Origin of the sequence: Spongiactinospora sp. 9N601 (genome assembly GCF_044326295.1) — a bacterium.
In the GTDB taxonomy this organism is placed as follows: domain Bacteria; phylum Actinomycetota; class Actinomycetes; order Streptosporangiales; family Streptosporangiaceae; genus Spongiactinospora; species Spongiactinospora gelatinilytica.
Genome location: NZ_JBIRBB010000014.1, coordinates 56061 through 168702, shown reverse-complemented (window position 1 = coordinate 168702; position 112642 = coordinate 56061). Strand labels below are relative to the sequence as shown.

Below are 112642 nucleotides of genomic sequence, written 5' to 3'. Positions count from 1 at the left end.
AGCGGATGCCGCCCAGCCGCAGGGACTCGAACTCGTTGTAGCGCCCGACGGCCGCGAATCCGATGCGGTCGTAGATCTCACTGATCTTGTGCAGGGCCTGGGAGGCGTTGTGCGCGACGAACAGGATGCCGTGCTCGTACTGGAGCACGACCGAGCTGCGGCCCCGCGCGATGCCCTTCCGCGCGTAGTCGGCCTTGTCCCGCATCTGCTGTTCTGCCGGGACGTATCCAAAGGGCATGGACACCGGTGGCTTTCCTCTCCTCGTTCAGTGCCGTTGATCAGGGGGGCCGAAGGCTCTGCCGCGGGCCGGCTCAGCGGTGCGGTGGGGCCGTCCGGAGTCGCGCGTCCTGGCGGCAGAGCGTCAGTGATCCCCTGGCGAAGATCGATCCGGAGCCGATGGAGTGGAACCGCCGCCGCTGGCGCGGCCCGGTGAACTCCGCGAGCGGCGAACCGCCGGGGTCCACTGACAGGTTGGCCGTCAGTCCCGTGGGCAGATCCCTGTGCGATGCCACGCGACTCCCTCCCAAACGTACGAACCGATAGGGCGACCCTACTCATCTTGGTCCGTTGCTTGCACTTCCCACGATCAGCTAAGCGCGAACCGCGTTGCTTCGTCCTCCGTTCACCGGCACGAAGCTTTACGGCCGGGTACGGGCGTGCGATGGTCGATGTGGTTGCACGTCCCATATGCCGTGGCTCCGCGCCTCCCCGAGGAGGTTCCCGTGAGACTACCCCGCCGGCCTGCGACGACACTCGGCGCCCTGGTCACCGCCCTGGCGCTGGCGGTCACCGCCGCCGGGTGCGGCGGTGAGAGCGGGGGCGGCGGCGCGATCACCCTGACGATCACCCAGAACGCCATCTCCGGCGGGAAGAACGCCAAGGGCGCCGACTGGATCAAGAACTGGGTGATCCCCCGCTTCGAGGCCGCCAAGCGGGCCGCGGGGCAGAACGTCCGTGTCCGGTTCCAGCCCAACGGCGTGGAGGACGAGGTCTACAAGACCAAGATCGCGCTTGACCTGAAGTCGGGCCGCGGCCCGGACGTGATCGACATCGACGGCATCTGGATCGGCGAGTTCGCCCAGGCCGGGTACCTCAGGCCGCTGCGCGAACTGGCCGGGGCGGCGGTGGACACCTGGGAGGGCTGGAAGCAGATCCCGCCCGCCGTACAGGGGCTCGGGATCTTCGAGGGCCGCAAGTACGCGCTGCCGGTCGGCACCGACGGCCGGGTGCTCTACTACAACAAGGAGCTGTTCGCCAGGGCGGGCCTCGCCCGGCAGTGGCAGCCGGGGAGCTGGCGGGAGGTCATCGACGCGGCGCGGGCGCTGAAACGGCTCCCCGGGGTCACCCCGTTGCAGATCAACGCCGGCACCGCGATGGGCGAGGCCACCACCATGCAGGGCCTCCTGCCGCTGCTCGCGGGCACCGGCACGGAGATCTACTCCGGCGGCAAGTGGACCGGCGGCACCCAGGCGCTGCGGGACGTCCTCGGCTTCTACCGCGAGGTCTACTCCGGCGGCCTGGGCGACCCCAGGATCCAGCAGGAGGCCCAGGGCCGCGACAAGTCGTTCCTGGAGTTCGCGGAGGGCAAGATCGGCATCCTGGCCGAGGGCGACTACTTCTGGCGCTCGGTCGTCGATCCCGCCGTCGGGGTCAACCCGATGAAGAACCGCGACCAGGTCGTCGGATACGCGCTGATCCCCGCCGCCCGGCCCGGCGCCGGCCTGCGCGGCCAGGACTTCGTCAGCATGTCCGGCGGATCGGCCCGCGTGCTGAACCCCAGGTCCAGGCATCCGGCGCTGGCCTGGGAGCTGCTGTCGTTCATGCACTCGGCCGCCGCCGTGGAGGCCGAGCTCGGCGGCGAGGCGCGGGTCACGGCCAGGACGGACGTCAACGACAAGGTGCTCGGCCGCGACCCCATGCTCTCCTTCGTCGCGGAGAAGGTGCTTCCGGTGACCGCCTACCGTCCGCCGCTCGCGGTCTATCCCGAGGTGTCGGCCGCCCTTCAGGAGGCGACCGCCGCCGTCGTCTCCGGCCGCTCCCCCGAGGAGGCCGCCGCCGCCTACCACCGCAGGCTCACCGAACTCGTCGGCGCCTCCGCCATCACCCCGGCCTGACCGATGGGCACCGACGCCGCGGGGCTGGGCCGCGGCAGGGCCATGGCGTTCATCCTGCCCGCGCTGGTCTTGATCGGGGTGTTCCTGGTCTTCCCCGCGCTGTGGACGGTCTACCTCGGGCTGACCGACTACCGGCTCACCGGGCTCGCCGCCGCCGAGCCCCGGTTCGTCGGCCTGGACAACTACGCCGCTGCGCTCACCGACGCGAGGTTCGGCTCCTCGCTGTGGCTGACCGTGCAGTTCGTGCTGGGCTCCGCGGTCGCCGGGCAGGCCGTGCTGGGCTTCGCCGTGGCCTGGGTGGCCCGCGGCCTGCGGACCCCGGTACGGCGGGCCGTGGAGGGCCTGGTGCTGCTGTCGTGGATCCTGCCGGGCTCGGTGGTGGCGTTCTTGTGGATCGCCCTGCTGGACCGCGACGGCGGCACCCTGAACGCGCTGCTGAACACCCCGGGCACGGCCTGGCTGCTCGACCATCCGATGCTCTCGATCATCGTGTTCAACATCTGGCGGGGCACCGCCTTTTCGATGATGCTCTACTCCGCCGCCCTGGAGAACGTGCCGCCCTCCCACCTGGAGACCGCGCGCCTGGCCGGGGCCTCCACCGTCCGCCAGCTCGGTGACGTGGTGCTGCCCCGCATCAAGGGGCACGTGCTGACCAACCTGCTGCTGATCAGCCTGTGGACGTTCAACGACTTCACGCCGTTCCTGCTCACCGCGGGCGGGCCGGAGGGCCGCTCGGAGATCCTGCCCGTCTACGTCTACGCCATCGCCCTGAACGGCGGGCGGCTGGGCGCGGGGGCGGCGGTGTCGTTCCTGATCCTGCTGATCAACCTGGTCTTCGCGCTCATCTACCTGCGCCTGCTGCGGGCCAGGAACGCGCCCCCCACCGCGGCGGCGCCGGGCGGCCGGGGGGCGGTGTGAGCGCCGATGAGGGGGTCCGCGTGGTCCGGCACGTGCTGGGGCGGCTCGGCGTCGCCGCCTTCGTCGCCGTCCTGCTCGGCTTCTTCGCGCTGCCCATGCTGTGGCTGGCCACCGCCCCGTTCGACGCGGGCGCCTCGATCCGGGTGTCGGTGCCGGAGTTCACGCTGGCCAACTTCCGCGCCCTGCTGGACAACCCGTTCGCGGTGGGCTCGCTGGTCAACTCCGCCGTCCAGGCGGGCGGGGCGGCGGCGCTGGTGGTGGTACTGGCCGCGCTCGCCGCCTACGCCCTGTCCCGCGTCCAGGTGCCCGGCCGCGACCTCCTGCTGTACCTGCTGCTGCTGATGTCCTCCATCGTCACCGGGACCGCCGCGATGGTGCCGATCTTCGAGCTGGCCACCCGGCTCAACCTGATCGACACCCACCTCGGCGTGATCCTGGTGGTCTCCGGCGGCCTGCTGCCCGCGGCGATCTTCATTCTGAAGGACTTCACCGACGCCACCCCCGCCTCCTACGAGGAGTCGGCCAGGGTGTTCGGGGCGAGCCCGCTGCAGATCCTGCGGCACGTCGTGGTACCGCTGATCCGCCCCGGGCTCGCCACCATCGCGGTCTGGACGGTGGCCAACGTGTGGGGTGGGTTCCTGCTGCAGTTCATCTTGATCAGGGACCCCGGGCTGGCCCCCGGCTCGGTGATCCTCTACACGCTCTACACCGAGGGCGGGCAGCCCGACCTGCCGCTGGTGTCGGCCTTCTCGCTGGTCTACTCGCTCCCGGTCGTGCTCATGTACGTCTTCGTCAGCGGCAGGTACGGCTTCCGCTTCCACGGAGGGATCAAACGATGATCTCGCTGCGCGGCCTGGTCAAGGAGTTCCCCGGCGGGGTCCGGGCCATCGACGATCTGGATCTGGAGATCGCCGGCGGGGAGTTCCTGGCGCTGCTCGGGCCCTCCGGCTGCGGCAAGACCACGCTGCTGCGGACCATCGCCGGGCTGGAGACGCCCACCGCCGGGCGGGTGGGCATCGGCGGCCGGGACGTCACGACGCTGCCGCCCGGCCGCCGCGACGTGGCGATGGTCTTCCAGGACTACGCCCTCTTCCCGCACATGGACGTGGCCGCCAACATCGCCTACCCGCTGCGCGTCAAACGGGTCGGCAGGGCCGAGCGGCGGGCCAGGGCCGCCGCCACCGCCGACCGGCTGGGCCTGTCCGGGCTGCTGGAACGGCGGCCCGCGCAACTGTCCGGCGGCCAGCAACAGCGCGTCGCACTGGCCCGCGCCATCGCCTGCCGCCCTCGCGCCTTCCTGTTCGACGAGCCGCTGTCCAACCTGGACGCCCGGCTGCGCCTCACCGCCCGCACGTTCCTCAAGCGTTTGCAGCGCGAACTGGGCGTCACCACCGTCTTCGTCACCCACGACCAGGGCGAGGCGCTGGCCCTCGCCGACCGGGTGGCCGTCATGTCCGGCGGCCGGCTGGCCCAGGTGGGCACCCCCGCCGAGGTCTTCCAGCGCCCGCTCACCACCTTCGTGGCCTCCTTCATCGGCGCCACACCGATGAACCTGCTGCCCGGCCGCGCCGAGGGCGGCGCGCTGCTGGTGGCCGGGGCGCGGCTCACCCCGCCCGGCCCGGCGCGCGGCCTGCCCGACGGGGAGCCGGTGACGTACGGCGTGCGCCCGGAGTACGCCGACCTGTCGTTCGAGCCGCGCGAGGACGGCTTTCCCGGCAGGGTGGGCGTGGTGGAGAACATGGGCACCGCGCTGCTCGTCACGCTGGAGCCCGTGGGCGGCGGGGACGGGCCGCTGGTGCAGGTGGTGGTGCCCGAGGAGGGTGGCGAACCGGCCCTCGGCACGCCCGCCTGGGCGGTGCCGCGCACCTCCCGCGCCCTGGTCTACCGCGAGGGCCGGTTGCTCGGCGCGCCGGTCGCCCCCGCGCCCGCATCCGCAGAGCCGACGGCATAACCTCAGATGACCATGGAACACGTGATCCGCCTGCACGGCCGCCACACGCTGCACGACCGCGTGACCGGCCCGGTCCGGGAGGTGCCGTTCGAGCCGCCGGCGTGGGCGCGCGCGCTGACCGTCCGCCTGTCCTACGACAAGGGCGCGGGGACCATCGACCTGGGCTGCGCCGGGCCGGCCGGGTTTCGCGGGTGGTCGGGCGGGGCGCGCGAGGAGTACACCATCGGGCCGCACTGGGCCACTCCCGGCTATCTGCCCGGAGAACCGGAGCCGGGCGTCTGGCGGGTGCTGCTCGGGCTGTACCGGGTCCCGGCGGAGGGCCTGCCGTACGAGGTCACCGTCACGGCGTACGACACGCCACCGCAGGAGCCACCACCACCGGCCGTGCCGGGGGGCGAGCGTCCCCCGCCCGCGGCCGAGCGGCGCGGGCTGCCCCGGCTCGACGGGCTGACCTGGGTGGCGGGTGACCTGCACGCGCACACCGTGCACTCCGACGGCGCGCTGACCGTGCCCGCGCTGGCCGGGCACGCCCGCGACGCCGGACTGGACTTCCTCGCCGTCACCGACCACAACACCGTCAGCCACCACCGCGAGCTGCCCGCGGCGGCCCGCGCGAGCGGCGTCACCCTGGTCCCCGGCCAGGAGGTGACCACCGACCTCGGCCACGCCAACGCCTTCGGCGACCTCGGCTGGATCGACTTCAGACGGCCGCCGGGCACCTGGGCGCGGGCCGCGGACGGCGGTGGCGGGGTCTTGTCGATCAACCACCCGGTGGCCGCCGACTGCGCCTGGCGGCACTCCCCGGACATCGGCGCCCATGCCGCCGAGATCTGGCACTGGAGCTGGTGGGACCGCACCTGGGGGGCGCCGCTGGCGTGGGCCGCCGCCTGGCGCGATGATCCGGTGCTGCTGGGGGGCAGCGACTTCCACAGCGAGCGCGACGGTCAGAAGCTCGGTGCGCCCACCACGTGGGTGCTCGCCGAGGACCCCGGCGATCCGGCGTCGGTGGTGGCGGGCGTCCGTGCCCGGCGCACGGCGGTGAGCACCACACCCGGCGGCCCGCTGCTGCTGCGGCACGGCGCGGACTTCCTCATCGCCGGAGGCGACGGCCTGGTCCTGTGGGGCCCGCAGACCCGCCAGGTCGTCACAGGCGACCTCGTCACCCTCCCCGCCCACCCCGGTCCCCACCGCCTGGAGACGGCCCGCAACGAGGTCATGGCCCTTTGCACGTAGACTCTGGCGCCCGCCATGGCCCCGCAGCGGAAACCCATCCCCGGCGGCGTGCTGAATATGTCCGGCCCGAACCAGGAGACCGTGGTCCGGGCGACTGAATTTTTACGACATATGTACTACCGGCTTGCCTACTGCCCACCCTTTTGGACGTAGCTGCGGATGAATTCCTCGGCGTTCTCTTCGAGAACCTCGTCGATCTCGTCGAGGATCGCGTCGACGTCGTCGGTGAGCTTCTCCTGGCGCTCCTGGACTTCGGGGGCCGCCTGTGCGTCGACCTCCTCGGTCTCGTTCTCGCGGCGGCCGGTCTGCTTCTGACCGCCGGTGTCCCTGGTTGCCATCGCTACCTCCGTGTAGGGGACGCACCTGAGTTCATATCTTCCCCGAAGTGGACCATCTTGCGCGCCCGAGGGCGGGCGATCTTCACCGCTTGACCAGATAGCCGCACTATCCAATAATTGGATAGCATAGCTACCTAATCAGGGAGTCGCCATGTCCTCCTCCTCGCTCAGCACGGCCGGAGTGCTACTGATCACCGTTCCGGCGGTCGCCTTCGGCGGCATGTCACTTCTGGCTCACCTCACTCGCAACATACCCGGCTATCTGGATAATCCGACCAGGCGGAGCCTCTGGCGGGCCGGGCACGCGCATGCGGGCGTGCTGGTGCTGTTCGCGCTGGTCGCGATGCTCTACGTGGACCAGGCGGACCTGTCGGACGGCATGCGGACGCTGGTGCGCGTACTGATCGCGGCGGCCCCGATCCTGATGCCGCTGGGCTTCTTCCTGTCGGTGGCACGGCCGCGCGGCACCAAGCCCAACGGGCTGATCTGGCTCACCGTGGCCGGCGGGGCGGGCCTCGGGGTGGGCGCGCTGGCGCTGGGCATCGGGCTGCTCTGACGGCCCGGCGCCTTTACAAAGTAGATCAGTGCGGCGGCCGGTGGACCGGATCGCCGTACGGCCCGCCGCCGGGCCGTACGGCTCGCGCCTGCGCCGGTCAGTTGTCGCCGGTGAGCGCGGCCACCAGGTCGGCGGCCGTGCGGCAACGGTCGAACAGCTCGCCCACATGGGCCTTGGTGCCGCGCAGCGGCTCCAAGGTGGGCACCCGCTGCAGCGAGTCGCGGCCGGGGATGTCGAAGATGACCGAGTCCCAGGAGGCGGCGGCCACCGCCTCGCTGTACTGCCGCAGGCAGCGCCCGCGGAAGTAGGCCCGGGTGTCGTTGGGCGGCTGCTCCACCGCCCGCTCCACGTCGGCCTCGGTCACCAGCCGCTGCATCCGCCCGCGCGCCACCAGCCGGTTGTACAGGCCGCGCTCGGTGCGGATGTCGGAGTACTGGAGATCGACGAGCTGGAGCCGCGGATGACTCCAGGGCAGCCCGTCGCGGCTGCGGTAGCCCTCCAGCAACTCCAGCTTGGCCACCCAGTCCAGCTCCCTGGAGAGCTGCATCGGGTCTTCGGCCAGCCGGGTCAGCACCGACTCCCAGCGGTCGAGGACGTCCTTGGTGATCTCGTCCACGCCGTTGCCGCTGCGCTCTTCGGCGTACTTCCTGGCCTGCTCCAGGTATTCCATCTGGAGCTGGACGGCGGTTAGCCTGCGCCCGTCGCGCAGCGGTATCTCATAGCGGCAGCTCGGGTCGTGGGAGACCGCCCGCAGTGCGGCCACCGGGTTCTCCACCGCGAAGTCGCGGGTGAGGAACCCGTCTTCGATCATGGCGAGCACCAGCGCCGTGGACCCCAGCTTGAGGTAGGTCGAGATCTCCGACATGTTGGCGTCGCCGATGATGACGTGCAGCCGCCGGTACTTCTCCGGGTCGGCGTGCGGCTCGTCGCGGGTGTTGATGATGGGCCGCTTGAGCGTCGTCTCCAGCCCCACCTCCACCTCGAAGAAGTCGGCGCGCTGGCTGATCTGGAAGCCCTCGCCGCGGGAGTCCTGGCCGATGCCGACCCGTCCCGCGCCGGTCACCACCTGACGGGACACGAAGAACGGCGTCAGGTGCCTGACGATGTCGGCGAACGGCGTGGCCCGCCGCATCAGGTAGTTCTCGTGGCAGCCGTAGGAGGCGCCCTTGTTGTCGGTGTTGTTCTTGTAGAGCTGGATGGGGGCGTTGGAGGGAATGGCCGACGCCCGGAGTGCCGCGTCCAGCATCACCCGCTCGCCTGCCTTGTCCCAGATGACGGCCGCACGGGGGTTGGTGCACTCTGGCGTGGAGTATTCCGGATGGGCGTGGTCCACGTAGAGCCGTGCGCCGTTGGTCAGGATCACGTTGGCCAGGCCCAGGTCCTCGTCCGTGAGCTGGCTGGGGTCGGCGACCTCCCGGGCCAGGTCGAAACCCCGGGCGTCGCGCAGTGGGTTCTCCTCCTCGAAGTCCCATCGTGCGCGGCGTGCCCGAGCCGCCGAGGCCGCCAGGTAGGCGTTGACGACCTGCGAAGAGGTCACCATCGCGTTGGCCCCCGGCTGGCCGGGCACGGAAATCCCGTACTCGGTCTCGATGCCCATCACCCGCCGTACCGTCATGCGCATCCTCTGTTCGTCGGGACAGTGGTTCCGCCGTATATATCCCCGAGCCTAGACCCTTCACCATCGGCTGCGGGCAGACGGTTATGGCACAGATGCCTTTTGCCGGGTCCGCAGGCCGGCTTTACGCCGCCGCGCGCCGCCCCCCGCCGCGCCTGCCCCGGGCCCGCGGCCGGAACAGCCGTTGCGCGGGCCGCTCGACCAGGGTGTAGACGGCGTAGGACAGGGCGATGGCGGCCAGCGTCGCGGCGGAGGCCACCGCCCACGGGGGCAGCGTGTCGCGCAGCCCCGGGACGAGCACCACCGCCACCGGGGTGTGGAACAGGTACAGCGGGTACGTCAGGCCGCCCAGCGTGGTCAGGCCGCCCCAGGTGAGCCGGGACAGCGCGCCGAGCGCGACGGCGGCCATCACGGCGTACATGAGCGCGATGGCGGCGATGACCATCCAGTCCTCCACCGGCATCGCCGAAAAGCCGGCGGCCTCCACGCGTCCGGCCACCCGCTGCGTCGCCGAGCGCAGCGCCAGGGCGAACCCTGCGGCCACGAACCCCCACAGCGGGATCGACGACCCGAAGCGGCGGATGAGGAACAGGGCCATGCCGGTGATGAAGTAGGGCGCGTACTTCGGCATCACGACGAGGTCCGCCGCCTCGGTGAGCGGCCCCAGCTCGACGAATGTGGCGGCGACGGCCGCGGCCAGCCACACGCCCATGAACGCCAGGCACCGGCCCAAAGTCACCCCGGCCAGCACCAGGACGCCGATGAGCAGATAGAACCGCAGTTCCACCCACAGCGACCAGTAGACCCCGTTGGCGTCGGTGACCCCGAACGCGCGCTGCAACATCGTGAGGTTGACCGCGTACTCCCCCGCCGACAGGCGCGGGTCCAGCGCGGTCGCCTTGGTGTACCCGTAGACGCCCGCGACGGCCAGCACGCTCACCCAGTAGGCCGGGAACAGCCGGACCAGCCGGGAGCGGGCGAAGCCGCCGATCCCCCGGCCCCACACGGTCATCAAGATCACAAAACCGCTGATGATGAAGAACAGCTCCACGCCCAGGATGCCGAGCCCGGCGACGGACGCGGTCCCGGGGAACAGCGAGCTCGGCCGTTCCCCCCAGATCGAGGCGAAGGCGACCAGGTAGTGGAAGGCGACCACGGCCAGCGCGGCCAGGAACCGCAGCAGGTCGAGTTCGGCGATGCGGCCGGTCACCCGCTCCCGGCCCGCCGCCGGCCCCGCCGAGGCGCCCTTACGGCCGCCCGTCCGCTGCGCCGGCACGCGCACCGTGCCGGGCCCCTGAACCCGCCCGGTCACCGGGGGTCCGCACCGATGTCTGCACGCACGCCCCTTGGACGATCTAGATCGACGACCGGTTCCCCTTAATTCACAGGGCTTTCAGCGGTCACATCCGTCACATGGACCCGGCCTGACGGCACGAGGCGGCGCGGGCCGCTCGGGCCCGCGCCGCCTCGTGTCAGGTCAGAGGTACTGGCCGGTGTTGGGAACCGTGTCGATGGAACGCCCCGCCTCGGTGCCCTGCTTGCCGGAGACGAGCGTGCGGATGTAGACGATCCGCTCGCCCTTCTTGCCGGAGATGCGGGCCCAGTCGTCGGGGTTGGTGGTGTTGGGGAGATCCTCGTTCTCGGAGAACTCGTCCACGCAGGCGGCGAGCAGGTGCGTGACCCGCATGCCCTTGCGGCCGGTCTCCAGGAACTCCTTGATCGCCATCTTCTTGCCGCGGTCGACGATGTTCTGGATCATGGCGCCGGAGTTGAAGTCCTTGAAGTAGAGGACCTCCTTGTCACCGTTGGCGTAGGTGACCTCCAGGAAGCGGTTCTCCTCGCTCTCGGAGTACATCCGCTCCACGACCCGCTGGATCATCGCCTGCACGGTGGCCGCCCGGGAGGCGCCGTGCTCGACCAGATCGTCGTCGGACAGCGGAAGCGTGGTGGTGATGTACTTGGAGAAGATGTCCTTGGCCGCCTCGGCGTCCGGCCGCTCGATCTTGATCTTGACGTCCAGCCGGCCGGGCCGCAGGATCGCCGGGTCGATCATGTCCTCGCGGTTGGAGGCGCCGATCACGATGACGTTCTCCAGGCCCTCGACGCCGTCGATCTCCGACAGGAGCTGCGGCACGATGGTGTTCTCCACGTCGGAGGAGACGCCGGATCCGCGGGTGCGGAAGATGGAGTCCATCTCGTCGAAGAACACGATGACCGGGGTGCCCTCCGACGCCTTCTCCCTGGCCCGCTGGAAGACCAGGCGGATGTGCCGCTCGGTCTCACCGACGTACTTGTTGAGCAGCTCAGGGCCCTTGATGTTGAGGAAGAAGCTCTTGCCCGACTGGCCGGTCTTCTCCGCCACCTGCTTGGCCAGGGAGTTGGCGACCGCCTTGGCGATGAGCGTCTTGCCGCAACCTGGAGGGCCGTACAGCAGCACGCCCTTGGGCGGGCGCAACTCGTGCTCACGGAACAGGTCGGCGTGCAGGTAGGGCAGCTCGATGGCGTCCCTGATCTGCTCGATCTGCCGGGTCAGGCCGCCGATCTCCTCGTAGGAGATGTCCGGGACCTCCTCCAGCACAAGCTCCTCGACCTCGGACTTCGGAATCCGCTCGTACACATAGCCGGACCGGGGTTCGAGAAGGAGCGAGTCGCCCGCTCTGACGGGCTGGTCCTTGAGGGACTCGGCAAGACGGACCACGCGCTCTTCGTCGGCGTGCGAGATCACCAGCGCCCGCTCGCCGTCTTCGAGCAACTCCTTCAGCATCACGATCTCGCCCACCGTCTCGTAGCCCAGGGCTTCGACGACGTTGAGCGCCTCGTTCAGCATGACCTCCTGGCCGCGCCGCAGCGAGGCCACGTCCACCGCCGGGCTGGCGTTGACCCGGAGCTTGCGCCCGCCGGTGAACACCTCCAGCGTGTCGTCCTCCCGCGCGGAGAGGAAGACGCCGAATCCCGAGGGCGGCTGCGCCAGCCTGTCGACTTCCTCCTTCAGGGCGACAATCTGGTCCCTGGCCTCCTTGAGGGTGGCCACAAGGCGTTCGTTCTGGCCGGTGACCGCGGCCAGATTCGCCTGTGCCTCATGCAGGCGCTCTTCCAAGACCCTTGTCTGACGGGGAGACTCCGCAAGCTTGCGCCGCAACGCGGTGATCTCTTCCTGGAGGAAGGAGACCTGTGTTGTGAGGTCGGCGACCTCCCGTTCGCGCTGGGCGGCCCGAGCTTCGGCGTCATCGCGAGCTGCCACGCCCGTCACCTCCTTCCCAGTCGAGGGCGACTACTAAAGACCCTACCTATCTAACGGCTTTCCGTAACCTGGCCGGGCAGTGTTCGTCTAGTTACAACCGGTGCTTGGTGATTAATCCCCAATGGATGCCTTTAGTAGTGGCAGCATACGAACACGGCGATCTGTTCCCGTGTCGTAGGCGTTTCACCGCTGTGGCTGAATCGTCACCATCAGCGGGCGGTCGCCTCGTCGCCATACGCTCCCTTCGCCGGACGTCTGCGGCGGGGCGGGGCGGTGACCCCCTCCGCCATGCGGCGGGCGGTGACGACGAACCCCGTGTGGCCGACCATCCGGTGGTCGGGCCGCACCGCGAGCCCCTCGACATGCCAGTCGCGGATCAGGGTCTCCCACGAATGCGGCTCGGTGAAACTCCCGTGGTCCCTGATGCTTTCGACAGTACGCGAGAGTTGAGTGGTCGTGGCGACGTAACAGCAGATCACCCCGCCGGGGGTGAGGGACTTGGCCGCGGCGTCCACGCACTCCCAGGGGGCCAGCATGTCGAGCACCACGCGGTCGACGTCGCTCTCGTCGAGCGCGGTCACGAAGTCGCCCACCACCAGCCGCCACTGCTCCACAGGCCCGCCGTAGAACTTCTCGACGTTCTTGCGGGCCACCTCCGCGAAGTCCTCCCGCCGCTCGTAGGACGTCAGGCTCCCGCTCTCCCCCACCGCGCGCAGCAGGAAGCAGCTCAGCGCCCCCGAGCCCACCCCGGCCTCGACCACCCGGGCCCCCGGGAAGACGTCGGCCATCCCGACGATCATCGCGGCGTCCTTCGGGTAGATCACCGCCGCGCCGCGCGGCATCGAGACGGCGTAGTCGTGCAGCAGGTGACGGAAGGCCAGGTACGGCGTGCCGCCCGACGAGCGCACCACCGACCCCTCCGGCATCCCGATCAGCTCGTCGTGCGAAATCGACCCCTTGTGCGTGTGGAAAGCGCCGCCCTCGCGCAGCGTCACCGTGTGCCGCTTGTCCTTCGGGTCGGTGAGCTGAACCTGATCACCGGGCCGGAACGGCCCGTGCCTGCGAAAACCCATGTGCGCAAGGTTATCGCCGCGATCGGCGCAAATGATTCGCCGAGCCGCGCCCGGGCCTGGTAGCAAAGGGGGGTGTTCACCCCCGAAGTGATTCCGGCCGGCCCGGTCCTGCTGCGCCCGCTCGCCGACGGTGACGCCGATGCGATCGTCCGGGCCTGCGCCGACCCGCTCATCACCCGCTTCATCCCGTCGGTGCCGGTGCCCTACACCCATGAGGACGTGGCGGCCTTCATCAAGTCCGCCGCCGACCAGTGGCGCCACGGCGGGGCGACGTTCGCCGTGGCCGACCCGGCGAGCGGCGAGTGGCAGGGCACGATCCGCCTCAAGCCGCCCGACACGCGCGGATGCCACTCGATCGGCTACCTGCTCGCCCCCTGGGCGCGCGGCCGTGGCCTGGCCTCCGCGGCGGCCCGCGGGGTCGCCGAATGGGCCTTCCGGAACGGCGCGCAGCGGATCGAACTGCTCGCCGACGTCGAGAACATCGCCAGCCAGCGGGTGGCGGGCGCGGCGGGCTTCCTGCGGGAGGGGATCAGGCGCGGGCTGGAGCACCGCCGCGACGGCGAGTACCACGACATGGTGGCCTTCGCCAGGCTGGCCGGCGACCCGGGCGAGCCGGTCCGGCCGTACCTGCCGTTCCCGCCCGGCGGGGAGCTGACCGACGGCGTCGTGCGGCTGGTCCCCATCACCGCGCAGGACGCACCCGGCTTCTACGCGATGATGAACGACCCCCAGGTGCTCAAGTACCACGTGGCGCCGGAGACCCCGCCGCTCGCGGAGATCACCGCCAGGTGCCGCATGACGGGCACCTGGTGGCTCGCCGGCGAGCGGGCCGAACTCGCGATCCGCGACGCGGCGACCGGCGAGTTCGCCGGGCACATCCAGCTCACGAACGTCACCCCGCTGCTCGGCCAGGCGATGCTCGGCTACGCGCTGCTGCCCGCTCACCGGGGCAGAGGGTTCGTCACCCGCGCGGTCGACATGCTGGTCTCCTGGGCCTTCGAGCACACCGCGCTCAGCCGGATCGTGGCCGGTACCGCGCCGGGCAACCACGCCTCGCAGGCCGTACTGCGACGGGCGGGCTTCACCTCCGAGGCCCTGATCCGCGGGCTGATGCCCGGACCGGACGGCACCCGCCTGGACGACCTCCAGTGGGCCCGGCTGCGGCCCTGACCGGCGCGTTCCCCGCTCATACGCGACGGGCATGTATCAGGACCCGCGCGGACGGCTCAGGTCTGGGCGAGGGGACCGGCAGAAAGGGAGGCGGATGGCGATGGAGACGACGGCGGAGGCGACCGCGTCCGAACCGGCCGTGCCACAGGACCCGCCGCCGCCGTGGGAGCTGTGGGTGCGCTGCCGGGGCCCGGAGGTCGTGGCGATGATGCGCGTCGGCGGGAAGGTGTCGGAGCTGACCATGAGCGGTGAGGGCGACGTGCTCGGCGCGCTGGGGAAGGTGCTCGCCGCGCTCGGCCGGTGACGGGGCAAATGAGTAGAGCGGTACTCATGCGCGGCGACCCTCGCCGGATCGACCCTGATGCCGCAGCGACGTCCACGCCAAGGCGGTGCCATGTCCGAGCAGGCGTACCAGCCCGCACGGTCCCTGACACGGTTCGCGCACGTCAGGGAGCGGCAGCCGGGGTCGGATCTGGCGATCGGGCTGGACTCGCCCGACCACCGGGCGCCCTTCTACCTCTACGAGGCGGGCCACCTGCTGATCGCCGGGCGGGACGGTGAGCGCCGGGCGCTGCTGAGGGCCGCCGTGGCCCGCATCCCGGGCGTGGACGCGCTCGTGCCCGCGGGGAGGGTCCCGGGCCGCGACCCGGTGGGCCGCTACCGCGTCGAGTCCTCGTCGGGGATCTCCGTGCCCGAGGTCATGGCCGAGGTGGACGTCCGCATCCCGGGCAACCGCGAGATCCCGGTGGTGACCCCGAACCACGTCCTCACCATCGCCGGGACCTGCCTGCTCCCGGAGAACGAGCCGGTCCCGGTACGGCAGGCCCTCCCCTACCCCGCGCCCATGGAGCCCAGCGGCCCGCACTCCGTGGCGGTGTACCTGGCCGACACCGGCCTGGTGCCCGCCCACACCGCGCTCGCCGCCGGGGCGACCTGGATGGCCGGAGTGCGCGGGGAGCCGGGCCCGCCGTACGACCCGGGCGACATCCCGCCCTACGCGGGGCACGGGACGTTCGCGGGCGGGATCGTCGGGTGCCTGGCGCCCACCGCCGCCGTCCTGGTCTCCGCGGACCTGCGGGGCGGGGCGGTCACCGAGTACGACCTGTGCCGCGGGCTGCGGCGCGTGATCGGCTCCGGGCGGGTGCCGGACGTGATCGGCCTGGTGGCCGGGGCCGCCACCCGCGGCGGGCACCCGCCGCTGGCCATGGAGGCGATCATCGGGTGGGCCGAGCTGAGCCTGCGCAGGATCGGCAGGCCGCTGCTGGTCGTGGCGGCGGGCGACAACGCCTCCGCCGTGCCGCCATGGCCCGCGGGCTATGCCGCGATCTCTCCCTCGGTCCTGTCGGTCGGCGCGCTGGACCAAGGACAGCCGCCGCGGCGGGCCTGCTTCAGCAACCATGGACCGTGGGTGAAGGTCTACGCCTCGGGCGAGAAGCTGGTCAACGTCTTCCCGCACGGCCGCTACCGGTACCGGCACGGCCCCGCGGAGGTCTGCGACAGCGACGCGCTGACCCCCGGCAGGGGCGAGACCCGCCGCTTCGCCGGCGGCCTCGCCCGGTGGAGCGGCACGTCCCTGGCCACGCCGCTGGTCGCGGGCCTGATCGCGCGCCGGGTGGCGCGGACCGGGCAGAGCGCGCGGCAGGCGGCGGCCGATGTCATGGCCTTCGCCCGCTCCCAGGCGGGCGCGGGGCCGCTGCCCGCCGTCTTGACCGCCGACAACGAGATCGTGTGACCCCTGGCGGCGGGACGGTCACCCGTCGGACGGGAGCACGTCCGTCAGGCCCGGATCGTCGGCGGTCGGATCCGTCGGCTCGCCGGTGACCGGGCCGATGCTCTGGTCGGCCGGCGGCGATGTGGCCGGTTCGGTCGGCACCTCGGTGGGCGTGCCGGTGGGGGTGTCGGTAGGGGTGTCTGTGGGGGACGCTTCGCCCGTGACGGTGACGGTCGCCGTGGGACGCCCGCAGTCGTCGATCGTCACGGTCCCCGCGCTCTCCTCCGGAGTCACCGGCGGCAGAGGGGTCTCGATGAGCGTGGGGACGGCCATGGCGGCCCGGCGCGGCACTGGGAGGGGACCTGCCCCGACGGGCGCCGTGGGCGGCTCCTGCGTGCCGACCAGCGGGTCGGGCGGGCGGGTGGACACCGTGGGCGAGGGCAGCGCCGAGGGGAGGCACGCGGGCGGCAGGCCGGGCGGCGCGCCCCGCCGTACCTCGGGCACGGACGGCACGCCCACGCAGTCGGTGGTCAGTTCGCCGTCCGGGGTGTGGATCACGGACTCCCGCAGCACCCGGTGCGTGCTGCCGTGGCCGACCGAGCCGCCGAACCGGACCAGGTTCACACCGTGCTCGATCTCCTTCTCGGAGACCTCGTACAGCGCCCGGACCGTGGTGCCGGACTTCTCGATCCGCCTGACCAGCGTCCCCGCCTGCCGGGTGAGGAAGTAGGACGCGCCGCGCGGGGCGAGGGCCAGCGGGTTGACGGTGATCTCGGGCAGCGCGCGCCGTACCGCGCGCAGGTCCGCGGCCTTGCCGAGGTCGAGGATGCGGGTGATCTGCCGGACGCGCTCATGCCCGGCGGGGGCCTCGGTGAGCACGGTCAGCCGCCGCGGCCTGCCGGCGCCGTCGAAGCGCAGGGCGTAGGAGACGACGACCCGGCCGGAGGACCGTTCCAGGCCTAGCAGCGCCGTGACGGCGGCGGTGGGCTTGGCGGTGACGGTGGCGCTCCACGAGCGGGTCACCGTGAACCCGCTGTCGGCGTGGCGGGTCAGCTCCGCGGCGGTCCGCGCCTCCGCGATGGCGGACACCTCCGCCACCTTGGCCAGGCCGAGCGAGGCCGATCCGGCGACCGAACCGTCGAGTTCCACGCTCATCTGAGCCCAGCCGCCCGGCGGCACGTCGCTGCGCAGGACCTCCTCGATCACCGCGCGGTCGCGGCTTTCGTAGTAGAACCCCACCTGGGATCCGGCGGTCGCGCGCAGGTCCGCTCTCGCGTACCCGACGTCCGCGCCGAGCCGCGCGCCGCCGGACAGTTTGTAGTTCAGGAAGGCGGCGAAGGTCCGGCCCTTGCGCCCCGGGCGCCGTAGTTCGGCGAAACCGGAGGAGGCGCCCGCGCTCACCGCGGCGAGGCCGGCCTCGACCTCCACCGTGCCCGTGCTGACGTCTTGGCGCAGCGTGCAACGGTACGGCTCGATGCCGGTTCCGCCGCCGCAGGCCACGGCGCACGGGACGACGGCGAGCACCACCGCGGCGATTCCCGCTCCACGCATCGGGTCCCCCTTGACTCGGCAGGATCCCGATGTTCGCATTCGCCGCCAGGGGCCCGAATGAGTAGACCACTACTCATTTCGGTGACCGTCAGGGCACGCGGCGGCGAAGCGCGGCTCAGCGGGTGCGGTGCGACTCGTAGCGCATGGTCCGCGACACGCCGATCCGCACGGTGGTGCCCGGGGCGATGGACACCGGCTCGTTGGGCGGGATGTCGTAGAAGTTGGGGTCGCCGGGCGGCTGGATCTGGGTGCCGTTGACCGACCCGAGATCGACCAGGTTGACGTCCCAGCCGTCGAGGGCGACGCGCAGGTGGCGGCGGGAGACCGAGCCGTCCGGGCTGGTCACCTTGGCGGGCCTGGCCTGCCCCGAGGTGACCTCCCCGGCCCGCTCGGGGTCGCGGCCGAGCAGGTAGTCGGTGTCCAGCCGCAGCGTCATGCCGTCGTCGAGGAGCAGCACTCCGAGCGGCGGGCGCGGGCCCTGGTAGGGGACCAGGGTGCGCTGCACGAGGGCGATGCCGCACACCGCGCAGTACGGCACGCGGGGGTCGTTGAAGTGGTCGTTCTTGCAGTCGACGCCGAGGACCAGCGCCCGGGAGCCGGGGTCGCCCTGGTCGGCGGGGGCCTCCGGCTCGGCGGGCTCGGCCTGCTCGGGCGCGGGAGGCAGGGCCTCGAAGGGTTGTTCCCTGAGGTCGGGGAAGCCCCCGGAGCCGTTGCCCAGGCCGGGGCCCGCGTCGTCGGGGGCGGGCGGCTCGCCCTGGGGGCCGGGCGGCGGCAGCGGGAACTGCTCGGAGGGCTGGCCGGGCGGCATGCCGTACGCGGGACCGGAGGGGCCGGACGGGACGGGCGGGACCATCGGGGCGGGGTAGTGGTCGCCGCCCATCGGGTAGGGCGCCCGCGGATCGGGCTGCGGGGCCGGCGGCGCGGGCAGCACGGGCGGCGCAGGAGGTGCGGGCGGCACAGGCGACGCGGCGGACGGCGACGACACAGAGGGTACGGCGGGCACGGCGGGCGGCGGGGCGGCGCGCTCAGGCTCCGGCTCGACGAGCGCGGGCTGGAGGTCCGGCTCGGGGGCCCGCCATTCGCGCTGGGCGGGCCTGGCGGGCGCGGGACGGTCATCGGGCTCGCCCGCCCCGGTGTACTCGCCGGTCATGCCGCCGCCGACGACCACGCCCTCATCGAGCCTGGTCCTCGGGTGCGGGTCGCCCGCGCCGGGCAGGCGCAGCTCCACGCGCCGTACGGGGCCGGGCACGAGCCGGTCGGTCCAGGTGAGCGCGTCGCGCCCGGCCAGGGCCACCTCGCCCGACTCGGACTCGACGGTGGCCGACGCCTCCCCGCTGACCAGTACGGCGATGCCGCCCGCGGCCGGACCGGCGACCGCGCACCCGATCGGCTCCGCGGTCATCGACCGGGCGAGCACCTGGGCGGCACGGCGGGCCAGCGCCCTGCCGTCGCCACCGGTGGCGGCGGTGTCACGGACCGCCTCCAGTAGCTCGGAGGCCACGGCGTCCACCGCGTCGCACACCAGGACCAGGCCGCCCACATGGGCGACCAGCCCGTTGCCAGGAAGCGGACGGACCACTCCGAAGCCCTGGTCGGTCACAGAACTCTCCCTCCCCGGAATCACACAGATCCATACCACTAGGAAGTGCGTCTAGAATGCGCCGGCGGTCGGACCGTGGCAAAAAGAACCCTAGTAGACCTTCTGGCAGGAGCGTCACCAGTCCGAAGGGGGGGCCGGTCCTTCTCCCGGCGGAACCGCGGGAAGGCAGGGCCGAACGCCTTCCCAGCACACGCACGGCACGGCGATGAGCGCGAGCGTGGAAAGGCCGGTGGCGGGGCCGCCGCCGAGCGGCGCCGGCGGGCCGGGGGCAGGGAACTATCAGTAAGGTAACGATCGGCCCACGGTGGCGGGCGGGCGCACCCGGGCCCATTCTCCTACAGAACCACGCAGGCCGGGGAGGTGGGCTCGGACCGGATGCGTGTTCGCCTCAGACGCCGCTGAACACCCGGTTGACGTCGGCGGTGGCGAGCACGCCGTACACCTCGCCGCTCCGCTCGACCAGCAGGTATTCGCCCGCGGGCGTCTCGCGCATGGCGTCGATCAGCGCCTCGCCGCTGAGGTCGGCGGCCAGCACCAGCGAGGGCTCCAGCGTGCGGGCCAGCGAGCCCGCGGTCACCCACGGCCTGCGCTGCTCCGGCGTGGCCTCCACGGCGGCCTCGTTGACGAGGGCGATCGGCCTGCCGTCGTGGTCGACCACGACCATGGCGCCCGCCTGGGCCGCCGAGGCCCGGCGCAGCGCCTCGGCCAGCGGCACGTCCGAGGTCACCGGGATCGCGCGCCTGGCCAGGCTGCGCGCGTTGACCTGCGGGATGCGGGCCCGCACCCGCGCGGTGCGCAGCGACTGGCTGGCCCCGAACCAGATGAACCCGGCCAGCAGGAACGACCACAGCACGAACAGGTTGAACACCTGCCCGCCGCTCATCAGCGTCAGGATCAGGGGAATGGCGGCCAGCACGATGGCGAGCCCCCGGCCGACCCACGCGGCGGCGACGGTGCCCGAGCCGGAGTCACGCGTGGCCTTCCACACCCCGGCGCGCAGCATCCGCCCGCCGTCCAGCGGAAGGCCCGGCAGCAGGTTGAACACGCCGACGATCAGGTTGGCCACCCAGAGCTGCCAGGTCAGGACACCGAGGATGCCGCCCTCGGGCACGACGAAGACGTCGAGCAGGAACCCGGCCAGGGCGAGGCCCAGGGAGAGCAGCGGCCCGGCGAAGGCGACCATGAACTCCCTGCCGGGAGAGTCGGGTTCGCGTTCGATCTCGGAGACGCCGCCCAGCAGGTAGAGCGTGATCCGGCGCACCGGCAGGCCGTACCGCTTGGCCACGACGCAGTGCGCCAGCTCGTGCAACAGCACCGAGACGTACAGCAGCACGGCGAAGGCGAAGGCCACCGCGTAGCCCGCCGCCTCGCTCAGCCCGGGCACGCTGAGCTGCACGCTCTCCTTGTAGGTGATGGTGATGAACGCCGCCACGATGAACCACGTGGGCGAGACGTACACCGGGATGCCGAAGGGCCGGCCCATCCGCAGACCCGGTGATCGCTGTGGGCTCTCGCTGCTCACTCGTCTCGCTCCGCCTTCTGCCGCGTCTGCCGATGGAGGCGCGTTTCGCCATGCAGGCATCTCCGCCTTAGAGCCTAGATGCCTTGTAGACCTCGATGCTACGCGTCACAGGGCCCGGACGGTCCGGCGTGGCGGGCGCCTCGCGGGGCGCCGGATCGTGAAGATGTCGGCGCGGTGGCCTAAAGTGCGGGTCATGGTGGAGCGTACCCGGCCGTCCCAGGCCCGCCGATGTCGTGACCCGCTCGGCGCGGTGCGGGCAGGAGGGCGATGAGCGCGCCGACGGTCATCGGCGCGCTGTCGCCGTCGCGGGCCGGCGACTTCATGACCTGCCCGCTGCTCTACCGCTTCCGGGTGATCGACCAGATCCCCGAGCGGCCCTCGCCGGCGGCGGTCCGCGGCACGGTGGTGCACGCCGTGCTGGAGCGGCTGTACGACCTGCCGGCCGGGCGGCGCACCGTGCGCGCGGCGCTCGACCTGCTCGAACCGCAGTGGGAGCGGCTGCGCGAGCGCGAGCCGGAGACCGCGGAGATGTTCGCCGACGAGGGCGAGCAGGCGGCCTGGCTGGACCAGGCGCGCACGATGCTGGAGCGCTATTTCACCCTTGAGGACCCGACCCGCCTGGAGCCGGCCGAGCGCGAGCTGTACGTGGAGGCGGTGCTCGGCAACGGGCTGATGCTGCGCGGCTACATCGACCGGCTCGACGTCGCGCCGACCGGTGAGATCCGGGTGGTCGACTACAAGACGGGCACCGCGCCCGGCCGCGACTTCGAGGCCAGGGCGCTGTTCCAGATGAAGTTCTACGCGCTCGCGCTGTGGCGGCTGCACGGCACGGTGCCGCGGGTGCTGCAACTGGTCTACCTCGGCAACGGCGAGGTGGTCCGGTACGCGCCCGAGGAGGCCGACCTGCTGGCCACCGAGCGCAAGGTGTCGGCGCTGTGGCAGGCGATCGAGCGGTCGATGAGCACCGGCGAGTGGCGGGCCCGGCCGAGCAGGCTGTGCGACTGGTGCGACCACCAGGCGCTGTGCCCGGAGTTCGGCGGCACTCCCCCGCCGCTGCCCGAGCGGCGCCCGGGGGACACCGTGGCCGGCGGCCGTCGCCGTCGCGCCGCCAGCGACGAGCTTTAGACGAGTTGTAGACGAGCTGTGACGGGGCCCCGGATCGCCCGGCCGGGGCGGGGGTTCCTGCGGCAGGAGGATGGCGCATCCTCCTGCCGCAGGGTGGGTGCGCGCGGCGAAGTTCTACATTGAAGGCGTGCTCACCACCCTCGGCGGCCTGCGGGCCTGGCTCGGCGACCGTCCGCTGGTCCCGGACGCCCTCCTCGCCGCGCTGCTCGTCGCCGCCGCGGCGGCGGAGCTGATCTCGCCCCTGCCGTCCGGCGCGCGTCCCCCCGACCCGGCCGGGAGCGTCGCGGTGCTGCTCGGCTGCGCCGCCGTGGCGGTGCGCCGCAGATGGCCCTTCGCGCTGCTGTGCGCGCTGGAGACGGCGCAACTCGCGCTGGTCATGACCGGCCATGACACCTCGATGATCGGCACGGCCACCCTGGTCGCCGTCTACAGCGTGGCCGCGCACCGGGGGCTGGCGGTCAGCCTGGCGGGGCTGGGCCTGGACGTGCTGGCCGTGCTCGTGGGCGTGTCCTCCGGGGTGGACGCCGACACCCGGACGGTGCTGCTGGTGGGCGTCCCGGTCGTGGTGACCGCCTGGGTGGTCGGGCGCAGCCTGCGGATGCGGCGGGCCTACCTGGCGGAGTTGAAGGACCGGGCCGAACGGCTGGAGCGCGCCAGGGACGCCGACACCCGTGCCGCGCGGGCCGAGGAGCGTTCGCGCATCGCCAGGGAGCTGCACGACGTGGTGGCCCACCATGTGAGCGTGATGACCGTGCAGGCGGCCGCGGCCAGGCGGATCCTGACCACCAACCCGCAGGGCGCGGGTGAGGCGCTGTCGGCGATCGAGGAGGTCGGGCGCACCGCGATGGCGGAGATGCGCAACATCGTCGGGGTGCTCAGGACCGACGACGGCCGGGCGGGGCCCGCCGAGCGCGGTCCGCAGCCCGGCACGCTGGAGCTGCCCGCGCTGGTGGAGCAGATGCGCGAGGCGGGGCTGCCGACCCAGTTGTGGACCGAGGGCGAGCGCGGGGACCTGCCGCCGGGCATCGACCTGGCCGCCTACCGGCTGGTCCAGGAGGCGCTGACGAACACGCTGCGGCACGCGGGGCCGGGAGCGCGGGCGTGGGTGACGGTACGCCACGAGCCGGGCGAGTTCTCCGTGCGGATCGAGGACGACGGGCGCGGCCCGGAGGCCCCGCGGCCGGACGGGGAGCGGCATGGACCGGGCCACGGGCTGGTCGGGATTCGCGAGCGAGTGGCGCTTTATGGTGGAATGCTGAGAATCGGCCCGCGCGCCGGGGGCGGCTTCGAGGTACGCGCACGGTTCCCGCTCAAGGACGGACGATGACGATCAGAGTGCTGCTGGTGGACGACCAGCCGCTGCTGCGTACCGGTTTCCGGTTGATCCTGGAGGCCGAGACCGACCTCACGGTGGTCGGCGAGGCCGGCGACGGCAAGGCGGCTCAGGAACAGGCCCGCGCTCTGCTGCCGGACGTCGTGCTGATGGACGTGCGGATGCCGGGCGTGGACGGCATCGACGCGACCCGCAGGATCGTGCGCGAGGCCACCGCCGGGGTCCATGTGCCGAAGGTGCTCGTACTGACCACCTTCGACCTGGACGAGTACATCGTGGAGGCGCTGCGCGCCGGGGCCAGCGGCTTCCTGCTCAAGGACGTGCCCCCCGACGAGCTGGTGAACGCCATCCGTGTGGTGGCCGCAGGCGACGCGATCGTGGCGCCGAGCATCACCCGGCGCCTGCTGGACCGCTTCGCCACCCGCCTGCCACCGGCCCACCCGCAGTCCACCCCCGCCCGCCTGGACCGGCTCACCGAGCGCGAGCTGGAGGTGCTGCGGCTGATCGCCCGGGGCATGTCGAACGCCGAGATCGCCGCCGAGCTGGTGGTCAGCGAGACCACCGTGAAGACCCACGTCGGCAACGTGCTCACCAAGCTGTCGCTGCGCGACCGGGTGCAGGCGGTGGTGCTCGCCTACGAAACCGGGCTGATCACTCCGGGCGCGATCCCCTAGTCCACCGCCTTCGCAGCCGTCGCGTCCGCCGTGGCCTGCGCGGGGACGTTCTCCGGGAAGTGGCAGGCGACCTGGTGGCCGCCGGCCCGCTCGACCAGCGGCGGCTCCTGCTGCTTGCAGATGTCCTGCGCCTTCCAGCAGCGGGTGTGGAAGCGGCACGCCGGGGGCGGGTTGAGCGGGGAGGGCACATCGCCCTTGAGCCGGATGCGACCGCGCTCGGTACGGCCCCGCGGGTCGGGGACCGGCACCGCGGACAGCAGCGCGTTGGTGTACGGGTGCATCGGCGAGCCGTACAGGCTCTTGCGGTCGGCCAGCTCGACGATCTTGCCGAGGTACATCACCGCCACCCGGTCGGAGATGTGCCGGACCACCGACAGATCGTGGGCGATCACCACGTAGGTGAGGTCCAGCTCGTTCTGGATGTCCTCCAGCAGGTTGACCACCTGCGCCTGGATGGACACGTCGAGCGCGGAGACCGGCTCGTCGGCGATGATCAGCTTGGGCCTCAGGGCGAGGGTCCTGGCGATCCCAATGCGCTGGCGCTGGCCGCCGGAGAACTCGTGCGGGTAGCGGTTGTAGTGCTCCGGGCTGAGGCCGACCGTCTCCAGGATCTCCTGGACGGCCTTCTTGACGCCCTGCTCGGTCTTGATGCCCTGGATGCGGTACGGCGCGCCGACGATCGCCCCCACCGTGTGCCGGGGGTTCAGCGACGAGTAGGGGTCCTGGAAGATCATCTGCATGTCCCGGCGCAGCGGGCGCAACCGGGACTGCGACATGTGGGTGATGTCCCGTCCCTCGAAGACGATCTTCCCGCCGGTGGGGTCGAGCAGCCTGGTGATCAGCCGGCCCGTGGTGGTCTTCCCGCACCCGGACTCGCCCACCAGGCCCAGGGTCTCGCCCTTGCGGACGCTGAAGGAGACCCCGTCCACCGCCTGCACGGCGCCCACCTGCCGCTTGAGCAGCCCCTTGGTCACCGGGAAGTGCTTTTCCAGGCCGGTCACCGCGAGCAGGGGCTCGCCGTCCGGAAGATCCGCGGCATCGGTCGTCGAGGTGCTCACGTGGTCTCCAAGATCGGTTTGACGTCGTTCTCCCAGATCTCCCGCCGCCGCGCGCGGGACAGGTGGCAACGCACCAGGTGCCCGCCGGTCGCGGTCTCCGCCAGCGGCGGCACCTCTTCCTTCGCCCGCTCGCCGGACTCCGCGGCGTAGGGGCAGCGCGGGTGGAAGGCGCAGCCGGACGGGATGTTGATCAGGGACGGCGGAGCGCCCTTGATCGGCACCAGCCGTTCGGTCGGCTCCCGGTCCAGCCTTGGCACCGAGCTGAGCAGGCCCCAGGTGTAGGGGTGCTCGGGGGTGAGGAAGATGTCCTCGGCCGCGCCGTACTCGACGCACTTGCCGCCGTACATCACCAGGATGTCGTCGGCCAGCTCGGCCACGACGCCCAGGTCGTGGGTGATGATGATCAGCGCGGAGTTGAACTCGCGCTGCAGGTCGCGCATCAGGTCCAGGATCTGGGCCTGCACGGTCACGTCCAGTGCCGTGGTGGGCTCGTCGGCGATCAGTAGTTCCGGGTCGCAGGACAGCGCCATGGCGATCATCGCCCGCTGCCGCATCCCGCCGGAGAACTGGTGGGGGTAGTCGTCCACCCGCTGGTCCGGCTGCGGGATGCCGACCCTGCCCAGCATGTCGATCGCGTGCCGGCGGGCCGCCGCCTTGCTCACGCTGTTGTGGATCCGGTACGCCTCGATGATCTGCTTGCCGACGCTGTAGTACGGGTGCATCGCCGACAGCGGGTCCTGGAAGATCATCGCCATCTTCTTGCCGCGCAGCTTGCGCACGGCCTCGGGCGGCGCGGAGATCAGCTCATCGCCGTCCAGCCAGATCTCGCCGGAGAGCCTGGCGTTGCCACCGGAGTGCAGGCCGAGGATGCCGAGGCTGGTCACGCTCTTGCCCGAGCCGGACTCCCCGACGATGCCGAGCGTCTTGCCGCGCTCCAGCCCGAACGACAGCCCGTCCACCGCGCGGACCAGGCCGTCATCGGTCGGAAAGTGGATGCTGAGGTCACGGACCGCCAGATGCGGCATGGTGTCGTTGGCGCTCACGCGAGCCTCACCCTTGGGTCGACGACGGCGTACAGCAGGTCCACGATCAGGTTGGCGATCACCACGAACACCGCGGTGAGCAGGGTGACGCCCATCACCTTGGGAAGGTCGTTGCTGACGATGGCCTCGATGGCGTACTTGCCGAGCCCGTTGAGGGAGAAGGTGCTCTCGGTGAGCACGGCGCCGCCGAGCAGCAGGCCGAAGTCGAGGCCGAAGATGGTCACGATCGGCGTGAGCGCGGCCCGCAGGCCGTGCTTGACCACCACCGTCCGCTCGGGCAGGCCCTTGGCCCGCGCGGTGCGGATGTAGTCCTCGTTCATGGTCTCCAGCATGCCCGCCCGGGTGAGCCGGGCGTAGCCCGCGGCGAACAGGAACGCCAGCGTGACCCAGGGCAGGATCAGGCTGTAGGCCCACTGCAACGGATCGACGGTGAAGTCGACGTAGGTCCCGCCGGGCACGGTCCAGCCCAGGTAGTAACTGAAGAAGACCAGCGAGATCATGCCGGTGAAGAACACCGGCATGGACACCCCGGCCAGCGCGATGCCCATCGCGGCCCGGTCGAAGAAGCTGCGGCGGCGCAGGGCCGATATCACGCCGGTGGCCACCCCGGCGATCACCCAGATCACCGCGGCCCCGACCCCCAGCGAGAACGTGATCCGCGACCGGTCCATCAGGTCGGGCCACACGGGCTGCTGGGTGAGGTAGGAGTAGCCGAAGCAGGGCGCCGGGCATTTCTCGACGCTGGTGCCCGTGTCGTACTCCGCGCCCACGACCAGGCCCTTGACGAACCTGCCGTACTGCACCGGCATCGGGTCGTAGAAGCCGAGCCGCTGGGCGATCAGTTGCTGGGTCTCCGCAGTGGCCGTACGACCGGCATAGCGGCTCGCCATGCTCTCCGGAGTGGCGCCGACCAGCCGCGGGACCAGAAAGAAGATCGCGAAGGTGACGATGCTCACGATGACGAGCATGATCACCGCGCCGATCAGGCGCCTGATGATGTATGTGATCACAGTGCCCGGCCCTGACGGCCGCCGCCAGGATCGCTGACGGCGGCCGTCGTGGCCTTCACCTGCCTATCTCGTTGGATGATCGCCAGGAACGCCTACTGCTGAACGCCGAGGCCCACGTAGTCGTACATCTGCTGGGAGTCGCTGACGTACAGGTTGGTCAGGCCCTTGCCGCGCATCAGGATCGACTTGGCGTACACACCGGGCACGGTGACCGCCTCGTCCATGATGCGCTGGTTGATCTCGGCCCACAGGGCGTCGCGGGCGGCGACGTCGGCCTCGCCCTTGACCTGGTCGATCTTCTGGTCGACTTCGGGGATCTTGATGCTCAGGTTGTAGTTGCCGGACTCACGGATGGTACGGCTGTCCGCGATGGCCTGGAGGAAGCCGAAGGTCTCCGGGTAGTCCGAGCCCCAGCCGTTGACGGCCAGGCCGAGCTTGTTCTGCTTGACGTAGTCCGGCTTGCCGGCGTACAGGGTGAAGTAGTCGCCGTCGGGGAAGGGCTTGAGCGTCAGCTTGATGCCGACCTTGGCCAGCGACTGCTGCACGGCCTCGGCGAACGCCTTCTCGCCCGGGCGCTCGCTGCGGTAGGAGATGTCGGCGCTGAAGCCGTTCGGCTGGCCGCAGGCCGCGAGGGCCGCCTTGGCCTTGTTGACGTCGCCCTTGTTGCCCGGGGTGGCGTAGGTGCCGATCTCCTTGTAGCCGCCCAGGGACGGCGGGATCATGCCGGTCGCGATGTCACCGCCGTTGGGACCGCCGTAGGCGCGCTGAACCGACGTGCGGTCCACCGCCCACAGCACGGCCTTGCGGCACTCGATGTTGTTGAACGGCTCGATGTCCGGGATGACCGAGAGGTACCACAGCCGCTGGAGCTTGGCGTTGTCGGTCCTGGCCTTCAGCACGGGGTCGTTCAGCACGCGGGTGCGCGCGGCCTGCTGGAGGCCGAGGCCGGTGACGGCCAGGTGCACGTCGCCGGAGATCAGCCGGTTGTCGATGTCGTCGGCATTGACGTTGAGCTGGACCTCGAAGCCGTCGGGCAGCGCGGGGCGGTTCGGGTCGGTGGCCGGGTCCCAGTTCGGGTTGCGCTTCAGGGAGAAGGACTTGCCGATCTCGTTCTTGTCGAACATGTACGGCCCGGACGCGATCACGTGCTCCTGGTACTTCGTTCCGGTGTCCTTGGCCTTGGGCACCGGCATGGTCATCGGCATCTGCACGATGTAGTCGAAGGAGCCGAAGGCCGCCTTCAGCTTGAAGATGATCGTGTAGTCGTCCGGCGTCTCGATCGCCGAGCTGATGTCCCTGTCCGGCTCCTTGAAGGCGCCCTTGTAGTCCTTGGGCCAGTCCAGCAGCTCATTGAGGTAGCTCGGGCCCTTGGGCAGCACCTGCTTGTCGAAGGAGCGGGCGACGCTGTAGGCGATGTCCTTGGAGGTGATCTCCGTGCCGTCCTCGAACTTCACGCCCTTGCGTAGCTTGTAGGTCCAGGTCTTGCCGCCGTCGCTGGTCTCCCCCAGGCTCTCGGCGAGGTCGGGGGCCAGCGTGTTGCCCTCGGCGCCCGGAGCGGGCTTGAACATCACCAGGGTGCGGCCGTACAGGCGGGCGAAGTTGAACGAGTAACCGTAGTAGGTGTTACCCGGATCCAGGCTGTCCCAGGTGCCCTCATGGGCCATCTTGACGATCCCGCCCTTGGCCTTGGACGGGTTGTAGACCTTGCCGAGCGCGGCGTTGAACTCCTCCTTCACCGCGCCGGCCGAGCCGCCACCGGACTGGCCGGGAGGTGTGTTCCCGCCACCGCCCGCGCAGGCCGATAGGCCGAGCGCCAGCGCGGTTCCGATGGCCGCGATGGCCACTCCGGATCTTGTTCTCATTACTTCGCACCCCTTTGTTGGGATATGGAGCCGGGGGATCGTGGAGGGTAGGCGGGCTAACGGGTGCGCGGGTCGAAAGCGTCCCGCAGTCCGTCGCCGAACAGGTTGAAGGACAGCACCGTGATGAAGATCGCCATCCCCGGGAAGATCGCGAAGTGCGGCAACGTGAAGAACCGCACCGCATCGGCCAGCATGCCGCCCCAGGTGGGCGTGGGCGGCCGGACCCCGACCCCGAGGAAGGACAGCGCCGACTCGAACAGTATGTTCGACGGGATCAGCAGCGTCGCGTAGATCAGGATCGGTGCCATCAGGTTCGGCAGCAGTTCGCGGAAGATGATGTGCGGCCAGCGCGCGCCCAGGCTGCGCGCGGCGTCCACGAACTCGCGCTCGCGCAGGGACAACGTCTGACCACGGATGATCCGCCCGATGTAGGGCCAGTTGAAGAAGCCGATGATGAACACCAGCAGGGCGATCCGCAGTGAGTCGCCGGTGAGCCCGAACGCGGTGTCCGGGATCGCGCCCACCAGGGCGATGGCGAAGACCAGCAGCGGGAAGGCCAGGAAGATGTCCATCGTGCGGCCGATCAGGGTGTCCACCCAGCCGCCGAAGTAGCCGGCCACGACGCCCATCAGCGTGCCGATCACCACCGAGACCAGGGTGGCGAGGAAGGCGATCAGCAGGGAGATCCGCGCGCCGTACACGACGCGGCTGAACAGGTCGCGCCCGTTCCTCGGCTCCAGGCCGAACAGGAAGTCCCAGCTCATTCCGCCGAACGCGCCGATCGGCACACCGGTGTTGGGATCGGTCAGGTCCTCATGGAACAGCTGCGGCGGATGGCCGAGCAGCCCGACGATGGCGGGGGCGAAGATCGCCATCAGGATGAGGAGGATCACGATGCCCGCGCCGGCCATGGCGACCTTGTCGCGTTTCAGCCGCGACCACGCGATCTGCCCGAGTGACCGGCCGGCGATGCTCTTGCCGCCTGCCCCCTCCAGCACCGACTCCGGCGGGGTCTCCGGGGCCGATCCGGAGACATCGAGCGGTGCGGTCATACTTCAGCCCCCTGGGTCGCAGACGACGTTGTCCCGGCAGGCACGGGTGTGCGCCTGAATGGGGAAGCCGCTTGAGTGCGGTCCCCGGAAGGCAGAATGTATGCGCCCAACTGCGCTGACTAGCCCTTTGGCCAGCGATGTAGCGCAACTGTGATTCACGCGACACGTATTCGTATCGATCTTGGCGAAATATCTAGAACTTGTTCTGATTCCGTCTCGATTCGGTGACACGAGACCTTACTCACACCATAACGGTCATCACCCCATGTGATCGATATGGGGCGGCGTCGCGACCACCGCGGACGAGATCACGGAGGGCCACCAAGGGCGGAGGAGATCCTTGACATCGCCCCTGACTTGAATTTCGGTCAGCCCCTAAGTGCCGCTAACTGATTCCGCGTCGCTTAAGAATGTCCTCAATGTCGGAAAAATCATCGTCTGCGGCCTTTTTTGCGGACGCCGGTCGCCGGGTGGGCAACGGCTGCGTCGCGGCGGCCGGCGGAGCCGGAGCGGCGACCCCCGGACGCGGCTGCGCCGGTGCGGCCTGCCGCTGCGCGGGCTCGGCGGCGGCGCCGGTACGCCGGTCGGCCTTGGCCCGGCCACGGCCGCGCAGGAAGCCCGAGACGAGGTACAGGACCACCGCGAGGCCCGTCAGGGCCACGCCGATCCACACGGTCGGCGAGAAGACCAGGCCGGTCACGAAGCCGACGACCGAGCTGCCGATGTTCCACAGCACGGGCAGGGCCCCCGTGAGGTACGCGGCCATGGGCAGCAGCGACCAGGCCGCCGCACGCAGCCCGGCCGCGGCGCCCCTGCGCCGCAGCAGCAGGAAACTGATCACCAGCCCCACACCGGTCACTCCGGCGCACAGCGGCAACCACGCGATCTGATTCATGTCGGGCCGCCCCCTCGTATCGCTTCGTCCCTACCATCCTGGCACGCGAAAGCGCCCCCTCCTCTCCTACCGGAGGGGGATTGATCGGCGATCGGGCCCTTAGGGGGACGATCAGGGATCGCTGGGGGTGGCCACCCTGGCGAGCAGCGCCACATCGACCTGGGTCAGCGAACCGGCGATCATCCGGCCGGGGGCCGGCGGGATGGGCAGCAGGCTCGGCACCGCGACCACGCGGCACCCGGCGGCGGTGGCCGAGGTGACGCCGTTCGGTGAGTCTTCGAGCACCACACAGCGCCGCGCCTCGACCCCGGCCAGCGCCACGGCGAGCCGGTAGGGCTCGGGGTCGGGCTTGGTCCGCGAGACGTCGTCGCCGGTGACCACGTGGTCGAAGAAGTGGCGGCCGATGGCCTCCAGGCAGACCTCGGCCACCGCGCGGGCCGAGGAGGTCACCAGGGCCGTGGGCACGCCCGTGGCGCGCACCGAGCGCAGCAGCGCGGCGGCGCCGGGCATCATCTCGACGCCGCCCTCGCGGAGCCTGGCGGTCATCCCGGCGAGCATCCACGACCCGACCTCCGCCGGCTCGGTGTCCGCGCCGGAGGTCTTGAGCATGTAGGCCACCGTGGAGGGCAGCGAGCCCCCCACGAGGTGTTCCTGGTCTTCGGGCCCCCAGGAGCCGCCGAGGCGTTTCATCACCTCGGCCTCGACCTCGAACCAGACCTTCTCGGTGTCCACGAGCAGGCCGTCCATGTCGAAGAAGACGGCCCCGGGCAGCTCAGACATTGAAGTACTTGGCCTCGGGATGGTGGACGACGAGGGCCGAGGTGGCCTGCTCGGGGTGGAGCTGGAACTCCTCCGACAGGTTCACCCCGATCCGGGCGGGGTCGAGCAACTCCATCACCTGCACCTGGTCTTCGAGGTTGGGACAGGCAGGATAGCCGAAGGAGTAACGGCAGCCGCGGATGTTGACCTTCAGCATGTCATCCAGCGACTCCTGGCCCCCGATGCCGAGCTCCGAGCGCACCCGCGCGTGCCAGTATTCGGCCAGCGCCTCGGTGAGCTGCACCGATAGGCCGTGCAGCTCCAGGTAGTCGCGGTAGGCGTCCTTGGCGAACAGCTCACCGGTGGCCTCGGCGATGCGGTTGCCCATGGTGACCACCTGGAAGGCGATCACGTCGGTCTCGCCGGACTCGCGCGAGCGGAAGAAGTCGGACAGGCAAAGGTGCCGGTCGCGGCGCTGGCGGGGGAAGGTGAACCTGGTCCGCTCGTTGCCGGCGTCGTCGAGGATGATCAGGTTGTCGCCCTCGCTGACGCACGGGAAGTAGCCATAGGCCACGGCGGCTTCGAGCAGACCCTCTGTCTGGAGCCGGTCGAGCCACATGCGCAGCCGCGGGCGGCCCTCGGTCTCCACCAGCTCCTCGTAGGAGGGCCCCGAGCCGCTGCGCGCGGGCTTGAGCCCCCACTGGCCCATGAACGTCGCCCGCTCGTCCAGGAACGCGGCGTAGTCGCCCAGCGCGATGCCCTTGACCACGCGGTCGCCGACGAACGGCGGGGTGGGCACCGGGTTGTCGGCGGCCACGTCGGAGCGGGCGGGCATCTCCTCCTCGGGCGTGCGGTCCAGCGCCGCGCCGGTCTTGACCCGCCGGGTGCGCAGCTCCGGCAGGCGCGCGCCGTCCTCGCCGCGCTTGACCGCCATGATGGCGTCCATCAGGCGCAGGCCCTCGAACGCGTCGCGGGCGTAGCGGACCTCGCCCTGGAACACGTCGGCGAGGTCCTGCTCGACGTAGGCGCGGGTGAGCGCGGCACCGCCGAGCAGCACCGGGAACCGGGTGGAGATGCCCCGGGAGTTCATCTCCTCAAGGTTCTCCTTCATCACCACGGTGGACTTGACCAGCAGCCCGGACATGCCGATGACGTCGGCGTTCTTGTCCTCGGCCGCCTCCAGGATCGCCGTCACCGGCTGCTTGATGCCGAGGTTGACCACCTCGTAGCCGTTGTTGGACAAGATGATGTCGACGAGGTTCTTGCCGATGTCGTGGACGTCGCCCTTGACCGTGGCCAGCACGATCCGGCCCTTGCCGCCGTCGTCGACCTTCTCCATGTGCGGTTCGAGGTAGGCGACGGCGGTCTTCATCACCTCGGCCGACTGGAGCACGAACGGCAACTGCATCTGCCCCGAACCGAACAGCTCGCCGACCGTCTTCATGCCGTCGAGGAGCACGTCGTTGATGATCTCCAGCGCCGGGCGCTGGGCCAGCGCCTCGTCCAGGTCGGCCTCAAGGCCCTTGCGCTCGCCGTCCACGATGCGGCGCTTGAGCCGCTCCCACAGCGGCAGCCCGGCCAGCTCGGCCGCCTTGCCGGCCCGCAGCGCGGCCACGTCGACGCCCTCGAACAGCTCCATGAAGTGCGCCAGCGGGTCATACCCCTCCCGCCTGCGGTCGTAGACCAGGTCCAGCGCGGCCTGGCGCTGGTCGTCGGGGATGCGGGCCATCGGCAAGATCTTCGACGCGTGCACGATCGCCGAGTCGAGCCCGGCGTTGACGCACTCGTTGAGGAAGACGCTGTTGAGGACGATCCGGGCGGCCGGGTTGAGGCCGAAGGAGACGTTGGAGACGCCGAGGGTGGTCTGCACGCCCGGGTAGCGGCGCTTGAGCTCGGCGATGGCCTCGATGGTCTCCAGGCCGTCTCTGCGGGTCTCCTCCTGGCCGGTGGCGATCGGGAACGTCAGGCAGTCGACGATGATGTCGCCGACGTGCATGCCCCACTCGCGGGTCAGCGACTCGATCAGGCGGGTCGCCACCCGGACCTTCCACTCGGCGGTGCGGGCCTGGCCCTCCTCGTCGATCGTCAGCGCCACCACGGCCGCGCCGTGCTCGCGCACCAGCCGCATCACCCGCTGGAAGCGGGAGTCGGGGCCGTCGCCGTCCTCGTAGTTGACCGAGTTGATCGTCGCGCGCCCGCCGATCAGCTCCAGCCCGGCCTCAAGGACCGCCGGCTCGGTGGAGTCGAGCACGATCGGCAGCGTGGAGGCGGTGGCGAACCGGAAGGCCAGCTCCTTCATGTCGGCGACGCCGTCGCGGCCGACGTAGTCGATGCACAGGTCGAGCATGTGCGCCCCGTCGCGGGCCTGCTCGCGGGCCATCTCCACGCAGTCGTCCCACCGCTCGGCGAGCATCGCCTCACGGAACGCCTTGGAGCCGTTGGCGTTGGTCCGCTCGCCGATCGCCAGGTAGGAGGTGTCCTGGCGGAACGGGACGTGCTGGTAGAGGGAGGCGGCGCCCGGCTCGGGGCGGGGCCGCCGCTCGGCGATCTCGGCGCCGCGCACCCGCTCGACCACCTGGCGCAGGTGCTCGGGGGTGGTGCCGCAGCAGCCGCCGACCAGGGACAGCCCGTAGTCGCGGGTGAAGGCGCCGTGCGCGTCGGCCAGCTCGCCGGGGCTCAGCGGGTAGCGCGCGCCGTCGGAGGTGAGCTGCGGCAGCCCCGCGTTGGGCATGCAGGACAGCGCCAGCCGGCTGTGCCGGGACAGGTAGCGCAGGTGCTCGCTCATCTCGGCCGGGCCGGTCGCGCAGTTGAGGCCGATCACATCGACGCCGAGCGGCTCGATCGCGGTCAGCGCCGCGCCGATCTCGGAGCCGAGCAGCATCGCCCCGTTGGTCTCGATGGTCACCTGGGCGATGATCGGTACGTCGCGGCCGGCGTCGGCGATGGCGCGCCGCGCGCCGATCACCGCCGCCTTCACTTGGAGGAGGTCCTGGGAGGTCTCGATGATCAGGGCGTCCGCCCCGCCCGCGATCAGCCCGGCGGCGTTGTCGCGGTAGGCGTCGCGCAGCGAGGCGAACGGCGCGTGCCCGAGGGTGGGCAGCTTGGTGCCGGGGCCCATCGAGCCGAGCACGAACCTGGGCCGCTCATCGGTGCTCCAGGCGTCGGCCCGCTCGCGGGCCAGCCGGGCGCCCGCCTCGGCCAGCTCATAGACCCGCTCGGCGATGCCGTACTCGCCGAGCGCCGCGAGGTTGGTGCCGAAGGTGTTGGTCTCCACACAGTCCACGCCCACCTCGAAGTAGGCGTCGTGCACCGACCGCACGATGTCCGGCCGGGTGACGTTGAGGACCTCGTTGCAGCCTTCGTGGCCCTCGAAGTCGTCCAGTGTCACGTCGTGGGCCTGAAGCATCGTGCCCATCGCCCCGTCGGCCACCACGACGCGCTGGGACATGACTGCACGCAAGGACGGTCGGCTTGTCATGGGCTCAAGCTTAGTGCGATCCCCTGGAGGATCGGTCGAGGGAGCCGCACTCCTACGGTGGTCCCACGGTATCGGCGACGCCCGCCGAACGCTCACGGTACTACCGGCCGTATGGCACCAAGGGGCCCCTCAACGCATAGGCTTAGCGCAGTACAGCGGAGAGGAGGCGGCGCGTGATCGAGCTCGAAGGGCTCCCCGAGCTCGTCGATCCGGTGCTGATCGCCGCGTTCGAGGGGTGGAACGACGCGGGTGAGGCATCCAGCGGCGCGCTCGGCCATCTTGAGCGGGCGTGGAAGGCCACCCCACTGGTCGCGCTCGACCCGGAGGACTACTACGACTTCCAGGTCACCCGGCCGATCGTCGAGCTCACCGACGGCCAGAACCGCTCCATCACATGGCCGACCACGCGCCTTTCGGTGGCCAGGCCGCCCGGCGTCGAGCGCGACGTCGTGCTGCTGCGCGGCATCGAGCCGAACATGCGCTGGCGGTCCTTCTGCGAGGAGATCGTGCTGCTGTGCCGGGAGCTCGGCGTCGAGCTGGCCGTGATCCTCGGCGCGCTGCTCAACGACTCCCCGCACACCCGTCCGGTGCCGATCGTGGGCGCGGCGACCGATCCCGGGCTGGCCCGGCAGATCCACCTGGAGCTGACCCGCTACGAGGGCCCCACGGGCATCGTGGGGGTCCTGCAGCAGGCGCTCGGCGCCGCCGGGCTGCGCGCGGTCTCGCTGTGGGCCTCGGTCCCCCACTACGTCGCCCAGCCGCCCAACCCCAAGGCCACGCTGGCGCTGCTGCGCCGGGCCGAAGACCTGCTCGACATCCCCATGCCGCTCGGCGACCTGCCGGAGGAGGCACGGGCCTGGGAGCACGGCGTCGACGAGCTGGCCTCCCAGGACAGCGAGGTCGCCGAGTACGTCAGGGAGCTTGAGGAGCGCAAGGACGCCGCCGACCTGCCCGAGGCCAGCGGCGACGCCATCGCCGCGGAGTTCGAGCGCTATCTGCGGCGGCGCGACCACGGCGGCGAGGGCTGACCGGCGCGCGCCGGCGCCCCGCTCCGCGGTTGGGGCGCGCCGGGCGTGGGGACGAACGATAACGGCAATCGGATGCTCGTCAGTCATCGCCGCGGGGAGACGCGAATGACCCTCCAGCAGATCCGCCTGTTCGGCGATCCCGTGCTCCGCCGTACGGCCGAGCCGGTCACCGCCTTCGACCGCGAGCTTCGCACGCTCGTCAAGCAGCTCTCCGCCACCATGCGCGCGGGGTCCGGGCGGGCGGGCCTGGCCGCGCCGCAGATCGGGATCTCCGCGCGGGTGGTCGTCTACGAGTACGACGGCAAGTCCGGCCATATCGTCAACCCGCGCCTGGAGCCTTCCTCGCGCAAGGTCGTCGCCGACGAGGCGTGCCTGTCGGCGCCCGGCCAGTGGTGGCCCCTGGAGCGCGCCTACGCGGTGACCGCCAGGGGCCGCGACATGTACGGCAAGCCGGTCACCGTGCGGGCGCTCGGCGTGCTCGCCAGAGTGCTCCAGCACGAGACCGACCACCTCGACGGCGTGCTGTTCATCGACCACCTGCCCGCCGCGGAGCGGGAGAGGTTCCAGGCCGCCGGCTCCTGATCAGAGCGCGACCCCGAGCAGGGTGTCGGCGATCTCGCGGATCAGCGCCGGGGCCCGATCGTCCGTGCCGCCGTCCGCCGCCGCCTCCCGCGCCCAGGAGTCGATCGCGGCCAGGGCCCCCGGGGCGTCCAGATCGTCGGCCAGCCGGGCGCGGACCTCCGCCAGCACGGGCTCGGCGGCGGGGCCCGCGGGCAGCGCCACGGCCCGCCGCCAGCGCTCCAGCCGCTCCCGCGCCTCGGTGAGCTGCCCGCCGGTCCACTCCCAGTCGGCGCGGTAGTGCCGGGCCAGCAGGGCCAGCCTGATCGCCATCGGGTCGGTCTCCCGCCTGAGCGCGGAGACGAACACCAGGTTGCCCTTGGACTTGGACATCTTCTCGCCGTCCAGGCCGACCATCCCCGCGTGGACGTACGCCTTGGCGAACGGCCACTCGCCGGTCGCCACGTGCCCCTCGGAGGCGCCCATCTCGTGGTGCGGGAAGATCAGGTCGGATCCGCCGCCCGCCACGTCGAAGCCGGGGCCGAGGTCGGCCAGGGCGATGGCGGTGCACTCGATGTGCCAGCCCGGCCTGCCCCGGCCGAACGGGGAGTCCCAGCCGGGCTCTCCCGGCCGCTCGGCCCGCCACAGCACCCAGTCCAGCGGGTGGTGCTTGCCCGGCCGTGCGGGGTCGCCGCCGCGCTCGCCGAACAGGGCGAGCATCCGCTCCTCGGAGTAGCCGGAGACCGCGCCGAACTTGGGGGCGGCGTCGGCGTTGAAGTAGACGTCGCCGTCCAGTTCGTAGGTCGCGCCCTTGTCGCGCAGCCGCTCGATCAGCTCCGCGACCTCGCCGATCACCTCGGTGACCGCGACGTAGCGGCTGGGCGGCAGGATGCGCAGGGCCTCCATGTCGGCGCGGAACAGGTCGATCTCCCTGGCCGCGAGCCGCCGCCAGTCCTGGCCGTCCCGCTCGGCCCGTTCCAGCAGCGGGTCGTCCACGTCGGTGATGTTCTCGGTGAAACTCACGTCGTGGCCGGCGTCCCGCCAGGCCCGGTTCAGCAGGTCGAACGCCAGGTAGGTGTTGGCGTGGCCCATGTGGGTGGCGTCGTAGGGAGTGATGCCGCAGACGTACATCCGGGCGGTGGGACCCGGCCGGGTCGGGCGGACCTCGCCCGCCGCGGTGTCGTGCAGGCGCGGGACCTCACCCTGGCCGGGGAGCCTGGAGAGCTTGGGAGCAGACCACGATCGCATGCCCTGAGCCTACTTGTGCGTAACACGCGCATCGGCACCGCCACCTGGGATGCAGGAGCGGCGTTCAGGGCGCGGGCAGGACCCGGCGGAAGGCGGCGGGGTCGGCGGGGCGGGCGGAGAAGTCGTACCGCACGCCGTTGCGGGCCAGGGCCAGCAGGGTGACCGATGAGGAGCCCCAGACCTGCCCGCCGGGCAGCCGGCTGCGCACGATCATGGCCCGCTCGTCGGACGTGGCCAGGCCGTCGCCCGCGGCCAGCCCCAGCAAAGACCCCCAGTAGGCGGCCGGGGTGGCCGGGCCGGCGGGGCCGGGGCGCGGGGCGGCGGCGAACCGGGGGCGGAAGTGGGCCACCCGCGGGTTGTCCGTGCCCTGTTCCCAGCCGCTGTTCACGATCATGTGGGTGCCGGGCGGGAATTTGTCCGCGGCCAGCCGGCCGCCGTCCCAGTGCCACATCCGGACCTCCGAGCGCTCGGCGAGCACCAGGTGGAACGGGTCGTACCTGGACAGGTCCACGTCGGGCAGGTCACCGCGGCGCAGGGCGAGCAGCGGCAGGTCGCCTCTGGAGCGCCGGATGTCGTCGCGCGCGAGAACGCCGCGGCCGTTCAGCAGCGCGGCGGCCCGGACGCCCGCCGGATCGACCGCCAGCCAGGTGCCGCCCGCCCGCAGATCGCGCCCGCCGAGCACGCCGGGGTGATCGGGCCAGTGCTCGCCCGGCGGTGTCCAGGGGCGGCCCTCCAGCTCGTCCCTGACCCCGGCCAGGATCACCGGGGCCTCCTCCTCCGGCGCGAAGCCGACGACCACCGTGCACATCCGCGTCCGCCTTCCCTCCCGCGCGTCCTGTGCAGGCTACGCCGCCGCTGCCCGGATCGCCGCGGGCGGGGGTCAGATCGGCGGCCAGGGGATGGCGGGCCAGTCCTCGGAGGGGTTGGGGTGCAGGCCGGTCTCGATGAGGCGGGCCACCCTGGCCTGGGTGGCGGCCAGCTCGGGCAGGGTCAGCAGCTCGCGCAGCCGGCGGCCGAGCCTGCCGTTCTCCAGCTCGCGGTGCAGCCGGCCCAGCACGTTGACCGCCTCGCGGGGAAGCTGCTTGCCGCGCCACTGCCACAGCACCGTGCGCAGTTTGTCCTCGTGGGAGAAGCAGACGCCGTGATCGACGCCGTAGACGTGGCCGTCGGCCAGCGGCAGCAGGTGGCCGCCCTTGCGGTCGGCGTTGTTGACGACGGCGTCGAAGACCGCCATCCGGCGCAGGCCCGGGTGCCGGCTGCGGATCAGCGCGATGAGATCGACCTGGTCGTCGGCGTCGATCCAGAGCTGGCACATGCCGGGGCCGAACGGCCCGTCGCGGTAGACGGTGGGCGGCACGATCCGCCATCCGGTGATCTTGGAGACCTCGAAGGCGGCCACCTCACGGGAGGCGAGCGTGCCGTCCGGGAAGTCCCACAGCGGGCGCTCGCCGCGTACCGGCTTGTAGACGCAGGCGGCGCTGAGGTCGCCCAGGCGCACCGTGCAGTAGAGCGTCATGTTGCTGGCCTCGACCAGCCGGCCCGCCACCTCCAGCCGGCCCTCGCGCAGCAGCCGCAGCGCCGTCTCGTCGTCCAGCACCGGCTGCGCTCGCAAGGCGGACTCGCCCTCGGCCGTCATGAGCTCTCCTCCGCCCGTGCCGCGCGTGCGCGGCGACCCCCCCGAACACGTGATCCTCCCGGCACACGGAGCCCATCGCGCACGCGGGCACCGATGGATCTCTCGCTCACGCACCCCCCTGAAGGCTGCCCCGATGACCATTGAGACGAACGCAGACGTGCCCGTCGGCGTCGAGCGGGCGGCCGCACAGCGGACACGGCGGCCGGCCCGCGGCGACGATCGCGAGCGCGCGCTTGGTGAAGGCCCGTGCGACGCCGGCGCTCACGCGCACCCGCAGCACCGCCGGCTCGGAAGGGTCGAGGTCCTCCTCATCGGTGACCTCCTGCGCCTCGATCACCACCTGGCCCGCGTCCTCGTCCCAGGCGAGGGCCATGGTGCCCACCCGGAAATCCTCGCTGATGGGCAGGTCGAGCGGCGCGTTGTCGGTCAGGTCGGCCGGTGCCATGGCGGGGACCCGCGAGGCGCCGCCGCTCATCCGCAGCACCTCGTCGAGCAGCTCGTCGAGGCGGTCGGCCAGCGCGGCCACCTGGAACTTCTCCAGGGCCACCGTCGTCAGCCGCCCGGCCTCGCGGGCCTGGAGGTAGAAGGCGCGTGCTCCCGGCTGCCCCACGGCACCGGCCACGAACCTCTCCGGTGAGTCGTAGTCGAAGACCGGCATAGCCTGACCTTACGTGCTTCCGGCGCCGCCGCCGACAGCGGCGTCGCTCCCGGTGGAGTTTTCTCCCCCGTCTTTGTGCTCTGCGTCGGGCGGCGGGCGCAGACCGGCCACGTCGCCCCCGGTGTCGTTGAGCCTGAGGACGAAGGGCCGCAGCGGGGTGTAGCGGATCGCGGTCAGCGAGGCCGGATCTGCGATGATCCGCTGGAACTGGTCGAGATGGAGCCCCAGGGCGTCGGCCACGATAGCCTTGATCACGTCGCCGTGGCTGCACACCAGATATACGCCTTCAGCACCAAGCCGGGCATTCCACTCACGCACCGCGGTGATCGCGCGATGCTGCACGGCGGTGAGGGATTCTCCCCCGGGGAACGTCACCGCGCTCGGGTGGGCCTGCACGACCGGCCAGAGAGGGTCGCCGGCCAGCTCCTTCAGCGGCCTGCCGGTCCACTCGCCGTAGCGGCACTCCCCGAAGCGCTCGTCGGTCTGCACGCGCACGCCCGTACGCCCCGCGGCCACGGCCTCGGCGGTCTCCTGGCAGCGCTCCAGCGGACTGCTGACGATCGCGTCGAGGTCGAGCCCGGCCAGCCGTTCGCCGAGCGCCTTGGCCTGCGCCGCACCCGCCTCGCTCAGATGGACCCCCGGGGTCCAGCCCGCGAGGACCGGACCGGTGAGCTCGGTCAGCCCGTGCCGGGCCAGCAACAGCGTCGTCACGCCGTCCAGCCTAGGTCGTGCCGCCCCCTTCCGGGCACCCACGCCCCACAACGGACTGCGGCTGTGGCACGGTATGGGCGTGGTACGGGGGCCTGGTGATGGCGCGGTGTAGGGGCCGGGTGGGGAAAAGGGGCATCGGCCTTCGCGACATCGGCCTCGCCGAGGCCCATACCAGGGCATGAGGCTCTACCACGCGGACAGGCCGCTGACGGTAATCTGGCCTGATCATGGAGCAGCGCTATGTCGGGCGGAGCGGGCTTTCGGTCTCGCGTCTCGGCCTCGGCACGATGACGTGGGGACGCGACACCGGCCCGGAGGAGGCGGCGGCGCAGCTCCGCACGTTCGCCGAGGCCGGGGGCACGCTCGTCGACACCGCCGACGTCTACTCCGGGGGCGACTCCGAACGGCTGCTCGGCAGGCTGCTGCGCGACGTCGTCCCGCGCTGCGACGTGGTGATCGCCACCAAGGCGGTGCTCACGCCCGAGGGCGGGCGGCCCTGCGACGCCTCCCGCCGGCACCTCCTGGCGGCGGTCGACTCCTCCCTGGCCCGGCTGGGCGTCGATGACGTGGAGCTGTGGCAGCTACACGCGTTCGACCCCGAGGTGCCGCTGGACGAGACGCTGGCGGCCGTGGACGCCATCGTGTCCTCCGGGCGCGCGGCCTACGCGGGAGTGTGCAACTACGCGGGGTGGCAGGTCGCCGCGGCGGGCGTCGCCCAGCGCGCGACGCCGGGGCACGCCCCGATCGTGGCGGTCCAGGCCGAATACTCGCTGCTCGCCAGAGACGCCGAGCGCGAGCTGCTGCCCGCCGCCGAGTTCGTCGGCGCGGGCGTGCTGGCCTGGTCACCGCTCGGGCGCGGGGTGCTCACCGGCAAGTACCGCACCGGCATCCCGGCCGACTCGCGGGCGGCGACCCCGCATTTCGCCGAGTTCGTCCGTCCCTACCTGGACGAGCGGTCCCGGCGCGTGGTGGAGTCGGTCACGACCGCGGCGGAGGGTCTCGGCGTCTCGCCCCTGGCGGTGGCGCTCTCCTGGGTGCGCGACCAGCCCGGAGTCGCCTCGGCGATCGTGGGCGCGCGGACCGACGCGCAGCTCACGGGTGTGCTGGAGGCGGAGGAACTCGTTTTGCCGAGGGAGATCAGGGAAGCCCTTGACGACGTCTCTGCGGACTGAGCACATGTCACGCCCGAGCCCCAGCGGGATACGAGAGCCGACCTCACGTATCACTAGTCGATACCGAATCGCAACTTTCCGCTGAAAATTCGGGCGAGTTCACAAAACTGTCAACCGGGTGACTGAGGGGTAACCCACGGATGGCTGCCATAGCGGGCGCGGAGCAACGACCTGGACACGAGCGGGTGCGCGCCGCGCGCCATGGCGTGAGGCGGAGGGGAAGTTCCATGGGGAGGGGAAGGCGGAAGGCCGCCGTCTCTGCGGGCGCCTTGGTGCTCGCGCTGGGAGGCGTCGCGGCCGGGGCACCGCCGGCGGCGGGATTACCCGGCGGCGACTGCGACCCGGGAGGCAACGGCGGGCTGGTCTCCAACCTGACCGGAGGAGTGTGCGAGCTGGTCGACGGCGTCACCGACGTGGTGGACAACGTGACCGGCGACAAGCTGAAGCCGCTCACGAAGAAGATCGACGACACGGGAGAGAAGCTGCACGGCGGCAAACGGCGCGACGACGGCGAGCATGGCGGCGGCAAGAACGGCAACGGGCATGGCAACGGGCACGGTCACGGGCACGACGGGAACAATGACGTCGCGCCCACGGAGCGTCCGCCGAGCCCCCGCCCGACGCAGCCGTCGCTCGGGCCCCGCGGCGAGGAGCCGCCCCTGCTGGAGACCGAGGGCCCGTGCCTGACGGGCCCGCCGGGATGCACGACCACGCCCGCCCCCACCACCTCGGCGGAGCGGCAGACGCCCTGGCCCACGGCCACGCCGGGGCCGACGGACTCGCCGATCCCCACGCCCGTGCCCTCGCAACGCGACGGGCGGGACCGCGAGGAGATCGGCCTGGCCCCGGTACGGCCCTCGGTGCCGCCCGGCCCGCGTCCCCGGCTCACCGACACCGGCCGCCGGACCAAGGCCAAGACGGTGGATCCGGAGCGGCCGAGGTTCGAGCCGCTGTGGCCGTACACCGAGCGGTTGCCGCAGATGCGGGACGCCAAGCCCATCATGCGCCCGGCGCGGCGGTCCGACGTGCTCGGCACGGCGCTGACCGCGGCGCTGCTGCTGTCGGCCATCCTGGCGGCCCGGATCAGCCACACCAGACGCGCCCGCGAGGAGCACCCCGAGTCGATGCCCTTCGACCCCGTACGGGCCCGCAACGGCCACCACAAACTCGCCTGACCCTTTCCCACCTCGCACCCGGGCCCGGCCCCCGCCCGCACTCCCGCGAGCCCCCGCACCCCGCACTCACCTCCGGCCGCGGGAAGTTCCACCACTCCACAGGACGCGATCGGCGTCCGCGGGCTACCGAGCGGCCGCACCCGCCGATGCCGGGGCACGCCACACCCCAGCAAGGCGGAACGACCTCCGGCCGACGCGAAGCACCACCACAGACACCCCACATCGCCGCCCCCAAGGAACTCGGGAAAGCGGCACCCCCGCAGGACCGCGAGCCGCTGCACGGCCGGGCCGGCCGGTGCCAGGGCACGCCACAGTTCCAGCGAACCGGCACTCCCCGGGCTCACCTCCGTCGCCTCCCGAGAAACCCGGGAAAGCAGCACAGCGCGCCGCTGAACGGCCGCATCGACCGATGCCAGGGTGCGCCATAACCAGTGGGCCGGAACGACCTCCGGCCGACGCCGCGCGAAGCACCACCGCAGGCACCCGCCATCGCCGCGCCAGAGGAACCCGGGAAAGCGGCACACCACGACCGTGGGACGGCAGTACCTACTGAACTCAGGGCGGCACACTCCGCGCTCATCTCCGGCCCACGCGAAGTACCACCACCCGTCTCGCCCGAGGAACCCGGGCCGGCATCACCTTGAGGCGGTGTCAGGGCACGCCATGGCGCACGACGTCCGGGTGATGTGAATCGCCGCCGCAAGGACGCTCCCAAGGGATCTGGGAAGCGGTGCGCCGTGATCGTGGCAGGGCGGGCCCGGGGGTATGCCGGGCCCGAACGGAGAGGGGAAGGTCAGGTGCCGACGGCGTGGACGCCGCCGTCGACGTGGACGATTTCGCCGGTGGTGGCGGGGAACCAGTCGGACAGCAGCGCGACGCAGGCGCGTGCGGTGGGGGTGGTGTCGGCGAGGTCCCAGCCGAGGGGGGCACGGGAGGGCCAGGACTCCTCGAACTCGGCGAAGCCCGGGATGCTCTTGGCGGCCATCGTGCGCAGCGGCCCCGCGGCCACCAGGTTGACCCTGATGCCCTGCGGGCCGAGGTCGCGGGCCAGGTACCGGGCGCACGACTCAAGGCCGGCCTTGGCCACGCCCATCCAGTCGTAGACCGGCCAGGCCCTGCTGGCGTCGAAGTCGAGGCCGACGATCGACCCGCCCTCCTTCATCAGCGGCAGGCAGGCGACCGCGAGCGACTTGAAGGAGTAGGTCGAGATGTGCACCGCCGTGGCCACGTCTTCCCACGAGGTGTTGAGGAAGTTGCCGCCCAGCGCCGACTGCGGGGCGAAGCCGATGGAGTGGACGATGCCGTCCAGGCCGTCCAGGTGCTCGCCCACGCGGTCGGCCAGGGAGTCGAGGTGGCCGGTGTCCTGGACGTCGAGCTCCAGCACCGGCGGCGGCTCGGGCAGCCGCTTGGCGATCCGCTCGACCAGGCTGAGCCTGCCGAACCCGGTCAGCACGACGCTCGCGCCCTGCTCCTGGGCGACCTTGGCCACCGCGAACCCGATGGAGGAGTCGGTCAGGACGCCGGTGACCAGGATGCGCTTGCCTTGGAGAATTCCCACTTCAGTGCCCCATTCCCAGGCCGCCGTCGACCGGGATGACCGCCCCGGTGATGTAGGCCGCTTCGTCACTTGCCAGGAACTTGACCACCCGGGCGACCTCGGCCGGGGCGGCGTAGCGTCCCAGCGGGATGCTCTTGCGGATCTGCTCCTGGCGGGCCTCGTCCAACTGGGCCGTCATGTCGGACTCGACGAAGCCGGGGGTCACCACGTTGACCGTGATCCCGCGCGAGCCCAGCTCGCGGGCGAGCGAGCGGCCGAAGCCGATCAGCCCCGCCTTGGAGGCCGCGTAGTTGGTCTGCCCGGCCGAGCCCGACAGGGCGACCACGGAGGAGATCAGGATCATGCGACCGCGCTTGAGCCTGAGCATGCCGCGGGTGGCCCGCTTGGCGACGCGGTAGGCGCCGGTCAGGTTGGTGTCGATGACGTCGGTGAAGGTGTCCTCCTTCATCATCGCCAGCAGGGTGTCCTTGGTGATGCCCGCGTTGGCCACGATCACCTCGACCGGGCCCTGCTCGGCCTCCACCTTGCCGAACGCGGCATCGACGTCGGCCGCGCTCGTCACATCGCACTTGACGCCGAACAGTCCCTCGGGGGGCTCACCCGAGCGGTAGGTCACCGCCACGGCGTCACCGCCGGCGGCCAGTTCACGGGCGATCGCGAGGCCGATGCCGCGATTGCCGCCGGTGACGAGAACAGAACGACTCATGGAAGCGACGTTAGCGCCTACCGGCCGGTAGCCGGGTTGTCCGGGAAGGACAAGATCACACGGTTAGGATCGTTGACATGCGCCAGATCGATCCAGATTTCCTCGCGCTGCCCCTGCGGCGGCTTGCGGACGCGGCGTTGCAGCGCGCCGGAGACCTCGGCGTCGAGCACGCCGACTTCCGGCTCGAACGCGTGCGTGCCGAAACCCTTCGTCTCTACGACGCCCGGTTGGAAGGCGCAATGGACGCCGACGATCTGGGCTATGCCGTACGTGTCGTCAAGGACGGCACGTGGGGCTTCGCCGCCGGCATCGACCTGACCCCGGAGGCCGCCGCGCGGGTCGCCGAGCAGGCGGTCGAGGTGGCCACGGTGGCCGCGGCCGTCAACCGGGAGCCGATCGAGCTCGCCCCCGAGCCGGTCCACGGCGAGGTGACGTGGGTGTCGGCCTACGATGTCGATCCCTTCGAGGTCCCGCTCGCGGACAAGGTCGCGCTGCTGGCCGACTGGTCGGGCGGGCTGCTCGCGCACGCCGACCACGTGCAGGCGTCCCTGATGCAGGTCAAGGAGCAGAAGTTCTACGCCGACAGCGCGGGCACGGTCACCACCCAGCAGCGCGTGCGGCTGCACCCGGCGCTGACCGCGATGAAGGCCGCCGAGGGCCGCTTCGAGGAGATGCGCACCCTCGCGCCGCCCGCCGGGCGGGGGTATGAGTACCTCACCGGCACCGGCTGGGACTTCGCGACCGAGCTGGCCGAGCTGCCCGGCCACCTCGCCGAGAAGCTGGCCGCGCCCTCGGTGGAGGCGGGCGAGTACGACCTGGTGATCGCCCCGTCCAACCTGTGGCTGACGATCCACGAGTCCATCGGTCACGCGACCGAGCTGGACCGGGCGCTCGGCTACGAGGCGGCGTACGCGGGCACCAGCTTCGCCACCTTCGACAAGCTCGGTGAGCTGGTCTACGGCTCGCCGGTGATGAACGTCACGGGCGACCGTACGGCCGAGCACGGCCTGGCCACCATCGGCTACGACGACGAGGGCGTGGCCACCCGGGAGTTCGACATCGTCAGCGGCGGCGTGCTGAGCGGCTACCAACTGGACCGGCGGATGGCCCTGATGAAGGGCTTCGGCAGGTCCAACGGCTGCGCCTTCGCCGACTCCCCCGGGCACATGCCGATCCAGCGGATGGCCAACGTCTCGCTCAAGCCCGCCGAGGGCGGCCCCTCCACCGAGGAGCTGATCGCCGGGGTCGAGCGGGGCATCTACGTCGTGGGCGACAAGAGCTGGTCCATCGACATGCAGCGGTACAACTTCCAGTTCACCGGCCAGCGCTTCTACCGCATCACCGGCGGCAGGCTGGACGGTCAGCTCCGCGACGTGGCCTACCAGGCCACCACCACCGACTTCTGGCGCTCGATGGAGGCCGTCGGCGGGCCGCAGACCTACGTGCTCGGCGGGGCGTTCAACTGCGGCAAGGGGCAGCCGGGGCAGGTCGCGCCGGTCAGCCACGGTTGCCCGGCGGCGCTCTTCCGCGGCGTGCGGATCCTCAACACCGTGCAGGAGGGTGGCAAGTGATGACCCCGCAGGAGATGGTCGAGCGGGCGCTCGCGCGAGACGGCGCAGACGACCGTGTCGTGATCGTGGAGGAGGGCTCCACCGCCAACCTGCGCTTCGCCGGCAACACGCTGACCACCAACGGGGTGGCGCGCAGCGCCCGGCTGACGGTGATCTCGGTGTCCGGGCAGGGCGTCGGGGTGGTCTCGCGCGCCGGCGTGCGCTCGCAGGAGCGGCTCGCCGATGTCGTGGCGGCGGCCGACGCGGCGGCGCGTGACGCGCAGCCGGCCGAAGACGCCCGCCCGCTGGTGGACGCCCGCTCCTCGGGCGACTGGGCCGAACCGGCCACGGTCACCTCGATCGGCGTCTTCAACGAGCTGGCGCCCGCGCTGGGCGAGGCGTTCGCCACGGCGGAGTCCGGCGGCAGGCGGCTGTACGGCTTCGCCGAGCACACCCTCACCAGCACGTTCGTGGGATCCTCCAGCGGTCTTCGAGTACGCCACGACCAGCCCACCGGCCGCCTTGAGCTCAACGCCAAGTCGCCCGACATGAAGCGCTCGGCGTGGACCGGCCTGGCCACGCCCGATTTCGCGGGGATCGACGTGGCGGGGCTCGACGCCTCGCTGGCCCAGCGGCTCGACTGGGCCAAGGTGCGCATCGACCTGCCCGCCGGGCGGTACGAGACGATCATCCCGCCGACCGCGGTCGCCGATCTGATGGTCTACCTGTACTGGTCGGCGGGGGCCCGCGACGCCGCGGACGGCCGCACGGTGTTCTCCGCGCCGGGCGGGGGCACGCGGGTCGGCGAGACGCTGTCGCAGGTGCCGGTGCGCCTCTACAGCGATCCGGCGGCGGCGGGCATCCAGTGCGCGCCGTTCGTGGTCGCGCACGCCTCCAGCCGGGAGAGCTCGGTCTTCGACAACGGGCTGCCGCTTTCGCCGACCGAGTGGATCTCCGAGGGCAGGCTCGTCAACCTGCTCCAGACGCGGCACTCGGCCGAGCTGACCGGGCTGTCCGCCACGCCGCCCATCGACAACCTGATCATGACCGGGCCGGAGGGCGGGCGCTCGCTGGAGGAGATGATCGCCGGCACCGAGCGCGGCCTGCTGCTCACCTGCCTGTGGTACATCCGCGAGGTGGATCCGCAGACGCTGCTCCTCACCGGGCTCACCAGGGACGGGGTCTACCTGGTGGAGAACGGCGAGGTGGTCGGCGAGGTGAACAACTTCCGGTTCAACGAGAGCCCGGTGGACCTGCTCGGCCGGCTCAGCGAGGTCGGGGCGAGCAGGCAGACCGTGCCGCGCGAGTGGAACGACTACTTCACCCGCACGATCATGCCGCCGGTCCGGGTGCCCGACTTCAACATGTCCACGGTCAGCCAGGCGAGCTGACCCGACGCCGTTTCCGCCGGTCCCGCCCCGCGCACGCGCCCAGGGCGGGACCGGTCACGGCACGCGGCCCTGGCGGGCCTGGAAAAAGATCTTCAGGCGTCTTCCAGACGGAACCCGACTTTCAGGCCCACCTGGAAGCGGCCCACCTGACCGTCCGTTATGTCGCCTCTGATCTCGGTCACCTCGAACCAGTCGAGATGTCGCAGCGTTTGGGAAGCGCGCAGTATTCCATTTCGGATGGCCTGATCAACGCTCTCCCCCGAAGTGCCGACTATCTCCGTCACCCGATACGTTCGATCCGTCATCCCATCATGATGCCCGCGATCGCACCCACCGGACCGGAGGTCTACCGTGGATAACGTGAAGCTGTGGCACCGCAGGCCGATCGTGCACGCCGTGACCGACGCCCGGCCCTCGCTCACCCAGGACATCGGCCGCCGGGAGAAGCGCTACCTCATCCAGATGGCGATCAGGACCATCTGCCTCGTGCTGGCCGTGGTGCTGGACACGCCCTGGCCGATCAGAGCGCTATTCATCGCCGGCGCGATCTTTTTGCCGTACGTTGCCGTGATCGGGGCCAACGAGCGGGGCAAGGGCGACACTCCGGAGCCGGAGGACGCCGGGCCTAACCAAAACGAGATACCAAGGCACCGTCGTGAGATCGGGTCGTGACTAAGTCTTGACGCATCCTATGGGTAGTAGGTGTACGCTTTAGCCAAGCGCTCTGGTCCCCCGTCAGGGCGCTGGTGCCGGCGTTCCGGGCCCCCGTCGGAACGCCGATGACGCGACGCCGGGTGGTTTGCCCCCGTAACCACCCGGCGTCGCCCTTTTCCGGGACTTTCTTCGCGTTTATGAGAATTCTTTGGTTTCCCTGGTCAAGGTGCGACCGCCCGGCGCCCGTTCACTCCGCCGTGTTGTCCGCCTCCCGCCGCTCGAACGCGCGGGCGAGCGCGGCGAGCCGTTCGGCGGCGTCGGCGGGGGCGGTGCCCTGCCCCTCGGCCAGGCCGAGCAGGTAGGCGGTGAGCGGCGCGGCCGGGCGGGCCACGCCGTGGGCCACGTCCTTGGTCAGGTCGAGCACCAGGTCGCGGTCCACGCGGCCGGGGTCGAGGCCGAGTTCGGCGCACACCAGGGCGGTCCATTCCGCCAGCACGTTCATCTCTGCTCCTTGTCTGGCCTGCCGTAGGTCGTCCATTGTGTCGCAGTCGAACCACGGGGTGCCCGGAAGCGCCAGGCCGGCCGGGGCGAGGGGGGCCAGCAGGCCGTGCAGCGAGCGTCCGTCGTACGCGGCCAGGGCCTCGCGCAGCGCCGCCGTGCGCCAGACGCCCGCGAGCCACTGCTCGCGGCCCCCGGCGTCGAGCAGGACGGCCCCGGCGCGGCCCTGGGCCGCGGCCAGCAGGCCATGAACGTGCGCGCCGGTCAGGAACGGCAGGTCGGCCGCGAGCAGCGCCAGCCAGGGCGCGGTGACCTCGGCCAGCCCGGCCCGTAGCGCGGGCACCGGCCCTCCCCCGGGCGGATGCTCGCGCGTGAACACCGCGCCGGGCAGGGGCCGCGACGGGCCGACCACGATGAGCCGACCGGCCTCGGGCACGGCGTCCGCCACCCGCTCCAGCAGCGTACGACCGGCCACCACCATCGCGGGCTTGTCACGCCCGCCAAGCCGCCGTGCGCCCCCTCCGGCCAGAATCACGGCGTCGTGAACGGCCCCTGTACCGGCAGGCACACCCGTTCCCGTACCCACCGCCGAGCCCTCCCCGGGTCCGCCCTCCGCGCCCGTTCCTATATCCGCCGATGTGCCCGACGCCGGGCCTGCCGATCGGCCCGCTCCCGGGCCCACCGCCGGACCCGCCGATGCACTCGCGGCGCCCGTTCCTATACCGGCCGATGCGCCCACCGCTGAGCTACCCGTCACACCCGTTCCCGTACCCACCGCCGAGCCCTCCGCGGGTCCGCCCTCCGCGCCCGTTCCTATATCCGCCGATGTCCCCGACGCCGGGCCTGCCGATCGGCCCGCTCCTGTACCGGCCTATGGGTCGCCGCTGGGCCGCCCGCTGCGCCCCCTCCAGAGCCCGCCGATGAACCCGGTGCTGGGGCGGCGGGGGGCATGGTGGGTCAGCCGCCGATTGCCGACATCGGGCGGGCCGGCTGCAGGAAGCTGGGGTCGTCGATGCCGTGCCCCGCGCGCTTGCCCCTGACCGCCGCCTTCCAGCGTTCGGCGAGTTCGGCGTCGGAGGCCCCCGCGCGCATCGCCCCCCGCAGGTCGGACTCCTCGGTGGCGAACAGGCAGTTGCGGACCTGGCCGTCGGCGGTGATCCGGACCCGGTCGCAGGCCCCGCAGAACGGCCGGGTGACCGATCCGATCACGCCCACCCTGGCCGGGCCGCCGTCCACGAGGAACAGCTCGGCGGGCGCGCTGCCGCGCTCCACCGGGTCGGCGGGGGTCAGGTCGAAGCGGGCGGAAAGAACGGCCAGGATCTCATCGGCGGTCACCATGCCCTCGCGGGTCCAGCCGTGCTGGGCGTCCAGCGGCATCTGCTCGATGAACCGCAGCTCATAGCCCCGCTCCAGGCAGAACTCCAGCAACGCGACCGCCTCGTGATCGTTGATCCCGCGCATCAGGACGGTGTTGACCTTGACCGGCAGCAGCCCCGCCTCGGCCGCGCCGGAAAGCCCGGCGAGCACGTCGCGCAGCCGGTCGCGGTGCGCCAGCCGGACGAAGACGTCCTTGTCCAAGGTGTCGAGGGAGACGTTGACGCGATCCAGGCCCGCCCCGGCGAGCGCGCCGGCCAGCCGGGCCAGGCCGATGCCGTTGGTCGTCAGTGACACCTGCGGGCGCGGGCGCAGGCCGGTGGTACGGGCCACGATCTCGGTGAGCTCACGTCTGAGCAGCGGCTCACCGCCGGTGTAGCGGACTTCCGTGATGCCCAGCCGCTCGACTCCGATCGCGACCAGCCGCATGATCTCCTCCGCGGTGAGCAGCTCGGGCTTGGGAAGCCAGTCGAGCCCCTCCGGAGGCATGCAGTAGGTGCACCGAAGATTGCACCGATCCGTGAGCGACACCCGCAGATCGGTGGCCACCCGGCCGAACGAGTCCAGCAGCACGGGCCTCACCTCCATCCTTAACTGGAAGATTACGGGAAGCCGGTTTTCTTCCCCGCATCGGCGATTCTTCCTGCCTCTCCGGGCCGTGCGGCGCGTCCTTGAGCACCGGAGCCCTCTTCTGTAAAGCGGGGCGTCGGAAAACCAGTGGGATCTTGACCCGCCCCTGGGCAGACTGGACGGGAGCACTACCGAGGAGACCATGATGCCGAACCAGCCCGCGCCCAACCTGCTGTCGTGGGCCAGCGAGATCGACGAAGGCGCGATCGCGCAGGCCGCCCGCGCGGCCCGGCTGCCCATCGTGTCCGGCCATGTCGCGCTCATGCCCGACGCGCACGTCGGCATCGGCGCGACCGTCGGATCGGTGATCCCGACCGAGGGGGCGATCATCCCGTCCGCGGTCGGGGTGGACATCGGCTGCGGCATGGTCGCCACCGAGACCTCGCTCACCGCCGCCGACCTGCCCGCCTCGCTCGACGCACTGATGCCGCTGGTGGAAAAGCGCATCCCGGCGGGCGTGGGCAAGGGCCACGGCGACCCGGCGGTGGACCGCGCGCTGGACGATCTGGGGCTGCCGCACACCGGCCTGACCTCCCGCCAGCACGCGAAGGTGGCCGACCAGTTCGGGACGCTCGGCTCGGGCAACCACTTCGTCGAGGTCTGCCTCGACGAGCGCGACCAGGTCTGGACGGTGCTGCACTCCGGCTCGCGCGGCATCGGCAACCAGCTCGCGACCATGCACATCACGGGCGCCAAGAAGCTGATGCGCGAGCAGGCGCTGGGCCTGGAAGACCCCGACCTCGCCTACTTCACCCAGGGCACCGCCGAGTTCGACGCCTACATCAAGGACATGCTCTGGTCCCAGCGCTATGCCATGGCCTCTCGTGCGCGGATGGACAAGGTGCTGGTCAACGCGCTGTTCCGGGTCGTGGGCAAGGGCACCCGGCTGCGCACGATCAACTGCCACCACAACTTCACCCAGGCGGAGACCCACCACGGCAAGCGGCTGTGGATCACCCGCAAGGGCGCGATCAAGGCCGACGTGGGCGACGAGGGCGTGATCCCGGGTTCGATGGGGACGCGGTCCTACATCGTGCGCGGGCGCGGCAACCCCGACTCCTACAACTCCTGCGCGCACGGCGCCGGCCGCCGGATGTCGCGCGGGCGGGCCAAGCGGGAGCTGACGGCGTCCTCGCTGATGCAGGCGATGGCGGGCCGCACCTGGAACGCGGACCGCGCGGCGGCGCTGGTCGATGAGCACCCGGAGGCGTACAAGCCCATCGACCAGGTGATGGAGGACCAGCGCGACCTGGTCGAGATCCGCCACACGCTGCGTCAGATCTTCAACTACAAGGGCTGATCGGCGGTCACGGGGGCCGCGATGCGCAGGGCCTTGACGAGCTCGCGGTAGAGCGCGTCGGCGGCAAGCAGTTCCTCGTGGCCGCCGGTGGCCCGGATCCGGCCGTCCTCCATCACGATGATGGTGTCGGCGTCGATCACCGTGGAGAGCCGGTGGGCGATCGTGACGACCGCCCCGGACCTGGCGCGGTCGCGGATGCAGTCCTGGACGGCGGCCTCGGTGAGGCCGTCGAGCTGGGCGGTGGCCTCGTCCAGGAGCAGCACGTCGGAGGTACGCAGCAGGGCGCGGGCCAGCGCGATCCGCTGGCGCTGCCCGCCGGACAGTGACGAACCGGACAGCGGGGTGTCCAGGCCCTCGTCCAGGGAGTCGATCTTGTCGGTAAGGCGGACCTCCGCGAGCACCCGGCGCACCTCTTCGGGCGTGGCGCCGGGATGGGCGTGGAGCAGGTTGTCGCCGATCGTGCCGGGCACGACGGGGGTGTCCTGCTCGACGTACGCGAGCCGGGCCCGCAGGTCGTCGTGGGCCTGCTCGCGGTACGGCCGGCCGTACATCAGCAGCTCGCCCTCCTGCGGTTCCAGGAAGCGCAGGATGAGGGAGAACAAGGTCGTCTTGCCCGCGCCGGAGGGGCCGACGATCGCGATGTGGCCGCGCCTGGGAATGGCGAGATCGACGCCGCGCAGCGCGGGCTCCAGGCCGGGGCCGTAGGCGGCGGTGACGCCGCGCAGCTCGATGACGGGCCCGTCCCCGGCGGGTCGCGGATCGGGCCGGCCCTGCCGTACGGCCGACGCGGCGGGCGCGTCCGGCTCCACGTCGAGCGCGTCGACCTCGCGGATGCGCCCGGCGGCGGCGATCCCCGACTGCAGAGCCGTGATGTTCTGGCTGAGCTCGGTGATGGGCTCCATCAGCCCGAAGGCGTAGAGCAGGAAGGCGATCAGGCTGGACACCTCCAGCAGCCCCGCGCCGACCCGCCAGGCCCCGAGGGCGAGGATCATGATGATCGCGAACTGGACGCCCGACCAGGCGACGGTCCAGGCGATGGCCTCCCTGCGCAGGGCCCGGATGCCGAATTCGGCCGACTTCTCTGCGTCGGCCACGATCCGGCCGGCCTGGCGCTCGCCGGCGCGGCCGGCCTTGACCGTGCGGATCGCGCGCAGCGCGCCCTCAAGCGCGCCGCCCATCCGCCCGACGTGCTCCTGTGCGCGCTCCTGCGCCTTGGCGATGCCGGGCATCAGGACGCCGAACAGGACGGCGACCACGGCCACCGCCGCCACCGTGGCGCCGAGCAGGGCCACGTCCAGGACGGCCATCAGGACCAGCGTGCCGATCAACGTGACGGCACCGTTGATCAGCGCGATGACGCTGGAGGAGGCCGCCTCGCGCAGCAGCACGGTGTCGGAGGTGACCCTGGTGACCAGCTCGCCGGGCGAGCGCGCGGTGATGGCGGGGACGGTGGCGCGGAAGAACCTGCGCACCATGGCGGCCCGGGCGTCGAGCACGACCCGCTCCCCCATCGTGCCGAGCACGATCCACTGCCAGGTCCAGATCAGCGCGCCGAACACCAGCAGCCCGAGCAGGGCCGTCACCGGGCCGCCGAGCGACATCGACGCGCCGAGGGAGTCGAGCACCCACTTGGTGACCATCGGGGTGGCCAGGCTCATCGCCGAACCGGCCAGGGCGAGCAGCAGCCCGCCTGCCAGCGTCCGCCGGTAGGGGCGAGCGAAGGACCACAGGATGCGGAGGCGCGAAAAGCGACGAGCTTCCGGAACAGTCATGGACACTAATGGAACAGCAATGTTCCACTAGTGTCAAACGAGTTTCACATCGGAACGCCTATGATTAACTTCGGGGATATGGAAGGTGAGCAGGAGGCCGAGACCCGCACGCGCACGCGCACCAGGCGGGCGATCCTCGACGCGGCCGTCGCCGTGCTGTCGAAGAACTCCGGCGCGTCGCTGAGCGACGTGGCGGCGGCCGCCGGAGTGGGCCGCACCACCATCCATCGCTACTACCCCGAGCGGTCCGACCTGGTCGCCGCGATCTCCCGCGACTCACTCGACAAGATCGAGACCGCGACGCTGCGCGCCCGCCTCGGCGAGGGCACCGCCACCGAGGCGCTCGACCGCCTGTGCCAGGAGTACTTCGAGCTGGGCGAGGTCCTCACGCTGCTGTTCAACGAGCCCACGCTCATGCAGGGCCCGGAGTGGGAGGAGGAGTCCGAGTCCGACCGCACGGTGCTGCGGCTGGTCGAGCGCGGGCACGCCGAAGGCTCGATCGATCCGGAGATGCCGCCCGAGTGGGTACAGAACCTCCTGTGGGGCCTGCTCTACATCGCCTGGGAGCATGCCCGCGCGTCCGGCGCGCCCCGGCACATGGCGCTGGCGCTCTGCCTGCGCAGCCTGGCCAAGTCGATCGCGCCGCCCGCTCAGCCGGGCAGTTCCCTGGCGCGGGAGTAGAAGGGCCGGAAGCCGCGGCGCTCGTAGTTGGCCAGCGCGTTGGGGTGGTCGCGGGTGGAGGTGTGCAGCCAGACCCTGCGGGTGGGCTCGCCGTACGGGCCGGTGGCCGCCCACGCCTGCCGTACCGCCAGGGTGAGGGCGTGCCCGCCGATCCCCTTGCCGACGTACTCGGGCACCAGCCCGAAGGAGTCGATCTCCACGTCGCCCCCGTCGCCGACCCGCAGATGAACGATCCCGGCGATGTCGTCGCCATGCTTGACCAGCCAGAACCGCCGTCGCGGGTCGGCCAGCTGCCCCGCCCACTCCTCCGGTGAGCGCAGTGCGCTCCGCCACTCGTACGGCTCACCGACCCGCACGTGCGCCGGCACGATGTGCGGCGAGCCGGGCGGGGCCCATTCCAGCGTCACCTCGGCCACCGGGCGGCCCGGCCGCAGTTCCGCCACGTCGGTCATCTCGACATATGTAATGATCTCTTCCACGAGAGCACATTACATAAATGGGAACGACGGAGGTAGTGATGACTTCCCTCATGCGCGCGGCGGCGCCCGGCGCGCGCCCGCCGATCACGGACGCGCCGGGCCGCCCCGCGCCATGAATGCGTCACGGCTACCTGGCCGGCGACCTCACCCGGGGCACCTCCGTCGTGTTCTGCAGCCGCCCGCCGCACGGCATCGGCGCGGACGTGGTGACGATCGACGACTTCGGCGGGGCGCGGGGTATATGACCCGGTTCCGTGCCATCCCGTGGCGGGTGGGGCGGTCGAGGAGGGGCACGCCGCGCTCGCGCGGCCAGTGGCGGCTCGGCGCGGCCTCGGGCCGCTTCGCGGAGGTTCCCGAGGGGCTGGGCGTGGAGAGCTCACTCAAGCCCGCCGACGAGGGCGACGGCGTGATCGTACGGCTGCGCGGCACCGGGCCGCTGCGCCTCGCCGTACCGGCCGGGGCGGTCCTGGACTCCTCGCCGCTTGAGGAGAACGGCGCGCCACTGCCGCTGGACGGCGGCACGGTCATGGTGGAACTGGGCCGCTACCAGACCCGCACCCTGCGGATCCGGCCCTGACGGTACGCACGGGGGCCGCCCTCAGACGGTGATGTCGCCACCCGCGGCCAGCAGCAGCGCCACGTCCACCGCCGCCACCGCGACGGCCGCCCAGAACGGGGCGCGGGGGTGGCGGCGGGCCGCCGTGAGGCCGGTCGCGGTGGCCGCGACCGCGATGGGCAGGCTCGCCCAGCCGGCCGGGCCGGGGCCGCCGGGCGGGCCGAGCACGAGCAGCGCGGTGGCGGCCAGCAGCGGGACGGGAAGGAGCGCCCGGGTCCGGGCGCGGCCCAGTCGCTGCGGCCCGCCGCGCACGCCCGCGGCCAGATCGTCGTCGATGTCGGGCAGCACATTGGCCAGGTGCGCGCCCACGCCGAGCAGCGCGGCGGCGAGCACCGCCCACCAGGCGGGCCCGGGCGCGCCCGGCAGGCCGAGCGCGACGAACACGGGCAGCGCGGCGAATCCGGCCGCGTACGGCAGGAAGGACAGCGCGGTCGCCTTGAGCCCGAGGTTGTAGGCCCACCCCGCGCCGACGCCGAGCAGGTGTGCCGCGCCCGCCGCCGGCCCTGCGGCCAGCGACAGCGGCACGCAGCAGGCCAGCGCGGCCACGGCCGCCGCCCGCACCACACGGCCATCGACCGCGCCGCGGACCGCGGGTTTGTCCGTACGGCCCGCCGCCGCGTCCCTCCCGGCGTCCACGGCGTCGTTGCCCCACCCGATGGAAAGCTGCCCGGTCAGCACCGCCGCGCCGACCAGGACGCAGCCCGCCGGATCGCGCCCGGCGATCGCGGCCAGCGCCGTGACCAGCCCGGTCACCACGACGGTCGGGCCCGGATGGCAGGCTCCGGCGAGCCCCGTGACACGCCGGACCGCGATGGTCGTCATCTGGCCGATCGTAGAGCGCGCAGGCGCTCGGCGGGCGCGTCCGCGAAGCGCCGGGCGCGCCGGGGCGCTCGGAGCCCCCTGACCGCCGGGACGGGGACGTACGCTGAAAATCATTGACCTTGAACCGGGGGGAACTACCACAGATGCCGCAAATCGCCGCCGTTCGGGGAGCCCTCCCACCCAACCGCTACCCACAGGACGAGATCACCGACGCCTTCGCCGGCCTGTGCCTGCCGGTGGGCGCCGACCGCCGGCTGCTGCGCCGCCTGCACGCGAGCGCCCAGGTCGAGCACCGCAACCTGGCCCTGCCCCTGGAGCGCTACGCCAAGCTGGACGGCTTCGGCGCGGCCAACTCGGTCTTCATCGACACCGCGGTGGACCTCGGGGCCGAGGCGATCGGCGCCGCGCTCACCGCGGCCGGCCTCACCCCCCGCGACGTGGACCTGATCATGTTCACCTCGGTGACCGGCATCGCCGCCCCGTCCGTGGACGCCCGCCTGGCCGTCCGGCTCGGCATGCGCCCCGACCTCAAGCGGATCCCGGTGTTCGGCCTGGGCTGCGTGGCCGGCGCGGCGGGCCTGGCCCGGCTGCACGACTACCTCCTCGGCCACCCCGGCGATGTGGCCGTGCTGCTCTCCGTGGAGCTGTGCTCGCTCACCATCCAACGCGAGGACGCCTCGGTGGCCAACCTCGTCGCCGGCGCGCTGTTCGGCGACGGGGCCGCCGCCGTGGTGGTCCGCGGCGACCAGGCCGCGGGCGGGCGCGGGCAGGGCCCGCAGATCGTCGCCACCCGCAGCCGGCTCTACCCCGAGTCCGGCCACGTGATGGGCTGGGACGTCCGCGACACCGGCTTTCGGGTGGTTCTCGACGCGAGCGTCCCCGACGTCGTGCGCGCCTACCTCGCCGAAGACGTACACGGCTTCCTGGCCGACCACGGCCTGACCACCGCCGACATCACCGCGTGGGTGTGCCACCCCGGCGGCCCCAAGGTGCTGGAGGCCGTCGCGGAGACCCTGCGCCTGCCGCCCGGCGCGCTCGACGTGACCTGGCGTTCGCTCGCCGCCATCGGCAACCTCTCCTCGGCGTCGGTGCTGCACGTGCTGCACGACACGCTGCGGCTGCGCCCACCGCCCCCGCCCGGCACCGCCGGGCTGCTCATCGCGATGGGCCCGGGATTCTGCGCCGAGTTGGTCCTGCTGCGCTGGTGACCCAGGGCATAGGGTCGTGCCATGCCGACCGGATACCTCGTCCTGATCCTGCTCGTCGGGGCCGAACGCCTCGCCGAGCTGGTGGTCGCCCGCCGTAACCTGCGCTGGAGCCTGGCCCGCGGCGGGGTGGTCAGCGGGCGGGGCCACTATCCGTGGATGGTGGTCCTGCACACCGGGCTGCTGGTGGCCTGCCCGCTGGAGGTGGCGCTGGCCGGGCGGTCGTTCGCGCCCGCGCTGGGCTGGCCGATGCTCGCGCTGGTCATCGCCGCGCAGGGACTGCGCTGGTGGTGCGTGGCCACGCTCGGGCGGCGCTGGAACACCCAGGTGGTGGTGATCCCGGGGCTGCCGCTGGTCACCGGCGGGCCGTACCGGTACCTGCGCCACCCCAACTACGTCGCGGTGGCCGTGGAGGGGGCGGCGCTGCCGCTGGTCCACGGCGCGTGGGTCACCGCGGTGGCCTTCACCGCGCTCAACGCGGCCCTGATGGCCGTGCGGATCCGCGGTGAGGAGGCCGCGCTGACCACCGCCTCGGCGCCCGCCGCGCCGTGATCGACGTGCTGGTCGCCGGTGGCGGCCCGGCGGGCCTGGCCACCGCCGTCCACGCGGCGCTGGCCGGGATGGAGGCCGTGGTGGTCGAGCCGAGGGACGCGCCGGTGGACAAGGCGTGCGGTGAGGGGCTGATGCCGACGGGCCTCGCCGCGCTGCGCGCGATGGGCGTCTTCCCGCAGGGCAGGCCGCTGCGCGGCATCCGCTACCTGACGCCCGCGCACCAGGCGCAGGCCGACTTCGACGAAGGCCCCGGCCTGGGCGTACGGCGTACCGCGCTGCACGCCGTCCTGCACCGGCGGGCCGAAGAACTCGGGGTGCGGATCGTCCGCGGCCGGATCGACCGGCTGAGCCAGGACCACACGGGCGTCCACGCGGGCGGGATGAGCTGCCGGTGGCTCGTCGCCGCCGACGGCCTGCGCTCGCCGCTGCGCGCCGCGCTCGGGCTGGACGTCCCGGACACCCGGCCCCGCAGGTACGGCCTGCGCCGCCACTACCGCGTCGCCCCCTGGACCGACTTCGTCGAGGTGCACTGGGCGCCGGGCGGCGAGGCGTACGTGACCCCGGTCGGTGACGGCCTGGTCGGCGTGGCCGTGCTCAGCTCGCAGCGCCTGGCCTTCGACGAGCACCTGGCCCGATTCCCGGCGCTGCGCGCCCGCCTGTCCGGACCGCCTGACGGCAAGGTCCGCGGGGCAGGTCCGTTGCGGCGGCGGGCCCGCGCCCGGGTGGCGGGGCGGGTGCTGCTGGTCGGAGACGCCGCAGGCTACACGGACGCGCTCACCGGGGAGGGCGTCTCACTCGCGGTGCTGTCGGCGCGGGCGTTGGTCGGCTGCCTGCTGGCCGGACGTCCGCAGGCGTACGAGGCGGCGTGGCGGCGGCTGTCGCGAAGGCACCGGCTGCTCACCGAGGGCCTGCTGTGGGCCACCCGCGTGCCCGGCGGAGCCAGGGCCATCGTCCCGGCGGCCCAGCGTCTCCCCGCCGTCTTCCGCACCGCGATCAACCTCCTCGCCTGACCCGCGTCACCACTCCACGCCGTCGCCGTCGGCGAACCGGTCGAGCACCGCGTCCGGCGGCTCGCCCGCCCGCCGGAACCGGCGCGTCTCGCCGGTGACCGGGCTCGGACGGGCTGGTCGCCGGGGGGCTCAAGTCGTGGCGTGATCGTCGACGTAGGTGCGGGCGGCGGCGAGGCCGTCGTGGACCTGCGGGATGTCGTGGGCGCGGGCCACGTTGAGCGCGTAGCGCGGGCATGAGCCGGTCGGCGCGACCACGTGCAGCCTGACGCCGGCCCGGGTCAGCTCCCGATGCAGCCGGAAGAGGGGGTTGATGCCCGCGCTGTCCAGGCAGGTCGCGCGGGTCAGGTCGATGACGCAGACGCCGTGCTCGGGCCCGGCCCGGCTGACCGCGTCGTGCAGCTCCGCCGTGTTGGCCGCGTCGATCTCGCCGGGCACCGCCGGCTCGGCGTGGCCGGCGGAGCTGCGGATGACGAATCTCGCCGAGGTCACGCCAGCTCCTTGCCTCGTAAGCGGCGGCGCATCCGCACCGTCGTGCCTTCGCCCGTCTGGTCGATGCTCACCGAGTCCATCACCGCGCGCATCAGCGCGAGGCCCCTGCCCCGGTCGGACGGCCGCGGGTCGCGCCACCCGCCGCCGTCCCTTACCTTGATCGTCACCAGGCTGGCGGTGATCTGCCCGCTGACCGAGATCGCCCCGTCGCCGAACCGGTGGCCGTGCTCGGCCGCGTTGGCCACCGCCTCGCTGCACGCCAGCAGGAACTCGTACTCCTCCAGCCTGGTCAGGTGCGCCACCCGCAGCCAGCGCGACAGGCGGTGACGCAGGTCGCCCAGGTCGCCGCGCGCGGCGGGCACCTCCAGCTCCAGATCGAGCGGCGAGCCGCTGGTGCGGATCAGCAGCACCGCCGTGTCGTCACTGCCCGGCGGCCCGACCAGCGAGATCAGCCGCTCTCCCAGGCGGTCCAGCGAGGAGGGCGCGGTGGACAGCCGGGCGGACAGGCGGCGCATCCCGAGGTCGATCGGCTCGCCCCGGCGCTCGACCAGCCCGTCGGTGTACATGACGAGGACCGAGCCGGGCGGCAGTGTCTCGGTGAAAAGGCCGTAGTCGTCCGGCCCGCCCACGCCGAGCGGCGGGGCGACGGCGCTGCGCAGCGCCCGGACCCGCCCGTCCGGGAAGCGCACCAGCGGCGGCGGATGACCCGCGTTGGCGTAGTCGAACCGGCCGCTGGAAAGGTGCAGGACGCCGCAGCAGACGGTGGTCATCAGCTCGGGGCCGAGCCGTTCGGCCACCCGCGCGCTCTTGGCCAGCGCCGTGGCGGGATCGTGGCCCTCCAGGAGGTAGGCGGACAGGGTGCTGCGCATCTGCCCCATGATGGAGGCCGCGGTCACCCCGTTGCCGGACACGTCGCCGATCACCACCGCGACCCGGTCGTCCTCCAGCGGGACCAGGTCGTACCAGTCGCCGCCGACGGTCACCTCGGCGCTGGCCGTGAGGTACTTGGCCCAGGTGGTGAGCCCCGGCACGCTGGGCAGCCGGTCGGGCAGCAGGCTGCGCTGGAGGGTGGCGGCCATCCGGTGCTCGGTGTCGAAGCGGTCGGCCCGCTGCAGCGCGTACGCGCCGAGGCCGGCGATGGCGGTCAGCTCCTCCTGCTCCTCGGCGGTGAACTCGCGCGGCTCGGCCAGCCGTACGGCGAGGCCGCCGACCACCTGGGTGCCCACCGCGAGCGGCAGTGAGGCGAGCCCCGCCGCGCCGCCCGCCGTCCAGCGCGGCGTGCGGTCGCACATCGCCCGCGCCAGTGGGTGGTCGGCGGCGTGGGCCGGCTCGGCGGCCCACGCCTCATCCCCGGCCGCCGCCACCGCCACCGTGGTCAGCGAACGGCCCGCGGTGGGCATGACCACCACCGCGTCGGCGTCGAGCACCGCCTTGGCGTGCGCGGCGACCGCGCTCGCCACCTGCTCCACGGTGAGCGCCCGGGACAGGCTCGCGGTGATCTCCTGCAACCGGGCGCTGCGCGCCGCGGCGGACTCGACCGTACGGCGGGCCAGGCGCTCGACGTGGAGCAGCCGCGCGTAGTCCAGGTGCAGGGCCAGCCGCCGGGCCAGCTCGGCGGCGATCATGCGGTCCTCGCCGTCGTAGGGCGCGCGGCCGTCGCCGCCGACGAGGGTGAGCGCGCCGAGGACGCGGCCGTGGACGGTGATCGGGCTGACGATGGTGTTCGGGGTGTCCGGGCAGGAACCGGGCGGGCCGGGCGTGGGGCACGGCTGCGCGCCCGCCTCCAGCCAGCGCTCCAGCGTCTCGGCCGGCACCCGCACCTCCGGCTCGCCCGCGTCCGCCCTGGCGTGCATGAGCCGCCAGGTGCGGGAGTCGGGGCCGCTCACCTCGACGGTGCACTGCTCGGCGAACCGGGTGGTCAGGATCGTGCCCGCCCTGGTCAGCCGGTCGCTCAGCGCATCGGTGCCGTCGAGTCCCGTGGTGATCTCGGCGAGAACGCCCAGGCGCTCCTGGTGCCGTTTGCGCCGGGTGATGTCCACACAGGCCCCGACGAACCCGGCGAACCGGCCGTCGCGGTCCACTCTCGGCACGCCGCGGACCGCGAGCCAGCCGTAGGAGCCGTCGGCGCGGCGGAGCCGGTATTCGAGGTCGAACGGCCCGAGCCGGGCGTACTCGTCGTGCGTCGTGCCGGAGATCAGCGGCAGGTCGCCGGGATGCACGCCGTCCATCCAGCCGTGGCCGACCTCCTGCTCGGCGGCGCGCCCGGTGTACTCGCACCACGCGCGATTGACGAACTCGCAGCGCCTGGCGGCGTCGGCGGCCCACACCAGCGCGGGCGCGGCATCGGCGAGCGCCCGGAACCCCTCCTCCCCGGGCGACAGGCGGATCTCGCGGGTGCGGCGGAGTCGCCCCATGATCAGGTGGGCGCCGACCCTGGCCACCAGCTCGGCGCCGGAGAAGGGTTTGATCAGGTAGTCGTCGGCCCTGGTGCGCAGGCCGCCGGCCGCCTCCTCGCCCGGGCGGGCCGAGAGCAGCACCACGGGCAGCGGCTCGGTCGCGGGGTCGGCGCGGATCTCGCCGACCAGATCGACGCCGTCGCTCTGGGGCGCGTCGGAGTCGGCCAGCACCATGCCGAACCGCTCCGTCCTGATGAGGTCGATCGCCTCCCTGCCGCTGGTCACCGAGCGGGTCGTCCAGTGCTCACCGAGGATGCGCTCCAGGTAGTCGCGCATCTCGGAGTCGTCGACGACCAGCAGAACCCGCTCGTCGCGCACGACGGCCGGCGGGTCGGCCGGTGCGCTTCGCGGGCGCGGCGCCAGGGGGCCCGCCTCGGTGTACGGCGGGGCGCCGGTGGTGTCGTGGAAGGTGCAGAGCACACCGCCGGCCCGGCCCTCGCGGCCCGGCAGCGGCGCGCAGCAGATCGTGTAGACCCGCTCGCCGTCGAGCCCCTGATCGGCGGGGGACGGCACGCGGAGGACCTGGCCGCAGATCCTGCCCGCCGCGCCGTCGCGCATCACCCGCTCGGCGAGCGGGCCCAGCGCCGCCCACACCGGCGACCAGCACTCGGCGGCGGGCCGCAGCAGCGCGCCCGCCGCCCGCGCCGGGCCGAGCAGGGGCAGGCAGGCGTCGTTGTGGATCTGGCGGAGATCGCGGCCCCACAGGACCGCCATCGGCACGACCGCGCCCAGGCTGATGGAAAGCCCCGTCCGCAGCCCTTCGGGCCAGTCGCCGGGCTCGCCCAGGGGCGTCGTCGCCCAGTCGATCGCGCGCAGCGCCCGGGCGGTCTCGCCGGGTCCGGCGAACAGGGCGAGGTACGGCACGCTCTCCGCCCGGGCGCGACTGGAGACTGATCTTGCTGGCATCCCACGAGCCTTGTCTCGCGTAGGGATCGAAAAGCCGAATTACGACGAGAAGACATTAGCATCGGCCACTCCGACTACGCCCGGGCGTTAGAAAATTAATCCCGCGGATTTCCCCCTACCTACTATTCCGCAATAATCCACGATCAACCCCTATGCGGGATTTATCGCCCGAATACCGACAACCCCATCCACCTGGGAGTTCTCTAGAGAGCCCGGCCCATGTGCCCGCGTACGCCGCCCCCGCAGCCGCACCGGGGCCCAGAAGATCCCCCGGCGCGTAATCCCTTGGACGTACGAGCATGGTTAGATGGAAGGTTTCGCTCGGGACGCTCCCGGCGAGAGCGGGTATGTCACCCGGTTATAGATCCGGTCAATTTACACATTCCGCCCGGCAAATCCCAGGGAAAGGGATTTCTCTCCCGAACGCCGGGCATTCTTTCCGGACGGCTCAGCCCAGTTCGTATTCGAGGACATAGGAGTGCGTGCCGTCCGGGGCGATGTCGATCCGCCCCTCGCCGCGGATGCCGGTCAGTTCGCCGGTGCCGGTGCCGGTCACGATCCGCCAGACCAGTTCGCCCTCGCCGCCCGGTCCGGCCGTGGCGGTGTGCTGGAGGACGAACGAGCCCTGACGGCCGGACGCCGCGCCGGTGAAACGCTCGATGCCGGAGTAGGCCAGCGGGGCGTCGTCGCCGGACACCACCGTGATGATGTCGGTCGTGCTCGTGCCCTCAAGATCCCCCTGGAAGGTCTTGCCCACGCGGACGCGGGCGAGCTTGGCCCCCTCACGCTCGTCGTACTTGTCCTCGTCCCATGTGTCGACGTTGAATACGCCGCTCGCGCTCACCATGAGAGGGATGCTGCCCGCCGTACCTGTCAGATGCCGTCAGGTATGCGCGGCGAACGTCCCCCGGCTTGGTAAAACGCGAACGCCCGGCTCCGGAGAGCCGGGCGTTCCGTGGCCGATGACGGCCAGTCCGCGACTACTACCGGTTATCGGCCGGAGCCGCCCGGCCGGACGGGGTCACCGTCATAGCGGTTCCCGCCGTAGACCTTGACGTAGTCGCTGGCCTCGGCGGGCGTGAGGTGCCGCGCCCCGTCGAAGACCGCGCGCCACGTGCCGGACCAGCGGGCCCGGACGGCGGTCGAGAACGAGCCGTCGCCGCGGGTCCTCACCGACTCCACGTGGTGCCACCTGTACGAACCCTTCGGCTGGAAGAGGATGTCGATCTCCTTCCAGCCGAGCCGGTGCCACCGCTCCTGGTCATCGCAGGAGTCGGAGCGGATCACATATGTGAGACCGTCGACGTAGTCGTCGCTGCACTCGACCTTGAGCTTGCCGCGGAGGTGCAGGGTGCGCCCCCTGTGGATGGGCTCAGGGCCGGCGTCGAACGACAACTGCGTCTGCCCGACGTCGACCGGGTTGTCGGCCGCCGCGGGGGCGGCCGTGGCGAGCCCGAAGGCTCCCAGGGCCGCCGCCGCGACGGTGACCGCTACGGTACGTCGCAACATGGTGACTTCCTCTCCCCAATGGAAAAGGCATGCCTCAGGATGCATACCTGTAACCAAGGACGGGTAAGCCATCTCAGATGTTGTACGGACGATGATCACGATTTGGTCACGACAGATCCATGGGCTTGCCTATCTTTGCGGTGGGTTCCTCAGATCAGCGATCTTCCCGGCGTAACGCCCGCTCCCGGTGTACCTGACCCGCCACTGCCCGGTCCCGGCCGAGGCCGAGGGGGCTGAGACGGTACGGGCGAAACGGCCCCGGCGGTCGGTCGTCACGGTGGCGAGGCGGGTCCACTGCACGCCGTCCGGACGCCTGAACTCGATCACGACCTCCTGCTCGGGGAAGGGCGCGTAGTCGAGCAGGCCCTTGGGGTCGACCCGGGTGAGCACGCCCCGCACCCGGACCTTGCCGGCCCGGCCGCCGCCCGCCGGCACCGCCTCGGCGGAGGTCAGCCGGGTCTCCCTGCGCAGCCAGAACGAGGTGCGCGCGGTGACCTCCTCGCCGCCCGCGCCGTGCGCGGTCGCGGTGACGGTCCAGCGGCCCGCCGGGTACCTGCGGTCCAGCGCCTTGGCCGGCAGGAACCGCCAGGTACGCCAGTCGGAGGCCAGCCGGGCGGTGGCGTAGGCGGTGTGGTGGATCGCCGCCCCGGGCATCGCGGGCGCCAGCGTCCCTCCGGGCTCGATGTCCTGCTGCGGCACGGTGGGGTGGGTGTGGCCCCGGTGCGGCACCACGGGGTACCGGTCACCTGTCGGCGGCACCGCGGGATGGATGGGGCGCAGCGGCCTTTCCTGGGGCAGCGCGGGTCGTACGGGCCGCGCGGGCGGCAGGTCGGGACGCCCGGCCCCGGCCGGGGCCGCCATCCGGTCGGCGCGCTCCCGCTCCTTCCCGGCCCGATCCGTACGCCCCGGCGACACGCCACGTTCCGCATGTCCCCGCTCGACGCCCTGCTCCCTGTCCCCCCTGTCGGCACGCCCGGGCACGCCCACCGGCCCCCTGTCCGACCGACCCGGCATCCCGGCCTGGTCCCTGTCCGTACGATCCGGACGGCCCGGCATGCCCACCGGCCCCCTGCCCGGACGGCTCGGCACCGCGGCCTCATCCCTACCCGTACGATCCGGACGGCCCGGCATGCCCACCGGCCCCCTGCCCGGACGGCTCGGCACCGCGGCCTCATCCCTACCCGTACGATCCGGACGACCCGGCATGCCCACCGGCCCCCTGCCCGGACGGCTCGGCACCGCGGCCTCATCGCCGGCCGGGAGATCGGGGCGGCCGGGCATGCTCACCGGGCCCCTGTTCGGGCGATCGGGGCGGGCGGGCGGCGCGCTCGTCTCGTCCCTGCCCGGACGATCGGAGCGGCCGGGCCGGACCGCCCACTCGGGCAGGTCATGATGGGCGGGCCTGCCGGAGTGCGTCTTCTGCCGCTTCTTGGCCGCCCTGCCGGGCTCTGCCGCGTCCTGCGGCGGATTCGGGTTCGCCATGCCGGCGTCCGGCCGGGCGAGGCGCGCGGGCAGCACGGAACGGCCGGACCGGCCGATCAGGCCGGGCCTGCCGAACTCCTCTGGCCGCATGGGAGGCGTGAACTCGGCCGGCCGGGTGGGAGAAGTGGTCTGTCCAGGAGTCGCGGGCCGGATCGTGGGCTCGTGCCCGGAGTGCGCGGGCTGCTGGGAGCCGCCCGGCTCGCCCGCCGGGTCCTGCGGGCCGGGATCGGCCGGGATCTGCTCCTGCGCGGAGTCCTCCGGAGCCGCGGGAGGTACGCCGGGCGGCCGGGGACTTCCCTGGCCGGGGTCCTGCGGGCGGGGACGCGGCCCCATCGGCCGCGGGGCCGGACGGTCAGGACGCGGGTCGGGCCGGGGTTCGCTTCTCGGATCAGGACGCGGGTCGGGCCGGGGTTCGGATCTGGGGTCGGGGCGCGGGTCAGGGCGTGGGTCCGGGGCCGTGCCCGGATCGGCGGGGTCGGGAGCCGTTGAGTCCGGATCGGCGGGATCAGGGGCCGTTGAGCCGGGATCGGTGGAGTCGTCAGGGCCGCCGGGCCGCTCGGGAGGCGGAGCCGGTGGCTCCGGACGTCCCGGTTCGACCTTGATGGTGACGCCGTCACGTCCGACCGCGCCACGCGCCACCACATCGATCACCATGCGCACGGACCCTTTCGCCCCGACGACCGGATGCGCGGGCCGTACCGTGATCGAGCCGATCTCCAGCTCCTCAGCCGCGGCGGGTGTCGCCTGCACGAGCATGGGCGCGACGAGCGCGCCCGCCGCGAATGAGGTGAGAAGAAGTCTCTGAGTCATGATCAAGACGGTATGAACCGCCAGGTAATGCCAGAGCCCCCGACACACACCCGGCACGGCAAAACCCCCGATCGCCCCCGCACCGGACGCGTTACGGTAAGGCCGGATACCCCGAATGCCCTGAATGCCCCGGATACATGGAGTCGATCACATCCGCGTACTTCGCATGGATCACCTGCCGCTTCAGCTTCAGGCTCGGCGTCAGCTCCCCGGTCTCCACGGTCCACTCGGCCGGGACCAGCCGCCAGTGCTTGACCTGCTGGACCTGGGCCAGCCGGGCGTTCGCGGCGACGACCGCCGCCGCCACCTCCGCCAGCACCTCAGGATGCGCGGCGAGCCCGGGCAAGGAGTCCGCCGCGATGCCCCGCGCACGGGCCCACGCCGGCGCGGACTCCGCGTCCAGGGTGAGCACGGCGACCGGGTGCGGGCGGCCGTCGCCGCAGGCGAGGGCCTGGCCGATCAGCGGATGCTCCTTCAGCAGGTTCTCGATCGCGGCCGGGGAGATGTTCTCCCCGCCGGAGGTGATGATCAGCTCCTTCTTCCGATCGACGACCGTCACGAACCCGTCGGGGTCCATGCTCCCCAGGTCGCCGGTGTGCAGCCAGCCGGCGGAGTCCAGCAGCGCGGCCGTGGCCCCGGGATCGCCGAGGTACCCGGCCGTGTTGAGCGGGCTGCGGGTGAGGATCTCACCGTCGTCCGCGATGCGGACCTCCACGCCCGGCCCTGGCCTGCCGACCGTGCCAAGCCGGTGGCAGGAGGGGGTGTTCGCGGTGATCGCGCCCGCGGTCTCTGTCATGCCGTACAGGCTGAGCACGTTCAGGCCGAGCCCGGCGAAGAAACGCTGGACGTCCGGCGGCATCGGCGCGGCGGCGGTGGCGGCCCAGCGGGCGCGGCCGAGCCCGAGCATGGCGCGTACGTCGGAAAGGACCGCGCGGTCCGCCTCCCGGTAGGCCGCCTCGGTCTCGGCGGTGGAGGTCCGGCCGTACTGCGCGCCCTCGATGTGGGCCAGGCCCGCGGCCATCGCCGCGCGCACCCGTTCGCGCCGCGCGGGCGGTTCGGCGGCGAACACCGCGCGCAGCCGCGCCGCCAGCTTCTCCCAGATCCTCGGCACGCCCAGGAACATCACGGGCCTGACCCGCGCGAGGGTCTGCCCCAGGTCGGCGAGGTCCGGGCAGAAGTGGACGTGGGAGCCCTTGGACAGCGGAAAGTACAGGCTCAGCACGCGCTCGGCCGCGTGGGCATAGGTGAGGTAGGAGATCTGGGAGGCCAGGCCGGGCAGTTCGGTCATGCGCTCGACGACGGCGACCTGGTAGGCCACGCTGGCGTGCGTGAGCGGCACGCCTTTGGGATCGCCCGTGGTGCCGGAGGTGTACAGGACGGTCGCCACGCTCTGCGGTGTCACGGCACGCCAGCGGGACTCCACGGCGGCGGGACGGGCGGCGCGCAGCGCCCGGCCGAGCCCGAGAAGTTCCTCCCAGGAGACGAACGGACCTGACGCGGGCACGCCTTCGAGCATCACGATCCGGCGCAGCGCGGGCAGCCGGCCGAGCATCGGCTCCCAGCGGGCGAGGTCGGCCGGGCCGCCGAGGACGGCCGCCTTCGCGCCGACGTGCGCGGCCACGAAGCCGACCTGCTCGGGCGCGAACGTGGCGTACACCGAGCACGGGACGGCGCCCGCGTGGACCGCGCCGAGGTCGGCCAGGACGTACTCACTGCGGTTGGCCATCATCAGCGCCACCGTGTCGCCCGGCTCGACCCCGATCGCCGCGAACCCGGCGGCGATGTCCAGGACCCGCTCCCTGGCCTGGGCGTAGGTGATCGTCGACCATCCGCCCGCGACCGGGTCGGAGTAGGCGGGCGCGTCCGGGTGGGCGCGCGCGACCCATGCGAGCCGTTCGCAGAGCGTACGGCCGGCGACCTCCGCCTCGATCTCGGCCCGCTCCTCGCGTACCCGGGCACCGGCCATGGCGCACCTCCGCAGCGCTCGCCCGCCAGGTGCCTGCATGGGACCACACGGGCCGCCCGCGGACAAGTCTCCGCACCGGGCCGGGAAGTAAGGCGTGACCAGCGGCGATACGGGCATTCATCCACCATTCATCCACCCTGGCCGACATCGGCCACGATCAGGGGGCAGGGCATGACAGCGGGGGCTTTGGGGGGCGCACGCCCGCGCGGCGAGACGGTCCTCGGGCACCCGCGTGGCCTGGCCACGCTGTTCGGCACCGAGATGTGGGAGCGGTTCAGCTACTACGGCCTGCGCAGCATCCTGGCCCTGTACCTGATCGCCCCGGCGACCGCGCGGGGCCTGGGGCTGACCGAGCCGACCGCGATCGCGGTCGTCGGCATCTACGGCGCGCTGGTCTACCTGCTCGCGCTGCCCGGAGGGTGGCTCGCCGACCGTGTGCTCGGGGCCCGCCGCGCGGTCCTGATCGGCGGCCTGATCATCATGTCCGGGCACATCAGCATGGCGGTGCCGGTGGAGGGCCCGGCGCTGGTGTGGTCCGGGCTGGCGCTGATCGTGACGGGTACCGGGCTGCTCAAACCGAACATCTCCTGCATGGTTGGCAAGCTCTACCCGCGCGACGAGGGCGCCCGCAGGGACGCCGGGTTCTCGATCTTCTACTTCGGCATCAACCTGGGCGCGTTCGCCGCGCCCTTCGTGGTCGGCGACTGGCTCGCCGACGGGCACCGCTGGCACCTGGGCTTCGGCGCGGCGGCGGTGGGCATGGCGCTGGGCCTGGTCTGGTACGTGCGCGGGCACCGGCATCTGGGCGAGGCGGGCGCGCGGCCGGAACACCGGCTGACCCCCGCCGAGCGGGCCTCGTTCGGCCGGCTGGCGGGCGGCGCGGCGGCCCTGACCGCGGGCGGGGCGGTGCTGTGGGCGCTGTCGGGCACGTTCACGCTGGACCGCCTCACGGTGGTGCTGACCACCGGGGTGATCGCCGTCCCGGTTGCCTACTTCGCCTACATCCTGCTCGGCGACCATGGGCTCACCGCCGGGGAGCGGGCCCGGATGCGGGCCTACGTCTGGCTGTTCGCCGCCGCCGCGATCTTCTGGATGATCTACGACCTGTCGCCGAGCGTGCTCAACCTGTTCGCCCAGCACCACACCACGCTCTCGCTCTTCGGCGTGGGCATCGAGGCGGCCACGACACAGGCGTTCAACCCGTTGTTCATCCTGGTCTTCTCGCCGGTGTTCGCGGTGGTGTGGGTACGGCTGGGCGACCGGGTCACCGCCTCGCAGAAGTTCGGGTTCGCGCTGCTGATGATCGGGGTGAGCTTCACGCTGATGGCGGTGGCCGCGGGCCTCGCCCAGACGGCCAGGGTGACGGTGTGGTGGCTGGTGGCGGTCTATCTGGTCCAGGTGTTCGGGGAGCTGGCACTGAGCCCCGTGGGACTGTCGGTGACCGCCCACCTGGCTCCGCGCGCCTTCCAGAGCCAGATGCTGGGCGTGTGGTTCCTGTCCACGGCCGTGGGGGACGCGGTCGGCGGGCAGACCGGCCGGCTGCTCGCCCACATGTCGCAGCAGGTCTACTTCCTCACCCTCGCGGCCGTCGCGCTGTGCGCGGGGGCGGCGCTGTTCATGTTCACCCGCGGCCTGCGCGGGCTGATGTGGGACGGCGCCGCGCTCACAGCGCGGGAGTGAGCGAGTCGGCGGCCCGGTCCCACGTCCGGCCCGGCTCGCCGGCCCGCGCCGCCGCGATGCGCGCCACGGCCTCGCCGACCACCTGGGGCGGCTGGGTGTACGGCAGGCGCAGGTAGGACTCCAGCGTGCCCTCGACGCCGAACCACGGCCCCGGCGCCAGCCGTACGCCGTGGTCGGCGGCGACCGCCGCCAGCGATGTGGCCACCGGGCCCTCAAGACGCACCCAGAGCGCTCCGCCGCCCTCCGGCACCCGGAAGCGCCAGCCGGGCATCCGGGCCCGCAGCGCGGCGACCAGCGTCTCGCGGGAGGCCAGCAGCCCTCGCCTGCGCTCGGCGCGGGCCTCCTCGATGCGCTCGAACAACCGTGCCACGACGAGTTGCTGGAACGGCGCTCCGGCGATGTCGATCGCGGCGCGCAGCCGGGCCATCCGGCGCACCCGCTCGGCGGTGGTGCGCACCCACCCGACGCGCAGGCCGCCCCACCACAGCTTGGAGGCCGACCCGATGGTGATGACCCGGTTGTCGGTGTCGAAGGCCGCCATCGGCGCGGCGGCCGATGTGTCGTCGAGCCCGAGTTCGGCCCAGGACTCGTCGACCAGCAGTGTGGTGTCCGCGCGGCGGGCGGCCCCGGTCACGGCCGCGCGGGTGGCATCGTCCATCAGCCTGCCGGTCGGGTTGTGGAAGTCGGGGATCAGGTAGGCCACCCGCGCCCCGGACTGGCGCATCGCCTCACTCACGGCGTCGGGATGCCAGCCGTCCTCGGCCACTCCCACCGGGACGAGCCGCGCGGCGTGGTACCTGGCGGCATCAAGGGCGTGCGGGTAGGTCGGCGACTCGATCACCACGGGGTCGCCCGGCCGCACGAGCAGGCTCATGGCCAGGTGGATGCCGCTCTGCGCGCCCGCGGTGAGGAGGATCTGGTCGGGCCGGGTGGCGAGGCCGCGCGAGGTGTAGCGGGCGGCGACGGCCTCGCGCAGTGCCGCCAGGCCCAGCGGGTCGTAGCCGACACCGAGGGTGTGGCAGGGCAGGTCCTGTGCGGCCAGCGTCATGGCATCCGACAGCAGGCCGGTCGCGGGCGGCGCGGCGCAGTGCAGGGCGAGCAGTCCGTCGTCGCCCGCGGCCAGCCAGGGGTCGTCGGGGCCGAGGGTGGCGGGGTCGGGCAGCGCGGTCCAGCTCCCCGCGCCCTGCCTACTGGCGATGTAGCCCATTTCGCGCAGCTTGTCGTAGGCGGCGCTGATCGTGGTACGGCTCACGCCGAGCGCCGTGGCCAGGTCGCGTTCGGCGGGCATCCGCACGTGTACGGCAAGCCGCCCGTCGCGGATCGCCGTCCGCACCGCTCCGGCGAGCGCGCGGTAGTAGGGCCCCTCCGGCCGGTCCAGGCCGATCAGCCTGGCCAGCGCCCGGCCGCTCAGATGTCTCTCCATGTGCCACCCCCCTGAGCAGGATAAGGCCACTTTTCGTAATTGGCCCTTTATCTGGTTTCGGGTGACCGCGCAGGATGGGCCTACCATGAGCGAAATCTCCGCCACCACGTCCGGCTCCCTCCCGTCCCGGCTCCTGCGGCTTTACGCCGGTCTCCTGCTCTACGGCACAGGGATCGCCCTGCAGGTCGAGTCCGGGCTCGGCAACGACCCCTGGGACGCCTTCCACCAGGGGCTCGCCGTACGCACCGGCTGGTCGCTCGGCACCTGGATCATCCTGGTCGGCGCGGCCGTCATGGTCTTCTGGATCCCGCTGCGCCAGCGGCCCGGCATCGGCACGATCAGCAACGTGGTGCTCGTCGGCCTGTTCGCCGACGGGGTCATGTGGCTGCTGCCCACCCCGGGGCACCTGGCGGTCCGCTGGGCGTTCCTGGTGGCCGCGATCGCCGTGGTGGCCGCGGCCACCGCGCTCTACATCGGCGCCGGGCTCGGCCCCGGCCCGCGCGACGGCCTGATGACCGGCCTGAACCGCCTGGGGCTGTCCATCCGCCTGGCGCGCACGCTGATCGAGATCACCGTCCTGGCGGTGGGCTGGCTGCTGGGCGGCGTCGTGGGGATCGGCACGGTGGTCTTCGCGCTCACGATCGGCCCGCTCACCCAGTTCTTCATGCGGCTGTTCGCCCGGCGCCTCGCCCCGGAGGCCGCGTCCGGAGCGCGGGAGGAGGCCGGTGGCGCTAGCGTCGAGCCATGCGCATCGAGGACTACGCCCTGATCGGTGACATGCAGTCGGCCGCGCTCGTCGGCCGGGACGGTTCGATCGACTGGCTCTGCCTGCCCCGGTTCGACTCCCCGGCGTGCTTCGCGGCGCTGCTCGGCGGCGAGCGCAACGGCCACTGGTGGCTCGGCCCCGAGGGCCGGCCGATGGCGACCCGGCGCAGGTACCGCGGCGAGACGCTGGTGCTGGAGAGCGAGTGGGAGACCGAGGGCGGCACGGTACGTGTCATCGACTTCATGCCGCCCCGGCACGCCAACCCCGACGTGGTGCGCATCGTCGAGGGCGTCTCCGGCACGGTGCGGATGGCCACCGAGCTGCGGATCAGGTTCGACTACGGCCGCATCGTGCCGTGGGTGCGCAGGACCGAGGGGCACCTACAGGCCATCGGCGGCCCCGACTCGGTGTGGCTGCACTCCTCCGTGCCGCTCACCGGGGGCGACTACGCGCACAAGGCCACGTTCGAGGTCACGGCCGGGCAGCGGGTGGCCTTCGTCTTCACCTGGCACCCCTCGCACGAGCCGATGCCGGTCGAACTGGACGCCGAGGTACAACTCGCCGAGACCGAGCAGATGTGGGCGGAATGGGTCTCGCGCTGCACCTACCAGGGGCCGTGGCGCGAGGCGGTGGTCCGGTCGCTGATCACGCTCAAGGCCCTGACCTACTCCCCCACCGGCGGCATCGTGGCCGCCCCCACCACCTCGCTGCCGGAGAACATCGGCGGGGTCCGCAACTGGGACTACCGCTTCTGCTGGCTGCGCGACGCGACGATGACCCTGGAGGCCCTGATCGGCGCGGGCTACCTCAACGAGGCCCGCGACTGGCGGGCGTGGCTGCTGCGCGCCATCGCCGGCCGGGCCCAGGACCTCCAGATCATGTACGGCGTGGCGGGCGAGCGCCGGCTGCCCGAGATGGAGGTCGGCTGGCTGCCGGGGTACGAGGAGTCCCGGCCGGTCAGGATCGGCAACGCCGCGGTGGAGCAGCTCCAGCTCGACGTCTACGGCGAGGTGCTCAACGCCCTGCACATGTCCAGGACCTCCGGGCTGGCCCCCGACGACCGGGCCTGGGCCATCCAGCGCGAGCTGCTGGACTACCTGGAGACCCACTGGGACGAGCCGGACGAGGGCCTTTGGGAGGTCCGCGGCCCGCGCCGGCACTTCGTGCATTCCAAGGTGATGTGCTGGGTGGCCTTCGACCGCGCCATCTCACAGGTGGAGCGGTTCGGCCGGAGCGGCCCGGTGGAGCGCTGGAAGACGCTGCGCGACCGCATCCACGCCGAGGTCTGTGAGAAGGGCTTCGACCCCGGCCGGGGCACCTTCACCCAGTCCTACGGGTCCAGGGAGCTGGACGCCGCGCTGCTGATGATCCCGATGGTCGGATTCCTGCCGCCGGACGACCCGCGGGTGCACGGCACGATCGCGGCCATCGAGCGGGAGCTGAGCGCCGACGGCTTCGTGCTGCGCTACCCGACCGCCGAGGACAACGCGGTGGACGGGCTGCCCGGCGACGAGGGCGCGTTCCTGGCGTGCAGCTTCTGGCTGGCGGAGGCGATGGCCATGACCGGCAGGCGCGAGGACGCCGAGCGGCTGTTCGAGCGGCTGCTCGGGCTGCGTAACGACGTGGGGCTGCTCGCCGAGGAGTTCGACCCGCGGCTGGGGCGCATGGTGGGCAACTTCCCGCAGGCGTTCAGCCACGTGCCGCTGATCCACACCGCCCGGGCGCTGGCCGGCGACGGCCGCTAGCGGGGCGGGCGGGCCGCGATGGCGGCCAGCAGCCTGGCGAACTCCGGCGGCGGCGCGACCACCAGGCGGGTCTGGCCGTCCTGGGCCACCAGGTCGGCTCTGATCAGGGTGAGCCGCCCGGCGCGCCACCAGTAGACCTGGGGGCTGAGGCCGTCGGGGTGCCGTTCGGCCTCCCGCTGGGCGTGCAGCCGCAGCCGTTCGATGGCCCGCACCACGCCGATGCCCGCCACCGGGTGGACCAGCAGCGTGCCGGCCCTGGGCAGCGCCGCCAGGACGCCGTCCTCGGGGACCGGCAGGTAGTCCTCCAGGTGGCGCAGGTGGGCCGCGGCGCTCGCGGTGGGGCCGGTGAGCCGCCACACGGCGACGCCGTCGAGGTCGGCGCGGGCCACCGACAGGCGTTCGTCGTCCCTGGCGTTGCGCAGCGCCAGGTCCAGGGCCTGCCCGGCGGGGATCGGCCAGCACCCGGCCTCCTCGGGGCGTACGGGGCGCACCGCGCCCGCGTATCCGAGGGTCAGCACCTCGATCAGGTCGGTGCTGAGGTGCCGGGCGACCACGCGTTCGCCCTCCAGGTCGTCGGCGAGGTTCACCCGCGTCCGCAGCAGGGGCCTGACCTGGGCGAGGTCGCAGGCGTCCAGCGGCTCGCCGGCGACGGCGACCGTGTGGGCGAGGTGTTCGGAGACCAGCATCGGCCAGTCCTCCCTGGCACGGCGGGCGGCCTCGCGCCGCAGGCCGGTCAGCCGGACCACCAGGTCCTTGGGCCCGCTCAGCGTCATCGCCGCGCCGTCGGCGGAGAACTCGCACCGGAAACCGTGGGAGTCGGCCACGAGCGCGAGCAGGGAATCGAGATCCACCTCCTCGACCGGCCTCGCCTGCGCATCCCGATCCCGGCGTCGCCGGAAGAACCTCACGCCCTCATCCCTTCTGCTCGCGACCGGCCTCGACCTACATTGCCTGGTCCGAGTAGCGGAACAGACTGGTCAGCGAGCACGATTGGGTATCAATAACACCAAATCCCCCAAGCCACACACAATGCTGTGGGCTGCCGTGCCCGACCGGAAGCCCGGCGAGCACGGGGACGCCGAACGGCGTCAGCCGCTCGGCGAGGACCGGCAGCGGGTCGCCGCAGCGCAACCACGAACCGAGCGCGAAGCCGGCGACACCGTCGAAGGCCCCCGCGGCGATGAGCTGGGTGAGCATCCGGTCGATCCGGTAGGGGGCCTCGTTGACGTCCTCCAGCAGCACGATGCGGCCGGCGAAGCGGGGGGCGTCGGGGGTGCCGCACAGCGCGGCCAGCAGGCACAGGTTGCCCCCGGCCAGCGGCGCCACGGCCTGGCCGGGGGCCAGCGCGTGCGTGCCGTGGATCGGCGCGGGCGTGCCGAACAGCGCGGAGGCGAGGTGGCCGAGGGTGACCGGATCGGGCCCCTGCTCGCCGCCGAGCGTGCGCGGCGTGAGCATCGGGCCGAAGCATCCGGCCACCCCGAGGCGTACGGCCAGCGCCTGGTGCAGCGCGGTGATGTCGCTGGACCCGAGCAGCGTCTTGGGCCCTGCCGCGGCCATCGCCGTCCAGTCCAGCAGGCCGGGCAGCCGGGTCGCGCCGTACCCGCCGCGCGCGCAGACCACGCCCGCGACCGACGGGTCGCACCACGCCGCCTGGAGGTCGGCGGCCCGGGCCGCGTCGGAGGCGGCCAGATACCGGTGGTGGTCCGCAGGGGCGCCGGTCACGTGCTCGCCGAAGACGACGGTCAGCCCCAGCCCGCGCAGGACGTCGGCGCCGCGTTCCACCTCCGCCGGGTCGGGAGGGCCCGAGGGGGCCACGACGGCGACGGTGTCACCGGGCCGCAGCGGCGGCGGGGGAAGCGGGCACGGTGCGAGCGGCACTGGCGGAAGCGGCCCGGGTCCGGGCGGCGGTGCGGGGAGCGAAGAAGCTCCGCCGCCGCCGCGGGCGCGGTCTGCCATCGTCGTCCTTCCCGCCAGGCCGGATATGGTGGGTGATACCCAGTGAACCTCTCACAACGGGGTGGCCCGCCGCCAACCCGGGGCGTCCCGGGCGATCCGCCGGCCGGAAGGCGCGCGTGCGGAGCGGCGTCGGCGCCGCATGGCCCTGGCACACTCCGAACGGTGTCAAACTGTCCACACCTATGCGACCTCCGCTCCATATCCTCGTGGTCAACGGCATCAAGGTCCACCGGCCGGTGTTCGTGCTCGGCGCGCCGCACTCCGGGACCGACCTGCTCGCCCGCGCCCTCAAACGCTCCCCCGGCTTCCACGTCACGATGGGCAAGAGCGCGGTGGCGCACGTCGTCTACGCCTTCGCCCGCAAGCCGTCCATCATCGTCCGCAACGGCGGCGACGGGGCCTCGCGCGTGCTGCGCGACGCGCTGGCGCAGTCCTGGCAGCTCGGGCCCGGCACCTGCGGCGAGTGCGCGGCGGCCTGCCGCGAGGCGGGCGGCATCACCGGCTCGGGGCCGTGCCTGCCGGCCGGGCCGCCGGCCAGGTTCGGCGACGCCAGCCCCGACCTGCTCTACAGCGCCCCGGCGCTGCTGCGGGCCTTCCCCGACGCCCGGTTCGTGCAGCTCATCAGGGACGGCCGGGACACCGCCGCGGACATGATGGCCGACCCGGCGTGCCTGGCGTGGTTCCGGCCGGGGATGCTGAGCGAGGAGACCGAGTTCCCCAACCCGTTCCTCGGCGTGAACAAGGAGGAGCACCGCGACCGCTGGAAGGACATGCCGGCCGCGGGCAAGTGCGCGCTGCGCTGGCGCAGCGCGGTGCGGCTCAGCGCGGAGCTGCGCCGCCTGCTGCCGCCCGAGCAGTTGCTCACCCTGCGCTATGAGGATCTGGCGGCCTCCCCGGTCGCCGCGATGTCCTCGGTCTCGGACTTCTTGCAGGCGCGGGTCTCGGCGGTGCCGCTGTACGGCCCCGCCGCCCGCCCGGGGACCTGGCGCGCCCGCCTGTCGGCCACCGACGCCGGATGGGTGGAGAAGGTGGCCCGCGACGAACTGGGCCGCCTGGGCTACCTCTAGCTAGTCGGGCGGCGCGACGGTCTCGGAGCTCTCCCGGAACTGCGTGCGGTACAACTCGGCGTAGATCCGCCCGCGGGCCAGAAGTTCCTCGTGCCGCCCGCGCTCGGCGATCCGCCCGTCCTGCACCACGAGGATCTGGTCGGCCTCCCGGATCGTGGACAGGCGGTGGGCGATGACCAGAGACGTACGGCCGGCCAGGGCCGTCTTCAGCGCCCGCTGCACGGCCGCCTCCGACTCCGAGTCCAGGTGGGCCGTCGCCTCGTCGAGCACGACCACCCGCGGCGCCTTGAGCAGCAGCCGCGCGATGGCCAGGCGCTGCTTCTCCCCGCCGGACAGGCGGTAGCCGCGGTCGCCCACGACCGTCTCCAGCCCCTCGGGCAGCGACTCGACCAGGTCGCCGATCTGGGCCGCCCGCAGCGCCGCCCAGATCTCCTCGTCGGTCGCGCCGGGCCGGGCGTAGCGCAGGTTGGCCGCGATCGTGTCGTGGAAGAGGTGGGCGTCCTGGGTGACCACGCCGATGGTGTCGCGCAGGGAGCCGAGGGTGGCGGCGCGCACGTCGAGCCCGTTGATCAGTACGGCTCCGCCGGTCACGTCGTACAGGCGCGACACCAGCGAGGTGATCGTGGTCTTGCCCGCGCCCGAGGGGCCGACCAGCGCGATCAGCTCGCCGGGGGCGGCGGTGAAGGAGACGCCGTCCAGGACCTCCTGGGAGGGGCCGTTATCGGGCCGTGCCACCGACTCCAGAGAGGCCAGGGACACCTCCGAGGCGGCGGGGTAGCGGAAGCGGACGTCCTCGAACTCCACGCTCACCGGCCCTTCGGGGACCGGCTTGGCGTCGGGCCGCTGGGCGACCATCGGCCGCAGGTCCAGCACCTCGAAGACGCGGTCGAAGCTGACCAGGGCGGTCATCACGTCCACGTGCACGTTGGACAGGCTGGTCAGCGGGCCGTACAGGCGCATCAGCAGGGCCGACAGCGCGATCAGGGTGCCCAGCTCGAAGGCCCCGCCGATGACCAGGGCGCCGCCCGCGCCGTAGACCAGCGCGGTGGCGAGCGCGGCCACCAGGCCGAGGCCCACCCGGAACACCGTGCCGTACATCGCGACCGTGACGCCCACGTCGCGGACCCGCTCGGCGCGCTCGGCGAAGGTGCGGGCCTCGTCGTCGGGCCTGCCGTACAGCTTGGCGACCATCGCGCCCGCGACGTTGAACCGCTCGGTCATGACCGAGCTCATCTGGGCGTCCAGCTCCATCTGCTCGCGGGTCAGCCGGGACATCCGCCGGCCCACCCACTTGGCGGGCAGGATGAACACCGGCAGCAGGACCAGCGCCACCAGAGTGATCTGCCAGGACAGCACGAGCATCGTGCCCAGCACCAGCACCAGGCTGATGACGTTGGACACGACCGAGGACAGCGTCGTCGTCAGCGCCCGCTGCGCGCCGATGACGTCGGTGTTGAGGCGGGAGACCAGCGCGCCGGTCTGGGCGCGCATGAAGAACGCCACCGGCATCCGCTGCACGTGGTCGAACACCTCGGTGCGCAGGTCGTAGATCAGGCTCTCGCCGATCCTGGCGGAGAACCACCGCTGGGCCAGCCCGAGCAGGGCGTCCACCAGTGCCAGCCCGGCGATGCCGACGGCCAGCCAGACCACGACGTCGACCCGGCCGGGCCGGATGCCTTCGTCGAAGACGGCCTTCATCAGCAGCGGGTTGGCGACCACGACGACCGCGGCGACGACCACCAGGACGAGGAAGCCCGCGATCTGCCTGGCGTGCGGCCGGGCGTAGCGGAAGATGCGCCTGACCGTGCCGGGGCTGAGCCGCTCCTTGGTGACCGACTCGTCGCGGCGCAGCGAGCGCATCATCGACGGCCCCATACCGGAACCCATCATCGTCATATGTCCCCGACCCTTCCGGCGAACGCGGGCGGGAAGGGACATTCCAAATCCCGCCGCGCGGCCGTCCTTTGGGCAGAGCGCGCGAAACCGCGCGGTGATTCCCGCCGCCGCCGAGCAGACCCCCTGATCAGCTCCGGGCGAACAAGACCCCTTCCCCAGGGCCGACCTCCCGAACGCCGCCGGCGGCCCGGCCGGAGCAGGCCGTACGGGCGAACAGGCGGGTCCTGGTCTGATCGCCGTACGGCACCGGCCGCCCGGGCCGAAGCGGGTCGGGTCCGTGATCCGACTCACCGATCCGGCCGGGGTCCGGTGCCGGTTCGGTGGGCGGTGGGCCGTCTCAGGGCCCTGGGGCTCTGGCGGAGCCGTCTGTAGGTCTGGTGCCCGTCAGGCCGGGCACCAGACCGAGTGCGGTTCGTTTGCGCAGAGCCCTGGGTCGTCAGTCATGTTTCGCAGGTCGCAGGCGGGGGCGGGTCGTGAGTCCGCGCCGATCGCGTGACCTTGTACGACCGCCACCGAGACGAACCCGGGGCGGCACGGTCACCGAACCCCTGTGTTCCTCAGCCCGGACCCCCCTCGCCGAGCCTCGCCTCCGCTTGTTGTGCGCGCTTCTGATCCGGGCACCCCCTCAGAGCTGAGACATCCGAGGGCCGATGCCCGCCGAGAAGGACGGCCCCTCACCACGGATCACGACGACGCGGACCTGCTCGGGCAGGTCGGCGCCGGTCCTGGCCGATGCCTTGCGGGCCGCGAACATCTGCGCGTCGCGCCTTCCGGCAGGTCCAGGGTTGTATTCGCGATCTTGCCGTCCACCTCGAAACGCAGCTTGGCCTCGGCGAGCAGACCCGCCTCGACCGTCACCGCGCTCCCCCCAACTTCCGCGTCCGCTTCGGCTCGCTCCGCCTGTCGGCTGACCGTCACGCCCGAGCCTATCCCCGCGTCCAGAACGAGGTTCTGTAGAACCCATTCGTCCAAGCCCCTTACCGGGCCCGGGACGCGACGGCTCCGGCTGGCGGTTTACGAGCGGCTGCGGTCGCGGTTCCCGAGGCGGTCGCTAGCGCTTCGACTTGCCCCGGGTGGCTCCCCCACGCCCCCGGAGAGTCACGCCGGACTCGCTGAGGATGCGGTGGATGAAGCCGTAGGACCGTCCGGTGGAAGCGGCCAGCGCGCGGATGCTCTCACCCGCGGCGTAGCGCTTCTTGAGATCGGCGGCCAGTTTTTCGCGGTCGGCCCCGGTGACCCGGGTGCCTTTCTTCAGAGTCTCGGCCACGAGTACCTCCTGTAGTGCCAGACTTCCGCAGCGTTACTCACGCCATGATCAGTCATTTCTGCTCGATCGGCTACCTACTCCACGGGAAAAGATCCGTACCCGCTCAAATTAAGATCAGGCAAGTGCCACAAGATCGGAAAATTCATCACTCCAAGCGTCTTCCACTCCGTCCGGCAACAAGATCACCCTATCCGGTTGTAGTGCCTCAACAGCGCCTTCATCATGCGTAACCAGCACGATTGCCCCAGAATAGGACCTAAGCGCCGAAAGCACCTGATCTCTGCTGTTCGGATCGAGGTTGTTGGTGGGCTCGTCCAGCAGGAGCACGTTGGCGCCCGAGAGCACCAGCGTGGCCAGGGCCAGCCGGGTCTTCTCGCCACCGGACAGCACCCCCGCGGGCTTGTCCACGTCGTCGCCGGAGAAGAGGAAGGAACCCAGGGTCTTGCGCAGCTCGACGTCGGGCACGTCGGGGCCGGCCGAGCGCATGTTCTCCAGGACCGAACGGCCGGCGTCGAGCGTCTCGTGCTCCTGCGCGTAGTAGCCGAGCTTCAGCCCGTGCCCCGGCCTGACCTCGCCGGTGTCGGGCTTTTCCAGGCCGCCGAGCATCCGTAGCAACGTCGTCTTGCCCGCGCCGTTGAGGCCGAGCACGACCACCCGGGTGCCCCGGTCCACCGCGGCGTCGACGTCGGTGAAGACCTCCAGCGAGCCGTAGGACTTGGACAGGCCGATCGCGCTGAGCGGCGTGCGCCCGCAGGGCAGCGGGGTGGGAAAGCGCAGCTTGGCCACCTTGTCGGCCTGGCGTTCCTCGGCGACCCCGGCCAGCAGCCGCCTGGCCCGGCGCTCCATGTCCTGGGCGGCCTTGGCCTTGGTGGCCTTGGCGCGCATCCGGTCGGCCTGGGACAGCAGCGCCGACGCCTGCTTCTCCGCGTTGGCGCGCTCACGCTTCCGGCGCCGCTCGTCGGTCTCCCGCTGGGCCAGATACGCCTTCCAGCCGACGTTGTAGATATCGATCACACAACGATTGGCGTCCAGGTGCAGCACCCGGTTTACCGTCGCTTCAAGCAGGCCGACATCGTGGCTGATAATGATCAAACCACCTTGATGAGAGCGCAAAAAATCACGAAGCCAGCCGATCGAGTCGGCGTCGAGGTGGTTTGTCGGCTCGTCAAGCAGGAGAGTCTCCGCCCCGCTGAACAGGATCCGTGCCAGTTCGACCCGCCTGCGCTGCCCGCCCGACAGCGTCCCGAGCGGCTGTCCGAGCACCCGGTCGGGCAGGCCCAGGCTGGAGGCGATGGACGCCGCCTCGGCCTCGGCCGCGTAGCCGCCGAGCACGTGCAGCCGGTCTTCCAGCCGCCCGTAGGCGCGCACCGCCCGGTCGCGGACCCGCGGGTCGTCGTCGGCCATCCCCAGCTCGGCCGCGCGCAGGTCGCGCAGCACCTCATCGAGCCCGCGGGCGGAAAGGACGCGGTCGCGGGCGAGCATCTCCAGGTCGCCGGTCCGCGGGTCCTGGGGCAGGTAGCCCACGCTGCCGGTGGACGAGACGGTGCCGGCGGCGGGCAGCGCCTCGCCCGCGAGGACCTTGGTCAGGGTGGTCTTGCCGGCGCCGTTGCGGCCGACGAGCCCGATCTTGTCGCCGGGGTTGACCCGGAAACTCGCGCCCTCCAGCAGCAGGCGGGCGCCCGCGCGCAGTTCGATGTCAGAAGAAACGATCATGGTAGGGGAACACTCCCAGGCCGGGGATGGATGGGTGGACCGCGGGCTGCCGCGGCCGTCAGTCGGGAGTGCGCATACGATCAGTGTACGGGTGGTCAGAGCTGGTGCGCGGCGTCCTCGCCGCCCACCGCCTCCCCCGCCTCGACGACCCGCACGCGCACGGCGCGGAAGCTTCGCGGGGTGTCGCGGAGCACCGCCAGGCGCGGGTCCGGCACCGCCAGGAACGGCCCGGCCTCGATCGCGAAAGCCGGTGCGAGCCTGCGGTCGGCGCGCAGCGCGTCCACCGCGCGCCGGTCGCCGCCGAAGACGACGGCCTCAAGGCGGTCCTGGTAGGGGGCGAGCACCCGCGCGGCGACCTCGGCCGCCGCCTCCCTGGCCTGCCCCGCCTGCTGCTCCCGGCGGCGCGCGAACCGCTGCTGGGACCAGCCGCCGGCCGCGCTGCGGCCCTGGACCAGGCGGGAGCCGACCTTGGAGGCGAGGAGTTCGGCGCCGTGGAACACCCCGGCCGCGTGGCCGCCCCGACGTACCAGGACCACGCCGACACAGCGCTCGGCCCGCGCGTGCCCGGCGAGCGCGGCGATGAGCCCGTCCGGCGCGGCCGGGGGCATCGGCGGGAAGGGGACCAGGAACTCGGCCCGCCCGCCGTCCGCGCCGCGCAGCACCACCATCCGCTCGTCGCCGGTCACCGACACCAGATGGCCTCCGTGCCTGGCCGCGAACCCGGCCACCCACGCCTCGACCCGCTCCGGGGCGACCGACACCCAGTGGCCGCCGCCGCTCGCCGGCCGGCGCCCTGGGCCGGCCGCGCCGCCCCCCGCGTCTCCCGCGCCGTGTCCCCGCCCGCGTCCGCCCACGCGGCGAGGCTATCGTCAGCGCCGTACGGCCGCTGCGGGGCCCTCACGGAGAGCCACGACACCCGAACCTGGTGTTCTTGCTGATAGTCGAGGGTATGGGTCAGAATGACGCCAGATCCTACAACACTCAGCGAAATATCGGTGAACTTCGTCTCACCTGCTTCTATGCGCTGCTCATTGGGCCGCATCATCTGAACGTGTCGAGTAGAACACCACTTTTGCCCACCGCCGGAGCGGTGACGGCGCGCGCGATCGTTTCCCCGGTCGTCGATCTCGACACGGGGGGTGTGATCGCGCTACAGGCGATCATCGACGAACGGTCCATGGGCGGCCGTCCCGTCGGGGACGGCAGGCCGTACGGGGCGGCCGAGACCGTCTCCGCGGCGCTGCGCGCCGCCCTCGACGCGGCACGGGACCAGACCCGGCTGCCGCTGGTGCTCGGGCTGCCCGCGCACATGGTCATCGCCGGTCTCGCCGGCCTGGCGCCGCTGCACGAGGCGATGCGCATGTCCGGCAGACGCCCGCGCGAGGTGATCATAACAGTGGAGGGCGAGATCGCCCCCGGCGACCGCAAGGGCCTGCTGGTCGGCCTGGACGGGCTGCGCACGATCGGCCATCTGGTCGCGCTGGGGGGCGTGGGCACCGAGTACCTGCCGCTGGATCTGGCCGCCGACGCGCGGCCGTACCTGCTGGTGCTCTCGCCCGAGCTGGTCGCGCAGGCCGCCGACGACCCCGGCAGGGCCGCCGTGGGCGAGGCGGTCGCCGCACTCGCGCGCGGGCTGGGCGCGCACGTCCTCGCCCCCGGCATCAGCACCGAGCCGCAGCTCGCGCGGGTGCGCGGCTGGGGCGTACGGCTGGCCCAGGGCCCGCTGCTCACCCCCGGCCCCAGTGGGCGGGTGCACGTGCCACTGCCCGTCCCGGAGGAACAGCCCGCCGCCGCCCAGCTCGGGCCGCGCGTGCAGGAGCTACTGATGCCCGCCGTCACGCTGCCCGCCGAGGCCGGCGCCGAGGAGGCCGCCGAGGCGTTCCGCTCCGAGCCGTCGATCTCCAGCGTGATCCTGGTGGACGAGTACCAGCGCCCGCGCGGCAGCCTGGACCGCAGCCGCTTCATGCTGGCCATCGCCGGCCGGTACGGCTACGCGCTGCACGGCGGCAAGGCCGCGCTACGCCTGGCCGACCCGCCGCGGACCGTCCCGAAGACCACGCCGGCGATCGCGGCGATGCAGGTGGCCGGGCGCGGCGGCGAACGGGTCTACGACGACCTGGTGGTCATCGATGAGGTGGGCCGCTGCATGGGCATCCTGCGCGTCAGCGACCTCATCAGGGAGACCGCCTTCATGAACCAGGCCCGCTAGCCCGGACCGGTGCCCTTCCCGCTCAGGTGGTGCTCGGCGGCACGTTCCGCCACAGCTCGTTGAAGGAGATGCTCTCCAGGAAGGCGATGCCGGACACCACCTTGCCCCGGCGCAGGGTCATGATCCAGACGTAGCTGTTGGTGTAGCGCATGCCGTTGTTGGCGATGCCGCTCCCGTGCCAGTGGACGACCGTGGTGTCGCCCTCGCAGTAGATCGCCTCGATGTTCGTCGGCCGGAACGGCTCGCGGGACAGGTTGAACCGCGCCCCGAACGGCAGCATGACCTCGTCCAGCAGCCGCTGCTTGCCGTGGTAGGTCTTGGACACCACGGTCCGGCCCTCGATGCGCCAGACGATCGCGGGATGGAACACGTCGGTGATGGAACCCGTGCCCCTGCTCCAGTCGTCGAAGGCCGAGCGGATGATCCGGCGGTGCGCCTCCGTGCATCCGCCGCCGCGCTCCTGCGCGCCATACGCCCCCGCCCCGGCCGGCCCGGCGCCCGCGTGCGCGGGCAGGGCCAGTGCCGCGGTCACCGCCATCGCGCCGAACACGCTTCCGACAACCCGGGTGATCCTGTGTGTCTTCATGAGCCGCCCTTGCTCCCCTCTCTCGCCTTCCCCTTCCTCCCCAGGCGGCTCAGCGGGTTATCCCGGGCGATGTCCTGGCTTTCGCCAAGACGGCATCACAAACGGCACGCGTAGATGTCGGTGATGAAGATGGCGCGGGCGCCGATCTCCCACAGGCGGTCCATGACCTGCTGGTGGCCCTTGCGGCGGACCATCGCGCGCACCGCCACCCAGCCCTCGCGGTGCAGCGGCGAGACGGTCGGCCCCTCGATGCCCGGCGTGATGGCGATGGCCTTGTCGATCTGCTCGGCCCGGATGTCGTAGTCGATCATCACGAAGTCGCGGGCGACCAGCACGCCCTCCAGGCGGCGGACGAGCTGGTCCAGGCCGGCCGAGCGGGGCGTGCCGGACTGCTTGATCAGCACGGCCTCGGAGCGCATGATGGGCTCCCCGAACACCTCGAGCCCCACGTTGCGCAGGGTGGTGCCGGTCTCCACGACGTCGGCGATGGCGTCGGCCACACCGAGCCGGATCGCGGTCTCCACCGCGCCGTCCAGCTTGATCACCCGGGCCTCGACGCCCACGTCGGCCAGGTGCTTTTCCAGCAGCCCGGTGTAGGAGGTGGCCACCCGCCGCCCGCCGAGATCGTGCACGGCGGTGTACTCCCCCGGCTTGGCGGCGAACCTGAAGGTCGAGCCGCCGAAGCCGAGCGGCAGCACCTCCTCGGCGGGGGCGCCGGAGTCGAAGAGCATGTCGCGGCCGGTGATGCCGCCGTCGAGGGTGCCCTCGCCGACGTAGACGGCGATGTCGCGAGGACGCAGGAAGAACAGCTCACAGGAGTTGTCGGGGTCGACGACCACGAGCTCCTTGGTGTCCTTGCGGATGCGGTAGCCGGCCTCTTTGAGCAGGGTCTGGGCGGACTCGGCGAGCGCGCCCTTGTTCGGTACGGCGAGTCGGAGCATGACGGAAGTCCTCATGGGTCGAAGCGGAAGCGGGAGCGGGTCGGGGCGGGCCGCCGGGCACGGGCCGGGCCGCCCTACAGATGCTTGTAGACCTGCTCCAGCCCGATCCCCCGGGCCAGCATGAGGACCTGCACGTGGTAGAGGAGCTGGGAGATCTCCTCCGCGGCGCGCTCGTCGGACTCGTGCTCGGCCGCCATCCAGCTCTCGGCGGCCTCCTCCACGACCTTCTTGCCGATCGCATGCACGCCGGCGTCGAGCGCGGCGACGGTGCCCGACCCCGCCGGGCGGGTGCGCGCCTTCTCGGACAGCTCGGCGAACAGCTCATCGAAGGTCTTCATGGTCTCTCTCGGCGTTCGGTGACGTGTGAGTCCAGCCTAACGGTGACCGCGAAGCGAGCGGCCTCGCACCACGCCTCGGCGCGGCGCGCCCGGCCCAGGCCGGCCTCGCGGCCTGGGGGGCGCGGACTCAGTGGCCGTGGCGGTTGGCCGCGCCACCGTTCTGGAACGGGCGCCGGCCGCGGCGGTCGTTGCGGTGACCGGCCTCGCGCGGCTCGGCGAGGGCGCCGCGATGGCCCTCACGGTTGTCGCGCCCGCCCTCCCGGTACGGCCGGCCGCCGCCGCGCGCCCCGTCGCGGGACTCGGCGAACGTCGGCGCGGCGTCCCGGCGTGCCGGGCGGTCCGGCCGGTCGCCGCCCTCGTGGCGGCCACGGCCCCGGAAACGGCGGGGCCGGCGGCCGGCGGAACGGTCATCGCCGTCCCGGCGCCTGCGGGCCGTGTTCAGCGGCGCGGGCTCCCACACCGGGACCTCCTCGCCGCTGGGCGGCTGCGCCCCGGCGACCTCGGCCACGCGCGGGTGTCCCGGGGTGGCCTTGATGCGGAACGGGCGGATGCCCGCCTGGCGGGTCATCGTCTCGGTCGAGCGCCGCTCGTTGGGCAGCACCAGGGTCATCACCGTGCCGCGCTCCCCGGCGCGGGCGGTACGGCCGCCACGGTGCAGGTAGCTCTTGGGGTCTTGCGGCGGGTCGACGTGCAGCACCAGGCTCACGTCGTCGACGTGGATGCCGCGGGCCGCCACGTCTGTGCAGACCAGCACGTTGACCGCGCCCTCACGGAACTCCGACAGGATGCGGGTGCGCTGGTTCTGGCGCTTGCCGCCGTGCAGGCCGCCGGCCCGCACCCCGACCCGGGCGAGCTGCTTGACCAGCCGGTCCACACCGTGCTGGGTGCGGACGAACATGATGGTCTTGCCGTCCCGGTTGGCGATCTCGGCGGTGATCGGGAACTTGTCGTCCCTGGTGACCTGGAGCACGTGGTGCTCCATGGTGTCCACCGGGGAGATCTCCGAGGCGATGGCGTGGGTCACCGGGTCGGTCAGGAAGCGCCGGACCAGCTTGTCCACGTCACGGTCGAGGGTGGCGGAGAAGAGCAGCCGCTGCCCGTCGGCCGGGGTCTGCTCCAGCAGCGCGGTGACGACGGGGAAGAAGCCGAGGTCGCACATGTGGTCGGCCTCGTCGAGTACGGTCACCTGTACGTCGTCGAGCGCGCACTCGCCCTGCTCGATCAGGTCGGTGAGCCGGCCGGGCGTGGCCACGACGATCTCGACGCCGCGGCGCAGCGCCTCGATCTGCCGGCCCATGGACATGCCGCCGACGACCGTGCGCATCCGCAGCGAAAGCCCCCTGCCGAGCGGTTCGAGGGCGTCGTGGACCTGGAGGGCCAGCTCGCGGGTGGGCACCAGGATGATCGCGCGCGGGCGGCCGGGCCTGGCCCGCTCCCCGGCGACCCGGGTCAGGGTGGGCAGGCCGAAGGCGAGCGTCTTGCCCGAGCCGGTCTGGCCGCGGCCGAGCACGTCGCTGCCGGACAGAATGTCAGGGATGGTGGCCCGCTGAATGGGGAAGGGGGCCATGATGCCCTGCCGGGCGAGAGCCGAGACCAGCGGCCTGGGCAGGCCGAGCAGAGCGAACTCGGACGGACCGGCGTTGGCGGCCTGGCCGTCCGCGCCGGTGGCCTCGTCAGTGGTCTCGGGCAGGACGGAATCGAGCATGGTCACGAAGGTTCGTGCCTTTCGGTAGAAGGACGCGGCACGTCACTTCTGCGAAAGGACGGGCCTGGACGCGCGGCACAGGGGCCGCGCCCCCTCGGGCGCCCGTTGGAATGACACGGGCGCCGTGCGGTGCTCGCCGGGGGCGGCGATGCTGCTCCGCACAAGGGCGGTTGACACCATTCTAACCGCCTCGGACAACTCGCGATCACACATGCCCGGCGTTCGCAGTGCCGGCCTCGCGCGTGATGCCTGGTGCCGCCTCGCGGCGGCACAAGGGATCAACACCGCGGCGTCGGCCTTTCTTCCCGGAATCCGTCCCGATTTTCGGGTGTCACGCGGACGTCTCCGGGCCTCTCGGTGTCGCTCAGACGTTGAAGCCGAGCATGCGCAACTGCTCGCGCCCCTCTTCGGTGATCTTGTCCGGGCCCCACGGCGGCAGCCAGACCCAGTTGATCTTCACGTCGGACACCATGCCCTCCAGCGCGGAGTGCGCCTGGTCCTCGATCACGTCGGTGAGCGGGCAGGCGGCGCTGGTCAGCGTCATGTCGATGGTGGCCACGGGCGCGCCGCCGCCGTCGGCCGGGGCGAGGTCGAGGCCGTAGATCAGGCCGAGGTCGACCACGTTGATGCCAAGTTCGGGGTCGACCACGTCCTTCAGGGCCTCCATGACCTCCTCGACGTTCGCCTCGCTCGCGGGGGCGCTCGTCGGGGTCTCGACCGGCTTGCTCATGTCGTGCTCCTCACCAATGCGTCCTTGTAGGCCATCCAGGCCAGCAGCGCGCACTTCACCCGTGCGGGGAACTTGGCCACGCCGGCGAAGGCCACCGCGTCGCCCAGCACGTCCTCGTCCGCCTCGACCTGTCCCCTGCCCTGCATCAGGCGGGTGAACTCGTCCACCACCGCGAGCGTCTCGCCCGCGGTCGACCCGCTCGCCAGCTCGTACAGCACCGAAGCCGCGGCCTGGCTGATGGAACAGCCCTGGCCGTCGTAGGAGACGTCCTCGATCTTGCCCCCGTCGCCGACCCGCACCCGCATGGTGATCTCGTCGCCGCAGGTCGGGTTGACGTGGTGGACCTCGGCGTCGTACGGCTCGCGAAGCCCGCGCCCCTGCGGATGCTTGTAGTGCTCCAGGATCAGCTCCTGGTACATCGACTCGGCGATCATGTGGTCACCTTCTCGTCCGCCCGAACCCGCCGCTCCGGCATGTCAGGCGAACACCTTCTGGACATGGTGGAGGCCGCGCACCAGGGCGTCGATCTCACTCGTGGTGTTGTACAGGTAGAACGACGCCCTGGTGGTCGCGGGTATTCCGAACCGCAGGTGCAGCGGCCGGGCGCAGTGGTGGCCCACGCGCACGGCCACGCCGAAGACGTCGTCGAGGATCTGGCCCACGTCATGGGGGTGGATCCCGGCGAGGGTGAAGGACACCGTGCCGCCCCGCGCTTCGAGGTCGGTGGGGCCGATGACGCGCAGCGAGGGGATCTCGCCCAGCGCCTGCAGCGCGTAGGCGGTCAGCTCGCGCTCGTGGGCGGCGACCGCCTCCATGCCGACCGAGGTCAGGTAGTCGGCCGCCGCGCCGAGCCCGATGGCCTCGACGATCGGCGGCGTGCCCGCCTCGAACTTGTGCGGCGCGGGGGCGTAGGTCGAGTGGTCCATCCAGACCGCCTCGATCATCTCCCCGCCGCCCAGGAACGGCGGCATCGCGGCCAGCAGCTCGCCGCGCCCCCACAGCACGCCGATGCCGGAGGGGCCGACCATCTTGTGACCGGTGAAGGCCACGAAGTCGGCGCCCAGGGCGGCGAAGTCGGCCGGGCGGTGCGGGACGGACTGGGAGGCGTCGAGCAGCAGCAGCGCCCCGGCCTCGCGCACCCGGGCCAGCACCGTGGCCACCGGGTTGACCGTGCCCAGCACGTTGGACTGGTGGGCGATCGAGACGATCTTGGTGCGCTCGTTGATCAGGTCGTCGATGCCGGAAAGGTCCAGCCGGCCCTCGTCGGTGACCGGGAACCAGCGCAGCGTGGCGCCGGTACGCCGGGCCAGCAACTGCCAGGGCACGATGTTGGAGTGGTGCTCCATCTCGGAGATGACGATCTCGTCGCCGGGGCCCATCCGGAACCTCGGGTCATCGCCCGCAGGGTTGCCGAACGCGTAGGCCACCAGGTTGAGCGCCTCGGAGGCGTTCTTGGTGAAGACGATCTCGTCGCGGGACGGCGCCCCGACGAACGCCGCGATCTTGTCCCGGGCCGCCTCGTACGCCTCGGTGGACTCCGCGCCGAGCACGTGCATGGCCCGGCCCACGTTGCCGTAGTGCGCGGCCATGTGCTCGCGCATGGTCTCGATCACCTGGAGCGGCTTCTGGGCGGAGTTGCCGGAGTCCAGGTAGATGAGCGGGCGGTCGCCGGGCAGCTCGCGGGAGAGGATCGGGAAGTCCTTCCGGATCCTCTCCACGTCGAGGCCCACGCCTGTCACAGTGGTCACGCCGATGCCTTCGCGTAGCGCTCGTACCCTTCGGCCTCAAGCCGGTCGGCCAGCTCGGGGCCGCCCTCCTCGACGATCTTGCCGCCCGCGAAGACGTGCACGAAGTCGGGCTTCACGTAGCGCAGGATCCGGGTGTAGTGCGTGATCAGCAGCACGCCGGTGGTGCCGCGCTCGCGGAAGCGGTTGACGCCCTCCGACACCACGCGCAGCGCGTCGACGTCGAGGCCGGAGTCGGTCTCGTCGAGAACGGCGATCTTCGGCTTGATGAGTTCGAGCTGGAGGATCTCGTGGCGCTTCTTCTCACCGCCGGAGAACCCCTCGTTCAGGTTGCGCTGGGCGAACGCGGGGTCGATGGCCAGGTTGTCCATCCCGGTCCGCAGCTCCTTGGTGAAGTCGCGGAGCTTGGGGGCCTCGCCGCGCACCGCGGTCACGGCGCTGCGCAGGAAGTTGGAGACCGACACGCCGGGGACCTCGACCGGGTACTGCATGGCCAGGAACAGCCCGGCCCTGGCCCGCTCGTCGACGGACATGGCCAGCACGTCCTCGCCGTCGAGCAGCACCTCGCCGCCGGTGATCGTGTACTTGGGGTGGCCGGCCACGGCGTAGGCCAGCGTGGACTTGCCCGAGCCGTTGGGCCCCATGATGGCGTGGGTCTCCCCCGCCGACACGGTGAGGTTGACGCCCTTCAGGATCTCCTTGTCTTCGACGGCGACGCGGAGTTCTCGGATCTGCAGGGTGGACACGGTTATGACTCCTTCGAGAGCGAGACGAGAACGTCGTCGCCGTCGAGCTGAACTCGATAGACGGGAACGGGCTTGGTGGCGGGCGGGCCGGTGGGCTTGCCGGAGCGGATGTCGAAGCACGAGCCGTGCAGCCAGCACTCAAGGGTGTCGTCGTAGACGTCGCCCTCGCTGAGCTTCACCTCGGCGTGTGAGCACACGTCGTGGAGGGCGAAGACCTCCCCGCCGGAGCGCACCAGCGCCACGGGGGTGCCGCCGACCTCCACCCCGAGGACTCCGCCCTCGGGGATGTCGGTCAGCCGGCAGACCTTCTCGAAGCTCACTTCTCCAGCTCCGCTTCCACTGCCCGGGCCACCCGCTCCCTGATCTCCTCGACCTCGATGCGCTCGATGAGCTGGCCGAAGAAGCCCCTGATGACCAGGCGACGGGCCTCCTCGAAGGGGATGCCCCTGGCCTGAAGGTAGAAGATGTGCTCGTCGTCGAGGCGGCCGGAGGCGGACGCGTGGCCCGCTCCGGCGACCTCGCCGGTGAGGATCTCCAGGTTGGGCACCGAGTCGGCGCGGGCGCCGTCGGTGAGGATCAGGTTGCGGTTGTACTCGTAGGTGTCGGTGCCCTCGGCCTCGACCCGGATGATCACGTCGCCGATCCACACCGCGTGCGCGGAGTCGCCCTGCAGCGCGCCCTTGTAGAGCACGTTGCTGCGGCAGTTGGGCACGCTGTGGTCGACCAGCAGGCGGTGCTCCAGGTGCTGGCCCTCGTCGGCGAAGTACAGGCCGACCAGGTCGGCGTCGCCGCCGGGCCCGGTGTAGGAGACGCTGGGCGACAGGCGCACCAGGTCGCCCCCGAGCGTCACCACGAAGCTGCGGAACGTGGCGTCGCGGCCCAGCTCGGCGTGGTGGTGGGAGACGTGCACGGCGTCGTCGTCCCAGTCCTGGAGGCTCACGACCTTCAGGGTGGCGCCGTCGCCGACCGCGAACTCCACGTTGTCGGCGTAGGTCGCGCTGCCCCTGTGGTCGAGCACGACCACGGCCTCGCCCAGCGGCTCGACCCTGACCAGGACGTGGCCGTAGGCCGTGCCGCCGCCCTGGCCGCGCAGGGTGAGCACGGTGGGCGCGGAGGCAACGGCCCCCCCGGGGACGGTGAGGACCGTGGCCTTCTCGAACGACGCGTACGCCTGGGCGCTCACCCGGTCGCGCGGCACGTAGACCTGCCCGAGCCTGGCGTCGTCACGGCCCACCGTCTCGACGGTCACCTCGGGCGCGGCCTCCACCTCGACCACGACGTGGCCGGTGGCCTTCGCCGTGCCGTCGTGCAGGCCGGACAGCCGCGCCAGCGGCGTGAACCGCCACCCTTCCTCGCGGCCGGACGGCACCTCGAAGTCGGCGAGGTCGAACGACGCCTTCTGGTGCAGCGTCGAAAGCGGCTTGGTGCTCAGACCCATGGTCAGCCCACCGCTCCTTCCATCTGCAGCTCGATCAGCCGGTTGAGCTCCAGGGCGTACTCCATCGGCAGCTCGCGCGCGATCGGCTCGACGAACCCGCGCACGATCATCGCCATCGCCTCGTCCTCGCCCAGACCCCGGCTCATCAGGTAGAAGAGCTGGTCTTCCGACACCTTGGAGACCGTGGCCTCGTGTCCCATGGACACGTCGTCCTCGCGGACGTCGACGTAGGGGTAGGTGTCGGAGCGGCTGATCTGGTCGACCAGCAGCGCGTCGCACTTGACGGTGGAGGCGCTGCCCGCCGCGCCCTCCTCGATCTGGACCAGGCCGCGGTAGGACGTGCGCCCGCCGCCGCGTGCGACCGACTTCGACACGATGGTCGAGGAGGTCTTGGGGGCGAGGTGGACCATCTTGGCCCCGGCGTCCTGGTGCTGTCCCTCACCGGCGAAGGCGACCGACAGGGTCTCGCCCTTGGCGTGCTCGCCCATCAGGTAGACCGCGGGGTACTTCATCGTGACCTTGGAGCCGATGTTGCCGTCGATCCACTCCATGGTGGCGCCCTCGTAGGCGACGGCGCGCTTGGTGACCAGGTTGTAGACGTTGTTCGACCAGTTCTGGATGGTCGTGTAGCGGCAGCGGGCGTTCTTCTTCACGATGATCTCCACGACCGCCGAGTGCAGCGAGTCGCTGGAGTAGATCGGCGCGGTACAGCCCTCGACGTAGTGGACGTAGCTGTTCTCGTCCACGATGATCAGGGTCCGCTCGAACTGGCCCATGTTCTCGGTGTTGATCCGGAAGTAGGCCTGCAGCGGGATCTCGACCTCGACGTTCGGCGGCACGTAGATGAAGGAGCCGCCGGACCACACCGAGGAGTTGAGCGCGGCGAACTTGTTGTCGCCGATCGGGATCACCGAGCCGAAGTACTCCTTGAACAGCTCGGGGTGCTCGCGCAGGCCGGTGTCGGTGTCGAGGAAGATGACGCCCTTCTCCTCAAGGTCCTCGCGGATCTTGTGGTAGACGACCTCCGACTCGTACTGGGCGGCGACGCCCGCGATGAGGCGCTGCTTCTCCGCCTCGGGGATGCCCAGCTTGTCGTAGGTCGACTTGATGTCGGCGGGCAGCTCGTCCCAGGTGGTGGCCTGCTTCTCCGTGGAACGCACGAAGTACTTGATGTTGTCGAAGTCGATGCCGGTCAGGTCGGAGCCCCAGGTCGGCATCGGCTTCCTGCCGAACAGCCGGAGCGCCTTCAGCCGAAGGTCCAGCATCCATTCCGGCTCGCTCTTGAGCGCGGAGATGTTGCGGACGACCTCCTCGGACAGGCCGCGGCGCGCCGCGGCTCCCGCGGTGTCGGAGTCGGCCCAGCCGAACTTGTAATTCCCGAGGCCTTCCAGCTCCGGGCGGTCGGTGATAGTCACCTTCCGGACTCCTTGCTCTTGTTCCTGTTCATGGCTTCGCTCAATTGCGGCGGACTCACATGCGTGGTGCACACGCCGTCGCCGTGGGCGATCGTGGCCAGCCGCTGCACCGGGGTGCCGAGCAGTTCCGCGAACGCCTCCGTCTCCGCCTCGCAGAGCTGGGGGAACGCCGCCGCGACGTGCGACACCGGGCAGTGGTGCTGGCAGAGCTGCTCGCCGCCGACCCGTGGCTTACTGGCCGACGCGGCGTAGCCCTCTGCCGACAGCGCCTCGGCCAGCACGCGGACCCGCTGGTCGGCGGGCACCTCGCGCATCGCGGGCGCCAGCCGCTCCACCAGGGCCGCCATCTGTGACCTGGCGAAGTCTCCCACCGCGTCCTCGCCCTGCCGTTCCGCCAGGAACCGCAGCGCGCTGCCGGCCAGGTCGTCGTAGGCGTGCTCGAAGGCACTGCGCCCGGCGTCGGTTATCGCGAACATCCTGGCCGGCCGCCCGCGCCCGCGCTGGACGCGGGTGCGAGCCGTGCGAGGCTCTATCATGCCGTCGGTGAGCAGCGCGTCCAGGTGACGCCGGACCGCCGCGGGCGTCAGCCCCAGGCGCTCGCCGAGCGCCGCCGCCGCGATCGGGCCGTGCTCCAGGATGAGCCGGGCGACGCGCGCACGCGTGCTCTGCTCCGCGCCCGCCTCCACATGCTTCATCCTGGCCTGCCTCATTGCCGCTCACCGTCTGCTCGTTATTTCACAACATCAGTGTGACGTATTTCCTTCCCACCATACAAACGGATGGCCGGATCCGCCGCAATGTAATTGCTCACGCAGGTAAGCCTTACCTAACCTGCATGAACGCATGACGGACGCCTCTCCGCAGGCCGCCGCCGTGTGTGCCGGGGCACGACCCGCCGCGGCGGTTCCCTACACTCGTGCGCATGGAATCCCCTGCCGTCGAAATCGCCGAGCTGGTCAAGCGGTACGGCCGCGCGACCGCCGTCGACGGCTTGACGCTGACCGCGCGGCGGGGGGCGGTCACCGCGATCCTCGGCCCCAACGGCGCCGGCAAGACCAGCACGATCGAGATCTGTGAGGGCTTTCGCAGGGCCGACGGCGGCACCGTGCGGGTGCTCGGCCTGGACCCGGCCAGACGCGAGCTGCGGGCGCGGGTCGGCGTCATGCTCCAGTCGGGCGGCGTCCCCCCGGCGATGCCCGCCCGCGAGTGGCTGCGCCTGGTGAGCCGGTTCTCCGCCCGGCCGCTCGACCCCGACGCGCTGCTGGGCCTGCTGGGGCTCGCCGAGCACCGCCGCACGCCCTACCGCAGGCTGTCGGGCGGGCAGCAGCAGCGCCTGTCGCTGGCCGCGGCCGTCATCGGGCGGCCCGAGCTGGTCTTCCTGGACGAGCCGACCGCGGGCCTGGACCCGCAGGCCCGCCACGCCTGCTGGGACCTCGTGCGCGACCTGCGGGCCGCCGGGGTGTCGGTCGTGCTCACCACCCACTACATGGACGAGGCCGAACGCCTGGCCGACCAGGTGGTGATCATCGACCATGGCCGCGCGGTGGCGAACGGCAGCCCCGCGTCGCTGACCGGAGCCGAGCGCCAGCTCAGGTTCCGCGCCCGCCCCGGCCTCGACCTGGACGAGCTGCTGGCGGCGCTGCCCGCGGGCAGCGCCGCCAAGGAGTCGCCCGCCGGCCACTACATCATCGAGGGCCAGGTCGGCCCCGAACTGCTGGCCACCGTCACGGCCTGGTGCGCCGCCGAGGGCGTCACCGCCGACGACCTCAGCATCGAGCGGCGCACCCTGGAAGACGTCTTCCTCGAACTGACCGGCAGGGAGCTGCGGTGACCACAACGAGTTCGGGGCTCGACCTCACCCCCGCGCCGGGGGCCGCGCCGCTGTCCCGGATGGTCGCCGCGCAGGCCGCCGCCGAGGTGCGCGGCATGCTGCGCAACGGCGAGCAACTGCTGCTCACCCTGATCATCCCGGTGCTGCTGCTGGTGGGCTTCTCGCTCGCGCCGGTGCTCGATCTGCCCACCGCCCGCAGGATCGACTTCCTGGCCCCCGGCGTGCTGGCGCTCGCCGTGATGTCCACCGCGTTCACCGGGCAGGCCATCGCCACCGGTTTCGAGCGCAGGTACGGCGTGCTCAAGCGGCTGGGCGCGACCCCCCTGTCGCGGGGCGGCCTGATGCTGGCCAAGACGGCCGCCGTGATCGCGGTGGAGGCGATCCAGGTGGTGGTGATCGCCGGGGTCGCGCTGGGGCTGGGCTGGCGTCCGCAGGGCTCGCCGTTCGCCGCCGCGCTGCTCCTGCTGCTCGGCACGGCGGCCTTCAGCGGGCTCGGCCTGCTGATGGCGGGCACCCTGCGCGCGGAGGCCACGCTCGCCGGGGCCAACCTGGTCTACCTGGTGCTGCTCGGCTGCGGCGGGGTGGTGTTCCCGCTGACGGCCTTTCCCTCGGGGGCCAGGGGCGTGCTGGAGCTGCTGCCGATCTCCGCGCTGACCGGCGGGCTGCGCGCGGTGCTCACCTCGGGCGCGGCGTCGCCGGCCGGGGCGCTCGCCGTACTGGCCGCGTGGGCGGTCCTGTCGCTGGGCCTGGCGGCCCGCACCTTCCGCTGGGAGTGACGTGACCGCACACCCGATGACCGGGCCGGCCGAACCCTACCGCCCCGGTCTTCTCGGCCGCGGGAGCGGGCTGCTGCGCGCCGCCGCCGACGCCGTGCCGCCCTCCGGGCTGGTGCTGCTGGCGATCCTCTCGGTCCAGGTCGGCGCGGGCTTCGCCAAGGACCTGTTCGCGGTGCTGTCGCCGGCGGGCGTGGTGTTCCTGCGCATCGCCACCGGCGCGCTCGTGCTCGGCCTGCTGGCCCGGCCCCGGCTGCGCGGCCTGAGTCGCGGCGACCTCGGCGTGGGCGTGGCCTTCGGCCTGACCCTGGGGCTGATGAACCTCTCCATCTACGAGGCGCTGGCCCGGCTGCCGATGGGGATCGCGGTGGCCGTGGAGTTCCTCGGCCCGCTGGGCGTGGCGGTGGCCGCCTCCCGGCGTCGCCTGGACATCCTGTGGGTGGCGCTGGCGGCGGCCGGGATCGCGCTGCTGGCGCCCTGGGACCAGACCGGCGGGCTGAGCCTGGCGGGGCTCGGCTTCGGGCTGCTGGCCGCTGCCTGCTGGGCGGGGTACATCCTGCTGTCGGCGGCGACCGGACGGCGCTTCCCCGGGATGAGCGGCCTGACCTTCGCCATGCTCGTCTCGCTGGTCTTCATCACCCCGCTCGGGGTGGCCTCGGGCGGCACGGACCTGCTCCGGCCGGAGTTCCTGCTGGTCGGGCTGGGCGTGGGGCTGCTGTCGTCGGTGATCCCCTACTCGATCGAGCTGGAGGCGCTGCGCCGGATGCCCAAGCGGGTGTTCGGGATCCTGATGAGCCTGGAACCGGCCGCCGCGGCACTGGTCGGGCTCGTCGTCCTCGGCGAGATCCTGCGGATGCGGGAGTGGGCGGCGATCGTGTGCGTCGTGGTGGCCAGCGTCGGCGCCACCCGTTCCTCCTGACCTGCGGCTTTTGGACACTCTCCGTGAGGTGACATCTCTGATTCTCACCGCCTGAGTATGCGCCTACTCATGCGCGCGCGAGCGCGGAGGGTGACGATTGCCGGGACAGCGAGTGATCCAAGGAGACGCGATGTCCACACCCGAAGGCGGACGGCCCGCGCACCATTGGTGCGGCACGATGCCGGTGCACCACCAGATGATCGCCACCCGCCCCGACTACGCGATCGCCAGAGCCGCGATCGAGAACACCACGTTCGCCCGCAGGAACGCGCGCGCCCCCCGGCGGCGCGAGGTCGTGACCATTCCGGTGGTCGTCCACGTGGTCTACCAGCAAGAGGCGCACAACGTCTCCGACGACCAGATCGGCAGCCAGATCACCGTCCTCAACCAGGACTTCCGGGCGGCCAACCCCGACGTCTCGCAGGTCCCCGCGCCCTTCCGGCCCACCGTCGCCGACACGCTGATCGAGTTCGCGCTGGCCGGCACCGACCCGGCGGGGCAGCCGACCTCCGGCATCGTGCGCCGCCGTACCGGCCAGGCGCAGTTCGGCGACGACGACGCGGTCAAGTTCTCCTCGCGGGGCGGGTCCGACGCCTGGCCCGCCGACCGCTACCTCAACCTCTGGGTGTGCAACCTGGTGCCGTGGCTGGGCTACGCGCAGTTCCCCGGCGGGCCCGCCGAGACCGACGGCGTCGTGGTGGCCTACCACGCGTTCGGCAACACCGGCACCGCGACCGCGCCGTTCAACCTGGGCCGCACCGCGACGCACGAGATCGGCCACTGGCTCAACCTGCGGCACATCTGGGGCGACGACGGCGACGCCTGCTCCGGCGACGACTTCGTGGCCGACACCCCCAACGCGGCGGGCCCCAACTTCGGCACGCCCACCTTCCCCTCGGTCACCTGCGGCAACGGCCCCAACGGCGACATGTTCATGAACTTCATGGACTACACCGACGACCGGGCGATGTTCATGTTCACCAACGGTCAGTCCGAGCGGATGGACGCGGCGCTGTCGCAGGTGCGGGCCTCGTTCGTCGCCAAGAAGGTGCTGGACGGCATGTGGGCGGGCGTCGCCGAGTCGGTCATGAGAACGTGATGTCATGAACGCGACGGCCGCCGGCTTACCGGGCGACTGGGTGCACGCACGCGAAGAGGACACCGGCGGCGCGAAGGTCTACCGGCCGTGGGGGCACCCACTGCCGCCTTCGCGCTGGCGGCATCGGATCGAACTGCGCCCCGACGGAAGTTATGTCGATCACCGGCTCGGCGCCGATGATCGCTCGCCCCGGGCCCGCGGCCGCTGGACGGCCGGGCCGGGCCCGCGGATCAGGCTGCGCCCGGATGACCCGGGCGAGCCGGCCCGCACACTGGAGGTCGTCGCCGCCGAACCCGGTCGGCTGGTGCTCAAGGACCTGTCCTGAGCATCGCCCGGCGACGGGCGGGGGCCGCGCGGGGGTCAGGCTTCCGGGCGGTCGGCCCAGATGCCGCGTACATGCTGAATGTGCTGTCTCATCAGGGTCTCGGCCGCGGCCGAGTCGCCCCTGCTCAACGCGTCGAGGATCCACACGTGCTCCCGCGCGGACTCGGCTAACGCGCCCTTGCGCGATAACGGGTCAAGGCCGTAGAGCCGGGCCCGGTTGCGCAGGTCGCGGACCACGGTGACCAGGTGCGCGTTGCCCGCCAGGGTCAGCAGGTCTTCGTGGAAGCGCAGGTCGGCGGCAACGTAGCCGAGCAGGTCGCCGCGCTCGGCGGCGGCGACGATCTCATCGGCCAGCGGGCGCAGCCGCTCGAACTCCGCCGCCCGCGCCGGATCGGCCAGGCCGGCGACCGTGGGCACCTCGATGAGCTGGCGGATGTGGGTCAGCTCGTCGAGATCGCGGTCGGACAGCTCGGTGACGCGAAAGCCCTTGTTGCGGACGGCCTCGACCAGGCCCTCCTTGGCGAGGTCGAGCATGGCCTCGCGGACGGGGGTGGCCGAGACTCCGAAGTGCGCCGCGAGCACCGGCGCGGAGTAGACCACCCCGGGACGCATCTCACCCGTGATCAGGGCGACGCGCAGGGCGTGCCCCACCTGCTCACGCAGGCTCTGCCGCTCGCCCACCACCGGCAGGTCGAGCCGGCCTTCCGCCGAAGGCATCATCGGTGCCCTTCTCTTCGCGTCGGAATGGTCGAAATGACGTACGGCTATCGCGAGGCCGCCCACTTCCGGTACGCGGCGGCGGCCACTACCAGATCTTCCCAGGCCATACCGACACTCTTGAAAACGCCCGGTCCAGCTCCCGGTATAACACCGCCACCGACCAAGTCCGCCAGGTTTCCGGCAATGTGGCCGTCTGTGATCATACCCGCACTCAGTGGGGTGATGAGATCTCCCGCCTCGGCGAGCGCCGCCCCGCGCGCCTCCACGACCACGGTCGCGCGGGCGATGAGATCGCCGTCGAGCTCGCGGGCGGCCGGCTCGTGTGAGCCGACCGCGACGACGACCGCGTCGTCCTTGACCAGCCCGCCGGGGAACAGCGGGGTCCTGGCACTGGTGCAGCAGGCGATCAGGTCGGCCTCCGCGACGGCCCGCCGCGTAAGGTCCGGCCCGGCCGCCACCGCGGCCTCCAGGCCGAGCGCCCGGCAGCGTCCGGCGAAGGCGGCGGCCCGGTCCTGGTCCCGGCCTGCCACGGTGACCCGCTCGACCGGCCGTACCTCGCGCAGGGCGGTCACGTGGCCCCACGCCTGCGGCCCGGTGCCGAACACCAGCAGGGACGCCGCGCCCTGCGGCGCGAGGTGGCGCACGGCCAGCGCCGAGACCGCGGGGGTGCGCAGCGAGGTCAGCGCGATGCCGGGGAGAGCCGCCAGCGGGGCGAGGGTGCGGCCGTCCAGCAACAGGTAGACGCCCTGGATGCGGGGCAGCCCGCGCTCGGGGTTGCCCGGCGCGACGGTGGCGACCTTCACCCCCGCGTAGCCGCCCCAGGCGGCGGGCATCAGCAGGAGCTGCCCCGCCGGGACGTCCACCGCCGGGCGCAGCGGCGTGGCCTCCGGGTCCAGCCCGGCCAGCAGGGCCTCGGCGAGAACGTCGACCGCGGCCCCCATGGGCAGGGCCGCCGCGAGGGCCTGCTCGTCCAGGTACGGCAGCGCGCTCATCCCGCCTCCCACCACATCATCGCGCCCCTTCGCAAAGAATCACATTAATATGTCACATATTTCACTATGGCCGGTGGCATCGAGCGCCCCACCGGCTCTAGGGGCGCGGGCGGGACCGGCGGGTGGGGCTCCTACGATGAATGCCGTGACCCGCCTTACCAACCGTGCTCGCATGTACCCGCTGATCCTGGTGCGTTCCGTCTGGAAACCCACGACCGCCACCATGCGGCGCTGGGCCGTGGCCGCCATCGTGGTCAACGCGGGGATCACGGTGACGGGCGCGATCGTGCGGGTCTCCAGGTCCGGGCTCGGCTGCCCGACCTGGCCGCGCTGCACCCCGGACAGCTTCGTGCCCGCCCCCCACCCCGAGATCTCCCCGCTGAACACCACGATCGAATTCGGCAACCGGCTGCTGACCTTCCTGGTGCTGGCCGTCGGGCTGGCCTGCCTGATCGCCGCGCTGCGCCTGCGGCCGCGGCGCACCTCGCTGGTGCGGCTGGCGTGGCTGCAGCCGGTGGGCGTGGCCGTGCAGGGCCTGTGGGGCGGGCTGGTGGTGCGCAGCGCGCTCAACCCGGTCACGGTCAGCACGCACTTCCTGATCTCGATCGGGCTGATCGCCGCCTGCTTCGCGCTGTACGCGCGGGTCGGTGAGGGCGACGGGCGGCCGGTCCCCCTCGTCCACCGTGACATCCGCAGGCTGGCGTTCGGGCTGACCGCGGCCGTGGGCGTACTGCTGCTCGCCGGCGTCGTGGTCACCGGCACCGGGCCGCACTCCGGCGACGAGGCGGCGAGCAGGTTCGACTTCGACATCGAGATGGTCGCCCGGCTGCACGCGGACGTGGTGTGGATCGTCCTCGGGCTGACCTTCGCGCTGCTGCTCACGCTGCGGGTGACCGGTGCCCCGGCGCCGGCCAGGCGCGCGGCGCTGGTGCTGCTCGGCGTCGAACTGGCCCAGGGCGTCATCGGCTACGTGCAGTACTTCCTGGCCGTGCCCGCCGCCCTAGTGGCCATGCACGTCCTCGGCGCGACCCTCGTGTGGATCGCCACGCTGGCGGCGCTGCACGCGACGCGCACGCGCGGCCCGCTGCCGGCCCGGGCCGAGCCCGCGCTCGACGCCGTACCGGCCTAGCCGCCGGGCCGCCATGCCGTCCCGCCGCCCGTCGCGCCCGGTGCTGCGCCGCGCCTTCCAGGCCACCGTGCTGCTCAGCGTCCTGGGCCTCGCCCCGTTCACCTGGGCCTGGCTGACCAGCTCCGGCCATCGCACGGTGGCCGGCCTCCGGCCCGGCTGGGAGCAGGGGGTGCCGGCCGCCCCGGTGGCGCTGGTGCTGGGCGCGGCCGTCCGGTACGGCGAGCCCACGCCGATGCTCGCCCGCCGGCTGGACATCGCCGCCGCGCTCCACCGGGCGGGCAGGGTCAGGGCGCTGCTGCTGTCGGGCGCCGGCCACGGCCCCGGCTACGACGAGCCGGCCGTGATGCGCGCCTACCTTCTGGATCGCGGCGTGCCGGGCGAGGCCATCGTCTCGGACCCGGCCGGATACGACACCTGGGACTCCTGCGTGCGGGCCAGGAAGGTGTTCGGCGCGGACCGGGTCATCGTGGTCTCCCAGGTCTTCCACCTGCCCCGGGCGGTGACACTGTGCCGGATGGCCGGGCTTGAGCCGTTCGGCGTGGGCGACGACTCCTCGGTCACCTGGCCGGCCGCCACGTACGGCTACGCCCTGCGGGAGTTCCCCGCCTCGGTGAAGGCGTTCTTCGACGCGGTGGTGCTGCGCTCGCGGCCCCGGCTCACCGGCCCGCCGCAGACCTCCCTGCGCGAGGCACTGGCCCGGCCATGACCGCGACACCCGCTCACTGGAGACCGCCGGGGACGGGCATGCGGGCCCTGGCCATCCGCAGGCACTCCAGCAGGGCGTACTGCTCGGCGTAGAACGTACGCTCGGCGATCGCGCCGCGCGAGGCGCGCTCGTGCAGCAGCCCCAGCTCGGTCGCGGCGAGCTGGTAGTCGCTCATCGCGCGCACGCCGTCCCTGCCGCCGTGTGTCCTGGCCCACTGCCTGGCCTGGCGGCGCGCGGGCAGCGAGGCGAGCATGGCGACGTCGGCGGGCTCGATCAGCCCGGTGGGCCGGTAGGCGGGGAGGTACCGCTGGATGAGCGCGACGATCCGCCGCCGGTCGCGCACCACCACGCCGATGAGCACGAACAGCACGGCCATCAACACCACGTAGGCCACCACCAGGCCGGGAAACCCGCCGTAGGTGGCGAAGCCGTTCCACAGGCCGTGCAGCAGCATCGCACCGATCCAGCCCGCCACCACGACCAGCACCCGGCCCGGACCGCGCAGCCCGGCGGCCACCGCGACGGCGATCCCGATCATCGAGGTGAACAGCGGGTGCGCGAACGGCGACAGGATGCCGCGCAGCACCAGCGTGACGGCCAGGCCCTGCGCGCCCAGGTCGCCGTCCTGTGCCGCCACGTAGTAGCTGACGTTCTCCGACATGGCGAAGCCGAGGCCGACCATGCTGGCGTAGATGATGCCGTCGGTGGGGCCGTCCAGCTCCTGCCCGCGGAACCTGAGCAGCCCGAGCAGCACCAGGCCCTTCATGGTCTCCTCGACGATGGGGGCGCCGAAGGTGGCGGCGATGCCCCGGGCGTCGGCGGGGTCCAGCCCCGCGGCGTCGCGGATGTAGAGCAGCCCGAGGGAGTTGACCACACCAGCGACCAGGACGGCCACGCCCGCGCCCCAGGCGAAGGCGAAGATCAGGTTGCTGCGCGGCTCGGGCTCCATGCGGTCCAGCCCGAGGACGGCGGCGAGCAGCAGCGGAACGGGGGCGATGGCCAGGATGAGCGCGATGAAGAAGCGCACCGGGTCGCCGTCGAGCACGTCGAAGGAGAACGACGCGAGGGCGCAGAGCCCGGTGACCACGAGGCCGATGATGAGGCCGAAGGAAGGGCGGTCCTTCAGAACCCAGCGTGGATCACGGCTCACCATGGGGCGAGGGTAACCGATCGGACACGACCTGTCCGCCTCAGACCAGCAGGGCGTCGATCGCCACGGCCAGGAACAGCAACGCCAGGTAGACGTTGGACCAGTGGAAGAAACGCATCGGGCGCAGCGCCACGCCGGTCTTGCCGGCGTTGACGCGGGCCAGCAGCCGGTGCACCTCCCACAGGCACACCGCGCCGAGCACCACCGCCACGATGGGGTACAGCAGCGTCGTGCCCGCGACCGGCCACAGCAGCAGCGAGCAGATCACGGTGGCCCAGGTGTAGACGATGCTCTCCACGGCCACCCGGCGCTCGGTCGCCACCACGGGCAGCATCGGCACCTCGGCGGCGGCGTAGTCCTCCCGGTAGCGCATGGCCAGCGCCCAGGTGTGCGGCGGGGTCCAGAAGAACACCACGCCGAACAGCACCAGCGGCGCCCAGTCCAGCCGGCCGGTGATCCCGGCCCAGCCGATCAGGCACGGCATGCAGCCGGCGATGCCGCCCCACACCACGTTCTGGGCGGTACGCCGCTTGAGCAGCAGCGAGTACACCAGGACGTAGAACAGGATGGCGCTCAGCGACAGCAGCCCGGCCAGCCAGTTCACCGACAGGCCGAGGCCCACGGTGGAGGCGACGCCGAGCGCGATGCCGAAGATCAGCGCCCCGGTGGGCGAGACCTGGTGGCGGGCCAGGGGGCGGCGGCGGGTGCGCCGCATGGCCGCGTCGATGTCCCGGTCGATGTAGCAGTTGAGCGCGTTGGCGCTGCCCGCCGACAACGTGCCGAACACCAGCGTGGCGACGGCCGGCCACAGCGGCGGCAGGCCGCGCGCGGCCAGGAACATCACGGGCAGCGTGGTGATGAGGAGCAGCTCGATGATCCGGGGCTTGGTCAGCGCGACGTAAGCCTTGATCAGCGCGCCCAGCGTGCGGGGTGCCGATCCGGCATGCTCCGCGTCGGCGGCCTCGATGGAGGCCGCCGTGGGCTTGTTCGTCAGCACCGTCAAGGTGCTTCCAGCACGTGCGGGGTCAACGCGTAACCTCTGATTTGGAGCGAATCCGTGGAAAATGCGGGCACCAGCCAGCTCGGAGAATCACTGTAGTGCCCGGGAGGGCCGGTCCCCTTATGGGGGGCGGGCGCCGCGCGGACAGACGTCCTGAAACAGGGGGTTTCACCGACTTTGTAGAGGGATTTCGTCCGGCCCGGTCACGCCTGCGGCGGGCCGTTCCGCGTAGCGAGGCTCGACCCGTTAGGGTCCGGTGTGGGCGGGAAACGCCAACCGGCGCCACCATACGACTAGATCCGGAGATCAAGCAGTTGAGCAGCGAACTCTTGCCGGCCCTTGAATGGAGCGACCTCGATCGGCGCGCGGTCGACGTCGTCCGTGCCCTGGCGATGGACGCGGTGGAAAAGGCCGGATCGGGGCATCCGGGCACCGCCATGAGCCTCGCCCCGGCCGCGTACCTGTTGTTCCAGCGCACGATGCGGCACGACCCCACCGACCCCGCGTGGGCGGGGCGTGACCGATTCGTCCTGTCGTGCGGCCACTCCAGCCTCACCCTCTACATTCAGCTCTTCCTGTCGGGTTACGGGCTGACCCTCGACGACCTCAAGATGCTGCGCCAGTGGGACAGCCTCACCCCGGGCCACCCCGAGTACGGGCACACGGCGGGCGTGGAGACCACCACGGGCCCGCTGGGGCAGGGCATCGGCAACGCGGTCGGCATGGCCATGGCCGCCCGCCGCGAGCGGGGCCTGTTCGACCCGGGCGCCGAGCCGGGCCAGAGCCCCTTCGACCACATGATCTGGTGCCTGGCCTCCGACGGCGACGTCCAGGAGGGCGTCAGCCACGAGGTGAGCGCGCTGGCCGGTCACCAGCGGCTGGGCAACCTGGTGGTCGTCTACGACAGCAACGACATCTCCATCGAGGACGACACGCGGATCGCGCTGTCGGAAGACGTCGGCAAGCGGTACGAGGCGTACGGCTGGCACGTCGTCACCGTCGACTGGACCGAGGGCGATGACTACAACGAGGACGTCGCGCGCCTGCACGCCGCCCTCGAAGAGGCCCGCGCCGAGACCGGCAGGCCCAGCCTCATCAAGCTGCGCACGATCATCGGCTGGCCCGCGCCCAACAAGCGCAACACCGGCGGCATCCACGGCGCGGCGCTCGGCGCGGAGGAGATCGCCGCCACCAAGAGGCTCCTCGGCCTGGACCCGCAGGTGCCCTTCGAGGTGCCGGACGACGTACTCGCCCACGCCCGCGAGGTGACCCTCCGCGGGCGCGAGGCCCGGCACGAGTGGGACAAGTCCTACCAGTCCTGGCGGACCGGCAACCCGCAGCGGGCGGCCGAGTTCGACCGGATCTCCGCGCGGCTGCTCCCCCAGGGCTGGGAGGAGGCGCTGCCGTCCTTCGAGACCGGCGGCTCGGTGGCCACCCGCAAGGCCTCGGGCGAGGTGCTCAGCGCCCTCGCGCCGGTGCTGCCCGAGCTGTGGGGCGGCTCGGCCGACCTGGCCGGGTCCAACAACACCACGATGAAGGGCGAGCCGTCCTTCGTCCCGGAGGAGTTCCAGACCAAGGCGTTCCCCGGTCACCCCTACGGCCGCACCCTGCACTTCGGCATCCGTGAGCACGGCATGGGCGCGATCCTCAACGGCATCGCGCTGCACGGCGGCACCCGCCCCTACGGCGGCACCTTCCTGGTGTTCTCCGACTACATGCGGCCCGCCGTGCGCCTGGCTGCGCTGATGAAGCTGCCGGTCACCTACGTCTGGACGCACGACTCCATCGGCCTGGGCGAGGACGGCCCGACCCACCAGCCGGTCGAGCACCTGTGGGCGCTGCGCGCCATCCCCGGCCTGGACGTCGTGCGCCCCGCCGACGCCAACGAGACGGCCGCCGCCTGGAAGGCCGTGCTGGAGCACACCGACCGGCCGGCCGCGCTCGCGCTGACCCGCCAGAACGTCCCGGTGTACGCCGAGACCGCCGACGCGGCGAAGGTCGCCAAGGGCGGCTACATCCTGCGCGAGGCGTCGGAGGGCCGGCCGCGGGTGATCCTCATCGCGACCGGCAGCGAGGTCCAGCTCGCCGTGGAGGCCCGCGACACCCTTGAGGCCAAGGGCGTCCCCACCCGGGTGGTCTCCATGCCGTGCGTGGAGTGGTTCCGCGCCCAGGACCGCGCCTACCGCGAGGAGGTGCTGCCGCACGACATCCGCGCGCGCGTGGCGGTGGAAGCGGGAATCGCCATGGGCTGGCGGGAGTTCGTGGGTGAAGAAGGGGAAGTGCTGAGTCTGGAGCACTTCGGTGCCTCGGCACCGTACCGGACCTTGTTCGAGCAGTTCGGCCTGACCGCCGACCGGGTGGTGGCCGCGGCGAACGCGAGCCTCGCGCGGACCGGTGCCGACAAGGGCGAGACGACGGGAAACTGATGATGAGCGAGATTCTGCAGAGGCTGGCCGGCCACGGCGTGGCCATCTGGCTCGATGACATCAGCCGCGAGCGGCTGCGCAGTGGAAACCTGGCCGACCTGGTACGCGACAAGAACGTGGTGGGGGTCACGTCCAACCCCACGATCTTCGCCTCGGCGCTGAGCAAGGGCGACGCCTACGACGGGCAGTTGCACGACCTGCGGGTCCGCGGCGTCGACGTGGGCGAGGCCGTGCGCGCCGTCACCACCTATGACATCCGCTGGGCGTGCGACGTGCTGCGCCCGGTCTACGACGCCACGGCGGGCCTGGACGGGCGGGTGTCCATCGAGGTCGATCCCCGCCTGGCGCGCGACACCGAGCGGACCGTCGCCGAGGCCCGCGCCCTGTGGTGGCTGGTGGACCGGCCCAACCTGTACATCAAGATCCCCGCGACGGTGGAGGGCCTGCCCGCCATCACCGCGGCGCTGGCGGAGGGCATCAGCGTCAACGTGACGCTGATCTTCTCGCTGGAGCGCTACCGCGCCGTGCTGGACGCCTGGCTGGCCGGGCTGGAGGCGGCCAAGGCCAAGGGCCTGGACCTGTCGCGGATCGCCTCGGTCGGGTCGTTCTTCGTCAGCCGGGTGGACACCGAGGTGGACAAGCGCCTGGAGGCGGCCGGCACCGACGCCGCGCGGGCACTGCGCGGCCGGGCCGCCGTGGCCAACGCGCGGCTGGCCTACGCCGCCTTCGAGGAGGTCATCGCCTCCGAGCGGTGGCAGGCGCTGGCCGCCGCCGGGGCCCAGCCGCAGCGCCCGCTGTGGGCCTCCACCGGCACGAAGAACCCCGACTACCCCGACACCCTCTATGTCGATGAGCTGGTCACCTCCGGTGTGGTCAACACCATGCCGGAAAAGACCCTCGACGCGGTGGGCGACCATGCCAAGATCGATGGTGACACCGTCCGCCCCTACTACGAGCAGGCATGGGACACCATGGCGGCCCTGAAGGAGGCGGGCATCGACTACGACGACGTCGTGCGGGTGCTCGAAGACGAGGGCGTGGAGAAGTTCGAGGCGTCCTGGAACGAGCTGATCGACACGGTGGCGGCCGAGCTTAAGAAGGCGTGAAGCCCAATGACGGTGACATTCGGTGACGACGCTGAGGCCGGACGCGCGGGCGACGCCGTACGCGCGCTCGCGGCCGAAGGCGTGCCGCAGGCCCTCGCGGCCGGAGACCCCAAGCTGTGGGGCGAGGCCGCGCGGGCCGAGGCGGCGATCCGGCTCGGCTGGCTGAACCTCCCGCTGACCAGCAGGGAGCTGCTGCCAGAGATCACCAACCTGGTGGAGAAGGCCCGCGCGGAGGGTCTGGACCACGTCGTGCTGGCCGGAATGGGCGGCTCCTCGCTGGCGCCGGAGGTGATCTGCTCCACGGCCGACGTCCCGCTGACCGTGCTGGACACCACCGACCCCGGCCAGGTCCGCAGGGCGCTGACCGACCGGCTGGACCGCACGATCGTCGTGGTCGCCAGCAAGAGCGGCGGCACGATCGAGACCGACAGCCACCGCCGGATCTACGAGAAGGCGTTCCGCGACGCCGGGATCGACCCGGCCGACCGGATCGTGGTCGTCACCGACCCGGGGTCGCCGTTGGAGCAGAGCGCCATCGAGGCCGGCTACCAGGTCATCCTGGCCGACCCCAACGTGGGCGGCCGCTACAGCGCGCTGAGCGCGTTCGGCCTGGTGCCGAGCGCGCTCGCGGGCGCCGACGTCGCCCGGCTGCTCGACGACGCGCAGGCGGTGCACGACTCGCTGGGCGCGAGCGAGGGCAACCCGGGCCTTGCGCTGGGGGCGGCCCTCGGCCAGGCCGCCCTGTCCGGCCGTGACAAGCTGCTGCTGGACGACCGCCTTTCGGAGATCAACGGGCTGCCCGACTGGATCGAGCAGCTCATCGCCGAGTCCACCGGCAAGGACGGCAAGGGCATCTTGCCCGTGGTGGGCGGCGACCCGACCGGCGCGCCCGACGAGTTCGTGGCCGGCATCGGCGGCGATGGCGGGGTGCGCGTGGACGGCCCGCTCGGGGCGCAGTTCCTGATCTGGGAGTACGCCACGGCGGTGGCCGGGCGGCTGCTCGGCATCGACCCGTTCAACCAGCCCAACGTGGCCGAGTCCAAGCAGAACACCGCGGCGATCCTTGCGGCGGGGTTCGGCGAGGAGAAGCCGGTCCTGGTGGACGGCCCGGTGGAGGTGTACGGCGCCGTGCCCGGCGAGCCGGGCGACCTGTCGGACGTGCTCACCGGCCTGCTGTCGGCCGTGCCCGGCGACGGATACCTGGCGGTGCTGGCCTACCTGGACCGCTGGGCCGCGTTCGACGTGGCCCAGCCGGAGGACGCCTCGCTCGACCAGCTCACCGAAGCGTGGACGGCGCGCGACCCGGCGACCCTGCGGGCGCTGCTCTCGATGCGCACCGACCGGCCGGTGACCTTCGGGTGGGGGCCGCGCTTCCTGCACTCCACCGGCCAGTACCACAAGGGCGGGCCGCAGAACGGCGTGTTCCTGCAGATCACCGGCGCGGTCACCGACGACGTCGAGGTCCCGGGCAAGCCGTACACCCTGGGCCGCCTGCAACTCGCCCAGGCCCTCGGCGACCTCGGCGCCCTGTCCGGCCGCGGCCGGCCGGTCGTCCGCCTCCACCTCACCGACCGCGTGGCGGGCGTCACGCACCTGCTCGCCGCCGCCCGCATCGAATGACCGACGACGACCTTCCACCCTTTCTCTGGAGAACAGGTAATGGATACAGAGCCGGTCGCTCCGGCAGATGAGGCTCGGACGGTGGCGGCTGCGGCGGCGGTGGCGGCCACCACCGAGGCCGTCGCCCGCGCCAATCCCCTGCGTGACCCGCGCGACAAGCGGCTGCCGCGGGTGGCCGGGCCCTGCGTGCTCGTGTTGTTCGGCGTCACGGGCGACCTGGCCAAGCGCAAACTGCTGCCGGCGATCTACGACCTGGGCAACCGGGGGTTGCTGCCCCCGGGCTTCTCCCTGGTCGGGTTCGCCCGGCGCGATTGGCAGGACCAGGACTTCGCGCGACTCACCCATGACGCGATCAAGGAGCACGCGCGTACGCCGTTCCGCGAGGAGGTCTGGAAGCAGCTTCGCGAGGGCATTCACTTCGTGCCCGGCGAGTTCGCCGACGACGGGGCCTTCGACGCGCTGGCGATGGCGCTGAAGGAGATCGACGAGACCAGGGGCACGGGCGGCAACTACGCCTTCTACCTGTCGGTGCCACCGAAGTTCTTCCCCAAGGTGGTCGAGCAGCTCCGCCGTACCGGCCTGGCCGACGCGCCGGAGGGGGCCTGGCGGCGGGTGGTGATCGAAAAGCCGTTCGGGCACGACCTGAAGAGCGCCCAGGACCTCAACGCGATCACCAGTGTGGTCTTCCCGGAGAGCTCGGTCTTCCGGATCGATCACTACCTGGGCAAGGAGACCGTCCAGAACATCCTGGCGCTGCGGTTCGCCAACAACCTGTTCGAGCCGATCTGGAACCGCGGTTACGTCGACCACGTGCAGATCACGATGGCCGAGGACATCGGCATCGGCGGCCGGGCGGGCTACTACGACGGCATCGGCGCGGCCCGCGACGTCATCCAGAACCACCTGCTCCAGCTCCTCGCGCTAGTCGCCATGGAGGACCCCACGTCCTTCGACGCCAACGCGCTGCGCAGGGAGAAGGAGAAGGTCCTCAAGGCGCTGCGGCTGCCCCAGGACCTCGCGCTGGGCACCGCCCGGGGCGCCTACACCGCGGGCTGGCAGGGCGGCGAGCCGGTGGTGGGCTACCTGGAGGAGGACGGCATCCCCGCCGACTCGATCACCGAGACCTACGCCGCGGTCAAGCTGGAGATCGCCAACCGGCGGTGGGCCGGCGTGCCGTTCTACCTGCGCACCGGCAAGCGGCTGGGGCGGCGGGTGACCGAGGTCGCGGTGGTCTTCCAGCGGGCGCCGCACCTGCCGTTCAGCAAGGACGACACCGAGATCCTCGGCCAGAACGCGCTGGTCATCCGGGTCCAGCCGGACGAGGGGATCACGGTCAGGTTCGGCTCCAAGGTGCCGGGCACGGCCATGGAGGTGCGCGACGTCAGCATGGACTTCGCCTACGGCGAGTCCTTCCTGGAAAGCTCCCCCGAGGCGTACGAACGGCTGCTGCTCGACGTGCTGATCGGCGATCCGCCGCTGTTCCCGCACCAGCGGGAGGTGGAGCTGTCGTGGCGGATCCTCGATCCGATCGAGCGGTTCTGGGCCTCCCAGGGCCAGCCGGAGGGCTACGCGGCGGGCACCTGGGGCCCGGCGTCGGCCGACGACATGATGGCCCGCGACGGGCGGGTCTGGAGGAGGCTCTGACATGACGAGCTTCATGATGAGCGGCACGAACGCCTCGAAGATCTCCGCACAGCTCACCATGCTCCGCCACCAGATGGGCGCGCCGGCCGTCGGCATGGTGCTGACGCTGGTGACGATCTGCGATGAGAGCAACCAGTACGACGCGGTGCGGGCGGCCACCGACGCGGCCCGCGAGCACCCCTCGCGCATCGTCGTGGTGATCGCCCGCTCGCGGGAGGAGCCGATCCGGCTCGACGCCGAGCTGCGCATCGGCGAGTCCACGCCGGGCGAGACGATCCTGCTGCGCCTGTACGGCGACCTGACCAGGCACGCCGAGTCCGTGGTGAGCCCGCTGCTGCTGCCGGACACCCCGG

At 72.0% G+C, this 112642-nt stretch carries 104 protein-coding genes (2 of these 104 only partly in view); 43 read left to right on the top strand and 61 right to left on the bottom strand.

The window, feature by feature from the left end:
* Nucleotides 1–238, bottom strand: partial view of a proteasome subunit alpha gene (gene prcA, locus ACH34R_RS30880; RefSeq protein WP_397565172.1) — the beginning only. Its footprint begins 590 nt before the window's first position; the window shows 238 of its 828 coding nt (coding positions 1–238); it begins with the start codon at nt 236–238; its stop codon lies off the left edge, out of view.
* Between the two features lie 73 nt (nt 239–311).
* Nucleotides 312–512 carry a hypothetical protein gene (locus ACH34R_RS30875; protein ID WP_397565041.1) on the bottom strand — a complete coding sequence of 67 codons (201 nt, stop codon included), beginning with the start codon at nt 510–512 and terminating at the stop codon, nt 312–314.
* 210 nt (nt 513–722) lie between these two features.
* On the opposite strand from ACH34R_RS30875, the gene ACH34R_RS30870 reads away from it, so the two are divergent.
* Genes ACH34R_RS30870 through ACH34R_RS30850 form a run of 5 tightly spaced genes read left to right on the top strand, consistent with a single transcriptional unit; the run spans nt 723 to nt 6216 of the window.
* Nucleotides 723–2114 (top strand): extracellular solute-binding protein, encoded by a 1392-nt coding sequence (locus ACH34R_RS30870; RefSeq protein WP_397565039.1) that lies wholly within the window; start codon nt 723–725, stop codon nt 2112–2114.
* Nucleotides 2115–2117: 3 nt separating this feature from the next.
* Complete coding sequence (locus ACH34R_RS30865) at nt 2118–3032, top strand: carbohydrate ABC transporter permease (protein ID WP_397565037.1); 915 nt, start codon at nt 2118–2120, stop codon at nt 3030–3032.
* Entirely contained in the window at nt 3029–3871 is an 843-nt protein-coding gene (locus ACH34R_RS30860) for a carbohydrate ABC transporter permease (RefSeq protein WP_397565034.1), read from the top strand. The genes ACH34R_RS30865 and ACH34R_RS30860 overlap by 4 nt, the downstream gene beginning before the upstream one ends.
* The gene (locus ACH34R_RS30855; RefSeq protein ID WP_397565033.1) at nt 3868–4983 is read left to right on the top strand and encodes an ABC transporter ATP-binding protein; all 1116 of its coding nucleotides are present in this window, start codon (nt 3868–3870) and stop codon (nt 4981–4983) included. The genes ACH34R_RS30860 and ACH34R_RS30855 overlap by 4 nt, the downstream gene beginning before the upstream one ends.
* A 12-nt stretch (nt 4984–4995) precedes the next feature.
* Entirely contained in the window at nt 4996–6216 is a 1221-nt protein-coding gene (locus ACH34R_RS30850; RefSeq protein ID WP_397565031.1) for a CehA/McbA family metallohydrolase, read from the top strand.
* Between the two features lie 128 nt (nt 6217–6344).
* On the opposite strand, the gene ACH34R_RS30845 is transcribed toward ACH34R_RS30850, so the two are convergent.
* Nucleotides 6345–6554 (bottom strand): ubiquitin-like protein Pup, encoded by a 210-nt coding sequence (locus tag ACH34R_RS30845; protein ID WP_111165808.1) that lies wholly within the window; start codon nt 6552–6554, stop codon nt 6345–6347.
* 151 nt (nt 6555–6705) lie between these two features.
* On the opposite strand from ACH34R_RS30845, the gene ACH34R_RS30840 reads away from it, so the two are divergent.
* The gene (locus ACH34R_RS30840) at nt 6706–7110 is read left to right on the top strand and encodes a hypothetical protein (protein ID WP_397565029.1); all 405 of its coding nucleotides are present in this window, start codon (nt 6706–6708) and stop codon (nt 7108–7110) included.
* 97 nt (nt 7111–7207) lie between these two features.
* Here ACH34R_RS30840 and dop read toward each other — a convergent pair whose 3' ends face one another.
* The 4 genes from dop to ACH34R_RS30820 form a co-directional block, all read right to left on the bottom strand.
* A complete protein-coding gene (dop, locus tag ACH34R_RS30835) occupies nt 7208–8725 on the bottom strand; it encodes a depupylase/deamidase Dop (RefSeq protein ID WP_111165814.1) in 1518 nt (505 codons plus the stop codon).
* 124 nt (nt 8726–8849) lie between these two features.
* Nucleotides 8850–10037 (bottom strand): acyltransferase family protein, encoded by a 1188-nt coding sequence (locus tag ACH34R_RS30830; RefSeq protein ID WP_397565027.1) that lies wholly within the window; start codon nt 10035–10037, stop codon nt 8850–8852.
* Between the two features lie 165 nt (nt 10038–10202).
* Nucleotides 10203–11975: a proteasome ATPase gene (gene arc / locus ACH34R_RS30825; RefSeq protein ID WP_397565026.1), complete on the bottom strand. Its 1773-nt coding sequence runs from the start codon at nt 11973–11975 to the stop codon at nt 10203–10205.
* 200 nt (nt 11976–12175) lie between these two features.
* Nucleotides 12176–13039 carry a tRNA (adenine-N1)-methyltransferase gene (locus ACH34R_RS30820; protein ID WP_397565025.1) on the bottom strand — a complete coding sequence of 288 codons (864 nt, stop codon included), beginning with the start codon at nt 13037–13039 and terminating at the stop codon, nt 12176–12178.
* 72 nt (nt 13040–13111) lie between these two features.
* Here ACH34R_RS30820 and ACH34R_RS30815 point away from each other — a divergent pair, with 72 nt between their 5' ends.
* The 3 genes from ACH34R_RS30815 to ACH34R_RS30805 all read left to right on the top strand — a co-directional run bounded on the left by ACH34R_RS30815 (nt 13112) and on the right by ACH34R_RS30805 (nt 15941).
* The gene (locus tag ACH34R_RS30815) at nt 13112–14209 is read left to right on the top strand and encodes a GNAT family N-acetyltransferase (RefSeq protein ID WP_397565024.1); all 1098 of its coding nucleotides are present in this window, start codon (nt 13112–13114) and stop codon (nt 14207–14209) included.
* Nucleotides 14210–14303: 94 nt separating this feature from the next.
* Entirely contained in the window at nt 14304–14513 is a 210-nt protein-coding gene (locus tag ACH34R_RS30810) for a hypothetical protein (protein WP_397565023.1), read from the top strand.
* Between the two features lie 90 nt (nt 14514–14603).
* Nucleotides 14604–15941, top strand: a complete 1338-nt coding sequence (locus ACH34R_RS30805) for a S8 family serine peptidase (protein ID WP_397565022.1) — start codon at nt 14604–14606, stop codon at nt 15939–15941.
* 18 nt (nt 15942–15959) lie between these two features.
* Here the strand turns inward: ACH34R_RS30805 and ACH34R_RS30800 are convergent, their stop codons facing one another.
* The 3 genes from ACH34R_RS30800 to ACH34R_RS30790 all read right to left on the bottom strand — a co-directional run bounded on the left by ACH34R_RS30800 (nt 15960) and on the right by ACH34R_RS30790 (nt 20554).
* Complete coding sequence (locus ACH34R_RS30800; protein WP_397565021.1) at nt 15960–17471, bottom strand: hypothetical protein; 1512 nt, start codon at nt 17469–17471, stop codon at nt 15960–15962.
* 115 nt (nt 17472–17586) lie between these two features.
* Nucleotides 17587–19071 (bottom strand): FHA domain-containing protein, encoded by a 1485-nt coding sequence (locus tag ACH34R_RS30795; protein WP_397565020.1) that lies wholly within the window; start codon nt 19069–19071, stop codon nt 17587–17589.
* Between the two features lie 388 nt (nt 19072–19459).
* On the bottom strand, nt 19460–20554 hold the full coding sequence (locus ACH34R_RS30790) for a site-2 protease family protein (RefSeq protein ID WP_397565171.1): 1095 nt from the start codon (nt 20552–20554) through the stop codon (nt 19460–19462).
* 306 nt (nt 20555–20860) lie between these two features.
* Between ACH34R_RS30790 and ACH34R_RS30785 the strand changes: the two genes are divergently transcribed.
* From ACH34R_RS30785 to ACH34R_RS30775, 3 genes are all read left to right on the top strand, one after another.
* Nucleotides 20861–21718, top strand: coding sequence for a RecB family exonuclease (locus tag ACH34R_RS30785; RefSeq protein ID WP_111171597.1), 858 nt, complete (start codon nt 20861–20863; stop codon nt 21716–21718).
* 70 nt (nt 21719–21788) lie between these two features.
* A complete protein-coding gene (locus ACH34R_RS30780) occupies nt 21789–23045 on the top strand; it encodes a sensor histidine kinase (RefSeq protein ID WP_397565019.1) in 1257 nt (418 codons plus the stop codon).
* Complete coding sequence (locus ACH34R_RS30775; RefSeq protein WP_397565018.1) at nt 23042–23725, top strand: response regulator; 684 nt, start codon at nt 23042–23044, stop codon at nt 23723–23725. Before ACH34R_RS30780 ends, ACH34R_RS30775 begins: the two co-directional genes overlap by 4 nt.
* Here the strand turns inward: ACH34R_RS30775 and ACH34R_RS30770 are convergent.
* The 8 genes from ACH34R_RS30770 to metH all read right to left on the bottom strand — a co-directional run bounded on the left by ACH34R_RS30770 (nt 23722) and on the right by metH (nt 34882).
* Nucleotides 23722–24783 carry an ABC transporter ATP-binding protein gene (locus ACH34R_RS30770; RefSeq protein ID WP_397565017.1) on the bottom strand — a complete coding sequence of 354 codons (1062 nt, stop codon included), beginning with the start codon at nt 24781–24783 and terminating at the stop codon, nt 23722–23724. The genes ACH34R_RS30775 and ACH34R_RS30770 overlap by 4 nt on opposite strands.
* Complete coding sequence (locus ACH34R_RS30765; protein ID WP_397565170.1) at nt 24780–25808, bottom strand: ABC transporter ATP-binding protein; 1029 nt, start codon at nt 25806–25808, stop codon at nt 24780–24782. The genes ACH34R_RS30770 and ACH34R_RS30765 overlap by 4 nt, the downstream gene beginning before the upstream one ends.
* Nucleotides 25809–25822: 14 nt before the next feature.
* Nucleotides 25823–26836: an ABC transporter permease gene (locus ACH34R_RS30760; RefSeq protein WP_397565016.1), complete on the bottom strand. Its 1014-nt coding sequence runs from the start codon at nt 26834–26836 to the stop codon at nt 25823–25825.
* A 92-nt stretch (nt 26837–26928) separates the two neighbouring features.
* Entirely contained in the window at nt 26929–28698 is a 1770-nt protein-coding gene (locus ACH34R_RS30755; RefSeq protein ID WP_397565015.1) for an ABC transporter substrate-binding protein, read from the bottom strand.
* Nucleotides 28699–28754: 56 nt separating this feature from the next.
* The gene (locus ACH34R_RS30750) at nt 28755–29750 is read right to left on the bottom strand and encodes an ABC transporter permease (protein WP_397565014.1); all 996 of its coding nucleotides are present in this window, start codon (nt 29748–29750) and stop codon (nt 28755–28757) included.
* Between the two features lie 385 nt (nt 29751–30135).
* Nucleotides 30136–30645: a cellulose synthase gene (locus ACH34R_RS30745; protein ID WP_397565013.1), complete on the bottom strand. Its 510-nt coding sequence runs from the start codon at nt 30643–30645 to the stop codon at nt 30136–30138.
* A gap of 111 nt (nt 30646–30756) precedes the next feature.
* The gene (locus ACH34R_RS30740; protein ID WP_397565012.1) at nt 30757–31425 is read right to left on the bottom strand and encodes an HAD family hydrolase; all 669 of its coding nucleotides are present in this window, start codon (nt 31423–31425) and stop codon (nt 30757–30759) included.
* Nucleotides 31418–34882: a methionine synthase gene (gene metH, locus ACH34R_RS30735; protein WP_397565011.1), complete on the bottom strand. Its 3465-nt coding sequence runs from the start codon at nt 34880–34882 to the stop codon at nt 31418–31420. The genes ACH34R_RS30740 and metH overlap by 8 nt, the downstream gene beginning before the upstream one ends.
* Nucleotides 34883–35055: 173 nt before the next feature.
* On the opposite strand from metH, the gene ACH34R_RS30730 reads away from it, so the two are divergent.
* Both ACH34R_RS30730 and def read left to right on the top strand, forming a co-directional pair.
* Complete coding sequence (locus tag ACH34R_RS30730) at nt 35056–35910, top strand: PAC2 family protein (protein ID WP_397565010.1); 855 nt, start codon at nt 35056–35058, stop codon at nt 35908–35910.
* 105 nt (nt 35911–36015) lie between these two features.
* Entirely contained in the window at nt 36016–36492 is a 477-nt protein-coding gene (gene def, locus ACH34R_RS30725) for a peptide deformylase (protein WP_397565009.1), read from the top strand.
* Here the strand turns inward: def and mshC are convergent, their stop codons facing one another.
* From mshC to ACH34R_RS30700, 5 genes are all read right to left on the bottom strand, one after another.
* Nucleotides 36493–37716 (bottom strand): cysteine--1-D-myo-inosityl 2-amino-2-deoxy-alpha-D-glucopyranoside ligase, encoded by a 1224-nt coding sequence (gene mshC / locus ACH34R_RS30720; RefSeq protein ID WP_397565008.1) that lies wholly within the window; start codon nt 37714–37716, stop codon nt 36493–36495.
* A gap of 64 nt (nt 37717–37780) precedes the next feature.
* Nucleotides 37781–38524, bottom strand: coding sequence for an NRDE family protein (locus ACH34R_RS30715; protein ID WP_397565007.1), 744 nt, complete (start codon nt 38522–38524; stop codon nt 37781–37783).
* Nucleotides 38525–38596: 72 nt separating this feature from the next.
* Entirely contained in the window at nt 38597–39352 is a 756-nt protein-coding gene (locus ACH34R_RS30710; protein ID WP_397565006.1) for an SCO1664 family protein, read from the bottom strand.
* A gap of 106 nt (nt 39353–39458) precedes the next feature.
* Nucleotides 39459–40010: a DUF3090 domain-containing protein gene (locus tag ACH34R_RS30705; protein WP_397565005.1), complete on the bottom strand. Its 552-nt coding sequence runs from the start codon at nt 40008–40010 to the stop codon at nt 39459–39461.
* A 9-nt stretch (nt 40011–40019) separates the two neighbouring features.
* Nucleotides 40020–40721, bottom strand: coding sequence for a histidine phosphatase family protein (locus ACH34R_RS30700; RefSeq protein ID WP_397565004.1), 702 nt, complete (start codon nt 40719–40721; stop codon nt 40020–40022).
* 227 nt (nt 40722–40948) lie between these two features.
* Between ACH34R_RS30700 and ACH34R_RS30695 the strand changes: the two genes are divergently transcribed.
* Entirely contained in the window at nt 40949–41893 is a 945-nt protein-coding gene (locus ACH34R_RS30695) for an aldo/keto reductase (RefSeq protein WP_111171726.1), read from the top strand.
* Between the two features lie 227 nt (nt 41894–42120).
* The gene (locus ACH34R_RS30690) at nt 42121–43068 is read left to right on the top strand and encodes a hypothetical protein (protein ID WP_397565003.1); all 948 of its coding nucleotides are present in this window, start codon (nt 42121–42123) and stop codon (nt 43066–43068) included.
* A gap of 793 nt (nt 43069–43861) precedes the next feature.
* On the opposite strand, the gene fabI is transcribed toward ACH34R_RS30690, so the two are convergent.
* Nucleotides 43862–44626, bottom strand: a complete 765-nt coding sequence (gene fabI, locus ACH34R_RS30685) for an enoyl-ACP reductase FabI (RefSeq protein WP_397565002.1) — start codon at nt 44624–44626, stop codon at nt 43862–43864.
* A 1-nt stretch (nt 44627) separates the two neighbouring features.
* Nucleotides 44628–45332, bottom strand: coding sequence for a 3-oxoacyl-ACP reductase FabG (fabG, locus tag ACH34R_RS30680; protein WP_397565001.1), 705 nt, complete (start codon nt 45330–45332; stop codon nt 44628–44630).
* A gap of 77 nt (nt 45333–45409) precedes the next feature.
* On the opposite strand from fabG, the gene ACH34R_RS30675 reads away from it, so the two are divergent.
* Together ACH34R_RS30675 and ACH34R_RS30670 are read left to right on the top strand one after the other, a co-directional pair.
* A complete protein-coding gene (locus ACH34R_RS30675; protein ID WP_397565000.1) occupies nt 45410–46903 on the top strand; it encodes a TldD/PmbA family protein in 1494 nt (497 codons plus the stop codon).
* Nucleotides 46903–48273, top strand: a complete 1371-nt coding sequence (locus tag ACH34R_RS30670; RefSeq protein ID WP_397564999.1) for a metallopeptidase TldD-related protein — start codon at nt 46903–46905, stop codon at nt 48271–48273. Before ACH34R_RS30675 ends, ACH34R_RS30670 begins: the two co-directional genes overlap by 1 nt.
* A 92-nt stretch (nt 48274–48365) precedes the next feature.
* Here ACH34R_RS30670 and ACH34R_RS30665 read toward each other — a convergent pair whose 3' ends face one another.
* A complete protein-coding gene (locus ACH34R_RS30665) occupies nt 48366–48578 on the bottom strand; it encodes a dodecin (protein ID WP_111169827.1) in 213 nt (70 codons plus the stop codon).
* 55 nt (nt 48579–48633) lie between these two features.
* On the opposite strand from ACH34R_RS30665, the gene ACH34R_RS30660 reads away from it, so the two are divergent.
* Nucleotides 48634–48945, top strand: coding sequence for a DUF3099 domain-containing protein (locus tag ACH34R_RS30660; RefSeq protein WP_111169833.1), 312 nt, complete (start codon nt 48634–48636; stop codon nt 48943–48945).
* Between the two features lie 229 nt (nt 48946–49174).
* On the opposite strand, the gene ACH34R_RS30655 is transcribed toward ACH34R_RS30660, so the two are convergent.
* Together ACH34R_RS30655 and moaA are read right to left on the bottom strand one after the other, a co-directional pair.
* A complete protein-coding gene (locus ACH34R_RS30655; protein ID WP_397564998.1) occupies nt 49175–49993 on the bottom strand; it encodes an NTP transferase domain-containing protein in 819 nt (272 codons plus the stop codon).
* A gap of 389 nt (nt 49994–50382) precedes the next feature.
* Nucleotides 50383–51372, bottom strand: a complete 990-nt coding sequence (gene moaA / locus ACH34R_RS30650; protein WP_397565169.1) for a GTP 3',8-cyclase MoaA — start codon at nt 51370–51372, stop codon at nt 50383–50385.
* 202 nt (nt 51373–51574) lie between these two features.
* Between moaA and ACH34R_RS30645 the strand changes: the two genes are divergently transcribed.
* Complete coding sequence (locus ACH34R_RS30645) at nt 51575–52729, top strand: RtcB family protein (protein ID WP_397564997.1); 1155 nt, start codon at nt 51575–51577, stop codon at nt 52727–52729.
* On the opposite strand, the gene ACH34R_RS30640 is transcribed toward ACH34R_RS30645, so the two are convergent.
* Entirely contained in the window at nt 52717–54501 is a 1785-nt protein-coding gene (locus tag ACH34R_RS30640) for an ABC transporter ATP-binding protein (RefSeq protein WP_397564996.1), read from the bottom strand. The genes ACH34R_RS30645 and ACH34R_RS30640 overlap by 13 nt on opposite strands.
* Nucleotides 54502–54579: 78 nt before the next feature.
* Here ACH34R_RS30640 and ACH34R_RS30635 point away from each other — a divergent pair, with 78 nt between their 5' ends.
* Nucleotides 54580–55182, top strand: coding sequence for a TetR/AcrR family transcriptional regulator (locus ACH34R_RS30635; RefSeq protein WP_397564995.1), 603 nt, complete (start codon nt 54580–54582; stop codon nt 55180–55182).
* Here the strand turns inward: ACH34R_RS30635 and ACH34R_RS30630 are convergent.
* The gene (locus ACH34R_RS30630) at nt 55152–55661 is read right to left on the bottom strand and encodes a GNAT family N-acetyltransferase (RefSeq protein WP_397564994.1); all 510 of its coding nucleotides are present in this window, start codon (nt 55659–55661) and stop codon (nt 55152–55154) included. The genes ACH34R_RS30635 and ACH34R_RS30630 overlap by 31 nt on opposite strands.
* A gap of 116 nt (nt 55662–55777) precedes the next feature.
* Here ACH34R_RS30630 and ACH34R_RS30625 point away from each other — a divergent pair, with 116 nt between their 5' ends.
* Both ACH34R_RS30625 and ACH34R_RS30620 read left to right on the top strand, forming a co-directional pair.
* On the top strand, nt 55778–55906 hold the full coding sequence (locus ACH34R_RS30625; RefSeq protein ID WP_397564993.1) for a hypothetical protein: 129 nt from the start codon (nt 55778–55780) through the stop codon (nt 55904–55906).
* Nucleotides 55903–56238 carry a hypothetical protein gene (locus ACH34R_RS30620; protein ID WP_397564992.1) on the top strand — a complete coding sequence of 112 codons (336 nt, stop codon included), beginning with the start codon at nt 55903–55905 and terminating at the stop codon, nt 56236–56238. Before ACH34R_RS30625 ends, ACH34R_RS30620 begins: the two co-directional genes overlap by 4 nt.
* Before the next feature lie 21 nt (nt 56239–56259).
* On the opposite strand, the gene ACH34R_RS30615 is transcribed toward ACH34R_RS30620, so the two are convergent.
* Nucleotides 56260–57099 carry a UbiA family prenyltransferase gene (locus ACH34R_RS30615; protein ID WP_397564991.1) on the bottom strand — a complete coding sequence of 280 codons (840 nt, stop codon included), beginning with the start codon at nt 57097–57099 and terminating at the stop codon, nt 56260–56262.
* 143 nt (nt 57100–57242) lie between these two features.
* Here ACH34R_RS30615 and ACH34R_RS30610 point away from each other — a divergent pair, with 143 nt between their 5' ends.
* From ACH34R_RS30610 to ACH34R_RS30600, 3 genes are read left to right on the top strand one after another with little or no spacing between them, the layout of a single operon-like run.
* On the top strand, nt 57243–58307 hold the full coding sequence (locus ACH34R_RS30610) for a type III polyketide synthase (RefSeq protein ID WP_397564990.1): 1065 nt from the start codon (nt 57243–57245) through the stop codon (nt 58305–58307).
* 21 nt (nt 58308–58328) lie between these two features.
* Nucleotides 58329–58856, top strand: a complete 528-nt coding sequence (locus ACH34R_RS30605) for an isoprenylcysteine carboxyl methyltransferase family protein (protein WP_397564989.1) — start codon at nt 58329–58331, stop codon at nt 58854–58856.
* The gene (locus ACH34R_RS30600) at nt 58853–59866 is read left to right on the top strand and encodes an NAD(P)/FAD-dependent oxidoreductase (protein WP_397564988.1); all 1014 of its coding nucleotides are present in this window, start codon (nt 58853–58855) and stop codon (nt 59864–59866) included. Before ACH34R_RS30605 ends, ACH34R_RS30600 begins: the two co-directional genes overlap by 4 nt.
* A gap of 129 nt (nt 59867–59995) precedes the next feature.
* Here the strand turns inward: ACH34R_RS30600 and ACH34R_RS30595 are convergent, their stop codons facing one another.
* The 6 genes from ACH34R_RS30595 to ACH34R_RS30570 form a co-directional block, all read right to left on the bottom strand.
* The gene (locus ACH34R_RS30595; RefSeq protein ID WP_397564987.1) at nt 59996–60355 is read right to left on the bottom strand and encodes an STAS domain-containing protein; all 360 of its coding nucleotides are present in this window, start codon (nt 60353–60355) and stop codon (nt 59996–59998) included.
* Nucleotides 60352–63717, bottom strand: coding sequence for a SpoIIE family protein phosphatase (locus ACH34R_RS30590; protein ID WP_397564986.1), 3366 nt, complete (start codon nt 63715–63717; stop codon nt 60352–60354). The genes ACH34R_RS30595 and ACH34R_RS30590 overlap by 4 nt, the downstream gene beginning before the upstream one ends.
* Nucleotides 63718–64165: 448 nt before the next feature.
* Nucleotides 64166–64564, bottom strand: a complete 399-nt coding sequence (locus ACH34R_RS30585) for a DUF3224 domain-containing protein (protein ID WP_397564985.1) — start codon at nt 64562–64564, stop codon at nt 64166–64168.
* 143 nt (nt 64565–64707) lie between these two features.
* Nucleotides 64708–65226: a hypothetical protein gene (locus ACH34R_RS30580; protein WP_397564984.1), complete on the bottom strand. Its 519-nt coding sequence runs from the start codon at nt 65224–65226 to the stop codon at nt 64708–64710.
* 129 nt (nt 65227–65355) lie between these two features.
* On the bottom strand, nt 65356–67518 hold the full coding sequence (locus ACH34R_RS30575) for a hypothetical protein (RefSeq protein ID WP_397564983.1): 2163 nt from the start codon (nt 67516–67518) through the stop codon (nt 65356–65358).
* 91 nt (nt 67519–67609) lie between these two features.
* Nucleotides 67610–69484: an AMP-dependent synthetase/ligase gene (locus ACH34R_RS30570; RefSeq protein ID WP_397564982.1), complete on the bottom strand. Its 1875-nt coding sequence runs from the start codon at nt 69482–69484 to the stop codon at nt 67610–67612.
* 171 nt (nt 69485–69655) lie between these two features.
* On the opposite strand from ACH34R_RS30570, the gene ACH34R_RS30565 reads away from it, so the two are divergent.
* On the top strand, nt 69656–71164 hold the full coding sequence (locus ACH34R_RS30565; protein WP_397564981.1) for a peptide MFS transporter: 1509 nt from the start codon (nt 69656–69658) through the stop codon (nt 71162–71164).
* Here ACH34R_RS30565 and ACH34R_RS30560 read toward each other — a convergent pair.
* The gene (locus ACH34R_RS30560) at nt 71148–72587 is read right to left on the bottom strand and encodes a PLP-dependent aminotransferase family protein (protein ID WP_397564980.1); all 1440 of its coding nucleotides are present in this window, start codon (nt 72585–72587) and stop codon (nt 71148–71150) included. The genes ACH34R_RS30565 and ACH34R_RS30560 overlap by 17 nt on opposite strands.
* 85 nt (nt 72588–72672) lie before the next feature.
* Here ACH34R_RS30560 and ACH34R_RS30555 point away from each other — a divergent pair, with 85 nt between their 5' ends.
* Both ACH34R_RS30555 and ACH34R_RS30550 read left to right on the top strand, forming a co-directional pair.
* On the top strand, nt 72673–73356 hold the full coding sequence (locus ACH34R_RS30555) for a YitT family protein (RefSeq protein WP_397564979.1): 684 nt from the start codon (nt 72673–72675) through the stop codon (nt 73354–73356).
* The gene (locus ACH34R_RS30550; protein WP_397564978.1) at nt 73332–75098 is read left to right on the top strand and encodes a glycoside hydrolase family 15 protein; all 1767 of its coding nucleotides are present in this window, start codon (nt 73332–73334) and stop codon (nt 75096–75098) included. Before ACH34R_RS30555 ends, ACH34R_RS30550 begins: the two co-directional genes overlap by 25 nt.
* Here ACH34R_RS30550 and ACH34R_RS30545 read toward each other — a convergent pair.
* Together ACH34R_RS30545 and ACH34R_RS30540 are read right to left on the bottom strand one after the other, a co-directional pair.
* Nucleotides 75095–75949 (bottom strand): hypothetical protein, encoded by an 855-nt coding sequence (locus ACH34R_RS30545; protein ID WP_397564977.1) that lies wholly within the window; start codon nt 75947–75949, stop codon nt 75095–75097. The genes ACH34R_RS30550 and ACH34R_RS30545 overlap by 4 nt on opposite strands.
* 91 nt (nt 75950–76040) lie before the next feature.
* The gene (locus ACH34R_RS30540) at nt 76041–76976 is read right to left on the bottom strand and encodes an LD-carboxypeptidase (protein ID WP_397564976.1); all 936 of its coding nucleotides are present in this window, start codon (nt 76974–76976) and stop codon (nt 76041–76043) included.
* Nucleotides 76977–77236: 260 nt separating this feature from the next.
* Here ACH34R_RS30540 and ACH34R_RS30535 point away from each other — a divergent pair, with 260 nt between their 5' ends.
* The gene (locus tag ACH34R_RS30535) at nt 77237–78121 is read left to right on the top strand and encodes a sulfotransferase family protein (protein WP_397564975.1); all 885 of its coding nucleotides are present in this window, start codon (nt 77237–77239) and stop codon (nt 78119–78121) included.
* Here the strand turns inward: ACH34R_RS30535 and ACH34R_RS30530 are convergent, their stop codons facing one another.
* The 5 genes from ACH34R_RS30530 to ACH34R_RS30510 form a co-directional block, all read right to left on the bottom strand.
* Nucleotides 78122–80017 (bottom strand): ABC transporter ATP-binding protein, encoded by a 1896-nt coding sequence (locus ACH34R_RS30530; RefSeq protein WP_397564974.1) that lies wholly within the window; start codon nt 80015–80017, stop codon nt 78122–78124.
* A gap of 625 nt (nt 80018–80642) precedes the next feature.
* A complete protein-coding gene (locus tag ACH34R_RS30525; protein ID WP_397564973.1) occupies nt 80643–80771 on the bottom strand; it encodes a hypothetical protein in 129 nt (42 codons plus the stop codon).
* Between the two features lie 297 nt (nt 80772–81068).
* On the bottom strand, nt 81069–81284 hold the full coding sequence (locus tag ACH34R_RS30520) for a helix-turn-helix domain-containing protein (RefSeq protein ID WP_093173121.1): 216 nt from the start codon (nt 81282–81284) through the stop codon (nt 81069–81071).
* Between the two features lie 114 nt (nt 81285–81398).
* Nucleotides 81399–82997: an ABC-F family ATP-binding cassette domain-containing protein gene (locus ACH34R_RS30515; RefSeq protein ID WP_397564972.1), complete on the bottom strand. Its 1599-nt coding sequence runs from the start codon at nt 82995–82997 to the stop codon at nt 81399–81401.
* A 95-nt stretch (nt 82998–83092) separates the two neighbouring features.
* Entirely contained in the window at nt 83093–83851 is a 759-nt protein-coding gene (locus ACH34R_RS30510) for an acVLRF1 family peptidyl-tRNA hydrolase (RefSeq protein WP_397564971.1), read from the bottom strand.
* Nucleotides 83852–84048: 197 nt separating this feature from the next.
* Between ACH34R_RS30510 and ACH34R_RS30505 the strand changes: the two genes are divergently transcribed.
* On the top strand, nt 84049–85206 hold the full coding sequence (locus ACH34R_RS30505; RefSeq protein WP_397564970.1) for an EAL domain-containing protein: 1158 nt from the start codon (nt 84049–84051) through the stop codon (nt 85204–85206).
* A gap of 22 nt (nt 85207–85228) precedes the next feature.
* Here ACH34R_RS30505 and ACH34R_RS30500 read toward each other — a convergent pair whose 3' ends face one another.
* The 12 genes from ACH34R_RS30500 to ACH34R_RS30445 form a co-directional block, all read right to left on the bottom strand.
* Nucleotides 85229–85792 (bottom strand): nuclear transport factor 2 family protein, encoded by a 564-nt coding sequence (locus ACH34R_RS30500; RefSeq protein ID WP_397564969.1) that lies wholly within the window; start codon nt 85790–85792, stop codon nt 85229–85231.
* Nucleotides 85793–85887: 95 nt separating this feature from the next.
* Nucleotides 85888–86733 (bottom strand): ATP phosphoribosyltransferase, encoded by an 846-nt coding sequence (hisG, locus tag ACH34R_RS30495; protein ID WP_397564968.1) that lies wholly within the window; start codon nt 86731–86733, stop codon nt 85888–85890.
* 74 nt (nt 86734–86807) lie between these two features.
* On the bottom strand, nt 86808–87071 hold the full coding sequence (locus tag ACH34R_RS30490) for a phosphoribosyl-ATP diphosphatase (RefSeq protein WP_111167392.1): 264 nt from the start codon (nt 87069–87071) through the stop codon (nt 86808–86810).
* Nucleotides 87072–87198: 127 nt separating this feature from the next.
* Nucleotides 87199–88776, bottom strand: a complete 1578-nt coding sequence (locus ACH34R_RS30485) for a DEAD/DEAH box helicase (protein ID WP_397564967.1) — start codon at nt 88774–88776, stop codon at nt 87199–87201.
* 364 nt (nt 88777–89140) lie between these two features.
* A complete protein-coding gene (locus ACH34R_RS30480; protein WP_397564966.1) occupies nt 89141–89506 on the bottom strand; it encodes a metal-sulfur cluster assembly factor in 366 nt (121 codons plus the stop codon).
* Nucleotides 89503–89940 (bottom strand): Fe-S cluster assembly sulfur transfer protein SufU, encoded by a 438-nt coding sequence (gene sufU / locus ACH34R_RS30475; protein WP_397564965.1) that lies wholly within the window; start codon nt 89938–89940, stop codon nt 89503–89505. Before sufU ends, ACH34R_RS30480 begins: the two co-directional genes overlap by 4 nt.
* 42 nt (nt 89941–89982) lie before the next feature.
* Nucleotides 89983–91254, bottom strand: a complete 1272-nt coding sequence (locus tag ACH34R_RS30470; RefSeq protein ID WP_397564964.1) for a cysteine desulfurase — start codon at nt 91252–91254, stop codon at nt 89983–89985.
* Complete coding sequence (sufC, locus tag ACH34R_RS30465; protein WP_397564963.1) at nt 91251–91997, bottom strand: Fe-S cluster assembly ATPase SufC; 747 nt, start codon at nt 91995–91997, stop codon at nt 91251–91253. The genes ACH34R_RS30470 and sufC overlap by 4 nt, the downstream gene beginning before the upstream one ends.
* 2 nt (nt 91998–91999) lie before the next feature.
* Nucleotides 92000–92317, bottom strand: coding sequence for a non-heme iron oxygenase ferredoxin subunit (locus tag ACH34R_RS30460; RefSeq protein ID WP_113981782.1), 318 nt, complete (start codon nt 92315–92317; stop codon nt 92000–92002).
* Nucleotides 92314–93435 carry a Fe-S cluster assembly protein SufD gene (sufD, locus tag ACH34R_RS30455; protein ID WP_397564962.1) on the bottom strand — a complete coding sequence of 374 codons (1122 nt, stop codon included), beginning with the start codon at nt 93433–93435 and terminating at the stop codon, nt 92314–92316. The genes ACH34R_RS30460 and sufD overlap by 4 nt, the downstream gene beginning before the upstream one ends.
* A 2-nt stretch (nt 93436–93437) precedes the next feature.
* Nucleotides 93438–94850, bottom strand: a complete 1413-nt coding sequence (gene sufB, locus ACH34R_RS30450; protein ID WP_397564961.1) for a Fe-S cluster assembly protein SufB — start codon at nt 94848–94850, stop codon at nt 93438–93440.
* Nucleotides 94847–95545 (bottom strand): helix-turn-helix transcriptional regulator, encoded by a 699-nt coding sequence (locus tag ACH34R_RS30445; RefSeq protein ID WP_397564960.1) that lies wholly within the window; start codon nt 95543–95545, stop codon nt 94847–94849. The genes sufB and ACH34R_RS30445 overlap by 4 nt, the downstream gene beginning before the upstream one ends.
* 227 nt (nt 95546–95772) lie before the next feature.
* Between ACH34R_RS30445 and ACH34R_RS30440 the strand changes: the two genes are divergently transcribed.
* The 5 genes from ACH34R_RS30440 to ACH34R_RS30420 all read left to right on the top strand — a co-directional run bounded on the left by ACH34R_RS30440 (nt 95773) and on the right by ACH34R_RS30420 (nt 99797).
* Nucleotides 95773–96681, top strand: a complete 909-nt coding sequence (locus tag ACH34R_RS30440) for an ABC transporter ATP-binding protein (protein WP_111170599.1) — start codon at nt 95773–95775, stop codon at nt 96679–96681.
* A gap of 59 nt (nt 96682–96740) precedes the next feature.
* Nucleotides 96741–97457, top strand: coding sequence for an ABC transporter permease (locus tag ACH34R_RS30435; RefSeq protein WP_397565168.1), 717 nt, complete (start codon nt 96741–96743; stop codon nt 97455–97457).
* Nucleotides 97458–97473: 16 nt separating this feature from the next.
* Complete coding sequence (locus tag ACH34R_RS30430) at nt 97474–98373, top strand: EamA family transporter (protein WP_397565167.1); 900 nt, start codon at nt 97474–97476, stop codon at nt 98371–98373.
* Between the two features lie 130 nt (nt 98374–98503).
* Nucleotides 98504–99472: a zinc metalloprotease gene (locus ACH34R_RS30425; protein WP_397564959.1), complete on the top strand. Its 969-nt coding sequence runs from the start codon at nt 98504–98506 to the stop codon at nt 99470–99472.
* 4 nt (nt 99473–99476) lie between these two features.
* Nucleotides 99477–99797 carry a hypothetical protein gene (locus ACH34R_RS30420; protein ID WP_397564958.1) on the top strand — a complete coding sequence of 107 codons (321 nt, stop codon included), beginning with the start codon at nt 99477–99479 and terminating at the stop codon, nt 99795–99797.
* A 35-nt stretch (nt 99798–99832) separates the two neighbouring features.
* Here ACH34R_RS30420 and ACH34R_RS30415 read toward each other — a convergent pair whose 3' ends face one another.
* Both ACH34R_RS30415 and ACH34R_RS30410 read right to left on the bottom strand, forming a co-directional pair.
* Nucleotides 99833–100516 (bottom strand): GntR family transcriptional regulator, encoded by a 684-nt coding sequence (locus ACH34R_RS30415; protein ID WP_397564957.1) that lies wholly within the window; start codon nt 100514–100516, stop codon nt 99833–99835.
* Between the two features lie 44 nt (nt 100517–100560).
* Nucleotides 100561–101508 (bottom strand): ornithine cyclodeaminase family protein, encoded by a 948-nt coding sequence (locus tag ACH34R_RS30410; RefSeq protein ID WP_397564956.1) that lies wholly within the window; start codon nt 101506–101508, stop codon nt 100561–100563.
* A gap of 136 nt (nt 101509–101644) precedes the next feature.
* Between ACH34R_RS30410 and ACH34R_RS30405 the strand changes: the two genes are divergently transcribed.
* Together ACH34R_RS30405 and ACH34R_RS30400 are read left to right on the top strand one after the other, a co-directional pair.
* Nucleotides 101645–102637, top strand: coding sequence for a heme A synthase (locus ACH34R_RS30405; protein WP_397564955.1), 993 nt, complete (start codon nt 101645–101647; stop codon nt 102635–102637).
* Between the two features lie 13 nt (nt 102638–102650).
* A complete protein-coding gene (locus ACH34R_RS30400; protein ID WP_397564954.1) occupies nt 102651–103343 on the top strand; it encodes a vancomycin high temperature exclusion protein in 693 nt (230 codons plus the stop codon).
* Between the two features lie 13 nt (nt 103344–103356).
* Here the strand turns inward: ACH34R_RS30400 and ACH34R_RS30395 are convergent, their stop codons facing one another.
* Complete coding sequence (locus tag ACH34R_RS30395) at nt 103357–104496, bottom strand: PrsW family intramembrane metalloprotease (RefSeq protein ID WP_397564953.1); 1140 nt, start codon at nt 104494–104496, stop codon at nt 103357–103359.
* A gap of 37 nt (nt 104497–104533) precedes the next feature.
* Nucleotides 104534–105496, bottom strand: coding sequence for a heme o synthase (locus ACH34R_RS30390; protein WP_397564952.1), 963 nt, complete (start codon nt 105494–105496; stop codon nt 104534–104536).
* A gap of 389 nt (nt 105497–105885) precedes the next feature.
* On the opposite strand from ACH34R_RS30390, the gene tkt reads away from it, so the two are divergent.
* The 5 genes in view from tkt to ACH34R_RS30365 are tightly spaced (at most 39 nt apart) and all read left to right on the top strand, a layout consistent with a single transcriptional unit that may run on beyond the window.
* Nucleotides 105886–107919 carry a transketolase gene (gene tkt / locus ACH34R_RS30385; RefSeq protein ID WP_397565166.1) on the top strand — a complete coding sequence of 678 codons (2034 nt, stop codon included), beginning with the start codon at nt 105886–105888 and terminating at the stop codon, nt 107917–107919.
* 2 nt (nt 107920–107921) lie between these two features.
* Entirely contained in the window at nt 107922–109025 is a 1104-nt protein-coding gene (gene tal, locus ACH34R_RS30380) for a transaldolase (RefSeq protein ID WP_397564951.1), read from the top strand.
* A 6-nt stretch (nt 109026–109031) separates the two neighbouring features.
* Nucleotides 109032–110645, top strand: a complete 1614-nt coding sequence (locus tag ACH34R_RS30375; RefSeq protein ID WP_397564950.1) for a glucose-6-phosphate isomerase — start codon at nt 109032–109034, stop codon at nt 110643–110645.
* Between the two features lie 39 nt (nt 110646–110684).
* Nucleotides 110685–112289, top strand: a complete 1605-nt coding sequence (zwf, locus tag ACH34R_RS30370) for a glucose-6-phosphate dehydrogenase (protein ID WP_397564949.1) — start codon at nt 110685–110687, stop codon at nt 112287–112289.
* 1 nt (nt 112290) lies between these two features.
* Nucleotides 112291–112642, top strand: partial view of a glucose-6-phosphate dehydrogenase assembly protein OpcA gene (locus ACH34R_RS30365; protein ID WP_397564948.1) — the start only. The gene runs 548 nt beyond the window's last position; the window shows 352 of its 900 coding nt (coding positions 1–352); its start codon is at nt 112291–112293; its stop codon lies off the right edge, out of view.

Coding starts and splice junctions, on each gene's coding strand:
- ACH34R_RS30485 (WP_397564967.1), bottom strand. CDS start 88,776: ATGCTCGATTCCGTCCTGCCCGAGACCACTGACGAGGCCACCGGCGCG.
- ACH34R_RS30575 (WP_397564983.1), bottom strand. CDS start 67,518: ATGACTCAGAGACTTCTTCTCACCTCATTCGCGGCGGGCGCGCTCGTC.
- ACH34R_RS30780 (WP_397565019.1), top strand. CDS start 21,789: ATGGCGCATCCTCCTGCCGCAGGGTGGGTGCGCGCGGCGAAGTTCTAC.
- ACH34R_RS30375 (WP_397564950.1), top strand. CDS start 109,032: ATGACGGTGACATTCGGTGACGACGCTGAGGCCGGACGCGCGGGCGAC.
- ACH34R_RS30695 (WP_111171726.1), top strand. CDS start 40,949: ATGGAGCAGCGCTATGTCGGGCGGAGCGGGCTTTCGGTCTCGCGTCTC.
- ACH34R_RS30550 (WP_397564978.1), top strand. CDS start 73,332: ATGCGCATCGAGGACTACGCCCTGATCGGTGACATGCAGTCGGCCGCG.
- ACH34R_RS30625 (WP_397564993.1), top strand. CDS start 55,778: ATGCGTCACGGCTACCTGGCCGGCGACCTCACCCGGGGCACCTCCGTC.
- ACH34R_RS30580 (WP_397564984.1), bottom strand. CDS start 65,226: ATGTTGCGACGTACCGTAGCGGTCACCGTCGCGGCGGCGGCCCTGGGA.
- ACH34R_RS30405 (WP_397564955.1), top strand. CDS start 101,645: ATGAATGCCGTGACCCGCCTTACCAACCGTGCTCGCATGTACCCGCTG.
- ACH34R_RS30765 (WP_397565170.1), bottom strand. CDS start 25,808: ATGCCGCATCTGGCGGTCCGTGACCTCAGCATCCACTTTCCGACCGAT.
- ACH34R_RS30570 (WP_397564982.1), bottom strand. CDS start 69,484: ATGGCCGGTGCCCGGGTACGCGAGGAGCGGGCCGAGATCGAGGCGGAG.
- ACH34R_RS30775 (WP_397565018.1), top strand. CDS start 23,042: ATGACGATCAGAGTGCTGCTGGTGGACGACCAGCCGCTGCTGCGTACC.
- sufU (WP_397564965.1), bottom strand. CDS start 89,940: ATGATCGCCGAGTCGATGTACCAGGAGCTGATCCTGGAGCACTACAAG.
- ACH34R_RS30645 (WP_397564997.1), top strand. CDS start 51,575: ATGCCGAACCAGCCCGCGCCCAACCTGCTGTCGTGGGCCAGCGAGATC.
- ACH34R_RS30445 (WP_397564960.1), bottom strand. CDS start 95,545: ATGAAGCATGTGGAGGCGGGCGCGGAGCAGAGCACGCGTGCGCGCGTC.
- ACH34R_RS30480 (WP_397564966.1), bottom strand. CDS start 89,506: ATGAGCAAGCCGGTCGAGACCCCGACGAGCGCCCCCGCGAGCGAGGCG.
- ACH34R_RS30440 (WP_111170599.1), top strand. CDS start 95,773: ATGGAATCCCCTGCCGTCGAAATCGCCGAGCTGGTCAAGCGGTACGGC.
- mshC (WP_397565008.1), bottom strand. CDS start 37,716: ATGCGATCGTGGTCTGCTCCCAAGCTCTCCAGGCTCCCCGGCCAGGGT.
- ACH34R_RS30750 (WP_397565014.1), bottom strand. CDS start 29,750: ATGACCGCACCGCTCGATGTCTCCGGATCGGCCCCGGAGACCCCGCCG.
- ACH34R_RS30865 (WP_397565037.1), top strand. CDS start 2,118: ATGGGCACCGACGCCGCGGGGCTGGGCCGCGGCAGGGCCATGGCGTTC.
- ACH34R_RS30490 (WP_111167392.1), bottom strand. CDS start 87,071: ATGAAGACCTTCGATGAGCTGTTCGCCGAGCTGTCCGAGAAGGCGCGC.
- def (WP_397565009.1), top strand. CDS start 36,016: ATGACCCTCCAGCAGATCCGCCTGTTCGGCGATCCCGTGCTCCGCCGT.
- tal (WP_397564951.1), top strand. CDS start 107,922: ATGAGCGAGATTCTGCAGAGGCTGGCCGGCCACGGCGTGGCCATCTGG.
- ACH34R_RS30690 (WP_397565003.1), top strand. CDS start 42,121: ATGGGGAGGGGAAGGCGGAAGGCCGCCGTCTCTGCGGGCGCCTTGGTG.
- ACH34R_RS30820 (WP_397565025.1), bottom strand. CDS start 13,039: ATGGGTTTTCGCAGGCACGGGCCGTTCCGGCCCGGTGATCAGGTTCAG.
- ACH34R_RS30415 (WP_397564957.1), bottom strand. CDS start 100,516: ATGATGCCTTCGGCGGAAGGCCGGCTCGACCTGCCGGTGGTGGGCGAG.
- ACH34R_RS30615 (WP_397564991.1), bottom strand. CDS start 57,099: ATGACGACCATCGCGGTCCGGCGTGTCACGGGGCTCGCCGGAGCCTGC.
- ACH34R_RS30675 (WP_397565000.1), top strand. CDS start 45,410: ATGCGCCAGATCGATCCAGATTTCCTCGCGCTGCCCCTGCGGCGGCTT.
- ACH34R_RS30560 (WP_397564980.1), bottom strand. CDS start 72,587: ATGGAGAGACATCTGAGCGGCCGGGCGCTGGCCAGGCTGATCGGCCTG.
- ACH34R_RS30555 (WP_397564979.1), top strand. CDS start 72,673: ATGAGCGAAATCTCCGCCACCACGTCCGGCTCCCTCCCGTCCCGGCTC.
- ACH34R_RS30395 (WP_397564953.1), bottom strand. CDS start 104,496: ATGGTGAGCCGTGATCCACGCTGGGTTCTGAAGGACCGCCCTTCCTTC.
- ACH34R_RS30500 (WP_397564969.1), bottom strand. CDS start 85,792: ATGAAGACACACAGGATCACCCGGGTTGTCGGAAGCGTGTTCGGCGCG.
- ACH34R_RS30715 (WP_397565007.1), bottom strand. CDS start 38,524: ATGTGCACGGTGGTCGTCGGCTTCGCGCCGGAGGAGGAGGCCCCGGTG.
- ACH34R_RS30635 (WP_397564995.1), top strand. CDS start 54,580: ATGGAAGGTGAGCAGGAGGCCGAGACCCGCACGCGCACGCGCACCAGG.
- ACH34R_RS30845 (WP_111165808.1), bottom strand. CDS start 6,554: ATGGCAACCAGGGACACCGGCGGTCAGAAGCAGACCGGCCGCCGCGAG.
- ACH34R_RS30840 (WP_397565029.1), top strand. CDS start 6,706: ATGTCCTCCTCCTCGCTCAGCACGGCCGGAGTGCTACTGATCACCGTT.
- ACH34R_RS30805 (WP_397565022.1), top strand. CDS start 14,604: ATGTCCGAGCAGGCGTACCAGCCCGCACGGTCCCTGACACGGTTCGCG.
- ACH34R_RS30435 (WP_397565168.1), top strand. CDS start 96,741: ATGGTCGCCGCGCAGGCCGCCGCCGAGGTGCGCGGCATGCTGCGCAAC.
- ACH34R_RS30525 (WP_397564973.1), bottom strand. CDS start 80,771: ATGTTCGCGGCCCGCAAGGCATCGGCCAGGACCGGCGCCGACCTGCCC.
- ACH34R_RS30590 (WP_397564986.1), bottom strand. CDS start 63,717: ATGCCAGCAAGATCAGTCTCCAGTCGCGCCCGGGCGGAGAGCGTGCCG.
- fabG (WP_397565001.1), bottom strand. CDS start 45,332: ATGAGTCGTTCTGTTCTCGTCACCGGCGGCAATCGCGGCATCGGCCTC.
- ACH34R_RS30585 (WP_397564985.1), bottom strand. CDS start 64,564: ATGGTGAGCGCGAGCGGCGTATTCAACGTCGACACATGGGACGAGGAC.
- ACH34R_RS30740 (WP_397565012.1), bottom strand. CDS start 31,425: ATGTCTGAGCTGCCCGGGGCCGTCTTCTTCGACATGGACGGCCTGCTC.
- dop (WP_111165814.1), bottom strand. CDS start 8,725: ATGACGGTACGGCGGGTGATGGGCATCGAGACCGAGTACGGGATTTCC.
- ACH34R_RS30790 (WP_397565171.1), bottom strand. CDS start 20,554: ATGGGCCGGCCCTTCGGCATCCCGGTGTACGTCTCGCCCACGTGGTTC.
- ACH34R_RS30400 (WP_397564954.1), top strand. CDS start 102,651: ATGCCGTCCCGCCGCCCGTCGCGCCCGGTGCTGCGCCGCGCCTTCCAG.
- ACH34R_RS30850 (WP_397565031.1), top strand. CDS start 4,996: ATGGAACACGTGATCCGCCTGCACGGCCGCCACACGCTGCACGACCGC.
- ACH34R_RS30410 (WP_397564956.1), bottom strand. CDS start 101,508: ATGAGCGCGCTGCCGTACCTGGACGAGCAGGCCCTCGCGGCGGCCCTG.
- ACH34R_RS30610 (WP_397564990.1), top strand. CDS start 57,243: ATGCCGCAAATCGCCGCCGTTCGGGGAGCCCTCCCACCCAACCGCTAC.
- metH (WP_397565011.1), bottom strand. CDS start 34,882: ATGACAAGCCGACCGTCCTTGCGTGCAGTCATGTCCCAGCGCGTCGTG.
- ACH34R_RS30640 (WP_397564996.1), bottom strand. CDS start 54,501: ATGACTGTTCCGGAAGCTCGTCGCTTTTCGCGCCTCCGCATCCTGTGG.
- ACH34R_RS30755 (WP_397565015.1), bottom strand. CDS start 28,698: ATGAGAACAAGATCCGGAGTGGCCATCGCGGCCATCGGAACCGCGCTG.
- ACH34R_RS30800 (WP_397565021.1), bottom strand. CDS start 17,471: ATGCGTGGAGCGGGAATCGCCGCGGTGGTGCTCGCCGTCGTCCCGTGC.
- ACH34R_RS30785 (WP_111171597.1), top strand. CDS start 20,861: ATGAGCGCGCCGACGGTCATCGGCGCGCTGTCGCCGTCGCGGGCCGGC.
- ACH34R_RS30530 (WP_397564974.1), bottom strand. CDS start 80,017: ATGACGATGATGGGTTCCGGTATGGGGCCGTCGATGATGCGCTCGCTG.
- ACH34R_RS30515 (WP_397564972.1), bottom strand. CDS start 82,997: ATGATCGTTTCTTCTGACATCGAACTGCGCGCGGGCGCCCGCCTGCTG.
- ACH34R_RS30710 (WP_397565006.1), bottom strand. CDS start 39,352: ATGACGGCCGAGGGCGAGTCCGCCTTGCGAGCGCAGCCGGTGCTGGAC.
- ACH34R_RS30605 (WP_397564989.1), top strand. CDS start 58,329: ATGCCGACCGGATACCTCGTCCTGATCCTGCTCGTCGGGGCCGAACGC.
- ACH34R_RS30745 (WP_397565013.1), bottom strand. CDS start 30,645: ATGAATCAGATCGCGTGGTTGCCGCTGTGCGCCGGAGTGACCGGTGTG.
- ACH34R_RS30705 (WP_397565005.1), bottom strand. CDS start 40,010: ATGCCGGTCTTCGACTACGACTCACCGGAGAGGTTCGTGGCCGGTGCC.
- ACH34R_RS30855 (WP_397565033.1), top strand. CDS start 3,868: ATGATCTCGCTGCGCGGCCTGGTCAAGGAGTTCCCCGGCGGGGTCCGG.
- zwf (WP_397564949.1), top strand. CDS start 110,685: ATGGATACAGAGCCGGTCGCTCCGGCAGATGAGGCTCGGACGGTGGCG.
- tkt (WP_397565166.1), top strand. CDS start 105,886: ATGGACGCGGTGGAAAAGGCCGGATCGGGGCATCCGGGCACCGCCATG.
- ACH34R_RS30670 (WP_397564999.1), top strand. CDS start 46,903: ATGACCCCGCAGGAGATGGTCGAGCGGGCGCTCGCGCGAGACGGCGCA.
- ACH34R_RS30810 (WP_397565023.1), top strand. CDS start 14,304: ATGGCGATGGAGACGACGGCGGAGGCGACCGCGTCCGAACCGGCCGTG.
- ACH34R_RS30620 (WP_397564992.1), top strand. CDS start 55,903: ATGACCCGGTTCCGTGCCATCCCGTGGCGGGTGGGGCGGTCGAGGAGG.
- ACH34R_RS30430 (WP_397565167.1), top strand. CDS start 97,474: ATGACCGGGCCGGCCGAACCCTACCGCCCCGGTCTTCTCGGCCGCGGG.
- ACH34R_RS30565 (WP_397564981.1), top strand. CDS start 69,656: ATGACAGCGGGGGCTTTGGGGGGCGCACGCCCGCGCGGCGAGACGGTC.
- hisG (WP_397564968.1), bottom strand. CDS start 86,733: ATGCTCCGACTCGCCGTACCGAACAAGGGCGCGCTCGCCGAGTCCGCC.
- ACH34R_RS30420 (WP_397564958.1), top strand. CDS start 99,477: ATGAACGCGACGGCCGCCGGCTTACCGGGCGACTGGGTGCACGCACGC.
- ACH34R_RS30425 (WP_397564959.1), top strand. CDS start 98,504: ATGTCCACACCCGAAGGCGGACGGCCCGCGCACCATTGGTGCGGCACG.
- ACH34R_RS30665 (WP_111169827.1), bottom strand. CDS start 48,578: ATGACGGATCGAACGTATCGGGTGACGGAGATAGTCGGCACTTCGGGG.
- ACH34R_RS30535 (WP_397564975.1), top strand. CDS start 77,237: ATGCGACCTCCGCTCCATATCCTCGTGGTCAACGGCATCAAGGTCCAC.
- sufD (WP_397564962.1), bottom strand. CDS start 93,435: ATGGGTCTGAGCACCAAGCCGCTTTCGACGCTGCACCAGAAGGCGTCG.